The sequence below is a fragment of the Paenibacillus sp. NPDC056933 genome (assembly GCF_042674385.1).
Lineage (GTDB): Bacteria > Bacillota > Bacilli > Paenibacillales > Paenibacillaceae > Paenibacillus.
Genome location: NZ_JBHUQN010000003.1, coordinates 57672 through 173014 on the forward strand (window position 1 = coordinate 57672; position 115343 = coordinate 173014).

The 115343-nt window shown below is 46.1% G+C and carries 93 protein-coding genes, 3 pseudogenes and 2 riboswitches (1 of these 98 only partly in view); of the genes and pseudogenes, 67 read left to right on the forward strand and 29 right to left on the reverse strand.

Annotation, left to right across the window (positions count from 1 at the left end):
* Positions 1-3: 3 nt before the first annotated feature.
* From ACFTRD_RS20530 to ACFTRD_RS20555, 6 genes are all read left to right on the forward strand, one after another.
* The gene (locus ACFTRD_RS20530) at positions 4-1536 is read left to right on the forward strand and encodes a peptidoglycan DD-metalloendopeptidase family protein (protein WP_379383225.1); all 1533 of its coding nucleotides are present in this window, start codon (positions 4-6) and stop codon (positions 1534-1536) included.
* Between the two features lie 266 nt (positions 1537-1802).
* The gene (gene yycF / locus ACFTRD_RS20535) at positions 1803-2525 is read left to right on the forward strand and encodes a response regulator YycF (RefSeq protein ID WP_379383227.1); all 723 of its coding nucleotides are present in this window, start codon (positions 1803-1805) and stop codon (positions 2523-2525) included.
* Positions 2525-4375, forward strand: a complete 1851-nt coding sequence (gene walK / locus ACFTRD_RS20540; RefSeq protein ID WP_379383229.1) for a cell wall metabolism sensor histidine kinase WalK — start codon at positions 2525-2527, stop codon at positions 4373-4375. The genes yycF and walK overlap by 1 nt, the downstream gene beginning before the upstream one ends.
* Positions 4359-5639, forward strand: coding sequence for a YycH family regulatory protein (locus ACFTRD_RS20545; RefSeq protein WP_379383231.1), 1281 nt, complete (start codon positions 4359-4361; stop codon positions 5637-5639). Before walK ends, ACFTRD_RS20545 begins: the two co-directional genes overlap by 17 nt.
* 586 nt (positions 5640-6225) lie before the next feature.
* Positions 6226-6969: a two-component system regulatory protein YycI gene (gene yycI, locus ACFTRD_RS20550; protein WP_379384419.1), complete on the forward strand. Its 744-nt coding sequence runs from the start codon at positions 6226-6228 to the stop codon at positions 6967-6969.
* A gap of 6 nt (positions 6970-6975) precedes the next feature.
* Positions 6976-7782: an MBL fold metallo-hydrolase gene (locus ACFTRD_RS20555; protein WP_062327768.1), complete on the forward strand. Its 807-nt coding sequence runs from the start codon at positions 6976-6978 to the stop codon at positions 7780-7782.
* Here ACFTRD_RS20555 and ACFTRD_RS20560 read toward each other — a convergent pair.
* Positions 7751-7963 carry a hypothetical protein gene (locus ACFTRD_RS20560; protein WP_053781978.1) on the reverse strand — a complete coding sequence of 71 codons (213 nt, stop codon included), beginning with the start codon at positions 7961-7963 and terminating at the stop codon, positions 7751-7753. The genes ACFTRD_RS20555 and ACFTRD_RS20560 overlap by 32 nt on opposite strands.
* Before the next feature lie 736 nt (positions 7964-8699).
* Between ACFTRD_RS20560 and ACFTRD_RS20565 the strand changes: the two genes are divergently transcribed.
* The 4 genes from ACFTRD_RS20565 to rlmH all read left to right on the forward strand — a co-directional run bounded on the left by ACFTRD_RS20565 (position 8700) and on the right by rlmH (position 12353).
* The gene (locus ACFTRD_RS20565) at positions 8700-9971 is read left to right on the forward strand and encodes a S1C family serine protease (protein ID WP_379383234.1); all 1272 of its coding nucleotides are present in this window, start codon (positions 8700-8702) and stop codon (positions 9969-9971) included.
* A gap of 348 nt (positions 9972-10319) precedes the next feature.
* On the forward strand, positions 10320-10844 hold the full coding sequence (locus ACFTRD_RS20570; protein ID WP_379383235.1) for a hypothetical protein: 525 nt from the start codon (positions 10320-10322) through the stop codon (positions 10842-10844).
* 336 nt (positions 10845-11180) lie between these two features.
* Positions 11181-11348, forward strand: a complete 168-nt coding sequence (locus tag ACFTRD_RS20575; protein ID WP_017691462.1) for a CxxH/CxxC protein — start codon at positions 11181-11183, stop codon at positions 11346-11348.
* A 525-nt stretch (positions 11349-11873) separates the two neighbouring features.
* The gene (rlmH, locus tag ACFTRD_RS20580) at positions 11874-12353 is read left to right on the forward strand and encodes a 23S rRNA (pseudouridine(1915)-N(3))-methyltransferase RlmH (RefSeq protein ID WP_379383238.1); all 480 of its coding nucleotides are present in this window, start codon (positions 11874-11876) and stop codon (positions 12351-12353) included.
* A gap of 429 nt (positions 12354-12782) precedes the next feature.
* On the opposite strand, the gene ACFTRD_RS20585 is transcribed toward rlmH, so the two are convergent.
* The 4 genes from ACFTRD_RS20585 to ACFTRD_RS20600 all read right to left on the reverse strand — a co-directional run bounded on the left by ACFTRD_RS20585 (position 12783) and on the right by ACFTRD_RS20600 (position 17241).
* On the reverse strand, positions 12783-13805 hold the full coding sequence (locus ACFTRD_RS20585) for a phosphotransferase (RefSeq protein ID WP_379383239.1): 1023 nt from the start codon (positions 13803-13805) through the stop codon (positions 12783-12785).
* Positions 13795-14964, reverse strand: a complete 1170-nt coding sequence (locus tag ACFTRD_RS20590) for a glycosyltransferase family 4 protein (protein ID WP_379383242.1) — start codon at positions 14962-14964, stop codon at positions 13795-13797. The genes ACFTRD_RS20585 and ACFTRD_RS20590 overlap by 11 nt, the downstream gene beginning before the upstream one ends.
* A 465-nt stretch (positions 14965-15429) precedes the next feature.
* Positions 15430-16080: a hypothetical protein gene (locus ACFTRD_RS20595; RefSeq protein ID WP_379383244.1), complete on the reverse strand. Its 651-nt coding sequence runs from the start codon at positions 16078-16080 to the stop codon at positions 15430-15432.
* A gap of 291 nt (positions 16081-16371) precedes the next feature.
* On the reverse strand, positions 16372-17241 hold the full coding sequence (locus ACFTRD_RS20600; protein ID WP_379383246.1) for a helix-turn-helix transcriptional regulator: 870 nt from the start codon (positions 17239-17241) through the stop codon (positions 16372-16374).
* Between the two features lie 83 nt (positions 17242-17324).
* On the opposite strand from ACFTRD_RS20600, the gene ACFTRD_RS20605 reads away from it, so the two are divergent.
* From ACFTRD_RS20605 to ACFTRD_RS20615, 3 genes and pseudogenes are all read left to right on the forward strand, one after another.
* Complete coding sequence (locus ACFTRD_RS20605; protein ID WP_379383248.1) at positions 17325-18047, forward strand: DUF4386 domain-containing protein; 723 nt, start codon at positions 17325-17327, stop codon at positions 18045-18047.
* A gap of 303 nt (positions 18048-18350) precedes the next feature.
* Complete coding sequence (locus ACFTRD_RS20610; RefSeq protein ID WP_379383250.1) at positions 18351-18632, forward strand: alpha/beta-type small acid-soluble spore protein; 282 nt, start codon at positions 18351-18353, stop codon at positions 18630-18632.
* Positions 18633-18713: 81 nt separating this feature from the next.
* Positions 18714-18800: pseudogene (locus ACFTRD_RS20615) on the forward strand (23S rRNA (pseudouridine(1915)-N(3))-methyltransferase RlmH); the annotation flags it as partial.
* A 186-nt stretch (positions 18801-18986) separates the two neighbouring features.
* On the opposite strand, the gene ACFTRD_RS20620 reads toward ACFTRD_RS20615, so the two are convergent.
* The gene (locus tag ACFTRD_RS20620) at positions 18987-20009 is read right to left on the reverse strand and encodes an MBL fold metallo-hydrolase (RefSeq protein ID WP_379383252.1); all 1023 of its coding nucleotides are present in this window, start codon (positions 20007-20009) and stop codon (positions 18987-18989) included.
* Positions 20010-20174: 165 nt separating this feature from the next.
* On the opposite strand from ACFTRD_RS20620, the gene ACFTRD_RS20625 reads away from it, so the two are divergent.
* The 5 genes from ACFTRD_RS20625 to ACFTRD_RS20645 all read left to right on the forward strand — a co-directional run bounded on the left by ACFTRD_RS20625 (position 20175) and on the right by ACFTRD_RS20645 (position 24256).
* The gene (locus tag ACFTRD_RS20625) at positions 20175-21185 is read left to right on the forward strand and encodes a fumarylacetoacetate hydrolase family protein (RefSeq protein ID WP_379383254.1); all 1011 of its coding nucleotides are present in this window, start codon (positions 20175-20177) and stop codon (positions 21183-21185) included.
* A gap of 92 nt (positions 21186-21277) precedes the next feature.
* The gene (locus ACFTRD_RS20630; protein WP_379383256.1) at positions 21278-21859 is read left to right on the forward strand and encodes a TetR/AcrR family transcriptional regulator; all 582 of its coding nucleotides are present in this window, start codon (positions 21278-21280) and stop codon (positions 21857-21859) included.
* Positions 21860-22223: 364 nt separating this feature from the next.
* A complete protein-coding gene (locus ACFTRD_RS20635) occupies positions 22224-22634 on the forward strand; it encodes a carboxymuconolactone decarboxylase family protein (RefSeq protein ID WP_379383258.1) in 411 nt (136 codons plus the stop codon).
* A 353-nt stretch (positions 22635-22987) separates the two neighbouring features.
* Positions 22988-23374, forward strand: coding sequence for a MerR family transcriptional regulator (locus tag ACFTRD_RS20640; RefSeq protein WP_247900059.1), 387 nt, complete (start codon positions 22988-22990; stop codon positions 23372-23374).
* Positions 23375-23434: 60 nt separating this feature from the next.
* On the forward strand, positions 23435-24256 hold the full coding sequence (locus ACFTRD_RS20645; RefSeq protein WP_379383260.1) for an NAD(P)-dependent oxidoreductase: 822 nt from the start codon (positions 23435-23437) through the stop codon (positions 24254-24256).
* A gap of 516 nt (positions 24257-24772) precedes the next feature.
* Here the strand turns inward: ACFTRD_RS20645 and ACFTRD_RS20650 are convergent.
* On the reverse strand, positions 24773-24964 hold the full coding sequence (locus ACFTRD_RS20650; protein WP_379383262.1) for a hypothetical protein: 192 nt from the start codon (positions 24962-24964) through the stop codon (positions 24773-24775).
* A gap of 397 nt (positions 24965-25361) precedes the next feature.
* Here ACFTRD_RS20650 and ACFTRD_RS20655 point away from each other — a divergent pair, with 397 nt between their 5' ends.
* Both ACFTRD_RS20655 and ACFTRD_RS20660 read left to right on the forward strand, forming a co-directional pair.
* On the forward strand, positions 25362-26447 hold the full coding sequence (locus ACFTRD_RS20655) for a 5-methyltetrahydropteroyltriglutamate--homocysteine S-methyltransferase (protein WP_379383264.1): 1086 nt from the start codon (positions 25362-25364) through the stop codon (positions 26445-26447).
* Between the two features lie 28 nt (positions 26448-26475).
* On the forward strand, positions 26476-27966 hold the full coding sequence (locus ACFTRD_RS20660; protein WP_379383266.1) for an aldehyde dehydrogenase family protein: 1491 nt from the start codon (positions 26476-26478) through the stop codon (positions 27964-27966).
* Between the two features lie 141 nt (positions 27967-28107).
* Here ACFTRD_RS20660 and ACFTRD_RS20665 read toward each other — a convergent pair whose 3' ends face one another.
* Positions 28108-28560 carry a HEAT repeat domain-containing protein gene (locus tag ACFTRD_RS20665; protein ID WP_379383268.1) on the reverse strand — a complete coding sequence of 151 codons (453 nt, stop codon included), beginning with the start codon at positions 28558-28560 and terminating at the stop codon, positions 28108-28110.
* A 235-nt stretch (positions 28561-28795) separates the two neighbouring features.
* Positions 28796-29140, reverse strand: coding sequence for a YndJ family transporter (locus ACFTRD_RS20670; RefSeq protein WP_379383270.1), 345 nt, complete (start codon positions 29138-29140; stop codon positions 28796-28798).
* A 204-nt stretch (positions 29141-29344) separates the two neighbouring features.
* On the opposite strand from ACFTRD_RS20670, the gene ACFTRD_RS20675 reads away from it, so the two are divergent.
* The 5 genes from ACFTRD_RS20675 to ACFTRD_RS20695 all read left to right on the forward strand — a co-directional run bounded on the left by ACFTRD_RS20675 (position 29345) and on the right by ACFTRD_RS20695 (position 33061).
* A complete protein-coding gene (locus tag ACFTRD_RS20675) occupies positions 29345-29920 on the forward strand; it encodes a TetR/AcrR family transcriptional regulator (RefSeq protein WP_379383272.1) in 576 nt (191 codons plus the stop codon).
* Positions 29921-30348: 428 nt separating this feature from the next.
* Positions 30349-31200, forward strand: coding sequence for an SDR family oxidoreductase (locus ACFTRD_RS20680; protein WP_379383274.1), 852 nt, complete (start codon positions 30349-30351; stop codon positions 31198-31200).
* A 53-nt stretch (positions 31201-31253) separates the two neighbouring features.
* Positions 31254-32345, forward strand: a complete 1092-nt coding sequence (locus ACFTRD_RS20685) for an FAD-dependent monooxygenase (protein ID WP_379383276.1) — start codon at positions 31254-31256, stop codon at positions 32343-32345.
* A 117-nt stretch (positions 32346-32462) separates the two neighbouring features.
* Positions 32463-32786 (forward strand): putative quinol monooxygenase, encoded by a 324-nt coding sequence (locus ACFTRD_RS20690; protein ID WP_379383278.1) that lies wholly within the window; start codon positions 32463-32465, stop codon positions 32784-32786.
* Between the two features lie 95 nt (positions 32787-32881).
* Positions 32882-33061, forward strand: a complete 180-nt coding sequence (locus ACFTRD_RS20695) for a hypothetical protein (protein WP_379383280.1) — start codon at positions 32882-32884, stop codon at positions 33059-33061.
* 216 nt (positions 33062-33277) lie between these two features.
* Here the strand turns inward: ACFTRD_RS20695 and ACFTRD_RS20700 are convergent, their stop codons facing one another.
* Complete coding sequence (locus tag ACFTRD_RS20700) at positions 33278-33700, reverse strand: tetratricopeptide repeat protein (RefSeq protein WP_379383282.1); 423 nt, start codon at positions 33698-33700, stop codon at positions 33278-33280.
* Positions 33701-33943: 243 nt separating this feature from the next.
* Positions 33944-35374, reverse strand: a complete 1431-nt coding sequence (gene pdxR, locus ACFTRD_RS20705) for a MocR-like pyridoxine biosynthesis transcription factor PdxR (protein ID WP_379383284.1) — start codon at positions 35372-35374, stop codon at positions 33944-33946.
* 209 nt (positions 35375-35583) lie between these two features.
* Between pdxR and ACFTRD_RS20710 the strand changes: the two genes are divergently transcribed.
* The gene (locus ACFTRD_RS20710) at positions 35584-36132 is read left to right on the forward strand and encodes a pyridoxamine 5'-phosphate oxidase family protein (protein ID WP_379384421.1); all 549 of its coding nucleotides are present in this window, start codon (positions 35584-35586) and stop codon (positions 36130-36132) included.
* 237 nt (positions 36133-36369) lie between these two features.
* Here the strand turns inward: ACFTRD_RS20710 and ACFTRD_RS20715 are convergent, their stop codons facing one another.
* On the reverse strand, positions 36370-36918 hold the full coding sequence (locus ACFTRD_RS20715; RefSeq protein ID WP_379383286.1) for a DUF4062 domain-containing protein: 549 nt from the start codon (positions 36916-36918) through the stop codon (positions 36370-36372).
* 461 nt (positions 36919-37379) lie between these two features.
* Between ACFTRD_RS20715 and ACFTRD_RS20720 the strand changes: the two genes are divergently transcribed.
* Both ACFTRD_RS20720 and ACFTRD_RS20725 read left to right on the forward strand, forming a co-directional pair.
* Positions 37380-39503 carry a 5'-nucleotidase C-terminal domain-containing protein gene (locus ACFTRD_RS20720; RefSeq protein ID WP_379383288.1) on the forward strand — a complete coding sequence of 708 codons (2124 nt, stop codon included), beginning with the start codon at positions 37380-37382 and terminating at the stop codon, positions 39501-39503.
* 222 nt (positions 39504-39725) lie between these two features.
* Positions 39726-40091 carry a collagen-like protein gene (locus ACFTRD_RS20725; protein ID WP_379383290.1) on the forward strand — a complete coding sequence of 122 codons (366 nt, stop codon included), beginning with the start codon at positions 39726-39728 and terminating at the stop codon, positions 40089-40091.
* A 366-nt stretch (positions 40092-40457) separates the two neighbouring features.
* Here the strand turns inward: ACFTRD_RS20725 and ACFTRD_RS20730 are convergent, their stop codons facing one another.
* Entirely contained in the window at positions 40458-40775 is a 318-nt protein-coding gene (locus tag ACFTRD_RS20730; RefSeq protein WP_379383291.1) for a zinc-binding dehydrogenase, read from the reverse strand.
* Between the two features lie 198 nt (positions 40776-40973).
* Here ACFTRD_RS20730 and ACFTRD_RS20735 point away from each other — a divergent pair, with 198 nt between their 5' ends.
* The 4 genes from ACFTRD_RS20735 (at position 40974) to ACFTRD_RS20750 (ending at position 44305) form a co-directional block, all read left to right on the forward strand.
* A complete protein-coding gene (locus tag ACFTRD_RS20735) occupies positions 40974-41540 on the forward strand; it encodes a TetR/AcrR family transcriptional regulator (RefSeq protein ID WP_379383293.1) in 567 nt (188 codons plus the stop codon).
* 128 nt (positions 41541-41668) lie between these two features.
* Positions 41669-42790 carry an ABC transporter permease gene (locus ACFTRD_RS20740; RefSeq protein ID WP_379383295.1) on the forward strand — a complete coding sequence of 374 codons (1122 nt, stop codon included), beginning with the start codon at positions 41669-41671 and terminating at the stop codon, positions 42788-42790.
* Positions 42790-43515 (forward strand): ABC transporter ATP-binding protein, encoded by a 726-nt coding sequence (locus ACFTRD_RS20745; protein ID WP_379383297.1) that lies wholly within the window; start codon positions 42790-42792, stop codon positions 43513-43515. The genes ACFTRD_RS20740 and ACFTRD_RS20745 overlap by 1 nt, the downstream gene beginning before the upstream one ends.
* 256 nt (positions 43516-43771) lie before the next feature.
* A complete protein-coding gene (locus ACFTRD_RS20750) occupies positions 43772-44305 on the forward strand; it encodes a YceI family protein (RefSeq protein WP_379383299.1) in 534 nt (177 codons plus the stop codon).
* Between the two features lie 156 nt (positions 44306-44461).
* Here ACFTRD_RS20750 and ACFTRD_RS20755 read toward each other — a convergent pair whose 3' ends face one another.
* The 5 genes from ACFTRD_RS20755 to ACFTRD_RS20775 are packed head-to-tail and all read right to left on the reverse strand — an operon-like array spanning position 44462 to position 48748.
* Positions 44462-45871, reverse strand: coding sequence for a HAMP domain-containing sensor histidine kinase (locus ACFTRD_RS20755; protein ID WP_379383301.1), 1410 nt, complete (start codon positions 45869-45871; stop codon positions 44462-44464).
* Positions 45859-46521 (reverse strand): response regulator transcription factor, encoded by a 663-nt coding sequence (locus ACFTRD_RS20760; protein WP_379383304.1) that lies wholly within the window; start codon positions 46519-46521, stop codon positions 45859-45861. Before ACFTRD_RS20760 ends, ACFTRD_RS20755 begins: the two co-directional genes overlap by 13 nt.
* 29 nt (positions 46522-46550) lie before the next feature.
* Positions 46551-47309, reverse strand: coding sequence for a lantibiotic immunity ABC transporter MutG family permease subunit (locus tag ACFTRD_RS20765; RefSeq protein WP_379383307.1), 759 nt, complete (start codon positions 47307-47309; stop codon positions 46551-46553).
* Position 47310: 1 nt separating this feature from the next.
* Positions 47311-48039, reverse strand: a complete 729-nt coding sequence (locus tag ACFTRD_RS20770) for a lantibiotic immunity ABC transporter MutE/EpiE family permease subunit (protein WP_379383309.1) — start codon at positions 48037-48039, stop codon at positions 47311-47313.
* Complete coding sequence (locus tag ACFTRD_RS20775) at positions 48032-48748, reverse strand: lantibiotic protection ABC transporter ATP-binding protein (protein ID WP_379383311.1); 717 nt, start codon at positions 48746-48748, stop codon at positions 48032-48034. The genes ACFTRD_RS20770 and ACFTRD_RS20775 overlap by 8 nt, the downstream gene beginning before the upstream one ends.
* A 214-nt stretch (positions 48749-48962) precedes the next feature.
* Here ACFTRD_RS20775 and ACFTRD_RS20780 point away from each other — a divergent pair, with 214 nt between their 5' ends.
* The 10 genes from ACFTRD_RS20780 to ACFTRD_RS20825 all read left to right on the forward strand — a co-directional run bounded on the left by ACFTRD_RS20780 (position 48963) and on the right by ACFTRD_RS20825 (position 68830).
* On the forward strand, positions 48963-49571 hold the full coding sequence (locus ACFTRD_RS20780) for a DUF4304 domain-containing protein (protein ID WP_379383313.1): 609 nt from the start codon (positions 48963-48965) through the stop codon (positions 49569-49571).
* 56 nt (positions 49572-49627) lie between these two features.
* Complete coding sequence (locus tag ACFTRD_RS20785) at positions 49628-50047, forward strand: DUF3237 family protein (protein WP_379383315.1); 420 nt, start codon at positions 49628-49630, stop codon at positions 50045-50047.
* 217 nt (positions 50048-50264) lie between these two features.
* Positions 50265-51362, forward strand: coding sequence for a glycosyltransferase (locus ACFTRD_RS20790; RefSeq protein ID WP_379383317.1), 1098 nt, complete (start codon positions 50265-50267; stop codon positions 51360-51362).
* Positions 51362-53653, forward strand: a complete 2292-nt coding sequence (locus tag ACFTRD_RS20795; protein WP_379383319.1) for a glycosyltransferase family 2 protein — start codon at positions 51362-51364, stop codon at positions 53651-53653. The genes ACFTRD_RS20790 and ACFTRD_RS20795 overlap by 1 nt, the downstream gene beginning before the upstream one ends.
* 11 nt (positions 53654-53664) lie before the next feature.
* A complete protein-coding gene (locus tag ACFTRD_RS20800) occupies positions 53665-55518 on the forward strand; it encodes a hypothetical protein (protein WP_379383321.1) in 1854 nt (617 codons plus the stop codon).
* Between the two features lie 135 nt (positions 55519-55653).
* Positions 55654-56184, forward strand: coding sequence for a GNAT family N-acetyltransferase (locus ACFTRD_RS20805; RefSeq protein WP_379383323.1), 531 nt, complete (start codon positions 55654-55656; stop codon positions 56182-56184).
* A gap of 974 nt (positions 56185-57158) precedes the next feature.
* Positions 57159-63185 carry a DUF7601 domain-containing protein gene (locus ACFTRD_RS20810; RefSeq protein ID WP_379383325.1) on the forward strand — a complete coding sequence of 2009 codons (6027 nt, stop codon included), beginning with the start codon at positions 57159-57161 and terminating at the stop codon, positions 63183-63185.
* Between the two features lie 19 nt (positions 63186-63204).
* Entirely contained in the window at positions 63205-63981 is a 777-nt protein-coding gene (locus tag ACFTRD_RS20815) for a class B sortase (RefSeq protein WP_379383327.1), read from the forward strand.
* Between the two features lie 647 nt (positions 63982-64628).
* The gene (gene budA, locus ACFTRD_RS20820) at positions 64629-65435 is read left to right on the forward strand and encodes an acetolactate decarboxylase (RefSeq protein ID WP_379383328.1); all 807 of its coding nucleotides are present in this window, start codon (positions 64629-64631) and stop codon (positions 65433-65435) included.
* 257 nt (positions 65436-65692) lie between these two features.
* Positions 65693-68830: an S-layer homology domain-containing protein gene (locus ACFTRD_RS20825; RefSeq protein WP_379383330.1), complete on the forward strand. Its 3138-nt coding sequence runs from the start codon at positions 65693-65695 to the stop codon at positions 68828-68830.
* 482 nt (positions 68831-69312) lie between these two features.
* Here the strand turns inward: ACFTRD_RS20825 and ACFTRD_RS20830 are convergent, their stop codons facing one another.
* Both ACFTRD_RS20830 and ACFTRD_RS20835 read right to left on the reverse strand, forming a co-directional pair.
* Positions 69313-70074: an SDR family oxidoreductase gene (locus tag ACFTRD_RS20830; protein ID WP_379383332.1), complete on the reverse strand. Its 762-nt coding sequence runs from the start codon at positions 70072-70074 to the stop codon at positions 69313-69315.
* A gap of 16 nt (positions 70075-70090) precedes the next feature.
* Positions 70091-70474 (reverse strand): MerR family transcriptional regulator, encoded by a 384-nt coding sequence (locus tag ACFTRD_RS20835; protein WP_379383334.1) that lies wholly within the window; start codon positions 70472-70474, stop codon positions 70091-70093.
* Between the two features lie 241 nt (positions 70475-70715).
* Between ACFTRD_RS20835 and ACFTRD_RS20840 the strand changes: the two genes are divergently transcribed.
* Positions 70716-71855 (forward strand): 5-methyltetrahydropteroyltriglutamate--homocysteine S-methyltransferase, encoded by a 1140-nt coding sequence (locus tag ACFTRD_RS20840; protein WP_379383336.1) that lies wholly within the window; start codon positions 70716-70718, stop codon positions 71853-71855.
* Between the two features lie 362 nt (positions 71856-72217).
* Here the strand turns inward: ACFTRD_RS20840 and ACFTRD_RS20845 are convergent, their stop codons facing one another.
* Both ACFTRD_RS20845 and ACFTRD_RS20850 read right to left on the reverse strand, forming a co-directional pair.
* Positions 72218-73069, reverse strand: a complete 852-nt coding sequence (locus ACFTRD_RS20845; RefSeq protein ID WP_379383338.1) for a hypothetical protein — start codon at positions 73067-73069, stop codon at positions 72218-72220.
* A 146-nt stretch (positions 73070-73215) separates the two neighbouring features.
* Positions 73216-74684 (reverse strand): annotated as a pseudogene (locus tag ACFTRD_RS20850) (hypothetical protein).
* Between the two features lie 224 nt (positions 74685-74908).
* Here ACFTRD_RS20850 and ACFTRD_RS20855 point away from each other — a divergent pair.
* Both ACFTRD_RS20855 and ACFTRD_RS20860 read left to right on the forward strand, forming a co-directional pair.
* Positions 74909-75358, forward strand: a complete 450-nt coding sequence (locus ACFTRD_RS20855; protein ID WP_379383340.1) for an RrF2 family transcriptional regulator — start codon at positions 74909-74911, stop codon at positions 75356-75358.
* Between the two features lie 114 nt (positions 75359-75472).
* Complete coding sequence (locus tag ACFTRD_RS20860; protein ID WP_379383342.1) at positions 75473-76117, forward strand: nitroreductase family protein; 645 nt, start codon at positions 75473-75475, stop codon at positions 76115-76117.
* 214 nt (positions 76118-76331) lie between these two features.
* Here ACFTRD_RS20860 and ACFTRD_RS20865 read toward each other — a convergent pair whose 3' ends face one another.
* A complete protein-coding gene (locus ACFTRD_RS20865; RefSeq protein WP_379383344.1) occupies positions 76332-77423 on the reverse strand; it encodes a GntR family transcriptional regulator in 1092 nt (363 codons plus the stop codon).
* Between the two features lie 394 nt (positions 77424-77817).
* Between ACFTRD_RS20865 and ACFTRD_RS20870 the strand changes: the two genes are divergently transcribed.
* The 3 genes from ACFTRD_RS20870 (at position 77818) to araA (ending at position 81813) form a co-directional block, all read left to right on the forward strand.
* On the forward strand, positions 77818-79434 hold the full coding sequence (locus ACFTRD_RS20870) for a xylulokinase (protein ID WP_379383346.1): 1617 nt from the start codon (positions 77818-77820) through the stop codon (positions 79432-79434).
* Positions 79435-79437: 3 nt separating this feature from the next.
* Entirely contained in the window at positions 79438-80133 is a 696-nt protein-coding gene (locus tag ACFTRD_RS20875; protein WP_379383348.1) for an L-ribulose-5-phosphate 4-epimerase, read from the forward strand.
* A gap of 255 nt (positions 80134-80388) precedes the next feature.
* On the forward strand, positions 80389-81813 hold the full coding sequence (araA, locus tag ACFTRD_RS20880; RefSeq protein WP_379383350.1) for an L-arabinose isomerase: 1425 nt from the start codon (positions 80389-80391) through the stop codon (positions 81811-81813).
* Positions 81814-82543: 730 nt separating this feature from the next.
* Here araA and ACFTRD_RS20885 read toward each other — a convergent pair.
* Entirely contained in the window at positions 82544-83284 is a 741-nt protein-coding gene (locus ACFTRD_RS20885) for a hypothetical protein (protein ID WP_379383352.1), read from the reverse strand.
* 206 nt (positions 83285-83490) lie between these two features.
* Here ACFTRD_RS20885 and ACFTRD_RS20890 point away from each other — a divergent pair, with 206 nt between their 5' ends.
* Both ACFTRD_RS20890 and ACFTRD_RS20895 read left to right on the forward strand, forming a co-directional pair.
* Complete coding sequence (locus ACFTRD_RS20890; RefSeq protein ID WP_379383354.1) at positions 83491-84261, forward strand: AAC(3) family N-acetyltransferase; 771 nt, start codon at positions 83491-83493, stop codon at positions 84259-84261.
* Between the two features lie 334 nt (positions 84262-84595).
* The gene (locus tag ACFTRD_RS20895) at positions 84596-86287 is read left to right on the forward strand and encodes a histidine kinase N-terminal 7TM domain-containing diguanylate cyclase (RefSeq protein WP_379383356.1); all 1692 of its coding nucleotides are present in this window, start codon (positions 84596-84598) and stop codon (positions 86285-86287) included.
* Positions 86288-86404: 117 nt separating this feature from the next.
* Here the strand turns inward: ACFTRD_RS20895 and ACFTRD_RS20900 are convergent, their stop codons facing one another.
* Together ACFTRD_RS20900 and ACFTRD_RS20905 are read right to left on the reverse strand one after the other, a co-directional pair.
* Positions 86405-88015: a reverse transcriptase domain-containing protein gene (locus ACFTRD_RS20900; protein WP_379383358.1), complete on the reverse strand. Its 1611-nt coding sequence runs from the start codon at positions 88013-88015 to the stop codon at positions 86405-86407.
* Between the two features lie 104 nt (positions 88016-88119).
* The gene (locus ACFTRD_RS20905) at positions 88120-88455 is read right to left on the reverse strand and encodes a helix-turn-helix domain-containing protein (protein WP_379383360.1); all 336 of its coding nucleotides are present in this window, start codon (positions 88453-88455) and stop codon (positions 88120-88122) included.
* 172 nt (positions 88456-88627) lie between these two features.
* Between ACFTRD_RS20905 and ACFTRD_RS20910 the strand changes: the two genes are divergently transcribed.
* The 6 genes from ACFTRD_RS20910 (at position 88628) to ACFTRD_RS20935 (ending at position 94155) form a co-directional block, all read left to right on the forward strand.
* On the forward strand, positions 88628-89431 hold the full coding sequence (locus tag ACFTRD_RS20910) for a DNA-binding protein (RefSeq protein WP_379383363.1): 804 nt from the start codon (positions 88628-88630) through the stop codon (positions 89429-89431).
* A 181-nt stretch (positions 89432-89612) separates the two neighbouring features.
* Positions 89613-90902: a WXG100 family type VII secretion target gene (locus ACFTRD_RS20915; protein WP_379383365.1), complete on the forward strand. Its 1290-nt coding sequence runs from the start codon at positions 89613-89615 to the stop codon at positions 90900-90902.
* Between the two features lies 1 nt (position 90903).
* Entirely contained in the window at positions 90904-91392 is a 489-nt protein-coding gene (locus ACFTRD_RS20920; protein ID WP_379383367.1) for a hypothetical protein, read from the forward strand.
* Positions 91393-91467: 75 nt separating this feature from the next.
* The gene (locus ACFTRD_RS20925; RefSeq protein WP_379383369.1) at positions 91468-91884 is read left to right on the forward strand and encodes a contact-dependent growth inhibition system immunity protein; all 417 of its coding nucleotides are present in this window, start codon (positions 91468-91470) and stop codon (positions 91882-91884) included.
* Positions 91885-92224: 340 nt separating this feature from the next.
* Positions 92225-93730, forward strand: coding sequence for a malate:quinone oxidoreductase (locus ACFTRD_RS20930; protein ID WP_379383371.1), 1506 nt, complete (start codon positions 92225-92227; stop codon positions 93728-93730).
* 167 nt (positions 93731-93897) lie between these two features.
* Complete coding sequence (locus ACFTRD_RS20935) at positions 93898-94155, forward strand: S-layer homology domain-containing protein (protein ID WP_379383373.1); 258 nt, start codon at positions 93898-93900, stop codon at positions 94153-94155.
* 91 nt (positions 94156-94246) lie between these two features.
* Here the strand turns inward: ACFTRD_RS20935 and ACFTRD_RS20940 are convergent, their stop codons facing one another.
* The gene (locus tag ACFTRD_RS20940; protein ID WP_379383375.1) at positions 94247-95338 is read right to left on the reverse strand and encodes a DEAD/DEAH box helicase family protein; all 1092 of its coding nucleotides are present in this window, start codon (positions 95336-95338) and stop codon (positions 94247-94249) included.
* A 476-nt stretch (positions 95339-95814) separates the two neighbouring features.
* Between ACFTRD_RS20940 and ACFTRD_RS20945 the strand changes: the two genes are divergently transcribed.
* Both ACFTRD_RS20945 and ACFTRD_RS20950 read left to right on the forward strand, forming a co-directional pair.
* Positions 95815-97896 carry a TerD family protein gene (locus ACFTRD_RS20945; protein WP_379384423.1) on the forward strand — a complete coding sequence of 694 codons (2082 nt, stop codon included), beginning with the start codon at positions 95815-95817 and terminating at the stop codon, positions 97894-97896.
* A 328-nt stretch (positions 97897-98224) separates the two neighbouring features.
* Entirely contained in the window at positions 98225-98827 is a 603-nt protein-coding gene (locus ACFTRD_RS20950) for a hypothetical protein (protein WP_379383377.1), read from the forward strand.
* A 438-nt stretch (positions 98828-99265) separates the two neighbouring features.
* Here ACFTRD_RS20950 and ACFTRD_RS20955 read toward each other — a convergent pair whose 3' ends face one another.
* Complete coding sequence (locus tag ACFTRD_RS20955) at positions 99266-100900, reverse strand: extracellular solute-binding protein (RefSeq protein ID WP_379383379.1); 1635 nt, start codon at positions 100898-100900, stop codon at positions 99266-99268.
* A gap of 14 nt (positions 100901-100914) precedes the next feature.
* Positions 100915-103257 carry a helix-turn-helix domain-containing protein gene (locus ACFTRD_RS20960; RefSeq protein WP_379383381.1) on the reverse strand — a complete coding sequence of 781 codons (2343 nt, stop codon included), beginning with the start codon at positions 103255-103257 and terminating at the stop codon, positions 100915-100917.
* A gap of 257 nt (positions 103258-103514) precedes the next feature.
* Here ACFTRD_RS20960 and ACFTRD_RS20965 point away from each other — a divergent pair, with 257 nt between their 5' ends.
* From ACFTRD_RS20965 to ACFTRD_RS21005, 9 genes and pseudogenes are all read left to right on the forward strand, one after another.
* Positions 103515-106082 carry an S-layer homology domain-containing protein gene (locus ACFTRD_RS20965; protein WP_379384425.1) on the forward strand — a complete coding sequence of 856 codons (2568 nt, stop codon included), beginning with the start codon at positions 103515-103517 and terminating at the stop codon, positions 106080-106082.
* A 475-nt stretch (positions 106083-106557) separates the two neighbouring features.
* Positions 106558-106645: riboswitch (cyclic di-GMP riboswitch) on the forward strand.
* Between the two features lie 58 nt (positions 106646-106703).
* Positions 106704-106791: riboswitch (cyclic di-GMP riboswitch) on the forward strand.
* A 13-nt stretch (positions 106792-106804) separates the two neighbouring features.
* Positions 106805-107605, forward strand: a complete 801-nt coding sequence (locus ACFTRD_RS20970) for a transglutaminase-like domain-containing protein (protein WP_379383383.1) — start codon at positions 106805-106807, stop codon at positions 107603-107605.
* A 283-nt stretch (positions 107606-107888) separates the two neighbouring features.
* Positions 107889-111524 carry a collagen binding domain-containing protein gene (locus ACFTRD_RS20975; protein WP_379383385.1) on the forward strand — a complete coding sequence of 1212 codons (3636 nt, stop codon included), beginning with the start codon at positions 107889-107891 and terminating at the stop codon, positions 111522-111524.
* Positions 111525-111687: 163 nt separating this feature from the next.
* Positions 111688-111806: pseudogene (locus tag ACFTRD_RS20980) on the forward strand (DinB family protein); the annotation flags it as partial.
* Positions 111807-111994: 188 nt separating this feature from the next.
* On the forward strand, positions 111995-112405 hold the full coding sequence (locus ACFTRD_RS20985; protein ID WP_379383387.1) for a VOC family protein: 411 nt from the start codon (positions 111995-111997) through the stop codon (positions 112403-112405).
* Between the two features lie 69 nt (positions 112406-112474).
* A complete protein-coding gene (locus ACFTRD_RS20990) occupies positions 112475-112900 on the forward strand; it encodes a hypothetical protein (protein ID WP_379383389.1) in 426 nt (141 codons plus the stop codon).
* The gene (locus tag ACFTRD_RS20995) at positions 112855-113262 is read left to right on the forward strand and encodes a GNAT family N-acetyltransferase (RefSeq protein WP_379383391.1); all 408 of its coding nucleotides are present in this window, start codon (positions 112855-112857) and stop codon (positions 113260-113262) included. Before ACFTRD_RS20990 ends, ACFTRD_RS20995 begins: the two co-directional genes overlap by 46 nt.
* A 108-nt stretch (positions 113263-113370) precedes the next feature.
* On the forward strand, positions 113371-114264 hold the full coding sequence (locus ACFTRD_RS21000) for an AraC family transcriptional regulator (protein ID WP_379383393.1): 894 nt from the start codon (positions 113371-113373) through the stop codon (positions 114262-114264).
* Positions 114265-114487: 223 nt separating this feature from the next.
* Positions 114488-115343, forward strand: the 5' portion of a protein-coding gene (locus ACFTRD_RS21005; protein WP_379383395.1) for an SMI1/KNR4 family protein. 110 nt of this gene lie beyond the right edge of the window; 856 of the gene's 966 nt are visible here — the first part of the coding sequence; the start codon lies at positions 114488-114490; its stop codon lies off the right edge, out of view.

A 115343-nucleotide genomic window follows, 5' to 3' on the forward strand; every position in this document is an offset into this window, starting at 1 on the left:
ATCATGAAAGGTTTCAGAGGCATACGCCAACCGGGCAAGAACCGGGAACACGAACAATCCGGGGAACACCGGACGGCCGAAGACAAAAACAACATGAGCATGTCCAACTTCAGTGGTAATAAAAAGCGCGTTCTGGCCTCGCGCAAATGGATCATTACAGCAGCATGCGGTTTATTCATCGCTGCATCGATCGGATTCGCAGGCAAACAATACGTTGCTGCAAACACTGTCCCGTATTATAAAGTGACGGTTAAAGGAAATGAGATTGGCACCATCACGGATGAGGCACAATTACAGAAATTATTTGCAGACAAAACCGAGGAATTCCAAAATAAATATCCAGAAGCGGAAATGGTGCTGAACACAGACGGCATCACGACTGAAACTATTAAAGCATACAAGCCCGTTGTGAACAGTGATGAGACACTGGACAAGCTCGGAGACATGCTTACCGCTTATGCCAAGGGTGTAGAGCTCAAGGTAGACGGTGAAGTGATCGGCATTGTGAAGGATCAGGCAACAGCAGACGCGATTCTGGAACAAGTGCAGAACAAATACATATCGGCATCGGCTGTACGCAGTTCGTTCAAGACGAAGTCGGTATCTGCTAACGCCTCCAAGAAAGCAGAGGGGCCAAGCACTACGCTAAAATCCGTGGGTATCAAGGAAGATGTGGCGACAGATGTGGTGAAGGTTGATCCAAACAAAATATGGGATGTGTCCGAGGCGGTTGAAGCTTTAACCGTTGGTAAAGACGCGCCTGTAACCTATGTCGTGCGTGAAGGAGATACGATCTCATCCATCGCTGCCAGATACGAAATTACGCAGAGCGAAATTCGCAAACATAATCCGGGCATCAAAGAAACGTCGCTGCAAATTGGGGACGAGCTTACGCTGACCGTGCCAAAGCCAGCCGTTACTGTTAAATCGGTGGAGCAGGTGGTTGAACAGATTGAGATTAAGCCGCAGGTGGAAGTACGCAAAAGTGCTGAGCTCAAAGCAGGCACAACCAAAGTGGTGCGTCCAGGTCAAAGTGGTCTGAAAAGCATGCAATATCGAATAACGAAGGAAAATGGTGAAGTCGTTCAGGAAGAATGGCTGGGCCAAGAAGTCATCAAAGCAGCGGTTACTGAAGTGGTCCTGAGTGGAACCAAGGTAGTTGGTGAAGGTACAGGTGAGTTCGCTTGGCCAGTATCGAATGCTACGATGAGCAGCAGCTTTGGACAACGCTGGGGTCGCCAGCACAAAGGTGTTGATCTTGTCGGTAACCGGGACGTGAAAGCGTCTGATGAGGGCGTGATTACTTTTGCAGGACAGAAAAGCGGTTATGGCAATGTTATTATTATTAACCATCGTAATGGATACGAAACCCTTTATGGGCACTTGAACAGCATTGGCGTTAAGGTTGGACAAGTCGTCGAGAAAGGCGAAAGCATCGGAGTAATGGGCAACACGGGCCGTTCGACCGGAACGCATCTGCATTTCGAGATTATCAAGAACGGAACAGTGGAAAATCCGTTGACATACTTGAACTAGTTTTATACTGCAATCTAAGGCAAGGTTGGCACAGGATGCTGGCCTTGTTTTTTGCTGCTGTAAAATTTTTTCAGTTTGGGGTGCACATTGACCCTGATCGGGATGTGACGGTGCTTCAGGTATGTTAAACTATAGACTATAGGCAACAAGCCATATGATATGCACTATAGTCTATGAAATCGTGAGAAACACCATTGTATATAAGAAGAACAAGAGAGATAGACCGCGCAGGCGGATCAAGCAGGATATAGGGGTGAAGACAGCCGATGCAGGGGAAGATTTTGGTGGTGGACGATGAACAACCCATTGCGGACATTCTGAAGTTTAATTTGGAAAAAGAGGGATACGAGGTCATCTGCGCTTTTGATGGCATTCGTGCGGTTGAACTGGCGTTATCCGAAAAACCGGATCTGATGCTGCTGGATCTGATGCTGCCAGGCAAGGACGGTATGGATGTGTGCCGGGAGGTGCGTGCTCATCTGGAGATGCCGATCATTATGCTGACTGCAAAAGATGGCGAGATCGACAAGGTGCTCGGTCTGGAGCTGGGTGCGGATGATTACGTGACGAAGCCTTTCAGTACGCGCGAGCTGCTCGCCCGGGTGAAAGCACAGATGCGCAGACGGCAGAAGCCTGCCATCACGGCTGAAGTGCCGGAAGACGAGGAGAAGCAGGTCATGCGTTTATTTGATCTGGCGTTTGATATGGACATGTATACAGCTTATAAAGGCGGCGAACCGCTGGATCTGACCCACCGGGAATATGAACTTCTCTATTATATGGCGAAGCATTCCGGCAAGGTGATGACACGGGAACATTTGCTGCAAGCCGTATGGGGATATGAATATTTCGGGGATGTACGTACCGTGGATGTTACCATTCGTCGTCTGCGTGAGAAGATTGAGGAGAACCCGAGCAAACCGGAAACGATTCTGACTCGCCGCGGGCTGGGTTATCTCGTGCGCAGTCCCAAAAGCGTGGGGATATAATGGGGCGTTTCTCGCAATTTTCGTTCTTTCGAACGATTCAGGCGAAACTGATTATTATCTATGTACTGCTGATTCTGATTGCGATGCAATTGATCGGTGTTTATTTTGTCAGTGCGATGAAGAACTCGCTGACCAGCAACTTCACGGAGGATTTGCAGGCGCGTGCTGAGATGCTCTCTGTGCTTGTGGGGGAGACGATGGCCGGTGGAGAAGCTGAGGCTGGCGAGGACAAAACGGAAAACCTGCGTGTGTTGGTCAACAACCTGTTCAACATTAACGGCGCCGAGATTCAGGTGCTGGATGCCAGCGGCAAAGTGCTGACAACCTCACTAAGTTCCCATTCGGACTATATTGGTCGCAAAAACACCCAAACCGTTGTCAGCCGTGCACTGCAAGGCATTCGGGACAACGAGGAATATATCGTGGACGAGGATAATGTCCGCAAAAAGGTCGTTGCCAAGCCGGTACTGTCCGGCGGCAAGATTATCGGCGCTGTCTACATCGCGGCCTCGATGAATGAGTTATATGCCACAATGGAGGGCATTAACAAGATTTTTATCTCGGGCATTTTGATTGCCCTGGTATTAACTGCAGTGCTCGGTGTCATTCTGTCGCATACGATTACACAGCCGATCAAGGAAGTTACCCGAAGAGCGACAGCTGTTGCGGAAGGCAACTTCGATCAGCAGACCCCTGTATTCGGAACAGATGAGATTGGGCAGCTGAGTCGGGCATTTAACTATATGACCAGCAGGCTGCGGGATGCACTCTCCCAGAACGAAGAGGAGAAGGAGAAGCTCACCTCCATTCTCACCAATATGAGTGATGGCGTGGTGGCAACGGATGAGTATGGCAAAGTCATTCTGGTGAACCGAAGGGCTAGCAGCATTCTGGGCATGCGCCCTACGGATATTGAAGGACGTCATTTTGCTGTGCTGCTCGGTATTGATCCGGAGGATGCGGAAGCTCTCGCGAGTGGATTCACGGGCTCAACACTTCTTCAGATTGCACCAGCGGGACAGGAAGAGCCTGTCGTCATTCGCATGACGTTTACACCTGTTCATCGTCGTGAGCTGGGTATTACAGGTACGATTGCTGTGCTTCAGGACGTTACAGAGCAGGAAGAACTGGAAGCGTCGCGTCGTGAGTTCGTGGCGAATGTATCCCATGAGCTGCGTACACCGCTGACCACGATCAAGAGTTATGCAGAAGCACTGGATGACGGAGCTCTGGAAGATCCGCAGCTCGCGGGACGATTCGTTGGAGTGATCCAGAATGAGACGGAGCGGATGATTCGTTTGGTTACGGATTTGCTGCATCTGTCCAGGCTAGATTCCAAGGAAGCGATGCTGCGCAAACAGCCGACAGACATTATGGAGATGCTGGAGGAAGTGACAGATCGGTTCTCGTTCCAAATGCATCAGAAGGATATTCAACCGATATTGTCCATTGAGAATGGTATTCCGGCAGTTCCACTGGATCGGGATCAGATTGATCAGGTGCTTGATAATGTCGTATCCAATGCGTTGAAGTATACACTGGAAGGCGGCAAGATTACGATTGCAGCCAGACGAAGTGATGCACACACGCTTGCCATTTCGGTGACGGACACAGGGATGGGGATTCCACAGCGGGATCTGGATCGTATTTTTGAACGCTTTTATCGGGTGGACAAGGCCCGTTCCCGAAGTATGGGCGGCACAGGGCTTGGGCTGTCGATTGCCCGGGAAATTGTGAAGGCCCATGATGGCAGTATCTCACTGGAGTCCGAGGTGGACGTGGGAACAACGGTGACGTTCACACTGCCGATGCGCGAGGAAGGAGGGGAGCACCTTGAAAGAGCGGATTAAATCCCTGGTGCTTGCTTCCCTTGTCGTAGCCAGTTTGGTGCAAAGCTACTTTCTGATCTATCGTTTGCCCGGTGGTGGAGATTCGATTGTGACGTCAGAGACGAACTATGTTAAGACTGAGAATATGGGCCAGGAACGCAATATTGAAGAGCTAATTTTCCCCGATCAGATGATTATTCATCTGGGAGAGGATAAACATACGGTATTTTATCCGGGCAATACATTCTATCAGCTGATCTATTCACGGTTGCAGGGGCGTACATTTGATGATTTCCAGCGTCGTAGCGTACAATCCGTCAAATGGGATCAGATTCGCAAGGAGAATCCTGGCTTTGAGCTGTCGTTCAAGGAGGGCATCCCTGTAGCGTTGTTACAGCGTGTGATGCGGCTCGGGACAGACTCTCTCTTCCAGGGAGAGACGATTAACCGAATCTCGATCTATACAGTCAAAAATGAAACAAAGGCTCACGCACTGTTCTTCAGTGCCAAAGGCGATGTGGTCTACGAGGCAACGCAGGCGGATCTGACGGTACAGGACGTGCAGCAGCACGTTGACTTTGGCAGCAACTGGACGCCTTATACGTTGATGGATGGCGGATATTATATTCCGGCTGAATCGTTGGAAACGATTGAAGCTGATGTGCCAACAGGCCAGTTCACCGTCGAGCAGATGCAGCGCAGCCTGTTCTTTGATCCAAGCATGACCCGGAACATTCGGGAAAAGGATGGATCGGAGATCTATACGGACAGCAAACGCAGTCTGCAAGTCAAACAGGAACAGCGCTGGATTAGTTATACCGACCCAGCGGCACCGCCTGCGGGACAGATTGATGCTGCAAAGGATGCACTCTCCGCAGTTGATTTTGTCAATCAGCATGGCGGCTGGAAGGGCAGATCGCGCATGATGCTGGATACCACCGATAGCAAGACGAAGCTTCAGTTCCAGCAATATTACAGCAGCTTCCCGATTATGGACTTGATGCAGTTCCGGTTTGGCACCATCAGCATGGAGATGCAGCAGGAGACGGTGTCCAGCTATGAACGTTCGCTCGAATACCTGAACGAAGGCGCCGAGACCAAGAAGTCGGTCAAATTGCCTGGTGGAGACAAGCTTAAGGCTCTCATCCAGAAGGTAGCGGGCAGCAACCGTAAGGTCGTAGATGTGTATCCGGCGTACCGTCCATCCAGCATTGAGGACGGGCTGAAGCTGATCCCGGTATGGGTAATCCGTTTCGGAAACGGGGAAGAAACGACAGTTTCTTGATAGGTTATCGTTATTAAACATAAGGGTGTGCTGCAACTATCCACTCGCGGTAAGAACAACCTTCTGATCGCTATATATGAGCTGCTGCAAGGGTGGTTTGCCGGGTTAGAACGCTAACGAATCTGACACACCTTAAATGCTGGATTAGCATCAAACTCGAAATCTAACGAACTTCAGCGACTTTATTTCGGCGATAGAGGGGTCAGAACCAACGATAACCCTATAAATTCCACAAAATAAGATCTCTCAGATTCGTTAGATTACAAACTTGTGGAAAATGGAGTAAATTAGGTGCATACAGTTCGTTAGCCGGAAATAACGATAAGCGTGTCATCTCCATGTTGACGATCCAAGATAATGTAAAGTAGATACGATAAGGTTCCCGGCGCGCGGTGCCTGCTGCAGATCAACAGTGGCCAGCCACATGTAGGGACATGTATTATCGTTGGTGAAGCGGAATTTTTGAGGTAGACAGTCTACAGTGGTGAAGGCGTAATGCTGTCGTGGACATAGAGCAGTTATTTACGAAGAGTGGTTGAGAGTGGTTGAGAGTAGTGCAGACAGTGAACTTATGGAGGTGAATGGGTTGGATTGGGGACGGGCGAAAAATGTGTTGATCTATGCCTTCCTGCTGCTCAATCTGGTGCTGGGATACCAGATCTGGATGGATGCGCGGGAAACGGCCGGAGCCAATCTGGACTTCACCTCGCTGGCGGATAATACGCAGCAGGCGATGGAGGAAAAGGGCATTCAAGTGCTGGCTCCTATCCCGAATGAGACGCCTAAGCTGCCGAAGCTGTCGTATGAGTTCATTGAAGATAACAAGACAGGTATTGAGGTTGAATTGGAAAAGCCTGTGGACAGCAAACTGATCTTCTCGCAAAGCGAGCTGGAGGATGCATTGCAGGACGAGATTCCCCAGATCGGCACGTATCGATTGGATCAGCTGATGGCGGAGGACGGGGCATTTGTGCTGCATCCATTGGTGGATGGCAAATGGCCGCTCTTCAATGTCAGTCTGGAGCTGTTCTACAGCGATCAGAAAATGACGGGTTACCGTCAGACTCCGGTGCAGATTACGACAGCAGAGGAGAGCGATCAGCAGGTGCTTCCGGCGTCAAAGGCGCTGGGCACGCTGATCGAGAACTTTTTGCCGAACGATGCAATTGTAAAAGACATCCAGCTGGGCTATTACGGCCAGTTGTTCAATTCAGATATGCAGGTGGCGATGCCGGCATGGCGGTTCGTGCTGGAAAGTGGCGAAGTGTTGTACGTGCAGGGCATCAGCGGGGATGTATTCAGTCCCAAGACAGACAAACCAGGGGAGTAATGCGTTATGGGGATTTATTTTACCGTGTTATCCAGCGGTTCGACAGGGAATGCCACAGTTATACAGCATGGGGGCACGTCCCTCATGATTGATGCGGGTCTCAGTGCGAAGCGGCTGGAGGCATTGTTCCTGGAACGGGAGATTTCGGGAACGGAGCTGGACGGGATTCTGGTTACACATGAACATTCCGATCACATTAAAGGACTAGGCGCGATGTCTCGGAAATATAATTTACCAATCTATGCAAATACGAATACGTGGGCGGCACTGGAGAAGTCCGTTGGGGCGATTCCAGAGGAAAACCGTAGGGTATTTGAGACCGGTGAAAAGCATGATTTTGGCTCTTTGCGCGTGGAATCCTTCGGCATCTCCCATGATGCGGCGGAACCGGTAGGGTACACGTTCGATGATGGCAGCGAGAAGCTGTCCGTGGCGACGGATCTTGGTTATATGAGCGACAAGGTTCGCGATGCGATCTCGGATTCGGATGTACTCGTGCTTGAGGCGAATCATGATGTCGAATTGCTGCGCATGGGACGGTATCCATGGAACACCAAACGCCGCATTCTGAGCGACATTGGTCATTTGTCGAACGAAGCGGCGGGAGCTGCACTCAGTGAACTGATGAACGGACGCATCAAGCGCACGTATCTGGCACATCTGAGCCGGGATCATAATATGATGGATTTGGCTAAAATGACCGTGCGTGATGCGATGGAAAGCCGTGGCTGCTTTTATCGGGATCATGAGTTCAAGCTCTGTGATACGTATTACGACCGGCCTACGCCATGGGATAGGGTGGGTGAGCCATAAAGCTGTCGAGTTCGGTGGCTTTGCGCTCCACTTCCTCGCGGGTCAGAATGCCTTTGTCCACGAGCAGTTCTATAATGGTGCTTAGGGCAAGGGTATTACGGTAGTGCTCCTCCTTGAGATCGGCCAGCTTGGCCGCCATATGAACTTCATCCATGGCCGTGAGTGTACGCGTGCGATCCATAATGGGAATCCTCCTTCTATGAAGCTTCGAATTGTCTTTTACTATTATTGTAGTCAGGCTGGGTGGAAAACATTCCTCTTTTTGCCGCTATAATTACACGTAAGGGGCGTGTATGCTGAACCAGGGGCAGCTTTTTGCATAAGAAGATGAAAAAGTTCTTGCGAATAAGCAAAATAGCGCTTAGCGAACCCGATTTTGTGGTGATAGATACTATGGACCTTTATTGTTAAGTGCGTTATAGCGGAAATTCCCGTTAATCTTCGTAATTATGCAACTTTTTGGGATTTGGCGTGTTTAGTATATAAGGAGCTTTATAATAGAGGATGATTTGTGCGCACAATGGTATGCTATAGTATGCGAGAGCATTTCTGATAGAGTTACAGGCAGGATGGGATGTCGTTCTGCTGTACATAGACGCTTCATTTCGAGTTAATGGGGATGGCAGCGATATGCAAAACGATTTTTAGAACATGCAAGAAAGCATGGAAGAATGAGTTGGTATTTACGGTAACCGCGTAACGGAGGACACAGAACGAAGCTGGAGAAGCGAAGCGTTCGCCTTTATCACCGGATTTCACCCTTTGGAAAGGGATCGAGGAAATCTGGGGATAACAGCGATCGGAAGCTCGGCTGTGGCCGGAGTGGGGTAACGTAAGGACACAGTCGTTGGCCATGCGACAACGATCGGGCGGCAGTCAGGGTCTTGATGCGTGACAACGAAGGGGAGAGGATCACGATGGGATTGTTTGGAGACGATTTTTATTCAACCAAAGTATCAAGACGCGCCGAACCTGAACAGAAAGGTAAACTTCAGATCATTCGCCCTGGAGGCAGGGGACGTGACCGTTGGCGAAATCCGCGAAGGTCTCGCACAGGCTTTAGCTCTACGGTTAAGGTCGCTGTAATCAGTTCGGTAATTAGTTCCATCGTGACGGTAACGCTGTTCAGCTTTATTACGCAGCCTACAGCGTTACCGCTGGCCAATGCCACTGGTAACGGTGGCGGAGGCACGCAGACGACCCAGGCCGCTGATCCATACGACCGGATCATTCAGGCTGCGGCGAAAGTTCGTCCTTCTGTGGTGAGCATCGTGAATCATAAGACAGGCAGCAGCGTGTCGATGGAGGATTCCGCGTTGGGATCAGGGGTCATTTTCAAGAGGGAAGATGGCAAAGCCTACATTATGACCAATCATCACGTCGTGGAAGGTGCCAGTGATCTGGAGATTGTAACGGTGGATGGAGAAACGCACAAGGCGAAGCTGGTTGGTAAAGACCGCGTGAGCGACATTGCCGTATTATCCGTGCAAGATGATAAGGGCATCGGTCCAGCTGCTGAGCTTGGTGATTCCAGCAAACTTCAGCGTGGTCAGACAGTACTGGCGATCGGAAATCCGCTCGGTTTGGGCGGCACGCTGACATCCGGTATTGTCAGTTACACGGATCGCATACTGCCGGTATCCATTAATCAGGATGGTGTGTACGACTGGGAACAAAACGTAATCCAGACTGATGCGGCGATTAACGAAGGCAACAGCGGCGGTGCGCTGGTCGATCTGAACGGCAAAGTCGTCGGCATTAACACGATGAAAATCTCGGATACAGGCGTTGAAGGCCTCAGCTTTGCGATTCCGATGAACGAAGTGATGAAAACCGTAGATTCCCTGCTGCTGAACGGCAAAGTATCTCGTCCCTATCTGGGTGTGTATACCGTCGATCTGAGCAATCCATATGCGCCACTGGATGACGAGCAGCGCAAGGATCTGAAATTACCCTCTCACGTGGACAGCGGTGTGGTCGTGCTGGAAGCATCCGGCCCGGCATCCGATGCGGGGATGAAGCTGAATGATGTCATCACGGAATTTGATGGGCAAAAAATTACCTCTACGCTCGATCTGCGGAAATATCTCTACGATAAGAAGAAGATCGGCGATACGATTGAAATCACCTTTTACCGGGACGGCAACGCCGAGAAGGTGTCGGTGAAGCTGACGGATAAACCGGAGTAAGGCAGGTTTAACGGAGCGTATACGGTTAGTGGGTTGAAATGGCAATGCTAGAAGAGTGATCAGATATCTGACCACTCTTTTTTAGTTGTTAGTTCAGCAATATGTTATAAGACAAGAGGTAACTGAATAGCATTGGCCCATTATGGGTGGACGTGTTCGTTCGACATTAAATGAGTAGATAAATCGTTTTTATGTTCCCATGATTAGTTAGACCCGGAGCCTAAGGAGCAGATACACAAGACTCTGGCTGTGGTAAACTGTTGTCAATATGTTGGAGACGGTCGCTGATGCAAATAACATCCGTTTGTCGATCTGATTTTTTATTTCAGAATGGGAGGGGTATTTTTAATGAAACGATGGAGGAAAAAAATGCTTGGGGGAACGAGTGTAGCACTGTCGCTGTTTGTGCTGTCTGCCTGTGGATCTGAGGTAGCCACAACAGGAGCATCCGTTGATACAAGTGCTTTGCAGGAGAAGATTGCTGGCCTGGAGAAGAAACTGGTGGAACAGGGAGCCAAGAGTATTGAGCAGGAACAAAAAATTGCAGAGCTTGAGACCAAGTTGAGTGAGCTGAGTACGACTGTGATCGCGGCAAATGAGACTGGTGGTCCAACGTCTGCAGCCTCGGGCAACAATGGATCGGCCGGGAAAGGTGACGGAATTCTGATTACATTTGCCCAATACGAGAAGCTTGAAGTAGGCATGTCGGTAGAAGATGTCATCGAGATCCTTGGCGGCGAAGGTGAAGCGCTGAGTGAAGCGGAGAATATGGTGGTTTACAACTATAAAGGCACAGCTGGCAATGGTGCCAATGCGGTTATTGCTTTTCAAGGTGGCAAGCTGTTGACGAAAGCTCAGTCGGGATTGAAGTAAAGAGTGTGGGTTAGAGAACGTTTATAGAACGGGGTAGATTAATAAGTAACTCTGTTCTGGTTCTGCTAATTCAGGTCCCAGGAGCAAAATTCATTCGTTATGTAGAGTGATGTTAAGGAGCATTCTTTTCGTGGTGCCGGGAGGTATCCGCAAGAGATGCTTTTTGTGTTTATTTTTGCGGTATGGAGAGGTTTGGTGGATGTTGGTCACGATAAATTAGGGCTGGGGGTTTCTTTTCGGTGGCAGGTGTGATAGAACTGAGAAGTGGCTATCCTGTAATGGGATACGCGGTTGTGGATCGGGAACATAGCTGGTTACAGAAAGGATGCTTAACGGATGTACGTTGTATGCAAAGAACACGTGGACATTGCCATCGACATGTTTGTCGATGAGTATGAGGACGCTCCAGATATCGTTGATCTGAAGGAGACGGAATTTGCCGACTGGGACCCGCCTGCGAAATGCGCCGAGTGCGAACAGCACGCGGAATTCCTTGTCGTTTAGCGTACTGTAGGAATTAGACGGCCGGAGGCACGACTTTAGGTGGCGATTCTGGCCCGTCTTTCCATCCGGTATGAACATCACAGTAAGAAGCAAAGGAGAGCGTGATGAGCGCTCTCTTTGTGTTTGTGGGGGAATTGGGTAGGTAAGCCGTGGGCCGCGAGGGTGCGCGTTGCAACTCTAACGAATCTGAGACTCCTTATCCGGGGGATACACCGCCTGTTTGAAATCTAACGAATTATGGACAAGCTATATTGCTGAAATGGCCTCGAAAGTGGTGGGGAAAGCACGTTTTATGCGGAATAGCGTGTTTCAGATTTTTTGGAATTTAAAGGAAGAGAAAAAGCGTCGAATAGGGTGTGAGGGGTTCATTAGCTTGTAGGAATGAGACGGGATGGCGACGTAAATGTGTGGTAAGTAAGGGGACGACTGTAGAAGGTGTTAATTATAACTGTTGGAACAAACGATGCGTTGAGGCATCTTTACGTATAGATGATTTCGCAAGACGATTAGGAGGAATGAATCTTCATGTTGATTCAGATTATTGGCGTAGGCAAATTGAAGGAAAAATATTTGACGCTGGGCATCCAGGAATATGCCAAGCGCCTCGCCCCGTACATCAAGTTTCAGATGATCGAGGTCGCAGACGAAAAGGCGCCCGACACCCTGAGCGAAGCCGAGGTGCGGGCGGTAAAGGAGCGCGAGGGCGAACGCATCCTCGCGCATGTGAAGAGCGAGGCGCACGTGGTCGCGCTCGCATTGGATGGCCAGCTCTGGAGTTCCGAGGAGCTGGCCATGGAGATCGACAAGCTCGGCACGTATGGGACGAGCCATGTCGTGTTTGTCATCGGAGGAAGCCATGGGCTCTCCGATGAGGTGCTGCGCCGCGCGAAGCAGCGCTTGAGCTTCGGGCACATGACCCTGCCGCATCAGCTGATGCGGCTGGTGCTGGTGGAGCAGATTTATCGTGCGGTGAAGATAAATCGGGGGGAACCTTACCACAAGTAGGGCGAAAGATTGTAACGTGGGTATGGGCGGAGATATCCATACCCGTAGCTCCGAAATCATGAGCATTGTCAATAGATTCACGAAGTGTTTCTTATAGAAATGCTTTATTCTGAAAATACTGACGGTGGATTATGGTTTTGTACAGCCACGGCTCAGATCCATCGTGTAAACCCGCTCCCAGAGCGTTTTTTTGCTGTTTAGAGACACAGATGTTTTTAAAGAAATAACTGAGATGTCGTAAGTTCCACTCAAATGAACTATTTACGAGTTGGAAGTGACCTAGCTCATCTGGGAGAACGAAAAGCTAACAGCGATAAATTTAGGGGTAGGGAGTCTTCTCCTCCAAATGACAGTGGTCAGCATCCGTTGTTTGGTGGTGATTATTTTATGGAATATTCTGTTTAGCGCAGTAATTTCAATGGCTCGGCTCTATTGCTTCCCCCCCCCCGCGTAAGCATCGAGTTTCCTTAGGAACGCAGCCCTCTGCCGTTCGTGGGATAGAATTTGCGGGAAATCAAGTTCGACCTTGCGCTTCACTTTCGCTGTTCTCTTGTCATAATTATCTATGAGTCTACATATGCCCCGGGGGAATCGAAGGAGCACCTTCAACATTTCGTAGTCCTCTCGCTTCAGCTTGAAGATAGTCTGATAACCATCCAAAAATGATTCAGCGACGGAGAAGTTCCAGTTGTGACCCTGACAAAAGTTATAAATAGCACGATTTAAATCATACGCTCGCAGATCCAATCTCAACGTTTCAAAATCGATCAAACCGTTGCCTTTTCTCGTTCTGATCACATTGGTTGGACCGAAATCTCCGTGGCATAAAGTTGGCCTCGTTTTTTTACATATAGAGCGGTAGCTGCCCACTCGTAATTCCCGCATCGAAGTTTGCGCCATATTCAATAGTTCGCTGCCATACGTTTGGAGCAAGCGGTCAAGCGGACTATTAAAGCCGTTTCTTCTTGCCTTCCGGATGTTGGCGAGCAGCTTTCTCTGTTCAACGCGAAGTAAGCTGGGCCATGATCCCAGCATATTTTGCTTCCCGAGAGCTGGAATGCTAATCTGAGCACCATTCTGATGAAACTTAGCAAGCAAAATGCCGCATTCTCTCATTTGCTTCTTGGAAGCCGATGAGGGCCAGGGGCCTTTCAGCCATGGGGTAAGAATAAAAGAAGTTGGGCTTTTTTGTTTTAACTTGGCAAACAAAGGTTTGCCAGGATTTTCGCGAAGGTTGCGCCAGCCGAGCTGAATTGATCCTTTGCGCTGTATCCGCTGCAGTGTCTTGTCAATCCAGCGTAGCTCGTTGGGAGAATTCGACATTCTCTTTAAACAATAATCTACTCCGCCCGCAGCTGTTATTCGATAAACGCCTTTTTTAATAACTTCCGTTCGTTTCGCTCGAATTCCGAATTTTTCGGAAAGCCGTTCGACTTCTAGATTAGTGCGCATGGTCGATCATACCTCCCTTATCTGAGGTGTTACTACCCTGGAGTTGTCGAAATAGGTGCTTATACCGGTTAGCAACCTGCGGCCATTGATAACGTGACGCAAGCCGGCTACCAGCGGCAACCCGCTTGTCAGTGAGCTTTTTGTTGCTCCACATTGCTTTAATAGATGCGGCAATTGCTGTACCGTTCGCTCTGGATATCGTTTGGGCTACGCTGTTGTTCACAAAATCGGCAAGTCCTCCAGCCCGGGTTGATACCAACGGAATTTCACTGGCCAGCGCCTCAAGCGCTACCAACCCGAATGATTCCTGGGAACTGGGCATCACCACTGCACCATAAGTAGCATACATTTTCTGCACTTGGCTTTGACTGCGGAACCCGAGCCAACGCACCTCGGACGATATGTCGAGCTTTCTGGCAAGCGCCTTCAGTTGTAGTACATAACGGTTAGAACCTGTTCCGACCAAATCTAGCCAAACTTTATTACCATCTTGTTTCAATATTGAAATAGCTTTCAGTAGAGGTTCTATCCCTTTTAACGGAACGAGTCTGCCAACGTATAAAAGGTGTCGCCGTGATAGTCGTGTCTCTGATTTGTGCAAGACTATGCCATGGTTGACGACAGCGGTTTTTCCTGCGACGAAGGGATATAGCTTCTTTAGCTTGTAGAGTTCCGACCGGCTTGGGATGGTGATCTTACTTGTCTTCTTTAACAGTAAGACCTGTTGATCAATCCTTATCTGTTTTTTCTTGCTTACAGCACCCTTTTCTCGAGAAACCAGAGAGTGACTAGTATATATAATCGGAATCTGGTGTTTCGATTTATAATATTTCGATAAGTTGGCGAACTGCAAGCTGTGTACGTGAATTCCGTTTGGTTTCTGGATCCCTTGATGCTCAATCCATCGCTCTATAGCGGCGGGATTAAACTGTCGTGTCTTCATTGAGTAGTAGGGTGCTCTTGTCGGGAAGCGAACGATACACAGCCGCTCGCTTTTCGTAATACTGATTGAGGAATTACTGCTCTGGGTCAGGACGGTGGTATGAACACCGCTACGCACATACGCCTTTGTCAAATTAGTAACTGCTGTCCCTAATCCCCCAATAATATAAGGCTCGTATTCATTCGTGAGAATCCACAGTCTTCGGGGTTGTCTCAAGGTGATTCCTCCCTAATAAAAAACGGCTTTCTCCGTTTTTTTTCTATAACTGCCATCATAGAATAGAATATGGTGCCTTGAGACTGTTGCTTGTGTAGAAGACTAGAAGGGGGAAACTAACTAGCAGTACAAGAAGTCGCTTCACAGATTTAACGTTTTATCATCCAAGAGTGATTTGAGGTCAGGAGAGTTGTCCTTGAAAATTTCGCCCTAAAGATGTTACGGAGAGCCGTACCATAAGTGACGGCGAAAAATTATGATGAAGTTTCATGCTGAGTGTGCGCCATGTTCTCAAATGCCTTCTATAATCAAACCAATCGACCCAAATAATCTTGTGTGACTTATGTGAGGAAACTCGCCGTCTACTGGCTTTCTTCGGGATAACTAAAAGGAGAACGGCCATTTTGGCGTTCTCCCTTGCTGCTTTACGGAATAATGGACGTGTTTCCGAACCGTTTTCTTACCTTACATAGACTCCCGCGCTCCCATTTGCGCATATGCCTCACCTAAACCAATGGATTCGTAGAATTCCCGTGTTACATGTTCCATACGCTGAAGTATTTCGGGCCATGAGTCCTCTGGGATATACTCTTTGATAACAGCTATGATCGCCTCGTTTCGCGCTGCTTCACGCAGTCTTATTTCCTCTAAGCCATAAATGGTGTGTCCTCCTGTACCTCCATTGAAGAGCTTGTGTTTCAGCTCGATAGCCTTGAGAGCCATCACAGGGGTGATAATGTCCATCTTACATAGGTCATTGCAGCCCCTTTGAATAACCTCATCCAGCAACTCCAGATCATGCCTGATGCGTTTCGCGCTGTCTTGGTCTGCCATTTCTTGATTAATCTTTACCTTAGTGTGAGTACGTTTTTCCTTGCGTAGCTGGTGTGCTTTTGTGTATGCCTTCTTCATCCCGTCCATTTTTCTCTCCATGCTCTCCTCATGAAGCTTGGACTGAAGCAGTTCCATCGTGATTCCATTGGCAACGGCTTCGCTGCGCAGCCTCATAATGGTTCCGATTGGACCTTGGGGTAAGAAATTTGAAAAAATGGATTTCGGGTTATTCGAGAAGTTGGTAGTCAGCCAGCCCAACGCCATAATAACTAAAGAGTTCATAGGCAAAATTGGTGGTAACTACACAGCTTCCAAATTAGACGATCAGATTCTGTATGTTGCCTTTCATTTAAGCCCACAGCCGTAATCCAATGAACACACCGGCAAAAGCCGAAGGCAACAGATCCAAGAGCCAAAACAGGGAGCATCTCGAGAGAGATGTTTTTTTTGTTCCTAATTACAGCAAGATGTGGAAAGTCGAGCGAAACCCGTTATGTTATTTTATTTGCAGAAAAGGAATGATCAAATTCGAGCAAAGAAAGGAGAAGACAGAATGAGAAGCGAGCCGCGATCTTACAAATCAGAATCGGTAGGGAGTTTTTTGATAGGCGCATAGATATGATAGGTCGAATCCAGATGGTGGACGTCATCAAAAGCTTGAATGAGTTCAATATCAGTTTCTGCTGTTTCCTGCTTGGAAATCTTTAGAAATCTGGCATAGTCGTTTTCCAGTACATCCCCAATGTCAAGTATTTCACCACAATAGTTGAACCTTGCACAAAAAATCTGTGGCACATCAACCGTGAAAAAATAAGGTTTATCAATTTCAATGCTGCTTGGGATCCCAAACAGTACCTTAAACCGAGTTGAATCGGGTTGACAGTTTGAATAAATGACATAACAGGGACCATTTATGGTTTCATCAATATGACTCAACAGCATTTCTGAATGTGCGCGAATCTTCTCCTTGTAATCATCATTGGCTAAATCCACTTCAAAAGCGATCCCACTGATTCGGGTCTCCTTGAATTCGGTCAGTGTGAAATCCGTGACGATATCACCGTTAATGTTTTTTATAGGTCTCTTCACCACTGTAGGTATGGTGACAGGAGAGATGGTTGTAAGTCCTGTTTTTAAAGAACTTGGAGCTACGCCGTATTGTCGTTTGAAAGCACGAGTGAATGAGGCTTGTGTACCGAAGTTGAGCTGATAGGCAATATCGGTTAGAGAGCTGTTTTTGTTTTGAATAAAGGTTAAAGATGCATTCAATCTTCTGGATAGAATGTATTGGTTTAACGAACAGCTCATCATAGCGGAAAACAGCCGATGAAAATAGTATTTAGACATGTTGAAGGTATTGGCGACGGATTCTACGGTTAAGGACTGTTGTAAATGGTCCTCGATATGGATCAAAGCACGTTCAATGACTTCGTTATGGTCCATAATTACTCCTTATATCAAGTTTTGTGGCAAGTATACCATACGTCCATCAGCAAATAAATTTATTGTCTTAGGAGGAAAAATAGATGACGCGAGACCGAAGGAATGCAAGGATACTGGGGACTTTTTATATCCTTGCTGCAGTGACGTCAATCATAGCGGTTGTTTTGTATGGGCCGGTTCTGTCAGAACAATGGCAGATGGCCGTGGCAAATGGATCGGAAACAAAGGTCTTAATCGGTGTATTAAATGATCTCTTACTTATGGTAACGGCTGTTGGTACAGCAGCCATGCTGTTTCCCTACGTTCGGCATTGGAATGAGCATCTTGCACTAGGGTATCTTTGTTTCCGGTTTATGGAAGCTGTTTTTATTGCGATTGGTCTCGTAAGTATATTGGGTTTGTTACAACTTAGTTCACATTATGATACAACCAACTTAGCAAGTAAAACCAATTTTGAACCCATAGGGCTGTTGATGCAGTCGATTTATCGCTGGACGGCTATGTTGGGTCCAAATCTCATGTTGGGCATAAATACTAGTCTGTATAGTTATTTACTTTATCGAGCAGGCTATGTGCCTAAACCGTTAGCGATTTTCGGAATGATTACAGCGGTTATGGTATTTTTAGCTGGTTTGCTGCAAATGTTTGGGACCATCGGACCCTATTCGGCGGTAAAAGGATTGATGGCGCTTCCTGTGGGCGTTTACGAGATGAGCTTGGCAGTCTGGTTAATTGTGAAGGGATTTCATGGGGAGAACCTTGCTAAATTGAGAGCAAAAACAGCTTCTTCGTCTATAGTAAAATAATCAAAAGTTCTTTGATCGAGAGATTAAGAGGTGATGATGACTCAACTCATAAAATCGGGCGAAATTTGGTGGAAAGACTCCTTATCTAATTAACTGTTCTCGATTAGATTTTGTTGAATTTGATGCTCGTATTCGGCGAACGCTTCCGACATTCACCCACTATTATTATTATATTATACTAAAACGAATTATTTGAGGAGTTTAGCCAGATCCTTGTCCTGAGTGAACTCGCACCGAAGAGGAATAGGGATAAAATTTTGTGCTTCCGGGCAAGTTAGGGAATAACATCGAGGGGAGTGCTGTATGATGGCAAGAAGAAGGAGAAAATATGCGGTGCCAGGGGTCGAACAGGGAATGCAGGCGTTCAAAGCAGATGTAATGAAGCGCGAAGGATATACCGTAAATCCGAATCAACCAGACGATGTAAAATATGAAGTGGCGAAAGAGCTTGGTGTACCTCTGTACCCAGGAAATAATGGTCAACTGACAACGGAATCAGCAGGCCAAGTCGGCGGCAAAATTGGTGGTTCCATGGTTAGGGAATTGATCCGTCTCGCTCAGGAGCAAATAGCGTACAGGGAGTAATCCTGAACTGAAACCTTCGGAAGTTTTTTGACTGGGAAATAGAAGAGATTCGGGTAGTTACGAACCGGTTAAAATTAACCCTTGCCACATCAGCTGATGCGGCTAATGCTGGTGGAGCAGATTTATCGTGCAGTGAAGATCAATCGGAATGAGCCGTACCATAAGTGACGGCGAAAAATTATGGGAATAAATGCATTTGAGGACGTAAACCAAGGAAACAATCAGCCATTTTTTCTTCATAATCGGTTCTAAGCGCCGATTTTAATTCCGTGGAACAATTGAAAAAAAACGGCCGCTGTTCGCATCGTTTGCGACAGGGCCGTTTTTCGTTTTTCATACGCTAGCTTCAAATTGCTATTCTTGCCAAACACTCATAGGGTCCCATGGCTTGATCTGATTGCCATATTTTCCGGCCAAAAAAGCTTTCATGTCTTCCAGCTTAGCAGGCACCTCGTTCCAAATTGGAAGGGGTGGTAACCCTCGTTTGCTTTTCAATAGGATATCCACTGTAACATACAAGCGTTCTGGCTGAATCCAATGAAGAAAGCGGGAAATATCAATTTGCTTGGTCAGGGACAAGGAATCAATTTCGTCATTGTAATGCTTGTTGAACTCGCTGATCAGATTCAGGAGGTAGTCTCTCTGCTCCTTCACGAAGTCCAGGCCGCAGATGGCGCCATGTCCTGGAACAACGATTTCGGGTTTAATTTCATCAATAATGCGATCAAGCACTTTAACCCAATTGAGGGTTCCCTCTTCGCTGTATGCCGTACAACCGTTAAACACGACATCGCCGGCGAACAGCACTTTTTCTTTTGGCATCCACAGCAGCAAGTCACTGTCAGAGTGGGCCGGAGCTACGTTGTAAATCATAACTTCCGTATCGCCAAGACGGATGTTGATATCGTCCTTTATCTCAATATTCGGGAGCACCCATTCTACGCCTTCCAGGTCGAATCCTTCAAATTCCGCTGCAAAAAACCGCTCGCCCGAAGTCGATTCCGGAGACTCCTTTCCTCTTCTAATGACGCTGTCCATCCAGGCGATATTTTCGGTGAGACGCTCTCTGGACGCTTCCTTGTGCATAATAATGCAAGCATCTTCAAACACTTTGTTTCCCCAGGCATGGTCGCTGTTATAGTGCGAGTTCACCACATATGCGGGAGAGCCGCCGTTGCTTACTTCCATAAAAGCCTTCCGCATTTCCCGTGCATGGAACAAATCGAAGAACGTGTCATACACCAGCCCTTCACCCTTGTTGATGAACCCGGCATTGGCCCAACTGATCCCGCGATACGGCGAAATACCGGCAAAGACGCCATCTGCGACTTCAAAAAATTTAACGCGAGGTTTTTGGATAATACGTCCATACTTCATAAAAATTCTCCTTTGCGTATATGTTTTTGAGGTAAGGCATACTGACTATGTCTTTATTATAGAGAATGGAAAACAGAAATGCAAGCAAGCACTTGCATGCATTTGTTCTATGCTATATGATAGTAACAGAACAACATCACACTACATGGATGGAGGAGCTGCAACATGAAGCTAGTAACCTTTCAAGCCAAGACATCCCAGGAACCTTTGTTTGGGCTTGTAATTAACGAGAAATTTGTCGTGTCTTTTGCCGCAATCATGAAAAAGCAGGGAACATTCATTGACAGTCTTGAAAGTATAGACAGCTATCTTCATTATTTGCCGGCAAGTTATGATGCCGCTAAGGAATTGATGCAATATGCTGTTGAACAGTCGCATCAATTCAATGAAAATGAAATCTGCCCGATTGCAGCGGTAAAACTGCTGCCGCCGGTTCCGAATCCGGCTGCGCTTATCGATTTCGGGCTGACGCCAAGACATCTGAGAAATGCTGGCGTAAATCTGTTGCAAAGAGAATATACAGGGCCGGAAAGAGAAGAGCTTAAACGAAAAATTGCTGAAAAATTCCAGAAAGATCCGAATAAAGTAACTTTCAGTTATTACAAGTGTAACCATAATGCATTAATTGGCGATGGGGATACGATTCATTGGCCTTCGTACTCTTCCTACCTGGATATCGAGCCGGAGCTGGCCTTTGTTACAGGGAAGGGGAACTGCATTGCAGGTTATGTTATTTTCAACGACAGTACTGTCCGCGATGTGCAGTGGCCGGATTTCCAGGCGCTGATCGGACCGACGCGCTGCAAAGATTTTGATCGCAGCAAAGGAATAGGACCATTTCTGGTTACGCCGGATGAAATTGACAACCCGCTGGTACTGGATGTGGATGTACGCATCGGGGAGAGACTGCACTGGAAGGGAAGCACATCCGAGTATTCTGCACACCCTGCAAAAGTGATGGAGGAGGTTCTCAAAGTTTTCACGCCGCTCCCGGGCACGATTATAGGAATGGGGACGATACCGGATTGCTGCGCAATCGAGACCGAACAATGGCTGTTGCCCTCTGACCGAATCCAGATTACATTTGATAAATTAGGCACGCTCACGCAATTGGTGCCTGATCATGTCAAGATTACGGAACCAAGCCGCTGGGAAAAAAGAAGCGATTTTCCTTAAATAAACGTTTATGAAAATGATGAACCCCGACCCTGCTGCATATGCAAAACTTGTAGTAGAATAGGTTTAACATATGCAAAAGGAGAAATACAATGCAAACATCAGACAGAATCATTGAAGCCGCGACACGGCTCATCAAAAAGAAGGGCTATCGGGGAGTAAGCACCAAAGCCATTGCAACGGAAGCTAAAGTCAATGAATCTACGATTTTCCGGCAATTTGGAAGCAAGCAAGGCATATTGGAAGCCATCATTGAAAGACATTCGGATATCCCGCAATTTGAGAAGCTGTTAAAAGAGGGCGCGACCGATAATCCGGAAGTCGATCTGCTGAATGTAAGTCAGCAGTACCGTTTGTTTTTCCATAAAAATGCGGACATCATTTTGATTGGCATCCGCGACAAAGGAATGCTACCCGAATTGGACAGAGTGCTGGCCGATCCGCCGGTGAAGCTGCACTCCTTGCTGGTTGAATATTTTGAACGCCTGCAGATGAAAAAAGTTATAGCCAGACAGGATGAGCGTCTTGCCGCCATGTCTTTTCTCTCGATGTGCTACGGATTTCAGATGAGCGAGCTGATTCACCGGCAATATCAGTCCCAACTCGTCACCGAGGAAGAGTTCTACAAGCACAGTGTCTCTTTGTTTGTTAAAGGAATTTTGTCTCAGTCATAAGCTTTGTTGATTTATTTAAATATGCCGAAGACTGCTTGCGCGGCTCTAACTGTAGAACAATTGAAAGAAGATGCTCGAAAACTCGTTATACTGCAACCGGGACATTTTTAATTTTCAAACACCAAACTAATAAAGCCTGTAGCCGGAAAAACTAACTATGACCCAAGAGATGGACACTTTTTTTAAAAAAAGTGCCCTCTTTGAGAGCCCTGCAAAAGCCTTGCTTTTGAGTAAAAGCGAGATTTAATTTGGAAATGTAATCGAGAATACTAAAAAGCAGCTCGCTCCTCATCCGAAAGCGGACTGCTTTTGCTCGACTAGCTTCACCATTCGTTTCACTTGAATCTTACTAGGAGGCTGCAACATGACGGCAGAGCGCTACCAACGAGGATGGAACAAACTAATGGAAGTAGGCGGGGGCGGAGGAGCAGCAGAACGTGTAATCGAATCACTGAAAGATATTGCTCCTGACGTTGCTAACTACATTATCGAGTTTGCATTTGGCGATATTTATTCCAGAGAAGGACTGGACCCAAAACAGCGGCAACTGTTGACGATTGCTTCCCTGACAACCCAAGGTGGAGTCGAGCCAGAACTTCATGCCCATATTCACGGGGCTCTTAATGTTGGTCTCTCTACGAATGAAGTCGTTGAAGCGATTACCCATTGCATATCCTATACAGGTTTCCCACGCGTACTCAACGCTTTTTCTGTAGCAAAGCGTGTGTTTGAGGAACGAAATGTGAAAGTAGAGACATCACAAGAACAGGAATGACAAACCTGACGATGATTTGATCTTGTTGATGGAATACTTGGAAAAGAAGTCTTTGGGTAACTTATAGCTCAATAATGAAAGGACTGCCCAGTGGTAGCCCTTTGTTCAACTGACGGGACACGATAGTTGAATTACCAACATCTAGGCCGCTGATTACTTCAACGGCCTTTTGAGTATGTTGCGAAAGCTTGATAGTAGCCCTGGGATTACGCTTTGTTTTGATTTAATGAGCCAAGATGGTTGGCGGTTAAGCGCCGCGGCGAATTTCAGGTGCCTTTACATTTTCCAATCCAAATGCTATCATGCAAACATGACGTTAACGTCATATTATATCTTGGAAGGAGTGATACATCATGAACCGCATGCGCATTGGCGATTTGACAGAACGAGCCGGGGTAACCCAGCGCACGGTTCGCTATTACGAGAGCATTGGATTGCTTCCATCTGGCGAGCGCGAAGGCAATGGTCATCATTACTACACGGAAGAAACGGTTGCTCGTCTGCATAAGATCGATCAGTTGAAGAAGATTGGCCTAAGTTTGGAGGAAATTCGGGACGTAATCGAGCTTTACTTTACGGATACGAGCGGGGTGCTGCCGAAACGGAAAGTCCTCGGCATACTGCGCCAGCATCTGGCCGACACGGACCAGAAGCTTGAAGCGCTCGGGCAGTTCCGCAGCGATTTGCAGTCGAATATAGAACGTTTCGAGCGATGGCTCGAAACCAATGAAAGCGATTAATTTTTTTTACTCAAAACATGACGTTAACGTCATGTTTAGTGTTCTATGGAGGTTAAATTCATGAGAGAAAACATTGGATTTATCGGACTCGGACTGCTTGGTCTACCAGTTGCTGCCAATCTGCTCCAAGCAGGATATGCGTTGACCGTATACAACCGGACCCCAGAAAAAGCGGAACCGCTCGTAGCCCAAGGTGCGCTGCAGGCGATCCGTCCAGCTGACGCCGTGACAACCGGTGGCATCGTCGTCACCTTGGTATGGGACGATGAAGCATTGGAAGACATCGTCAAAAGCGAAGATTTCTTAGAACGCCTGGGCATAGGCGGTATTCATGTATCAATGAGTACGGTGTCGCCGGATACGGGTAGGAAGCTGGCGGATCTGCACGCGCGGCACGGTTCCGTCTATGTTGAGGCGCCTATCTTTGGACGGCCGGAGGCAGCCGTTGCCAGGCAATTGTGGATTCCAATAGCGGGTCCGCAGGAAGCAAAGGAGCGGGTGCGGCCGCTGCTGGAAGCGATGGGAGCTAAAGGGATCTTTGACTTTGGCGAGGAAGCCGGTTCGGCTGTACTCGTCAAACTGATCGGTAACTTCCTAATCGTCTCCGCCGCACGCTCACTGGAAGAAGCACTAGGAATAGCTGAGCGTGGCGGGGTTGATCCCACAGCAGCGGTCAATATGCTTACCAGCACACTGTTTACCGCCCCAATTTATCAAAACTATGGAAAAATGATAGCCGAGAAGTCATCCATATCCGAAAGTAAAATTCCGCAGAAAGATGTCGGCCTCTTGCTGTCGGCGGCGCAAAATGCAAAAGTTCCAGCCCCGCTTTCCAGCCTGCTGCTTGATATGCTGGAGAACGGAGATCGGAGCAGAACATAAGGCTTCGATCGATGTTATTCGTACTTTTGTATAACCGGTCGGCCTGGTTGCGGTTATAAGTGACATTCGGCTCTCAATTCAATACGCTCAAAGGATAGGCGGCCCCAGGGCCGCTGAACCGTATTACAAATAGTGATAAAGCGGAAGAAGTAAATATTGAATTTTATTAATACGTAGTTTGTTTTTAGTAGTAACCGGGGGATAATTTCTCACATGGCTGTACTTTTTATCTTTCTTACATACGGCTATTAATCGGGATTAAAAAAGATGACTCCTGTTCAGTACAGGAGTCATCTTTTGTCGGTTGCTGCCTAACTCTTTTTTCAAAGTTCCCTTGACGTAGGAACCAATTTAAAATCCCATACTCTTTCTTACCTTCTGTATTAATTTTTCTCCATGACAGCAAATTAGTTCTCTTCATGATCTGCGAAGTTACTGGATTATAGTAGTAATATTATTAGATTAGTTCTGAAAGATAGTAGAGTAATACTGCCTAATCCATAATCAAAATCCATTTCACTTTTTAAGAAAATGTTGGGATATATTTGTTGGATATTCCACTTCATCCGCATTTTCTTTCATATGAATGAGCATCTTGGCATCTGCACCTACTACATATCGGCATTGATATGTACCGTCTGTGGCCGCTTGGTATATGGTTTCGGCAACCATATCTGGAGGTGAGGCGTAAGACGGGTGTTTCTCCATCTCACCCAATTTACTCCGAAATGCAGTAGTAAATACCTTATATTCTGTTAATGCATTATTAAATTAGAACTCCATCGATCTTCCGCCAAAGTCCGTTTGAATAGCACCCGGTTCAATTAGTTTTACTTTGATGTTTTATGATGCTAATTCATAAGATACCGACCCAAAAACGTTCACTTCAAACTGTCTTCTAATCTGCTCTTCCGTAACTGCTTCTATAAGACCCATTGTTCCATACGTTGTGTTCTTGTTCTATATATTTCTGGGCAATTTCTATAATGCCTGGTCTTTTGGCTATTATTAAAAGCTATGACTAGCCATGCTTTTTTCATATAACAAGCATTCCTTTTGACCATGCTATACTCATTAGACTAAAAAGTTAGAAGGAGAAATATATATGATACCATTTCGTAATGATCATGTAGGTAGCTTTCTACGTCCTGCAAATTTAAGTCAGGCACGTGAACAATATAAATCAGGCAACATCACATATGAGGAATTAAGAGCTGTGGAAGATAAAGAGATTATTCGAATTATTGAAAAGCAAAAGGAAAATGGCGTATTTGCAGTTACGGATGGTGAATTCCGCAGAAGCTGGTGGCATTTTGATTTTCTGGGTGGCATGGATGGCGTAGAGTTGTATGAGCAAATAGATGGACCGAAATTCCATAATATGCAAACGCGCAAGGGCGGGATTCGTGTTGTTGGTAAAGTTGATTTCTCGAGTCATCCCTTTGTTGAGGATTTTGAGTTTTTGAAAAAGCATGCAGGTGACGCAGTGGCGAAACAGACCATTCCAAGTCCCAACATGCTTCTATATCGATTGGAAAATGACGCCAATATATATAAGGACAGAGAGCAATTCCTTCAGGATACGATTGCGGCGTATCAAAAAGCAATTCAAGCCTTCTATGATGCGGGATGTCGATACCTGCAATTAGATGATACAGCTTGGGCAGACCTATTCTCAGAAGCTGGTCACGATAAGCTGCGTGCTAAAGGTCTGGAACCGGCGGAAGAGTTGAAAACGATGCAGCGAATGATTAATGAATCCTTGTCTCAAAAACCGGCAGATTTAGTTGTGACTATGCATATTTGTCGTGGTAACTATAAATCGAACTATTTCTCAACTGGTGGTTATGATTACGCTTCTGAAGTTATCTTTGGAGGCTTAAACGTAGATGGATTATTTTTAGAATTTGATGATGAGCGCTCAGGTGGTTTTGAGCCATTAAAGTATGTGAATCGAAAAGATTTGAAAATCGTGCTTGGTTTACTCACATCGAAAACAGGCGAGTTAGAGGATAAAGAACAAATTAAAGCTCGGATTGCAGATGCGGCAACCTATGTACCACTTGAGCAACTTTGTTTGAGCCCACAATGTGGTTTTTCGTCTACAGAAGAAGGCAATATTTTAACGGAAGAACAACAATGGCGTAAACTTCGTTATGTGAAGGAAATTGCAGAAGAAGTTTGGAATTAATCAATCTAAATAACGGAGGGGATGTAAAATGACGATACAAGCAGACCAAGAGACAATTATAGTTGAAGCGTTCATTAATGGTCAAAATATAAAATCCCTTTCGCAGTTAGCAAAAGAGAACCCGACAAACCCAACTGAGATCGTAGGTTATTTCCCTGTCACTACGAAAGAACAAGCGGTTGAAGCGATTGAAGCGGCGGCAGGGGCTTTTAAAACATGGAAGCAGACCTCCATTGATGAACGCATTATTATGATTCGCAAGGCGATAGAGAAGATTAGAGCAGCTGAGAATGAAATTGTGCATTTGCTGTCTAGAGAGCATGGCAAGCCGCTGTATGATGCACATGGTGAAATTTATGTTTCGTTAATGTGGATGGAGTTTGCTTGTAATGAAGCCAAATCGGCACTACAGGAAGAGATCAAAGAGCATGAGAATGGTAAAACGATTCTTTCCTATGATCCAATTGGTGTGGTGGCAGCGATTAGTCCATGGAACTATCCCATTGCTTTATCTACGATTAAGATCGCTCCTGCCTTACTTGCAGGCAACACGATTGTGCTTAAACCAAGCCCATTTGCGCCACTGGCGGCAGCGAAGGTGGCAGAGATTATTGCGAGTGAGTTCCCGGCTGGTGTAATCAATGTCGTTCATGGTGATGCGGATGTGGGCGTTGAACTGACTAGTAATCCTCTTGTTACTAAAATCGCCTTTACAGGTGGAACCGCAACAGCTAAGCATATTATAAAAGCTGCTTCGGAAACGATTAAGGATATGACGCTTGAGCTTGGTGGTAATGATGCGGCAATCTTCTTGGAAAGCTTTGATGTTCATGATGAGCGAGCCATGCGTCGGATTGTCATTTCTAATTTCTTGACAGCAGGCCAGATCTGTATGATCGCCAAACGTGTGTATGTACACCGTTCTATTTATGATGAGTTTGTGGGAAGATATATAGAGGCGGCAAATCGCTGGATTCGAATTGGTGATCCATTTGATTCAAATACGACGGTAGGTCCGGTTAATAACCTGAAGCAAAAAAATGTCGTGCTTGGTTTGGTTGAAGGTGCGCAAAAGCGCGGGGCTAAGGTCATCCCTCTCGGCCAAATTCTTGATCAGAAGCTGTTTGACCAAGGTTACTACCTACAGCCTACGCTTGTTTTAGGTTGCGATGTTCATGATCCGATTGTAGTGGAGGAACAGTTTGGTCCTACGGTTCCGATTCTGCCATTTGACGATGAAGAGCAGGTTATTCATCTACACAATGAAAGCATATATGGATTGACAAGTTCTGTGTGGGGGAAAGAAGAGGATGCCATCTCCATTGCACGTCAACTCGAAGCTGGAACGACCATGATCAATACAGCTGCTGTGCAGGGGCTCGATGTTCGGTTCCCTTTCGGTGGCTTCAAGCAATCGGGTATTGGCCGTGAATACGGCGCGGAGGGTATCCGCACGTATACAGAAAAGCATGTCATCAACGTTCCGAGGACACTGGATCTTCCTTATATACCAGAATAAATTGTATATCACATAACTTCGCATCACACAGGGAACGTACATGTGAAATGGAATGTAGGCTCTAACTTTGCTCTGGTGACAATCAAAATAATAAGGAATAAAGAAGCCACTCCATTTTTCTGGAGTGGCTTTGAACAGCGGCTATTTTCTACCTAGTGTCTCCCAAATTCCATGGAGCCAGGAGTCAAACTCAGCATCTTTGTCGCCCTCGTAAGTATCATAGATATCCAAACGTGTCTTTTGCAGTTTTTCCTTAAATTGCTCAAATGTATGACCTTCAGGAAGGCTTTTTTTAATCCGTAGCAAAATTTTGTTAAGACCTTTAAACAGCTCACCTTTGTTTTTGGCAGGCATTTGTACATCTTCATCCAACTGCTTCAGCTTGAAATATGCGGCTTCACGCACCTGGAACACTTGATCACTTGTCAAAACATGCTGCAGCAATTTAATGGTAGTGGCTGTATTCCAGTTTCCCAATTCGTTCACCGCATTCAGTCTTTCTCTCCAGCTTGACGTCCGGTTAGCCGCTCGTTTGAGCTCTTCAAAGTTCTCCGGTAGTTCGTTCACTGCTCCAATATCATGGTTGTTCGTCAAAATTCAATCTCCTTAATCATCGCCATCTCGGCAGAATGATGAATGTTATTTATGTGATCACTATTATAGCACGAACCTGACTAAACTACTCCTATGAAGCCGATTGGTTAGCCTAAAAATCACAATCACCAATTCATGATTTTGTATGTAATTACGCATAAAGATGTATCAACCTATCTATTCTCCTTGACAATCTTCTTTTTCTTAATGAAGTCTACAGTGTACACCCAACCAATCAGTCCACATAAAACAAAACCAACGCATGCAGAGATCCGTAAACGGGAATGAAATCAAGTATGATTAAGAAAAATATCTTTTTTAGTAGCGGATATAAAATGGAAAGCACGACAACCGTGTAAAAGGCTAGACAAGATAGGCCTAAAAAGAAGGTTGCCTTATTATCCAAAGCGTTTTTCCTCAAGTAAGCAAGGAGATAAGCAGTGTAAACCACAATATTACAGGCGAACAAAGTGACACCAATGTATTCAATTGGCTTGGAGAAAATCATACCAATAGCAATCAAGAGGGGTCCGATGATATCAATGGCAACGACCCAGGGATACCAGCTTTTCTTCGTCATGATGCGTCCCAGTGCACCAATAAAAATTTAGGTTTGGCTCTGCCCAACTTAAAATATCCACGAAAGTAGCTTCATCTCTTCTGTACAATGAGGAAGTTAATCTGAAAGAAAAATGCTCAGCACCTTTTTGGGCTACAGGGATAATGGTCACAGCGTACAACCTTCGTCATGGACATACGCATATAGCACTGCTATAATGGACATATGAACACATATGACAAAATATTGGCAGCTGCTCTTAAGGTACTCGAAGAGGATGGCGGAGCCCAATTTTCGACGCGAGCCGTAACAGCGATCGCGCAGGTTACGGCTCCTACACTCTACCACCATTTCGGCAATGCCGATGGACTCCTGAGTGCAGCTATAGTGGAAGCGTTCAAACAGTTATTGGAAAGCAAGATTGCCGCAGTGGAGTCCACCATTCCAGAGACGGCTCTTCGTCAAGGATGGGATGACTATGTCCGCTTCGCGGCAACCCGTCCTCGGATTTATGCGGCGATGATGGGGCGGTTGCTTGAGGGCGCCCATATCGAGGCGGCAGATCATTCGTACCAAGCACTAGTGCAAAATGTTCAGAGAGTCGCCGTCGAAGGCAAACTGGCTGTGTCAGCCCAGGCTGCGGCAGATCTGGTCTGGGCTTCCGCCAATACGGCCTCTTGGCTGTATGTGACGGCCCAGATTCGTAAGGCACCCCCACCCCAACCCGACGTCGTTGATCTCATTCGGGAAAGCGTAATGCAGATCATTTTGATCCAAAGGCCGGACGCCGATTCAAAATGAGGGATTCGATGACAGAGCCTGGAGACTTCCGGTAAAGCCCTAATTTAGAAGACGTAAAAGAAAGATCGCCTATCCAACCTGGACCTCCAGGAGGATGGCGATCTTTTTTATGTTTGGAGGATGCGAGCATTAGTTCTCTTGAATTTGTGCCAAGTATTTGGAGAACCTGTGGCAGACTTGGCGCTGAAGAGGCTGACCCCCATTTCCATAAGTTCAACGCAACGATAAATCTCAACCCCTCCCGCCATGGTACTTCGTGAGCGCCGAGTGCATCACGCAACGCCCGTCAAAACGATGTTCGGGCCGCAGGACAACACTTCGAAAAAATATATAGCACCGCTATAGACAGCTTTGTATAGCGGTGCTATAATATTCGTATAGCAGTGCTATACCGTGATCCATATCTTATCAAACCTAGGAGGGTTACTATGTCATTCAAAACTCAAGAACTGGTCATGGTCACAGGTACGTCCAGCGGCATCGGTAGGGCTACCGCGGAGCAGCTGGCCGCTGAAGGATTTCACGTTTTGGCGGGGGTTCGTCGTCAGGAAGACGCCGACAAAATCAAACGCAAAAATATCGAGCCGGTGATCGTCGATGTTACCAATATCGACACACTAAAGGCGCTGGCTGAACGGGTGGAGCAAGATCCGCTTGGTCGCCCTTTGCGGGCAGTGGTCAATAATGCCGGCATCGCCGTTAATGCACCTCTTGAGATGGTCCCGCTTGATGAATTTCGCCGCCAGTTTGAAGTCAGTGTGATCGGACAGGTCGCGGTTATTCAGGCGCTTACCCCGGCCTTGCTGAACAGCGGCGGGCGCGTGGTCAATATCGGTTCGGTTGGGGGCAAGATCTCCATGCCCGGTTTCGGAATTTATTCGGCTGCAAAGTATGCTATGGAAGCGATCAATGACAGTCTTCGCAGGGAGATGTCCTCTTTTGGTCTCAAGGTGATCATGATCACTCCGGGTGGTGTTAGCACTGGCCTGTCGGAACAAGGGATTAGGACAGCGGAGCGGCTGGCCAAGTTAATGACGCCGGACCAGCACAGGCGCCATGATCGTCTTTTTGACGCCGTGAAGGCTCAGGCTGAAACGTGGGCAACGGACGGTATCCGCCCCGAGAAAGTGGCAGCAGTGGTTTCACGAGCAATCCACGTAAGTAAGCCACGCACCCGCTATACGGTCGGTCGCGATTCGGCACTGCTGACCCGACTGGTCCGTATTCTCCCAGACAAACTCCTCGACCGGATGCTCCGCAGCCAGATGAAACTGCAGTAACGGGCAGTTTCACGAATCCTCTTGGACAGAAAGCTAAAATGGGGGAATGAAATATGCCACAAAACAAGTTTGAACATGCCATTATTGTAGGTGGATCTTTAGGTGGTCTAATGATGGGGCTTGCGTTAACTCGTTCTGGTTATACAGTTACCATTCTTGAACGTGCAGATTCATCATTAAGAAATGGTGCTTTTATTCGTTTACACACAAAGCCTTATAGTAATAGTGAAATTGAACGAGAATTAAGACACTTGGCATCCAATGGTAACAACAATGTTGAAGCCTTGTCAGCCATTCAAAAACGTTTGCGCAATGCGGTTGCTAAAGAACCTGGTATTACCCTTCAGCACAATACACGAATTGTTAGTGTTGGGCAAAATGAATCATCTGCTTGGGCTACCAGTGAAGAGGAGCAGACGTTTAAAGGTGACTTTTTGATTGGCTCAGATGGATATCGCAGTATTGTCCGCCGCTATTTAAACCCTGACAAACCATTTGCAGATTATGCTGGCTATCTGGTTTGGGTAGGGAAGGTGGACGAAGAACTGCTGCCAAAGAAAGACTGGAAAAAACGGCAACTTTCGAGTGCTTATTTCAAAAATAGTGCTGCCGGTACATTAACAACTGCGGTGATGCCAGGTATAAAAGGGGGAACTAATCCTGGCCAGCGATGGATTGGTTTTTGCTGGTTTGATCATTCGCATAATCATTTGCTGTCTGAATTAGGTGTATTAAAGGGCGGGATTGCCCAGCATTCCTTATACGGTGAAGCTATTCCGGATTCGCTGCTGGAAGAACTATCACAAACCAGCCAAGCCAATTGGAATAAAGAAGATGATGCTATTTTGCAAATCGCAATTAAGGACCGCAGTTTAATCGGGGCACCTGTTAATGAATACATCCCTAATATATTGTCAAAAGGAAGAATAGCTATAGTCGGCGATGCAGCTCATACCATGTCACCAATGACGGGCGCAGGCTTTAATGACTCACTTGATGATACGGTTGCCATTATAGACTCCATTAAACAGTATCCGAATTCGATAACAAATGCTTTGGGTGAATACCAAACACGTCGTTTAGATGTGGTTCGTCAAGATGTTCTTGCGGGCCAAGGCTTTAATCGTTCTTTTGGACGATTATAACAGCATTAAACTAAGCCATTGATACACTGGAATTTCAAGCATAAACGGGGAATTCCCCCATTTGAGAAAACGGTAAAGCAAAAAATACGAAGTGTTTATAAATTAGGAGGAATTAGCATGAACGATACAAAGAACCGTTACGTTACTGTACTCTGGGAGGCGAGAGCTAAGGCAGGGAGAGAAGCCGAGATGAAGGCATTCATGACTGCTGCTGTCACCCCGTCGCGCAACGACCTGGGCAACATTGACTACGAGGCTCACGAGGTAGAAGGCCAGCCTGGCACATTCATCATCTACGAGCGCTGGGAAAACCAGGATGCCCTCGATCGGCACCTGAGCGCCCCCCGGATGCAGGAACTGGTGCCCCAGCTCTTAGAACTGATGGAGGGATCTATTGAGGAAGGGATTCGACTCCTGCAGCCGTTCCGCCCAGCGCAGTAAAATGCAAAACCGAGCGGAACTCATTAATTTCTGTTCGGAAAGCGTGAGAGATATTTTCGTGAGCGGTTAAAGACTTTAGTGGAGGAGGCAAAACGTTGGCAACGATCGATGATTTTGCAGCACTAGATATTCGTGTCGGAACGATTAAGGAAGCTCCTCGGTGCATTGCGGGATTCAAATCGGAAGTATTAGTTTTGGGAGGAGTCCCGGAAAAAGGAGATGTTATTCTATTAAAGCCGGATACTGAAATGCCTAATGGTACTCCTATTGCGTAAAAATAAGGCTGTAACCTAAATTGGGCGATGTAATTAGTTGTAAAGTCGATCATTTAACTGAGTACGGGGCCTTTGTAAAGTTTGGGAATAGTGGTGCTTTTGTAAGTCTCCAGAGCTGGAGACTTATTGGTAATATACAAATCCGAATTACTTTGTTTCAGAGAGCTATCCCAAGCACATACCACTGCAAGCCTCTGTCTGAAACAGCCTGAAATTTCAAATCTCTATGTTTGTCTCCAAAAACTCAAGATACTTTGGGTCATCTTCCATAAAAATCTCAATACCAGCCCCCATGTAAGCCCGGGTTAACTCGTCAGCAGCCTTTTCTAAGCTTTCCTGTTCATAATACAACTGCCCCAGCCGAAGATGAATATACGGATTACCCAACCCCTTCGGGCACTGTACAGCATTAAAAAAGCACTTGAAGGCCTTATCGTAATTCTCCATACGAAAATGGACATCCCCAATAGCCACGTATATCCAGGTAGCTGCCTCCCATTCTCGATGATTTTCTGGCAACAAACGGAGGGCGGAAATATATTTTTGCTTGCCCAAATCAAGATCGCCTGCCTCCACCAAAGCATCGCCTTGTTTACATAGAGTGGTAATTTCGGAGTAAGTGGAATCTGAAAGCTGCAACGCGATCGCTCCTGTTCTATTCGATGGGATTAAGAATTTTTGTTTCAAAATCAAAATAGGCGCTTAACTCAGAGGCAAGACGCTCATGGGAGTAAGGACTTGGCGACTTCGTAAGGTAGGCATGTATGACAGACATGATCCGATTCTCCTATTAAAATTAATGACCTCATAGCCTTAGTTTATTCTGTCCCAGATCGCGGTTTAATGGAATCCTGCGAATTTACCAATTCTCACATGATGACCCTATAAGATCAACTCCGCAAGACGATGAACCCCCTGCTCAATCGATGCTTCATCTACTTTTGCAAACCCCAACACCCATCCTTTTCGTTTGCTTTCCAAACAATAAGGTCGAAGAGGGTATACACGTATTCCCTTTTGAAGAGCTAACTTTGTTACGGTGTCTTCGTCGTATGACTCTTCAGCTTCAAGGAGCATATGCAATCCCGTTTCTACCCCACTTAGTGTGAAACGCTCTCCCAAACCGCTTGCCACTATAGCTTTTGTCATGGCTTCATGTCTTCGTCGGTACACATTTCTGACTCTTCTCATATGGCGCATAAAATGCCCATTCTGTATGAAGTGGGTTAGAGTCAACTGGTCCATAATCGGAAGATGGCGGTAAATCAGCTCCTGTACCCTGGCTAGTTGAGCAATGGCCTCCACAGAGCCAACGATAGCCGAAATACGAATGCCTGGAGCAATCATTTTAGAAAAACTCATGAGGTACAAGGTATTATTAGGTGCCTGGCTAAACAGCGTTGGAAGGGGTTCCCCGCGATATCGAAATTCACTATCATAATCGTCCTCAATAATCCAGAATTGTTCTTGAGCAGCCTTATGTAACAATTGTTGCCTACGCGGCTCCGACATAACGACCCCGACCGCGCACTGGTGTGAAGGGGTTGTAAAGATCAGTTTGGATTGCGGGTGAATATGCTCAACCACTAGACCATACTTATCCACGGGAACGGGCACCACATTCATACGCCGATATTTCATCGCCATCCAGGCAGCTGGAAAACCGGGATCTTCTACAGAGACAGTGTCTCCGTCAGCTAAAAGCGATTGTGCGATTAAGTCAATACTATGCTGAGCTCCTGAGGTCAACAGAATCTGATTGGTTTGGATATGGATGCCTCTTTCAAGTGATAAATAACGCTGAATCTGCTCACGTAATGGTGTGAAACCACAGGGATTACCGTAAGCCCAGTTGGATAAATCCATTGCAGCGGATGCGTGCAGAAGCGATTGTCGCCAGTTCTTTTGAAATTGTCCGTCTACATAGGGTTCATGGGGACTAAAATCAATATCCACGTCAGGATGTTCCTGGCCTTCGAACCAGTCGTGTAATTGATCGACAGCCGAGTTCAACAAAGGAAGTGAGGGGGGAATGGGGCCATCTGCTATTATTTCCTTCGTTGATTCAGTGACTTGTTGCCATTTACTAACCCGCGTCCCTCCTCGGCGAGATGTAACCGTATAGCCTCGACTTAGCAATTCCTCATAGACGATCTGTATCGTTGAGCGAGAGACACCTACCATATGAGCAAGTTCGCGGGAAGGAATCAGCAATTCCCCTGGCGCCCAGATCCCGCTAATAATATTATGAATCGCTTGATCAAGCAATTGCTGCCAGATTGGTCTCTTGTCATTACGATTTACTTTCATCATCGTACACACCTCCAGATAGAAGTTCCAATCATAAATGCTCATTATGGATTGCTCATAACCTATATGTTTGGATGTTTTAACGCAATCCATTCACTGGTATACTACCGTAATAACCCTGATATTTGCAATCTGGTCGTAGCTGCACTCTAGAAGAGTATCGGGGTTTGGAGTGGGATGAATGTGTTATGAGTGAAAGGAGAGGTTTTGAAATGAATTCGGTTCGTTACAAGATCAGGGAATGCCGGGATCAAGAGAAAATTGAACGTTTCCTTCATCAGGCGAGAATTGGGTATCTTGGGTTGGTTGATGGGAACCTGCCCTATGTTGTACCTCTTAATTATGTGTGGGCTGAGGAGAAGCTCTATTTTCACGGGGCTGGAGATGGAAGGCGTAATCATGTCATGAGTGAAAATCCAGAGGTATGTTTTACGGTATGTGAGGAATATGGGACCATCACTGACCCGGTACCTGCCAAAACGGATACGGCTTATATGAGCGTAATGGTATTTGGGCAAGCAGAGCCAATCACTGATTTGGATGAAGCCACCCTTGTACTTCAGGAAATGATCAATAAATACGTACCTGGCTATTATAACCGCCCCTTGTCGAAGCAGCATGTGGACAAGTATAGGTCGGCCGTGTTCGGTGGACCGGTTCAAGTGTACCGTGTTATTCCGGACCATATGACGGCAAAAGAAAGCCCAATTGAAGCAGAAAAAATGTATAGAACGGTCATGAATGGCGGACGAGAGATTTAACGACAAGATACCGTTACGACTTGCGTTAAGCTAACGTGTGCGGTAGTTCAATGAAAAGTGAACACGTAAGAGGTCACCTGGGCATAGCGTTCTGGCTATGGAAATATGCGGTAAAGAACAAAGTGCGGCCTCAAGTGATAGGTGAGGATTACCAGGAGCTTCAATTATTGAAAAATTGGAAAAGACGATAGCTGTGAGCCATCGCCTCTAAACCAACTTTCATTTCATTTTCTCCAACTAAGCCTTTAATCTTGCATTCTCTTCCAACAGCTTTTGAACGTCCGGGACATCCTTGCCAGAAAGCCAGCCATACAAATCGTCTCTTGCTGCATACTCCGGCAATTGATCATGAAGTACCATTTTAATGTGCCGTACATCTTCAACATAATAGATCGGGATTTGTTCCATGACCGATTGCTTAAACTCTTGAAACTTCTGATAGTATTCAATTGCTGCGAAGTCGTATGGCTTTTGTCTTAATGCTTCATCTGTGACAACAAAAGCAAATCTAGGTTTGCCTGCTTCTCCGGCATATTCATACTCCCAATGTGTGTAGCTCTTGGATTCATCAGGAAGCGTTAAACCATAGAATCCTCCGAGAATCAGGAGATATACATCGGACTCGTCAATCCATCTCTTCCTAATTTTCATTGGACTTTCCTTGAAAAATTGCTCGATTCCAGCAGGGATATGACCGGCTTGAAGTACGGCTTCAACAGCGGTATGTCTTTCCTCAATAAGATCGTAGTAAGTAGACGATATGTAAATTTGTAGTTTTTTTCTCATAGGCCCACCCAAATTAAAGAATAAGTGTAAATAGAATCTAGCACTCTCTCACTTTATTTGTCAAAATTTACTGGGGGGTTCATGCGGCAATGTTCCCCCCATGTGGAAAAACTGAAAAGGTACATGCTTCTGGTACATATTATGTAGTTTGATTTGTGTATTTAGGAGAGAGAGATTCGAAAAGGATGCTCATTGTCAGCAATGAGTCCATATCATCACATAACTGAACATACTTTATTTCCTAGTATAGCAACCAAGAAATATAAAAGCCATAATTTTCTATTTAAAATCACTAAATTTAACATGATAGAGGTATATGTAAATTTCTTTGCAGTCCGTTAGGTTTCTTCTCTATCAATCTTTCAATTTTTTACATCCATTTTATATATTTTACGATATTTATGAATTAAACTATGGTAAAATATTTCAGGATCTGAAATTGGAGAGGGGTTTTGTAATTCATGTCTTGGAAAAAAGTTTTGGGTAAAAGCACCATTCGTGTGGCTACTACTGCACTATTACTTTCTCAACTATTCGGTGCGGTAGGTCCTGTCTCTGCTGCAGGCAAAGATGTAGAAGTACACTTGATTGGTATCAATGACTTCCACGGTCAATTAGATACCACATCGATCGTTAGTGATAAAAAGGCAGGAACGGCTCCAATTCTAGCTACATATCTAAAAGAAGCTCAGGCAAAATATGAACACTCCCTACTCTTCCATAATGGAGACTCTGTTGGTGCATCTGCTCCAGTCTCATCTTTGGATCGGGATGAGCCTACGATGGAGTGGATGAATATGATGGGCTTTGATGTCGCATCTTTGGGCAATCATGAATTCGATCAAGGTATCGCTGCATTAAAAGCACAAATCTTTGGTGGCCTTGATCCAAAAGAAGGCAAGGTAACGCATGCTGGTGCAAAATTTGATTACGTCAATGCAAATGTCATTGAAACTGCCACTGGAAAAACATTGATTAAGCCCTATGTGATCAAAGAAGTGGGTGGAGTCAAAATCGGATTCATCGGATTAGTGACTAAATCCACACCTGCCAAAGTATCCCCATCTGGGACAGCTGGTGTGCGTTTCTTAAGCGCAGAAGAAGAAGTTGAAGCCGTTAATAAATATGCAAAAGAATTGCAAGATCAAGGTGTAGAAACGATCATCGTCTTGGCGCATGATCCAGCATCCACCAAAGAAGGCGTAACTACTGGAGAAGCGGCTGATTTAGCAAAAGCTTTGCCAGCAGATTCCCCTGTTGACGTTATCGTTGCAGGTGACAATCATGCTTTGGCTAACGGTGAAGTGAATGGAAAATTGATTGTTCAAGCGTATTCGTATGGTACAGCATTTGAGGATATCAAGCTGATGATTGACCCAGCTACTGGGGATGTAACCGAAAAATCAGCTACCGTTACAACGACTTTCCAAGAGGGTGTAAAAGAAGACTCTGAATCTTTGGCTATTATTAAAAAATCATTAGACAAGCATCCTGAGCTTACTAAGCCGGTAGGTACTACGGACGGTTCTGTCACTCGTACAGATGCTTATAATAACGAAGCCGCTCTAGGTAACCTGATTGCAGATGCCATGCGTCAAGCAGACTTTGGGGATAAAGCAAGCGCTGCTGACTTTGCATTTATGAATCCAGGTGGTATTCGTGCGGATCTGCCAAAAGGCGATGTGACCTTTGCTGATCTTGCTAAAATCCAGCCGTTTGGCAATACTTTAGTGAAACTGGAGCTGACTGGCGAACAAATTAAAACTTTGTTGCAGCAGCAATGGGGCACCAACGCTGACGGTACACCAAACACAAAAACTCTACAGATCTCAGGTTTGAAATATACTGCCGATTTCAATAAGCCAGTGGCAGAACGTGTTACTAGTCTTAGTCTTGAAGATGGCACACCTATTGATCCTGCAAAAACATATACGGCTGTAGTGAACAACTTTATGGCTGCAGGTGGAGATAACTATAAAGTGCTGGTGGATGCTAAATCATCTTTGGCAGGTCCTATCGATCTGGATGTATTCTACCAGTACATTGTAGATACGTTTAAAGGCGCTAACATTGTGGCTAACACGGAAGGACGTATCACGAACTTAGCTGCATCTACAGAGGAAACAGAAACACCTGTAACTACAGAATTCATGTCTCGTGCTGAATTTGTAACTGCTCTGGTAGACCTGTTGAAACTGAACGAAGTAGCTACAGCACCTGCATTCAAGGATGTTGCTGCTAACGCTGCATATGCAGATGCAATCGCTGAAGCGACTCATGCTGGATTCATTCAAGGCTACGGTGGTAACTTCAATCCTGATCGTGATATCACTCGTGAAGAAGCAGCTACTATTCTTGCTAAATTGCTGAAAGATCAAGCTTCTGATAAAAATGCGGCTACGATCATTGCAGGTTTTGAAGATGGCAAAACCGTTTCTACCTATGCAGTGAAATCTATGGCAAAACTGATTGACAAAGGTATTCTTAGTGCAGCAGAGAAAAACTTGCTTCAACCTAAACAAGGTCTTTCTACTAACGATGCAAAAGCTATAATTCAAAAAGCTGTTGCAGCAAAAGCTTCATAATGTAGAACTGATTCAAACCTTATATTAAAACAGGAAAACACATCCTATTGGTTAAATAAGCTTTCCAGGTGAAAGCTATATCCCCATTTAGGATGTGTTTTTCATGCTGCTCGCCAGCAGTTAATGACGTGCTTGGCGGGTATTTTTTTGACCTTCGCCCAGTCGCCCTTTCCGCGAATGCATATGATGATTATGCCTACTCATTGAAAGGAGCGATCACATATGGGATTTTTTCCAATGCCGGGACCTGGTGGAGGGTTTCCAGGTGGACCAGTCGGACCGGGAGGGCCAGGAGGGCCAGGAGGGCCGAGTTTTCCAGGGGGTGCACCCGGCGGTGTTCAACCGCCGACGGCTCCTCCACCGCAGTTCGTACCGCAAATGCAGACCGCCACATTTGCTATTGACCCCGGCGGGATCAGACGCTGCATGTTCCGCAACACATACATTTGGCTGAACAACGGCGAGCAATTCTGGTTCTTCCCGGTATTCGTCGGGCGTAATTCTGTTGCAGGGTTCAGATGGTTCGGTTTCTTCTGGGGATACTTCGGTATCGATTTGAATCGGATTAGCTCGTTCACGTGCTTTTAAGACAGACTGCGAAAGAGAACAGCCTGGGGGCTGTTCTCTTTGTTGTGTAGCGTATCATAAATAAAGAATGGGAACCATGTTACAACACAACATGGCTCGCCTGGCGAATTGCTTATCTGTCTGTTACTAATGGAAAAGTCGTATGAGTGTGGATATCTCTTCTATGCCTTAGAAGAGGAAAGTGGCACACCAGGATCAACGATTGCAGAAACTCATTAAATGCTCGTATGCCAATTCTCCCTATTGTTGTTTCCCACAAGGAAAGTTTTTCCTTGTGGGAAACGCAGCCATACGATCGAAGTCAGCTTGGTTCTATGGAATAAAGAAACAACACGTTGTGCGCTATGCACTCGTGTTGTTTCGTTGTTAGATGGAGTTCATGTTCAGCAAAATTCTTCCTCGTCCATGTCTTGCTTCACTTTTCTCCAGCGCTTTATCCGCTTGGCTTAACGGGAATATGGAATCGATCTCTGCTTTAATCGTGCCTTCGGCTATTAATTCCGTTAAGCTATGCAAGTCCTCGCGGGTAGGGAATTTGGTATTGAATTTAGCTGTAACGCCATGGAAGTTCAATACTAAACGGCGTTTCTCTATGTACTTTCTCGGCTTAGAACCCCAAATACTTGTACCATGGATCTCACCAATCATGTTATTTACATAACAGAATGGATTAGCTGGATTCACGCTCAAGTACGTTTTTTGACCGAAACACCTCCATCTTCTTGAGCAAGGTAGTCTTGTTTTGGGAAATGCTCATAAACATATGCTAAACTGATAATAAATAAGAGCAGAGATAGGGCTCATTTTAAATTTACGATAGTAGTCTATTACGTGAAGATAACGAATAAAACAGATCTTAAATGATAAAAAGGAAGAGATTCAATGGGAAGAAAACAATCTTTTACGGAGACAGAGCTACTTGATACGACAAAAAAATTAGTGCTTGAGCATGGATACGACGGTTTTCATCTCAAGTTGCTCTCACAGCATCTGTCAGGAGCCCGAAGCACTATTTATCAATATTACTCTAATAAAGAAGAGATCGTGGCTGCTTGTATGAAGCGCGTAATGGCAACGGTACTAGAAAATGCATTAGCTATTGATGAGACTGATCCTATGGACGCTCTGGAACAGTTACTTCTCGTTTACGTAGAAGAATCTACACTTCATCAACTTCTGGGAAATGCCAGTAAAATTAATACTACTAATTCTTCGGCGGCAGCGAGAGATCTTGAATATATTGAGGAAGCACATACGACTCTAAAATTTCAATTATCACGATTGTTTGAACGCGCACAACAGGATAAAAGCTTGCGACAAGATATGCCACTTCCTGTACTTATTGGTGTTTTCTTTAACTTGATTGATACGCCAAATATGCTGAATATCCCTACACCTGATTGGGGAAAGCTGTTGTTTCAAATGTGGATCGGAGGAGCCAAGAGCTAGCCTCGGTCTTGGGTTTAATTTGACACTAGTGTCATTTATATTGTTTAATTAAGTAGCTAGCAAGTGTAATAGCGACTTTAATTTGACACAGGTGTCAAGAAAATAAGGGCAAGGAGTTGGGAAAAGGAATGTTTTTAGCTATGAAGGAATTGATGCATAGTAAAACAAGGTTTTTAATGATCATCATCATTTTTGTACTAATAGCTTGGTTGGTATTTATCTTATCCGGTTTGGGGAATGGTTTATCTACGTTAGCTGCGTCAACATTCAAGACGATGAAGGCGGATTATGTCATTTTTGAAGAAGGGTCGCAGTCTTCAATGAGCAAGTCGCTACTGTCTGATCAATTAATGGCGGAAGTGGAGCTACTACCAAATGTGAGTGCTGCCGCACCTATGGGAAGCACGATGGCAACGGCGTTGAAGGAACATAGCATCAAGAATGAGGAGAAGTTGGATATTGCGATTATAGGCATCAACCCAGGCAGCTTCTTGGAACCGGCTGTCGTGGAAGGGGAAAGCCTATCCTCTGCGAACCCTACTGGTGTCGTGGTGAATTCGACCATGAAGGATGAGGGCTATAACATTGGTGACACTTTTCAATTAGATGGCACGACGGAATCATTGACAATTATCGGATTTGTCGAGAACCAGACATATAACCACGTAGCGTCGGTATTTACTCCGATGGCTGAATGGCGAAAGATTACCTTTGCGGCCCCGGGTTCGGATAAGGGAGTTGCAGGGCCCGTTAATGCAATTATGTTGCAAGGCAAGGATATCGATCCAAACGTAATGAATAACATGCTAACAAGTACGGACACGGTGACTAGAACGGCAGCAGTTCAAGGAATGCCAGGGTACAAAGAAGAGAATGGTACGATTTTAATGATGCTTGCATTTCTGCTCGCTATCTCCGCCTTCGTGCTTGGGGTATTCTTTTATGTAATTACGATGCAGAAGACTAACCAGTTCGGCATTATGAAAGCGATAGGCGCCAGTAACCGATTTTTGAGCAAATCCATTGTATCGCAAGTATTTGTGCTTTCGCTGACCAGTATTGTCGTTGGAATCTTACTTACTTATGGGACAGCAGCCATTATGCCTAAGGGCATGCCATTCAAGCTGGAAACCAGTCTTGTCGTCACGTATTCTGTTATTTTGCTGATTATCGCTATGTTAAGTTCGATGATATCGGTTCGAAAGATTACAAAGATTGATCCGCTCAAGGCGCTCGGGAGGGTTGAATAATGACTAAGGGATTGCAAATGAGTAAAGTCACAAAGTATTATGCCGAAGGAAGCAATCGGATCGCAGCACTTGACCATGTGTCCATATCAGTGGAGCCGGGTGAATTTGTTGCTGTAGTTGGTCCGTCGGGTTCTGGTAAAAGTACGTTTTTGTCTATTGCTGGAGCGCTACTTAAAGCCTCAGAAGGAGAAGTTAAGCTGAATGGACATCATATTTCTACACTTACTGCCAAAGAGCTGGCGAATGTAAGGCTACAAGAAATCGGATTTATTATGCAATCCTCGAATTTGGTTCCTTATCTAAATGTTCTGGATCAATTGCTCATCATAAAAAGGATGTCGGGAAAGGTTGAAAGGGAGGATAAGGTTTTCGCCACGAAGTTGCTGGAAGAGCTGGGTCTGGGCTCGAAGTTGAGAAGCTTCCCAGAGGAGCTATCCGGTGGTGAGAAGCAGCGGACAGCGATTGCTCGTGCTCTAATTAATAATCCCAACATCATCTTGGCGGATGAGCCGACAGCAAGTTTGGATACCAAACGTGCCCATGAAGTGGTCAGTCTCATCGCCCAAGAGGTGAATTCACGTCAGAAAGCAGCGATTTTGGTTACTCATGATGAACGTATGCTTGAATATTGCGACAAGGTATACCGGATGGAAGATGGGAAATTGTCTTTGCAGCAGGGAATAGGGCAGAATATTCGGATCCAGCAGGAAACGAGCTCGATCTGAAGAGATCTTACGCGTTCGTCAGCTGGACGATGTGATGCAATGGACACTGGGCTGGGAAGGGAATGTAAAGGTAGAGGGGCCTGAGTCATTCCGACATCAGATTTACGAAGAAACTAAAAAATGCTGGAACGCAAAAACGCTACTGACATTACGTTGTCAGTAGCGATTTTATATATTAACGGTATGCGAATAACGCAGCGTTTTGGAGATAGGGTGACCTTTCTCATAATATGATTATCGAAGGTGGGAATTGGTGATGAGCAGTATCCAATGGGAAGTGGATCCGGACCACAGCTCTGTTGAGTTTTCGGTGGCGCATTTAATGATCAATAAAATCAAAGGAGCATTCGAGCATTTCGAAGCGATCCTAAGTTTTGACCCCAACGATGTAACAACCATGGGCATCCAGGCTTCCATAGAAGCAAATAGTATTACAACTCGCCAGCGGCAACGAGATGAACACCTGAGAAGTGAAGACTTCTTTCATGCTGCCAAATATCCAGTCATTACGTTTCAAAGCACCAGCTGCGTCCTTGCTGGCGAACGGCAATATGAACTTGCAGGCAATCTGACGCTCCATGGAGTAACCAAACCTGTCACTTTTCATACTGTTTTTGAAGGGTTTAATCAAGACCCTCGTGGCCGGGAACGTGTGGGATTTCATTCAACAGCCCGTATTGAACGCAATGAATTTGGTTTGACCTTCAAATCACCTTTGGAAACGGGTGGAATTGTCGTCGGAAATGAAGTGAGCATCGAGCTCTATATCGAAGCAATCAAAGTAATTTAATGATCCTAAAGACCACCCCTTGTGCGGGGGGTCTTTATTCAAAATCTTGTCGTTACATATCTCGAGATGAATTGGCCACTGTAATAGTAAAGCAGCGAGTTTCTTGAATTAAACAGTGGCGACCGTCACCGCTGCATCATACATCCTTATCATCTACTATTCCTGCTGACAACCTTCCCGGTCGTTCTCCGCAGCGGCAACAGGGATGCTCATCGTCACTTTCGCTCCGCCGGAGGGGGATACATTGTCTAGGCTTAAACTTCCCCTATGCTCCTGGGCTGCGGATTGGGCAATATACAGCCCCATCCCGTGATGATGATTGCCGGAATTTCGGCTCTGATCGCCTCTGTAGAACTGGTTAGCCGCATCTTTCAGATCGGCTGGGGAGAAGCCATTTCCTGTATCTGTGACTGTAAAATGAACGGCTGAGTCGTCGCCCCGAACCAGCAAGGCAATACTCCCCTGTGGGGGTGTGTACTCGACTGCATTCGCGATGATGTTGATGATTCCACGCTGAAGCAGCTCCTGTTCTATGAAGAGGAATGGCGGTAGATTCTCCTTCTGGACAGACGTATACAGATTTTTGCTGGCGGAGAGAGCCTTCAACTGCAACTCTAATTCTTCAATAATCACTGCTACAGGGACAGGTGCTTTCTGGCGAGATAATCTGGATTGCATGCTGGATAGATCAATTACCTCCTGCACGAAGGACTCTATGTCCTCGGCACTGCGGAGGATATATCCGTTGTACTCTCGCTGGAACTCGTTCTGTGCCGTCTCCTGCAAGAGCTCGGCATTTCCGCGGACAACGGTAAGTGGTGTCTTGATATCATGGGCCAGAGCGGAAATTTGTTCTCTGCGGGAACGTTCCATCTCCCACTGTTGTTTGAGCGAAGCATGCAGAGCATTCTTCATCCGATCCAGTGAGGCCAATACATCGTCGATTTCGGTGATCCCACTGGGCTTGACTGTGAACTCAAGATTCTCTCGCTGGATGTTCTCTGTCGCTTCCACCAATCCGGCCATTTTCTGCGAGAGCCTTTTGCCGAACAGGGCAGCGAGTAATGCTGCCTGGAGCAGAATACCGAAGATAAAGAACAGGACTCCCAATAGCTGAGGATTGGGCAGATAGTTGCGCAGCAAGGATGATGCATATTGCGGCGTTAGGCTATACCGGAATATCCAGACCTCTTGACCACGTTGGGCCGTTTTATAGAAATAAAAACCCTGATTATCGCTTTGCTGCGTCATCTCCCAGAGATGTAATGCCTTGTCATGACTCATATTACCATTGAGGAGCTCTCCTTTACTGGTGAAGACTGCATAATCGAGCATTTCCGGAACCATATCAGGTGTTACATTAGGGCTTGAGAGAAGACGATTCGTGAACGCAGCAATTTCCTTCTCAACATAATTGGCAGGCAGCACGGCGTTTGAGGCAAGAGACAGTGCAAACAATCCAAGCAATACCCCTAGCAGCAGGATCGTCCCCAAGCTTAGGAACAGAAGATATTGCAGGAAAAAGGTGCGAAGGCGCACGTTTTTGATTCGTTTTACAGTTTCCACTTATATCCGATCCCCCAGATGGTCTCAATGGCGTCAATTCCGCATTTGCTTAGCTTCGCACGGATGTTTTTGACATGTTCCGTAATAGCACTGCTGTCGCTTGCTCCGTCATATCCAAAGACCCCTTCATAAATATGTTCTTTGGAGAATACCTGTCCGCGACTACGGGCCAGAAACTCGCAAATTTCGTATTCGCTTTTGGTTAGAGGTACCTTGTCTTCTTGGATAAACAGCTCTTTACCGGAGAGGTTGAAGCGTACATTGTCCAGGTACAGAACATTCCGCCGCTCCCTGATTTCCCGCCTAAGGTGTGCGTTAATCCGTGCCCGCAGCGCACCTATCCCGAAGGGTTTCATAATATAATCATCTGCTCCCAGCCCTAATCCGTACATCAGATCCGTTTCCTGCGTTTTGGCCGTTAAAAAAAGGATTGGACAATCCACTGCGGCACGGATCTCCCGGCAAAGGGTAAAACCGTCCACCCCCGGCATCATCACATCCAGCAAAATAAGATCATACACCCCAAGGTCAGTCTGACGTACCTGTTTGGGATCGGAGACTAATGTTACCAGATGCTGATCTGCAGTAAGCGCGTTACGGATCAACGACAGAATGGCGGGTTCGTCATCGACCACCAGTATTTTTGCCATATTCGGTTCCCTCGATTTATAAGTAGTATCTAATTATCGGTTGATCGTCCTTCCCAGCGCTGGAACCAGGTAGTGCAAAGGAACAAAAGGATTATAGTTCCCGGAATACACACCCTGATTCCAGCATTCAGTCCCGATACAGCAGCGGATAACGAGATGTCTGAAGCATGGATTGTCCACAGCGAGATGAAGCGGACGCCCCATGCGAAGGGAATGTAGGGCCAGATGGCATCACCCAGACCGGTGAGCATTAAAGCTGCCACCAGACTCCCCGCTATCCCTACCCCGATAGAAGCGCCTCTTCCAAAGCACAGGCTGATCGTCAGGTGAAGAAGATAGAGAAATATATTGCTGCCGAACAGAATAACTGCCCCGGCAAGGTAAAAGGCCATTCCCATTCTGTCCTGATGCAAAATCCGGTCAAATCCGAGTCCAAACAGGCTGTAGGAAAGCATGACAGCGGTAAAGCCAAACATCAACAGGAGCAGCAGCTTGCTTGTAAAGGCTGCAATCTTACTCGCTGGTAGTGCCAGCATACCTTGAAAATGTCCCGCATTAGCCTCCTGTTCAACCGCCATGGAACAAACCAGCCCGATCAGGATAGGAAATGCACATCCCAGGGACTGCATAAACGCCAGCACCTTATCATTTGCACTCCATGGGGAGTACGAATAGTAAGCTAAGAATACGCTAACCCCGACCAGCGGAGCAAGTAGATGAATGAAGAGAAACGGTGTGAGACGACTTTTGAGCAGATCCGCTCTTAACAATCCTGGTATGGAATTCATGCTACTTCGCCTCCTGTTTGTGAAACCATAGTGCTGTAAGGAGGGAGAGCAATATGAACCAGGCCACGGAGATCAGGACATCTGGAAGCATCATGCTGGTGCTTCTCAGCGGGCTGTCCGCGGGTACAGGTAGTCCATTCGGCAGGATGGACAGAACCGGGCACATGAGCCTGAAAGTAATCGTATAAGGAAAATAATCCCATATTCCTCCGATATTGAATGCAACGATACCAAGGATATTGCCGCACATATTAAGCAGAACAGCGGCGAATAATCCGAGACGTGCAGCCAGGAACAGACACAGTGGAATCTGCCACAGTATAGTAAGGAAGATCAGGAAGCTGCCAGCTGCGCTATTCAGCAGTGGTATGGTTTGGCCAAACAGCATTCCTCCTAACGTAATGCCGATCATGAACAGTAAAAGTGTCGCCAAGAGCCACTGCATAATTGCGATGATTTTCCCAGCCCAAAGTTTCCTTGGATCAATGGGCAGAGCCAACAGTCCACGGTATTTCATCTTGGCATCCTTTTGTAGAGCAAGTGAACAGGCAAGGGAAAGTGACCCAGGCAAAAGCATCGTGTACCACCAGTTGTAAGCGCCCGTCTGGAAGAGACGTCCGCCCATTAGAACAGCGCAAAGGAGTAAAGTGAATACAGGGGCGAGCCAGACAAGCTTGGGGATGAAGGTGCGCCGCCATTTCAGACGTTCAGCCTTAATATGACTAAGCATGTGGACCCCCTTCCTTCCGGTTGGCTGCTGCCACCTGCATGAACAAGGTCTCCAGTTCTGGGCCACGAGGGACGCTTCCCTGATAGCCCAGAACTCCGCCGGCGATAATGCCGATCTGATCCGCTACCAATTCAACTTCGGAGAGAATATGACTCGACAGAATAACGGTGATCCCTTGCTTGGGAAAAGAACGGATTAGCTCTCGCAGCTCCTGAATCCCAATCGGGTCCAGCCCGTTCGTCGGTTCGTCCAGAATCAGCAGCTTGGGTTGGTTCAAGAGGGCAATCGCAATTCCCAACCGTTGCTTCATGCCCATGGAAAATTGTCCGGCACGTTTCTTCCCGGTATGAGCCAAATCCACAATGGCGAGCACCTCCTCGATCCGGGACTGCGGTAACCCGAGGATTAGTGTACGCACTTTGAGATTCTCTCTGGCTGTCAGATTCTCGTACAGCGGCGGCGCCTCAATCAGTGCGCCTATTCCGTTCAAATCCTTGCGGGTCCATTCATGACCATGAATGCGAATGCTTCCGGAGTCGGGGCGCAGCATGCCTGTGATCATTTTAAGCGTAGTCGATTTGCCTGCGCCATTTGGACCCAAGAGTCCATAGATCGAGTTATAAGGTACTTTCAACGATACGTTGTTAACGGCGGGTTGGCGCTTAAAGCTTTTGCATAGATCATGAGTTTCTAAAATAATATCCGACATAGTATATCATCCTTTCTAGTTCCACAGTTTAAAGGGGAATTCTAAGGATTCTGTAAGGGTGTTCCCGAGGACAAAGTTATTGTCCAGTTGTACGCAGCTAATGAAGTGGCGAGAGAGTGTGTGATATATTGGGATTAATAATTGCAACCATCGGTCATAAGTGTGTGTATACGATAGCTTTATGATAAGGATCATTCTCCTGGGAGGGATTGAGTTGCAGCAGCGATTTAACGATCTGATGAAACAGGATGTAAAACCATTTCTTTTCGAGCGCGGTTTCACCAAGAAGGGATTGAATTTTAATCGAAAAAAAGATGATCTCATCTACATGTTTAATTTTCAAAAATCGGCTGGCAATTCCGCGGACAGCGTCATGTTTTATGTGAACTGCGGCATCTATGCAGCCGAGCTTGCGCAGATCCAGTCGAAAGAGCTTTTGGTGGAACCTAAGGAAGCGGAATGTCATTTCAGAGCCAGAATCGGTGATCTTGCGGGCCATATGCCGGATCGCTTTGCGATCCATTCTGACACATGTATGAATGATTTGAAAAACACGTTGCTGGGCGGATTGGACGAAGCCATTCATGTTTATGATACGATGACCAGTGCCAGATCGATTGTGGATTATTACATGTCAGGTCCGTACCTGCATCTGGGCGAAGAAAGCTTTCATTTGCTTCTACAAGACAACGAGATAGCAACGGCCAAACGGTATTTGAAAGATTTGCAGGAAAAGTATGGAGCTGAAAATCGATGGACAATATTCGAAAATAAGTATAGGTCCATCTTCCATGCATTCGGAGTGGAGTTTGATGCTCTATAGCTGGAGGAGTTGAGATCACCTGTTAAGACTTCGTTTCACATTTGGGGAGGATTAGCATGAAGTGGGAAGAAGTTCTTACGGTGCATGTGGTGATAGGGGAAACCGTCAATTTGCAGAACGACAGCGGTGACTCGGTCGTCATGATTTCTTTTACAGGTCATGCGACAGGGAAGTACTTTCAGGGGATTGTACTTGGTGGAGCAACGGATACCCAAATCATTGGACAGCATGGGGACAAGCATAGCTTGTCAGCAAGGTACATGCTTCGGGGAACGGATTATACAGGTCAGGACTGTGAACTATACATTGAGAATAATGGGGAGATCCACGAACAGCTGGAAGGTGTGTTGTTCCGTACATCCCCCAGAATCATTACAAACAGCAAAGCCTTGTCTTTTTTAAATGGTGACATACTGGTCGGGGAAGGGCTGCAAGCCGAGGCTGGAGTAGATATAAAAATTTACAGAGCGGTATGAGCCAGCAGTTCGCAAAACACACATCGACGGCCTTCAAAGGCTACCCGTAATACCCCTCTATTCATTACCACATGTATAGCTTTTAAGTATTCATATGTTAGTTCTATATTTTACATGAATAGCTGCTGGTTTGTCGTTTACGCCCCTTACTTTCGATGTTATACTCACAATATTCCAAAAGAAATTGTGAAAACATGTCGAATTGAGGCTAGATAGGATGATTACGGATAAAATTGAAGACGGTAAAACGATCATCCTTATTCCATCTCTTGAGCCAGATGAGAGACTTCTGGTCTATGTAGGGCAATTGCGAGAATATGGCTTGACCGATATTGTGATTGTGGACGATGGGTCTGGTGAAGCGTACCAGCCGATTTTCGAGGAACTTAGGGAGAGCGGGTGTGTACTGCTGCGGCATACGGAAAATCTGGGGAAGGGTGCTGCACTCAAGACGGGATTCCAGTATATTGGACAGCAGTTCGATGTGTCTTCCTTTGTCGTCACTGCAGATTCAGACGGACAGCATGCACCAGAGGATGTATACCGACTTGCCAAAGAAACCAGGCGTCATCCTGATGCGTTGGTTCTCGGGGTAAGAGACTTCAGCGAGGGAGGCATACCGCCGAAGTCTTTGCTGGGCAATCGGATGGCATCCTCTATTTTTGCTATGCTTTACGGCAAAAAGCTGTCAGATACCCAGACCGGGCTTCGTGCTTTTGGCCCCGGTCTGCTTGCATTCATGCAAGATGTCCGCGGCACCCGGTTCGAATACGAGCTGCAAATGCTCATCTCATGCATTCAGTCCGGCATACCGATTCATACCATGCCGATTCAAGTCATCTATGAGAATGGAAATGCAGGAACACACTTTAAAGCGATCCGGGACAGTGCTCGGGTGATGGGTGTGCTGTTCTCCAATTTCCTGCGATTTATTTCCTCTTCGGTTGCGAGTTCTGTAGTTGATTTGGGGATTGCATGGTTTTTGATCGACTTTTTGCGGCCCATATTGGGTCAGCAGGATTATCTAAGAATTCTGCTCGCAACCGTGATTGCGAGAATTATTTCTATTGTCGTCAACTATGTACTGAACAGGCACTTTGTATTCCGCAAAGAGGATAGTCAGGGCAGTCTATGGCGTTATTTGTCGTTGTGCGGATTAATCATCCTGCTGTCCAGTACCGGTGTATATTTGTTCCATACGATTTTCTTCGTGGACGAGAAAATAGCGAAATTCGTCTGTGATGCCTTGCTGTTCCTGCTCAGTTTTCAATTGCAGCGAAGATGGGTATTTGCAGCAAGGAGGAAGCAGCTGTAGTGCAAAACGAAAAAAGGCAACATATTTTCTTTATTATCACCATGATCCTGATGTCGATTTATTTGCTATGGCGGATGTTCTTTACACTGCCATGGGGAGAAGGCGTACTGAATGTTATCTTCGGCATTCTGCTCATTGTGGCTGAGACGGTTACCGTACTTACCACCTTTGAATTGTTCTTTCAAAAGATGCAAAAGGCACGTACACAACTCGACTTTCCCATCGTTCCTCCAGAATATTATCCGGATGTGGATGTTTTCATTGCCACCCACAACGAGCCGGTTGATCTGTTGTATAAAACCGTAAATGCCTGTACGTTCATGGACTATCCGGACAAGCAAAAGGTCCATATCTATATATGTGACGATGGCGGAAGACCTGAGGTGGAGGAGCTTGCGAAGCAGTTTGGCGTTGGGTATATGGGTTTCCCCGGTAACAAGCATGCCAAATCAGGTAACCTGAATAATGCCCTGAGCAAAACCTCTTCCCCACTCATTGCAACCTTTGATGCAGATATGATTCCGCAACACACCTTTTTGATGAAAACCGTCCCATATTTCCTGCTCTCCACTTTTATAGAAGAGAACGGGCAATGGCGGCTTCGCCGTGAGGATGAAAAGGATAAGAAATTCAAGCTGGGGCTGGTACAGACCCCTCAGAGCTTCTACAATCCGGATCTATTCCAGTTTAACCTCTATGCAGAACAAGGAATCCCGAATGAACAAGATTTCTTCTCCAGAGAAGTGAATATCCTGCGTAATGCCTCCAATGCGGTAGCCTATACAGGAAGCAATACGATCATTTCGCGCCAAGGCATGGAAGATATCGGAGGCTTTCCGCTGAATACGATCACCGAGGACTTTGAGACAAGCATCCGCTTACAGCAGGAAGGCTATATTACCTACGCAACTCAAGAGGTTCAAGCTGCGGGACAGACCACGACAACCGTTCCGAGCATGATTAAACAGCGGATTCGCTGGGCAAGGGGGATTATTCAGAGCCTGCAGAATACGCGTGCTCCCTTATCCGAGAAGCTTCCTTTCTGGACGAGAGTGACCTATTTGAGCAGTTTCTTATACTGGTGGTCCTTCTTTAACCGATTGATTTTCATTTTGGCACCCATTTTATTTGCGCTATTTGACTTCAAGATTGTAAACACAACCTTCTGGCAAATCTTAATATTCTGGCTTCCGTCCTATTTCTTCTACAGCGTATCGATGCGTTATTTGTCCAGCAATATTCGGAATCAGCGGTGGAGTCAGGTGATTGATACCATATTTATGCCTTACCTGATCTGGCCGGTTCTCCTTGAGACGCTGGGCATTCGTGAGAAAAAATTCAAGGTGACGAACAAAAGCAGAGCCAAGGGTCGAAAATGGATGTCTGCTCTGTTATATGCACTTCCGCATATCTTCCTGCTCCTTCTTTCGATTGCGGCGGTGATTCGGTATGTTAACGGGAAGTATGGTATCGCACTGTTCTTCAGCAGTATCATTATTTTCTGGCTCATTCACAACATGATTGCGCTGTGTTATGCCCTGTTCTTCATGATTGGCCGCCGTGCGTATCGGGAGACGGAGCGGATTCGGGCACAAGAGGATGTAACGATCCACGACCAGGACACGAATCTTCGTTATCAGGCCAAGACCGTAGATGTATCCGAGAATGGGATTGCCTTTTATGTCCCATATCCCATCTATTTGCCGGAACAGAAGACAATCTCTCTTACTGTAAAATCGGAGCGGTATGAGGCCAATCTTAATGCAGTCATCGTCTATGTGAAACAGGACGGAGAAGGCTGGCGTTATTCTGCAACGGTTCAGCCCATGGACGAGACGGATAACCGCCAATATATGCAAATCATCTATGACCGTAAACACTCGTTGCCAGAGCAAATGAATCTATGGGATACGGCTTACGACGATATGCTTCGCAATGTGAAGAAACGTATTGTTCAACCTAGATCGGATCAGCGAAAAATGCCGAGGCTTTCCCTTCAGCTTCCAGTTAATTTCACCAATAATGCTGGATGCACGTTGCGCAGCTTCAATTATCGTTTCTTTTCCGCCACGGGTCTTCATGGTGATATTGCGGCAGGAGCGATCGTTACTTTCTATACGAAGAGTAATATTGAAGTCATTTTGCAGCATACAGGGAAAACAACAGCCAATCGTCGTGAAGTGCTTCTCTCGGTGGAGAATATTGATGACATCGTGGAGCGCGGTTTGATTGATCAATTGCTGAGTGATTTGACCCATCCACATGCCGAGCGTTTCACCAGAGAGGGTTAGGAGAGATAGAGATGCTGTTTATGCTTCAATTTGTGATGGGAGTTTTATTGATATTCTCCTTTATTGGTTACATGCAGTTTGTTCGAAAGGCACTGTCCATACGTTGGGAGTTTACTCCTGTATTTGTGTTTTCCTCCATAGCATGTATTGTCTTTCTTAGCGGTTTGGCAGGGCAGCTCTACATTGGCAGCCTTGTCCTGCTTCTCGTCGGATTACTATTGTATGGAAGAATGGTGTTTCTCGGAATGCGCCGAGGAGCATCCTTTCGCATTTCTTTTTCCTTATTCCAGTTCTCATTCCTAGCAGGGACTTTCATCTTCTTGCTGGTACTCTTCCAGAACCAATTGACGCATTACGATAATTTTTCGCACTGGGCGATTGTCTTGAAGCAGATGCTCAGCACAGATGCTTTTCCGACCCCGAATTCGAATCTAATTGATTTTAAAAATTATCCGCTAGGGACTTCATCCTTTATTTATTTTGTCTGTCGCTTTATGGGGCATGACCAGTCTGTGATGCTTCTGGCACAAGGTCTGCTGATCTTTTCCTGTTTTTACGCCATGTTTGGCATCGTTTCCGAGAAGAAGCGTTTTCTACTGTATGCGTTTCTCGGACTCGGGTTATCTACCCTGTCCTTCTTCAACCTAACGATTCGGATTACCAATCTGCTCGTCGATTTCTTGCTCCCAATCTATGCGCTGGCCATTCTGGCGGTTATCTACCAATATCGTCATGATATCAAACGAGCGTGTATTGTCGTTCTCCCGCTTGCGGGTGTGCTGACGGTTATCAAAAGCACAGGCATTATTTTCGCGGCCGTCGGCCTGATCTTCCTGGTGTATACCTGGCTGACGCATCGGCAAAAGTCCGGTTGGAAAAATGTACTCGCTGTGGTGGGAACGATCTGCGGCGCACTGATTCCATACTTCGCCTGGAGCTGGCGAATGGCAACGGTGTTCCAAGGGGTAGATAACAAATTCGATGTAGCTGCTTCAGGGATTCAATCCGGCAAAACGGCCGAGCAGATGCATGAGATTCTGTGGCTGTTCTTAAAATCGAGCACCGATATTACGACAAGGCCAGTCATCGGTATTGTCATTTTCCAGCTTATAGCGATTGCAGCTTCGATCTTTGCCTATGTGGTGCTCAAGAAGAAGTGGAATCTGTGGAAAGCACTGATTGCACTTGATGTCGTATTGTTGCTTTATTATGCAGGGATTCTGGCGTTGTATCTCTTTTCCATGCCGCTGGATGAAGCCATCAGGCTGGCAGGATTTGAGCGTTATGCGTCGAGTATCGTGGTGCTGTTCGCCGGGGGGCTGGTGCTGTGCGCTGCGATCGACCTGGAACGTTCATTCCACTATCGGATTGGTGAAGTGCCTGATTATCAAGCCTTTAAGACGGTCAAGACGAAGGGTCATTATCAAAAAGGAATTATCGGCTGTATGGCGATTGCCGCCACCATCCTTTTATCGGAATACAACGGGATCGTCTCGATTGCCAAAACCTACGATACGACGCTCCCTTACAAAATCCATGCGGTTACCGGTGATCGGTGGTATAAAGGTGGCCAGGAGGACAACAACAGATATCTGTTCTACGCCTCGGACAGGGACCAACAGGTCACGAATTATTACATGCAGTATGTCGGGAAGTATTTCTTGTATGCTCCGCATGTGGACGGAATCGTGTTGTTCTATGAGGATAATATGGACAATCTCTTGAGCGGCTACGATTATCTGGTCGTCGTGGAGACGGATCGTAACGCAAAGTGGTTGCTGAAAAAGCACTATGGCATTGACATGCAGGAAGGTATCTATAAGATTACCCGTTCCGGGGAACAGATCGTTCTTACGCTAACCTGAGATCATCTCAGTGAACTTTGATTTCGGTCATGGCCCTTGTATAATGTAACTAGCCTGGAAATGAAGGGACTGAACTATGCGCAGATATCAATATCTTAAACCTAGCTATTAATCTATTAATGGGAGGAAAAAGTATTGATTACTGAGTTACACACAGAACGTTTACATTTGAGAAAAATGAAGGAATCGGATTCTCCGAGCTTGTTTACAATTTGGTCTGATCCGGATATTACTAAATTTATGAATGTTAGTTGTTTTACTGACGTAGAGCAAGCGAAAGAAATGATCCATCTTCTGGATGATCTTTCTCGGGATCGTAAGGCTATTCGTTTCTCCATAATTAAAAAAGAGTCCAACGAAATTATAGGTTCATGCGGTTATAATTCTTTGGATTTTGACAACTTAAAAGCAGAAATTGGATATGATATTGCTAAATCATCTTGGGGAAGAGGATATGCTTCAGAGGCGGTCTCTACTTTGGTAGATCACGCATTCTCATCTTTAAAGCTGAACCGAGTCGAAGCAAAGGTTGACCCCGAAAATGTGAATTCGATAAAGCTCTTACAAAAGCTCTGTTTCACATTTGAAGGAACATTTAGAGAATATGAAGGAGTAGAAGGGAAGTTTAACGATCTCCATATGTATTCAAAGTTAATATCAGATTGATTTGATGTTCTCATTGGCATAAGAAAGGGATACATGAGTTTTATATGAGAATGTATTCAAAGAGGCCGTTCCATAGTTGGAGTGGCCTCTTTGTTATATACAGCGATATTGATTTAGTCGCATGTCGCTCGCAGGCCACTTATTCAATTAGACTTTTCGTTGCGTTATACATCTGTGAGGCTACTCGTCAACTTGGTTGTTTCAACTTGCTATCCGTTTCGCTACGTTGGAAAGCGCCGGAGCGATATATCCTGTACGCTTACCCGGTCGGAGACGGTGAGAACTCTTGAGAAAAGCCCCCTGGATAGGCTATCTTACATAGATTGATGTCTGAAAGAAAGCATACTGAACAAGTTGAAGGGCTGTGCATCTCGAAAGAGGTGCTTTTTTTCGTTACAGCAAGAATTTTATCGGCTTTTTGTTTCGTATGGAGAGTTCCAACCAACTGAACGGATGGGTTGCATAACGGACGGTTCCCGAAAGCTGCTTGGCGCCTTGTCGTGATGGGACTGGATGGCATCAAAATGTTGGAGAGCACCAAAAAATATTGTGAGCATTGTCTCATGCGGGAAATCGACGGGGGTGAGGCATTGCTTTCATTGTGCGATCGGTTGTTTGACGATCGAATCGGACCCGACCCACATGTAATGGTTGGAGTCGGGCTTTTTGCTTCTTATGGTCGCATGGTTGTTCAGATTTTGTATAGACCCCGGCTATATAATGGAGAAATACGCTTGGGCTAATTGGCGTATTTTGCCATTTAGAGTATGTAAATGGTGAAGGTAATCGAAGGAGAGTATGATCAAAGCCCTGTACGCCCACGGTACTTACCCGCCATCTGGAACTCCGCAAGATTTCGATGATGTAAGGGCCGCTGGGATCAAGCAAACAGCATATGTCTATTCGCTTGATTGTTATATTGGGTAGATGATCTTGCTATCGCCAAAAATTTCGGAAAAGGAGGAGATTTTGTATTGAAACGAAAACGCAGTGTAGTTAAAGCTGTGCTATCTTTCTGCCTAGCAGTTTTGCTTGTCTTGCAGACGGTGATGTTCTCTGTTCCTGCATATGCGGAGAGCGTGCCGGACGATTACGTGACGGCAGCAAGTGAAGCCGACTCGCCGAGCGCGGACGAACCGTCGTCGGTACCTGAGGCGGTGTACGATGCGCCGAACAACTTCGTAGTGATGGCAGCAGTCCCGACGGACAAAACGGCGGTGTTCATGGAAACTAATTCAACCTTTCCGCTGAAGGTGACACAGGGAACTGACATTGCCCCAGGTGGTACGATCCAGGGCCGACAGGCATTTACCCTTAAATCAGAAGGCCTCAAGGTTCCGGTGAGGGGAGATTATGCAAATACACCGGATGAGAATGACACTACCAAGTACATTCAGAAGGGCGACTCGATCGAACTAAAAAAGGACGACTACTTCAAGGAAGTGGTGTTGCCAACAGCAACCAAACCCTTGATGGCAACAACTGATTTGGGAGCGAAACAGCTTGGTATCGCTTATTTCACCCCGGATAGCATCAAGATTGTATTTAATGGCGACGATTGGTTTTTCAACGGTGTCGGACGAGGGGTTACCTTCGGCTTCGAAACCACTGCCAATTCGGATATAACAGGCATGAGTTACGGTGATACGAAGCCTATCACAATTTTCGGGGGAGCGTATGAATTATTAAACCCGGATGTTACAGCAGCGTATCGCATAACTTTAAGCTCGCCTGGAATGATTAGATGGGATCAATACAGCTACCGCGGAATTCAACCAGCTCAATTGGTAGAGGGTGCAATTACCTGGGAGTCAACTGTATCTGCATTCGATCAGTTTGATACAACAGTACAATTGCCTCTGGACGGGAAGATATTTTATACAAATCCCTCCACTTATAATACGGGCTTTGGCAACGCCCACGGCATCTATATGGAGGGTTCGTTCAAAGTCAATGGGCAGGACGCAACTCCAGTTATTGGGGCCGACGGATCGCTGACTTACCTATTTCCAGAGGGGACAGGTCTGAACCCAAAGGTTGAATATAAAACATGGATTCCCAAGGAAGCTTATTATTACGAGCATCGGAATCCGCCAGGCAATCTTGGTCGCGGTTACCGGGATATGAATGGCAAAGTGGAATTGAGACAGGATAATAATATGTTGGTACAGGCAAGTCAGGAGATTTCTTTTGCTCCCGACTGGATTCAAGCCAGTGCTTCATATGACCACGCGAATGAAACCATTACATGGAAGGTCATAGTTAACCAATATAACAAAAAAGGGTTAAAGGACTTTACTATCACAAATGTATTACCTACTGGGCTGGACTTTATATCAGCTGAATGGCAGGCGTGGGTGGATAGCACTGCATCTGAGGTACAGCCAATTATACCGGATGCAAACAGCGTGTATTCCTTTGGGGATATCAACGGTAAAGTGGAGTTAGTGATTAAGAGCAAGGTAACAAGCGGTTCCAGCTTCAGAATAGATCCTCGTGCCAACTGGAATTTGGATACGCCAGATGGCATACAAAACAACGGTGTCATGACAGGTACAAGACCTAACGCAGTGACTGATGAGGCAATTGTCAACATTGGGGCGCACACTTTCACAAAAACAGGCGCTATTTCAACGGAGGATTACAGCCTGGGCGGCATCACATGGACTGTTAATCTAACGCCGCAATATGCCCTGCCAAATGCTGCGGTATACGATGTGCTGGTACATGGCGGTGATTTGAACGTCTTGGACAACGCTGTGGATGCAACTGGCGAGGTGAGCGCAGAAACGATTGCGAAAATCAAGGCAAATGTTAATACTGCTCAGCTTTGGAAGCAATATCACGAAGGTACCCTCAAGAGCGCAAGCGACTTAACCCTGAAGGTTATTCCTTTGACAGTGAACGGTGAAATCGTGGCGGATTTAATCAAGGTGACCGGATACACCGACAAAGCTGCATCCTTCAGCTTCCGTGCACTTGAGACCAACCCAGACATCCTCTTCAGGCAGGATATAAACGCAGGGAAAACAAACTGGAATCGGGCTTTGCTCATGGACGGCGAAACCGTAAAACAAGCGCAAAACAGCGTCAACCTGCACCTGCGTATGCTAAACAAGGATATGCTCTTTGCGTTCAAACCATTGAAGGCAGATGGTACGCCTGAAAATGTTAACCCGAACAACGTTAGCAGTTACATTAGAAATGATAACAATGAAGCATGGACGATTTCTGCCTATGACAGGACAACCAAGACGGTCACATTCCGTTTAGGGGTAAATATGCCTGGATATAACACAGAAGAAATGGCTAAGGACGGCGGTAATCGAGTCATTAGCAATATCAAACTAGTGGATACACTGCCCGAAGGCTGGGAATTCGTACCGTTTTCTGAGGGTAAGGATTTTGAGCTTTGGAAAGGATTTTCGGATAATGGTTCGGGTACAGAATATGGTGTTAGAAACGATGCCAAAACACTTATTGAACCAGGTACTAGTGCCCATGTAGTAAGTTTTTCTCATAATGGAAACGAGGGAACGTTCACTTTTTCTAAATTGGAAAGTCCTTATGTTATTTTGGTAAAGGCAAGACCATCCAATGAAGCTCTAGGGCAATATCTGGATGAATACACCACCAACGGCACAGACAAGCAGGTGCTGTATAACAAAGCCGATCTTCATATGACATGGGGCGGAGTGGAGAAGGTCCTCACTGAACAACGCAAAGTTATTGTACCTATTCAGACCCTAGGTAAGTCGGTAACGAAGCCAGTTCCAGGAGTTTTGGAATGGACGGTGAACTATACTCCTCCCTTCAACATGACACAGGGCGTTTATTTGCAGGATACTATAGGTGCAGGTATGGATCTGCGCTATGAAGAAAACGGACAGCTTGTGCTAACAGCGCCTAGTATGGCAGTCTATCCGGCTAAACTGTCTGCCAGTGGTGCTCTGGAACGAGAGGGCGAAGCGCTGGATCTCAGCGATCCGAATAGTGGGGTTCAGGTAGTAGCTGCACCAGGCGCGGACGGCACGACGGTTCTAACATTTAAAATGGAAGACCCTAATCAGTTTTACCAGTTTGTCTACCAAACTGAGGTTGACCCTTCTAAAGCGAAAGCTGGCGACAAAATGGGTAACGAGGTAAAGCTTATGGGCGATGATAAGCTGAAAACTGTTATTGCCAAAAGTGAAAGCACGCTGGACAATTCAGACGTTGCTGGAAGTTCAAGCTCCAATGCCCTTTTACCTCTGAAAAAGGTGGATCCCGACAACAATCCGTTAAAAAATGTAGAGTTTACACTCTATAAGAAAGACGACGGAACTCAAGTTGCCAAAGGAACAACCGATAGCGGAGGGAAACTTAATCTGCTATTCCCAGATCCAGGGTATTATGAGCTGAAGGAAACGTATATTGACACAACGACATGGTTGCCGACTACAAAAATTTATCAGGTGTACGTAGGGAATACGCCCGGGAAGCCCATCTGGGTAGATGGCATAAAAGTAACCTCTGATAATCCGCTGGTCGTACCTACGCCGGCGCAAGGAAAGCTGACCATCACCAATAAGGTGGAAGGAAACGGCAGCAATCCGGACAAAGAGTTTGAGTACACCGTGACCTTCAACGGCGAGGGCAAGGATGGAGAGTACAACTATAAGAAGCCAGATAATACGTATGGCAAGATCAAGAGCGGTGACAAGATTACTCTCAAGCACGGGCAAACTGTGACGTTCCCGGCATTGCCTGCGGATCTGGTCTATGCCGTAACTGAGGCCGATTATACGACCGTTGACGGATATACGACCATGCCGGAGACGAGAGAGCTGTCTGGCTCAATTGTGAATAAAGGCGATCACAAGGCCGACTTCATCAATGAACGTATCGTCAGCAAGCTAACCATCAGCAATACAGTCATGGGCAACGGTGGCGAGAAGACGAAGGAGTTCGAGTACACCGTCATCTTTGAAGATGCAGGAAAGGATGGAAGCTACTCTTACGATAAGTCGGACGGCAGCACGGGTACGATCAAGTCCGGCGATACCCTCCGGCTCAAGGATGGAGATAAACTGGATATTTCGGGTCTCCCTAAGAATCTGAAATACACAGTTACCCAGAAAGACTACACAATCGATGAATACGCGACTACTCCTGAGGAACGGTACTATACGGGAGTCATGGAAGGCAGTGATGAAGTTGCCCCGTTCACGAACATAAGAGTCTTGAAGGGCGGCCTGCTAATCAGCAACACAGTTAAAGGTAAAGACGACGACAAGAAGAAACTGTTCAAGTACACGGTCGCCTTCACAGGCGAGGGATCGGACGAATCCTATGCCTATGAGAAGTCGGACGGCAGCAAAGGCATGTTCAAGAGCGGAGAGATTTTCGAGCTTACAGACGGCCAGACGCTCATTGTGCAAGGACTGCCGACGTCTCTCCAGTATTCGGTGAGCCAGAATGATTATACGGAAGACGGCTATGTGACGGATCCTGAAAGCCTCGTTCGCACAGGCACCATTCCGGAGAAAAAAGCGGCCGAAGCACACTTTGTTAATACCCGCCCGTATCTCGAAGGCGTGCTGCGTGACAACAACACAGGGGAAGTCATTCCGAATGCGCCCATCACGGTGACCGATCTGAAGACCGGTAAGGAGCTTCTGACGTCGACGAATGAGAAGGGTGAATATGCGGTCCCAGCCACAGCGAATACTGACTATACGATCACATATACAAAGTGGTATCATGCAGGCGGGAAGGATGTCCCTGTCGAGTTCACGCAAAAAGCAAATGTGGATGGCAGCGTGACGGACGAGACTGTTCCGGCAGACATTACTGCCGTAGGGATCGTTCTGTTCAAGCAGCTGGATGGAACAAAAGATCTATTCAACGATTCGTTTACCAGCCAGATGCATATCTATTTGAAGGACAAGGACGGCAATTATATTCAGGAGAACGGTCGTCCCAAGGCGTTTCCGATGGCTTCGAATGGAACTTTCTCCGTGGAAGGGCTGAGCGAGCAGCAGTACACAATGGAAGTTCGCTATCAAGCTGAGACCGGCGAGGAACTTCTCTTCAACGTGACGAAGCTGAACGTGAAGGCTAACGGAGAGCTGAATATTTCCGAGGCATTGGTCGATCCTTACGGTACGGTTTATGATGAAACGACAGGAGATGCCATCACTGGCAAGAAAATTGAAGGAGCCACAGTTACCCTGTATTATGCGGATACGCAGCGGAATAGAGATAAAGGCCGCATTCCGGATACGAAAGTAACGCTTCCTCCGGTTCCGAATTTTGCGCCACACGACAACAAGAGTCCGGAGCAGGATAGCGACGCAAATGGCTTCTATGCATACATGGTGTTTCCTGAAGCGGATTACTATCTGATCGTAACGAAGGACGGATACGAGCCGTACAGGAGTGATACGATTTCTGTCGATTTTGACATTGTCAGAAAAGACGTGCCAATGAAGCCGATAAACACCGGTGGCGTACCAGGCCCTGTTAACCCTGCTCCAGAGCCGGTGAATCCAGGCCCTGTTAACCCTGCACCGGAGCCGGTGAATCCAGGCCCTGTCAACCCTGCACCAGAGCCGGTGAACCCAGGCCCTGTTAACCCTGCTCCAGAGCCGGTGAACCCAGGCCCTGTTAGCCCTGCACCAGAGCCGGTGAATCCAGGCCCTGTCAGCCCTGAACCAGAGCCAGTAAATCCAGGCCCTGTCAGCCCTGTTCCTGACCAACCGGGCAATTCCGAGCCTGGCAACGTCAACAATGGGACTAACAACATCGACAACGTGACTGATAACAATGACAACGGAGTTGGTAATGTCAGCGACTTAGCCGATAAGGGTGCGGGCAATGGAAATAACGAGCTGGACGATGCTCCGCAAACCGGAGACAACAGCGTATCGCCAATCCTCTATATGGTTTTGGCGCTGATGTCCTTGGTGACGATTGGGTTCTGTCTACTCGGCAACAAGAAGAAAAAGCACATCCAGTGACCGGAAAGGCGGTAAGAAAATGAGCAAAACTAAAAAATTTCTTATCGCCGTTTCCTCCCTTGTGTTGGTATTTTCCCTCGTTAATATGGCAAGAACCTTTCTGGGGGATTATGCCGAGAAACAGAAAATCGAAGAGCTGACAAAGGTTTGGGAGGAAGGGTCAGACAAAGGCGGAGGGGATGCATTTCCCTCCCTTTTGTTCAATAAGGCGAATGAGCCGGTCATGCTTCCCGAATTTCGAGAGCTTTACGAGAGGAACTCGGACATCGCCGGCTGGCTGAAGATTGACGGCACCCGAATTGAGTACCCGGTCATGCAGAATCCACAGGATGCGGAGTACTATCTCAATCATGATTTCGATAAAAAAGAAAACAAAGGCGGCCTCCCCTTTTTGGATGAGCATAGTCGGGCCAGCGGTTCGGACATTTTGCTGATTCATGGACACCACATGAAGAGCGGCTGGATGTTTAAAGATTTAATGAAGTACAAGAACGAAAGCTTTTATAAAGAGCATGCTACGTTCCAGTTCAGCACGCTTTACGAGAAGGATGAGTATGAGATTGTTGCCGTTATTCTGTCAGAAGTTTATCGCAAATCGGACGACGTTTTTAAATACTACCAGATTGAGAATGTAAGTACGCCCGCCGAGTTCGATTCTTATGTTCAGAACATCAAAAAACTCGCGCTGTATGACACAGGCGTAACAGCCCAACATGGCGACAAGCTTATTGTATTGTCCACGTGCGAGTACTCGACCGAAAATGGTCGGTTAGCAGTGATCGCCCGAAAGCGTTAATGACGATGGTTGAAACACGAAATCAATCTGCTTCATATCGCGTTCTCCCCTTGGAGGACGCGATTTTTTTGCCTCCAAAACGCTGCGGGTTATATCCTTGTCCTTACAATGCCCCTCTCGAAGAATAAAACGACGGTAATCGAGCAGATTGAAGGTCTTAACATTGAAATGTATTATGGAACGGCAGAACATACAATTGAGGAGATTTGGATCCCGGCGAAGAAGAAATAACCTTTTTTATCCATATATTTCTCATAGGGAGTTACCATTACAGAGAACGCAATAACATTGTGGACTTACGTTTCTTGAACAAGATAATTGAGACTACATATCCAAAGTGATTTTGAAAAGTGGCTACGGAAATAGATTTTACAAAAGTCAATCGATATATATGGGGAGTCAATCCGAGAACAAAGTTTTGCAAGAAATCACCCTAAATCATCATGCGCCAAACCATTCCTCTAAAATTAAGGAGAAAATTTCCGATAAAGGTAGTGTGCCTTTTGGGGAGCACCTCGATAAAGCATTTTTAATGGACTGCATAAAGCGGAAAACGGTATCATGCAGTTTAAACTTGGATAGTTAATGATAGAATTCTCTCGGGAATCTTTCAATCTACTATAAATTTTGTCTTTTGGAGGTAGTTTATGAAGAAGAAGCTCACTGCACTATCCGTTTATCTCCTCACAGCATTGTTGGTGTTTTCCACTGTTGCCTATGCGGCTGCAGAGAACAACGGCCGCGATCAGGGCAAGTTGTTCCAATACTCCACGATCAATGCGGTTATGCAGGGCCAGTATGACGGCGAAATGACCTTGAAAGAACTCAATACGCATGGAGATATGGGGCTGGGAACGCTTAATGGTCTCGACGGCGAATTGATTCAATTGGACAACAAGTTCTATCAAGTTAACAGCAAAGGTCAAGTGAAAGAGTTGAAGGGGAATGTGAAAACTCCTTTTGCAGTCACCACTAAATTTGATGCGGAAAAGACAGTGACTCTATCCAACGTAAAAGACTTTCAAGATTTCTCCGAAAAGCTCAAGACAAAATTCGACAACAAGAATCACTTCTATGCGATCAAAATACATGGTAAGTTCGACTCTATTAAAAATAGATCCGTCCCGAAGCAGACGCGTCCTTATCCATCTCTGACGGAGGTTACCCCGCATCAAACCGTCTTCGAGGAGAAGAATGTGGAAGGTACCATTATCGGTTTCTATACTCCGAATTATGCTTCAACCATTCAAGTTCCGGGGTTCCATATGCATTTTCTTTCGGATGATAAGAAGAAGGGCGGTCATATCCTCGACGTGAAGTTTGACAGCGCAAAAGTTGAAATCCAACAGCTGTCTGAGTTCGACCTGGTGCTTCCTGACACGGCAGATTTTGCAAATGCAGATCTCACGAAAACGACTGTTGAAGATATCGAAGAAGCTGAAAGAGGCAAATAAGGCGTAGTATTGTAGAGATTTTGTAAAGTTCCTTTTGTTATGATCACATTTGTCGAAAGAAAGTGGATTGTATCGAGATATGGGGGACGAGTACGAAAGCGGAATAAAATAAGAACGATCGTTGTACTCCAGCGAGTGCAGAGGCGCTTGAGTAGATGTAATAGACAAATTTCCCAAGAAGAGAGGAGAACCTGCTATACAGAAGAAATCTGCAAATATAGAATTTCTATATGCTTTCGTTAGCAGGTAAACAATATATGAAATTAAAAAATCGAAGAATGCTATCTGCTCTATTGGCAATCGTTATGGTATTGACGATGCTGCCTTTTTATCCGTCAGAAGTAAAAGCTGCGGCAACACCAACACTTGATCTTGGTGATCCTATTAGTGTAACCGAAACAACCTATCAGCTATCAAATGCTACATTTGGAAGCACGGGTGTCGTGAATGCAGCGGGTGGATACTTTACCGTGGAGGTAAATAATGGTTCCATTGCTGTTGTAACTCCTCCGAGTGGTATTACCGAGTTGACTAATGGCATATCAATCAGTGGCATTGTTACTGACCAATCTACACCTGCAAATAGAGTATTCAACTTTTCAAGTGAGACTACTTATGAAGAAATTCAAGCTGTTATTCAAGATATGACATTTACACAAGCTGCAGGGAAAACCCAAAGAGTCACAGTAAATGTAACCCCAGGGGTACCATTGTCCGACGGGAAAACATCGGTTCGTACCTACAATGGACGCCATTTTGTATATGTGCAAAGATTGAGCACCATGACTTTTAAAGATGCTGTGACGATTGCAACGAACATTAACGGACATCTTGTAGAGCCAGCACCAGCTAATCCTGGAGAAATGTTTGCGATTGCCAGTATGTTTAAAGAATTTAAAAACCCCTATTTGGGAAACTGGAACTTTTTATCCTTTATAGGCGCCACTAAAACTTACACACCTGATTGGAACACTTCTATTGGTGCCGTGACAAGGTATGTATCAACGGGTTGGCAAACAGGTCTGGAGTCAACGACTAATTATGTGTCTAATGGAGCTTACGACCATCTTACACTTCTGCTAGACACCAGTAATAATAAAGTAGGTTACTTAGGCGTAAATAATACACACGGCGGCAGCAGCGCATGGAAAGATCCGGGGGTTATTGTCGAGTATAATTCCGGTGTTATTACTAACATCACTGCCACCAAAGATATCGGGCTTCCGTCGATGGGCGGTATTGTAGCGATCAGCGGTGTTGCCCAGGTTGGTCAGACGTTGATTGCAGACTTATCGGGGATCACTTACACGCCTGATACGTCGGACAACGTGCCGACTTACCAATGGTACCGAAACGGAGTCGCCATCACCAATGCGACAGGTTCAAGCTACACGTTGACCGCTGACGACTTGGGCACAGCCATCACGGTGATGGTCACCGCCGACGGTACGCATGCGTCAGGTAGTGTTACGAGCGCAGCAACGGGGGCAGTAGCTGCAGCGGACGAAGTAGTGACTCCGGCAGCACCGGTAGAAGTTAGCAAAACATCAACGAGCATTACGTTGCAAGCCGTAACGGGTCAGGAATACAGCATAGACGGCGGCGTGACGTGGCAGGATAGCCCGACGTTCGGCGGATTGACGCCGGATACGGACTATACGATTGTAACTCGTGTGAAAGCGACAGAGACGCAGCCGGCGTCTGCTATTAGTACAGGAACATCCATTCGTACAGCGACTAAGTACGCAGATTTGGACGGTTTGACGCTGTCGAGCGGCACGTTAAGCCCGGCGTTTTCGACAGACATGACAAACTATGCGACAAGCGTGTCGAACGGTGTGAGTGACACGACAGTAACGGCTACAGTATATGATTCTGATTATGCTACAGTGACGGCGAGCGTGTACGATAGCGAAGGCGCATTGGTAAAAGGTCCGATTACGTTGACGAGTGGCGTCGTTTCCGAATCGCTGCCGCTTAGCGTAGGCATCAACAAGATCAAGGTGGTTGTGACGGCGCAGGACGGCACGACGCAAACGTACATCATAACGGTTACGCGTGCCCCTCGTGATGACTCCGGCACGCCCGGAAGCCAGACACCAACACCTGCACCAACAACGTCTTCACCAACAACACCAGCACCTGCTCCGGCTTCAGGCGTGAAAACAACCGTAAACAATGAAGAGGGCAGCTTTGCTACGGGCAGAACGGCAAACAACGTTACAACCGTTGAGATTGATCAAGATAAACTATCGGATTATCTTTCCAAAGGCAACGGACAGCAATTGAATGTACGTGTGCCTGGCGACGGTGAAGTCAAGGTTGTGGGTCTGACCGCAGCAACACTGAAGCAGTTGTCCGATACCGGCTCCACGCTGAACATCGAGAACCTGCTTGCTATTTATCCGGTTCCAAGTAAACAACTGGATCTGGGTTCGATCACCAAACAATGGAACGGCACGCCGCTTGGCGAAATTGCAGTCGATATGGATATCAAGAGATCGTCTGACGCATTGAAAGACGCAGCAAAGGATCAGGCGACTAAAGGCGGCTACGATCTGCTGGTTAACCCGGTCGATCTATCGATCAACTTCACGTACAAAGGCCAATCTGTTAAACCGGATCAACTGACGGGCTACGCGCCTCGCTATATCGCATTGCCTGAAGGCATTGATCCGAACAAAATTACGACTGGCGTCATTGTTAATCCGGACGGTACCGTGTTCCATGTGCCGACAGTTGTAACGAAAATCAACAACCGTTACTTTGCACTGATCAACGACCTGCGCAGCCAGGGCAGCTACTCAGTCATCTGGAATCCGCAAAATTTTGATGATGTGAAGAGTCACTGGGCACAGGCGAGTGTCAACAATATTGCAGCCAGACTGCAGCTTGCAGGCACAGGCAATAATACCTTCTCCCCGAATCGCAGTATCGACCGTTCGGAATTTGCCACGATTGTGGCAAGCGGACTTGGCTTAATGCGCCAGGGTGTAACCGGCACGTCGTTTAGCGACGTAGCACCGTCGAGTTGGTACCACGATGCCGTAGCGATAACCAGCGAATTTGACATTATCAAAGGCTTTGCAGACGGTGGTTTCCACGGCAGCGAATGGATTACAAGAGAGCAAGGCATTGCCATGATCGCCCGTTCTCTTCATCTCGTTCAGTCCCAAAAGGCACTGAGCGAAGTGGAAATCAATCAGATTCTGGCTTCTTACAGCGATACGGACAAAGTCTCCGGATATGCCCGGGAGTCCGCAGCTCAATTGATTAAGGCTGGCATCCTGGAAGGGACCGGTGGACAGCAGTTGAACCCGAAAGCGGCGATGACGCGCGCGGAAACAGCTGTTATGATTGAAAGACTGTTGAAAGTTACAAAATTGATCGACTAGTATTCCCGATTAGGAGGGGGCTGACAGCCCCCTCCTTTTTGCGTCTCACAATACTGGCTGTTACTTCCCTTTTTCTTCCTAATTGATTTCGGGGATATTTGCCAAGCTCCGTACAAACACGGTTTTATTCCGTGTGTACGCCATCGTCTTGGCTTTGTATTTAGGCTTGCTGCTGGCTATCATCTGTTTTTCCGCTTACTGGTTTACGCAGCACTTCAGCAACTCCCAAGAAAACGCCAAACTAAACCAGCAGTTAAGGATGGAGTTTCACAGATGCATTGCAACACGTTAGATGAGGTTAAACGAAAAATTAAAGCATATATTAAAAAGGATGACCCCTGTAGAGTACAGAGACCACCTTCTTCAAGCCATGTAGGTCTTTTTTTAGAAATGTCCTTTATATAGGGTACAGTTTATATTTGGAGTGGCCTTTATGTTACTATCCAGCGCTGATCAATAGGAGCACGTGGCTCGTATGCGAGTTATTCAATTAGACTTTTCGTTGCGTTATACATCTGTGAGGCGTACTCGTCAACTTCATCTCGGGACATGCGTAAGCGAGCGACAGAAGTACCATACCCGATTTCCTGGTGACCTTCTTCCAATCCTTTGAAGATTCCATCTGCGAAGGCATCCAATGGTTCTCCTTGTGTATGCAACCCTGCCCCACCCAGATCTGTACTTACTGCCGGAGGAGCAACTTCAATGACCTCTACAGACGTATCCGAGAGCTGGTGTCTCAGGCTGATTGTAAAGGAGTGAAGGGCCGCCTTGGTTGCTGAATAGATCGGAGCAATCGCAAACGGCGTGAAGGCCAACCCTGAAGTGACGTTAATAATCGTCGCCTCTTCTTTGGTTGCAAGATAAGGAGCGAACAACATGGATAGATGAAATGGAGCTTCAATATTCGTTGTAATTTCTTTATTGAAATAACTCCAATCGTTCTTCGCATCCGTTGTCAGCATATTAAAACGTTGTTGGATACCGGCATTGTTGACTAACACATTCACTTCCGGATAGTTCGCGGTTACCCAATCAAACAATGCAGCACGCTCGGATTCCATATTCAGATCATTCACATACGTAATAAGTCCAGGATGTGTTTCTTTCGCATGTTGAAGTACATCTGCTCGTCGTCCCGTAACAATAACGGTATTTCCGGCTTTTAAGAAGCGCTCGGCAAATGCTAATCCGATTCCAGAGCTTCCTCCCGTAATGAGTATTGTATTCCCTGAAAGTTTCATTATATGATCTCTCCTTTTAGTCCTCGTCTTGGTTTCTTTCCTGTATCTGATGGGTGTAACGTGTGATTTTATAATCTATTCCCTTTAGGGATTCCTGCATGATCGAAATCTCATCCAGCACCGCCTGCTTGTGTTTTTGCATCATTTCAAGCCTGGCATCGAGCGTACGATTGCCTTCTACGATCCAATCTATATATCGCTTAATTTGACTAATGGGCATATGCGTGTTTTTTAAACAAACAAGGGTTTCCAATAGCGCCATCTGGTTTTCTGAAAATAACCGCCTCCCAGCATCATCCCGTTCGATTAAAGGCAGAAGCCCTTTTTTTTCATAATAACGTAATGTTGAGTCTGGAATATTCAATTGGGCTGAAGCTTCGCTAATAGAAAAATACTTCATGTTGGAGACCTCCAAATGGGTGCTAACTCTGTCGACAGGAATAGCATACGACTTAAACTATGGTTTAAGTCAACAAGGTAAATAAAATTTGTCCTTATGGATATGTAATTAGCTTACGGGTAAAGGAAATGGAACTCAGCTATAGCTTATAACTATAGCCTGCTATAGTTCATTCATAGAACTTAAATCCGATCGGATATGTTATGTTTAGTTTTATTATGATATACGGGGAGATTAACATATGAGCATCCAAACCGAACCTAAACAGCGGACCGTCACTCCATTTCGATATGATATCGTAGGCAGCTTCTTGCGCCCAAGTACGTTGAAAGAGGCCAGATTGAAATACCAAAACGGCGAAATTACTTCGGACCAACTACAGGAAGTAGAAAACGCCGAAATCATTAAGCTTGTGCAAAAACAAAAGGAAGTTGGCCTTCAAGCTGTAACTGACGGTGAATTCCGTCGCTCCTGGTGGCACCTGGACTTTTTCTGGGGATTCGACGGTGTGGATCGGACTATCATCGATCAAGGATACCAGTTTAATGGTGCCAAATCCAGACCTGAAACAGCAAGTCTGACCGGAAAAATCAGTTACAGCAACCATCCGTTTGTTTCTCACTATGCGTTTCTAAAAGGCATTGCAGGCGATGACGTCGTAGCGCGTCAATCTATCCCTGCTGCGGCACAGTTCCTGTTCGAACTGGACCGGGAGGAAAACAAAGAGAGCACGCAAGCCATTTACCCGAACCGCCAAGAGCTTCTCGCAGACATTGCCAAAGCATACAAAGAGGCAATCCTGGCCTTGTACGATGCGGGCTGCCGCAGCGTGCAAATTGATGATTGCACGTGGGGAGCACTTTGTGACCAACAGTTCATTACAGTGATGGAGCAGATCGGCGTGAATGTGGCAGACTATGCGAACGAACTTGCAAAATTGAATGAAGAAGTTGTATCTGGTCTGCCGGAGGATCTCGTTGTAACAACACATGTATGTCGTGGCAATTACGTTTCGACATATGCCGGTGTTGGTGGAGGCTATGAGCCGATCGCGCAAACGCTCCTGAACATTGATAACTATTCCGGTTTCTATCTGGAATATGATACGGATCGGGCAGGCGATTTCAAACCACTTCGTTTCCTGAAGGAAAATCAACAAGTCGTGCTGGGTCTGTTTTCTTCCAAATTCGGTGAGCTTGAGAGCAGAGAAGACATTCTGAAACGTATCGAAGAAGCAAAGCAGTATGTCGATCTGGACAGGATTTGCCTGAGCCCGCAGTGCGGATTCGCTTCCACGGAAGAAGGCAACCATCTGACAGAAGAGCAGCAATGGCGCAAACTTGCTTTCATTAAAGAAATTGCTGAAGAGCTCTGGAAATAATCCATAAGTTAAAAGCACATGATTAACCGAGAATAGCCGTACGGACCAGAGATCCGTACGGCTATTCTCATTCCTGCCTTTCGTAAACATGGGTATGCAAGTGCAATTGTAGCAGAGTTAAGTTGTATCCTCAAATCAGAGGGTTAAGATCCGATGCTATATGCTGATTTGAAGAACCTTGATGCGAATAAGGTTTATCAAAATATAGGTTTTGTTGAAAGGGGTCAAGTGGCTGACATTAAATTCAAATAGGAAAAAAGGTTTAGAGCATGACATCACTGAGAACTAATCTTGGGTTGTATAACGTTATTGTCTTGATTCTCAGTGGCATGCTGATCAGACATTTTGGTAAATTATTTCCATTATCGTATGGATTTCGGGCTTGCCAAAGTTCGCATAAACGCTTCTATATTATCCGCTAGTAATCCTCCTAATCCGTCATGGGCAATGATGTCTTTGATATTTTTGACAAACTCAGACAAGCTGGTAGTAGAGGCTTTTTCGAATCTATTTTCCCCATCGATATTCCCAATCGGTTTGGCTACGTCCTCTTTGTATTCCTTCAACCAATCCTGCTGAGTCGATACATTCTTGGCAAAGCTTTGCAGGATGCTGTTCCAGTCTTTCCCGTTCACAATTGCATCCTGGAGCTTGTCCAGCGTTTTCGGTTCAAATTTCTTCATCATATAAGTTAGATCGACATAATCATCTGGAGCCCCGACCGGTCTCTGAGGAGGAATCTCGTAATGGATTTCTTTCGTCTCAGGGTCTACGGTTCTGGTTGTAGAGATGGCGGCGATTTGACGAATCGTATTCATGAATTCCGTCGCTTTATCCCCTTTCATATAGTTGTCCGCGATATACTTTGCTTGAGTGAGACCCAATTCCAGCAATGCTGATCTGTCCTCTTCCCCGGTTACGTTAGTAATGAAATTGGATTGAATGATGCCATAGACAGCTTCCTTCACCTCAGAGGGTTGATCTGTAAGTAGACGATTCAATGAATCATTGATTTGAACGGTTCCAAAATATGTAGCGGCATGATTTACAATATCGGAGGCTGCTAACTGTCTGGAAGCCGGACTGATCTCCACTGTGTCGTTGTTATGTGACAGTTCGGGTATCGTGCCTGTGACCAAGGCGGGCTTATCCGCGCGTTGTTTCGATTGAATGTAGGTATTGAGGTCAAACTGAGTCGTACTTTGAACCTTCATAATTACACACCCCTATTCGTTTAATGTATTCCAAATATTCTCTTCTCATCATAGTATCGGAATAATCTTCCATATTTTTAATATGATTGGACAAAAAAAGCAACAGGCATGCTGAGGAATGGCCCATTGCTTTTTCTCGCTATGTTTTAACCTCCGTAAATACTGTAGGCAAAGTGATACACAATATCCGTATCATTTGCACTTGGACGACTCGTTACTTTCGCCAGCACACCACAAATATCATAGTAGTGAGTGAAGCTTATGGCTCCCGGCAAGTATTGACTTATGCTCCCGGTGGAAGGAGGAAGAGATAACGTAGCAGTGAATTGGCCGCTGCTGTTTGTCATCACCTTGGCGCTCCGATATCTGTTGTTGCTGCCTTCGGACCAATAATCATTCTCCCAAATGACTTCGACTTCCGCATTGGCTACCGCATAGTTATCTGAAGTCGCGGCAACGCCAGTCACCGTAAAACTGGTTCCCGTTATCCGATAGTAGCGACCATAGGCATATGTGGGGTAGTCATTCGGACCGCCATTGGAATTATAACCTGTGATCACGACTTTACTGCTCTTAATACGGGCTGAAGATGTAATGAGTAGTTGTTATCTGAATAATTACTTGTTGTATACACCCGCAAATAATATGTGCCCGTGCCTAGAGACACATTGCCGTTGGTGGAGGGCATTAATGCCATCCGATTGTTGCTTAATGCACCATACAATTCCGCCTTATAGCCATTACCTACAGAGGCTTGATCCAGATCGATACGCATGGCGTCGTAATTTCTGCTCTCAGGAACCGTGATCTTATACCAATCCTGATCGACCTCCGAATTAATGGAGCGGCTTGAAAGAGTAGAGCCACCAGTTGCAACTGTGAAAGGATAAGCATGAAGCGCATTCTCATCCGTCTCGTACGAATCATAGGTTGAGCTAGTTGAGACGGTTAGCGTGAATGGTTCATTGATGCTGCCTCCAACTGCGCCGTAGGCTTCAATTAAGTAGGCTTTGGAACTGGCGGTGCTATTTTTCGTACCGACATTTTCAGACAAGGTTCTTGATCCATTTCCGTAGTTATTCAGATACGTGCCATAAATTGAATAATCAATGGGATTGGGGTTCAAATCACCAGTGGACATGTCAAATTCGTAGAGATATAGATCGTAATCTAGCTGCGCCGAAGCAGGATTATCCATTTGTACTTGCAGTATGCTCCCCGGTTGTACATAGATAGGGTATAAAAAACTGGACGTACCTTGTTGTTGGATGTAGCCCGTGTATGTATTAGTCTCTGCTGTGGCTGTAGCGATAATCGATTGTGGAGACGAAATGAGTCCCTTTTGTAATTCTGAAGACGCTGTAGCTGATTCCAAATTTACAGATGTCTTTACCCGGTGCTCCTTCAGTTTGGATGAATCCAACTCAGAAGCATCCTTGGTAAGTTCGGATATAATTTCCCCACTAGGCTGCAGTACCTGTTCTGCGACATGGGCATCAGGGTGAACTCCCGATTCGGCCATGTCATCATCTGCAAACGCTTGAAAGCCGAAGGCAAAACTGAGAAATAGATTTACTACGACAACCATAGAAAGCGTCTTTTTCAAGTTCGAAATCCTCTCTCGAATATAATAAAATTTTGCTGAAATTGTATAATATACCAGTTATGACGGTTTGTTAAGTGGTTATTATATGATGTTTTGAAGTTTCTTTGAACAAAATAGCTATATTACTTGCCTACTGTGCCAGGATTAGAGGATATGATTGATGCCATGTTGAACGGGAGTTGGGGGTTTGCTATAATTCACACAGGACGCAACGAAGAAGGGAGCCCTGTACGATGAAAAAGGCCAAACATACCTGTCCCTCCAATAGCAAGGCATTCGGCTTGGCATTGCAGGCCCTTGTGTTCATGTCTGATAGTCCTAACCGCTATCCAAGTAACAATATCGCCGATCATTTATGCTCAGAAGCAACATTGATTCGCCGAATATTGGCGAAACTCGCTCAGGAGAACATTCTGGAGGTTCGTGAAGGACGCGATGGAGGTTATTGCATGAAGCAGCCGCCGGAATCCGTGACACTGGCCGATATATATATGTCGCTTCAGACCGAGGCATCGCTGTGCGAAGGAATGCTTGAATCCACAGGAGATCACCCATTTGGCATGCAGATGCATGATATGTTCAATGATATTACGGAGGAAATTAATCATAGCGTTTTGGAAATCCTGCGAAAATACACCATTGCCGACATGGCCAACAGAATGAGTCCGATCATGGAGAATTGACAACATACCCATCCACATATATACTGTGCTTATATTAGCACAGTTAAGTGGTGTATTTTTTTATCTTTAACTGTGTCAAATATTACACAGTATAAATATGGGAGGCAAAATGGGATGGAGAGCGTAAAACAAGAGCAAAGCTTTATGGAAGTGGTAAAGGAAAGACGTTCTGTACGGCATTATGATCCTGCATTCAACATTTCAGAGGAGGAATTGAAAGATATTCTGACTGAAGCAGCTCTTGCTCCGTCTGGCGCAAATATGCAGCCATGGAAATTCATTGTCTTTAATGATCAGGCTCTGAAAGAACAATTGCTTCCCATCGCGAACAACCAGCAGCAGGTGGTAGATGCCTCGGCCGTTATTGCGGTGCTGGGTGATTTGGAGTATATCAAACAGGTGGATTCCGTTTACGACGCTTCTGTAGAAGCTGGTTATATGACTAAGGAAGTTAAGGATTCGTTGGTTACCAACATGAAGGGAATGCTGGGAAGCATGGATCCTCAATATATCAAGGACGGCGTAATATTTGACTGTGGTCTAATATCGATGCAGTTCATGCTCGCCGCCAAAGCGCGTGGTTATGATACAGTTCCAATGGCTGGTTACGATAAAAATAAATTTATTGAAGCGTTCGATATTCCCGATCGTTATGTTCCAACCATTCTCATTTCCATCGGCAAAGCTTCGCAACCGGGACATCCGACTACTCGACTGCCAATTGATGAGTTGACGTTCTGGAATGGTATCAAAAAATAACGGAGGCCTCTCCATTGGGGGAGACACTTCTTATAAGCTAGTTCCCGCTCTAGCTAAAAAGAATGACTAAAGCAAAACATCTTAGGCTGCCATTACGGCAGCCTTTTCGTATATCAGCAAGAACATGGCGACCACGGACAAAGGGCGGGTGGTTGAGGCTGTGATTCCCCCTTGTATACCGCAATCCCCATCAACCAAAATCTCAGTCCTAATACTATTCCAATTCAATTTCTTTTACTGTCTCTCCCTCAACCAGCACGGGCTGGTAATAGGTGTTGGTGGGCAGATCCTTTTTGCCTTGCAGTTTCTTGATGACCCAATCTGCAGCGTCGCGGCCCATTTGCTCTTGCGGATGGGTTAACGTCGTGAGTTTGATATTGGCGTTCTTGGCCATGTATGAGTTGTCCTGGCCGATAATGGATAGCTCGTCCGGAATGGAAATCCCCAGCTTTCTACAGGCATGTACGACCTCCAGCCCCACCTCATCGTTGTAACAGACAAGGGAGGTCAGCGCATCCCTGTTTTCGACCAGGAACACCTCCACATTGGTAGACAGGTCCGGCTTCGATGCCGTATCGAACGAAAGCACCTGCTCGGGGTGGAAACGTAATTTAGCTTCCCCCAGCGCCTTGATGTATCCCTTCATCCGGTACTTCCCTTGTAAATCATCCATTTTCGAAATAATGCCGATCTGGGAATGTCCTTTGGCGATCAGTTCCCGGGTGGCGAGATAGCTGGACTGCACGTCATCCAGACAGAAGAAAGGCACCTCCAGCTCTTCATAAAAGGCATTGATCATCGTAAACGGCACGTCCTGCTCCTTAAACGACAGGTAGTACGCAATGTTGGGATTGTACAGATTGCTTTTGGTCGGTTCGACGATCAAGCCATCCACACCGTAAGACAGCATCATCTCAAGTGCCTTTTTCTCTTGCGCAACGTCATTATTGGTGCTGGCTAACAGCAATGAATAATTGTCTTCATTCAACCGGCCCTCAATACCGCGGATGATGGAGGGGAAGATGTAATCAGAGATATACGTCGTAATGACGCCGATGGTTTTTTTCATCGTGTTCCCGCCGGTTCTGGATCGATACAGATTGCTTACATAGGTGCCTGAACCTTTTTCACTTCTCAAAAATCCTTCATTTGATAGCTCCAGAATGGCCTTACGAACCGTCTGGCGGCTCACGTTGTAGCTGTCCTGCAATGCGGACTCGGTAGGGATTTGTTCGCCCACGCTATAGGTTCCCGATAGAATATTGCTTTTGATATCGTCAATGATGACCTGATACTTTGGCTTCACGCAGTCCACTTCTTTCATCGTTACTTATCTATATCAATAGGGTTGTATACATAGTTGTACGTACATATCTTAGCATGCTTCGAATCGAATGGCTATGTAACAGCATTTTTTACGAAATAAACCGTACAAATTCAGTCACAAACTAGAAATGTGTACTCTACAACGTAGCCTGTTGAGCACAGGTCTTCGATTCTTAAGTCGTTATATGGTAACCAATGTAGGTATAACTATTATATATTATTGACAAATGTACGTACAAAAAATATACTAAGGCTGTCAGAAAAGGAAAGCGCATTCTTTTCAATGAACCGAAATACGAATTCATTTTAATCATCATAAGCCCATTATATTTATAACTTTTACCTACTGTGATCAGAGAGGGGATTACGTGATCATGAGTCATGTGGATATGAAAGAAGCGATTACCAAGGGAGCCACTTCACTAGGAATCGAATTTGGATCGACACGGATCAAGGCGGTATTGATCGACGAACGTTATGAGACCATCGCATCCGGAAGTTATGAATGGGAGAATCTTCTGAAAGACGGATATTGGACGTATAACCAGGAGGACATCATCACAGGTATGCAGACCGCATATCGCGAGATGAAACAAGACGTGGAACGGAAATACGGAATTACGCTGCAAAAGGTAGGCTCCATCGGATTCTCTGCCATGATGCATGGATATATCGCATTGGATAGCGCAGGAGAACTGCTGGTCCCGTTCCGGACATGGCGTAACGCGACCACTGGCGCGGCTGCAAGAGAACTGACGGACCTTCTGCAGTTCAATATCCCGGAACGCTGGAGCATCGCCCACTTGTACCAAGCGATTTTGAACGAAGAGGCCCATGTGCCTCGTATCGATCACCTGACAACCTTGGCTGGTTACATACACTGGCTGCTGACAGGCAATAAAGCCATCGGTATCGGAGACGCTTCGGGTATTTTCCCAATTGACGAGTCTACGCATAATTATCACCCGACCATGATTAATCAGTTCGATGAACGGATCGCGGGCAAAGGTTATCCGTGGAAGGTCGAGGACCTTCTTCCCAAGGTGTATCTCGCAGGTGAGAACGCTGGTGAGTTAACCGAAGCGGGAGCCAAGCTACTTGATCCTGCGGGCGATTTACAGGCGGGCATTCCGCTCTGTCCGCCAGAAGGTGATGCCGGAACAGGCATGGTAGCAACGAATAGCGTGAGGAAGCGTACGGGCAATATCTCCGTCGGCACGTCCGTGTTCGCGATGATTGTCTTGGAGAAGGAACTATCCAAAGTGTATCCCGAGATCGATATGGTTACGACACCGGATGGCAGTCCGGTTGGCATGGTTCATGCCAACAACTGCTCCAGTGATATCAACGCCTGGCTTGGATTGTTCCGTGAATTTTCTGAGGCCATGGGTTATGAAGTAGATACCGGCAAATTGTTTAGCGTGATGTTCAATAAGGCTTTGGAAGCCGACCCGGATGGCGGCGGTTTGCTGAGCTACGGTTATTACTCGGGTGAGAACATTACGGGCATCGACAAAGGCCGTCCATTGTTCGTCCGCTCACCGGAAAGCAACTTTAATCTGGCGAATTTCATGCGAACGCATCTGTTTACCGCATTCGGTGCGCTGAAGATCGGCATGGAGATTTTGACGAAGAACGAGCATGTGGCGATTGACAGCATTTTGGCTCATGGCGGTCTGTTCAAGACCCCTGTCGTCGGACAACGGATTGTAGCCGCGGCGATGAACGTGCCCGTGTCAGTGATGTCTACAGCGGGTGAAGGCGGCGCATGGGGTATGGCGCTTCTGGCTTCGTACATGATCAACAAGGATCAGCAGGAGAGCCTGGATGTGTTCCTGGAACAGAAGGTCTTCAAAGATGTCGAGGGTGAGGAAGTTGCACCGGACGCATCGGATGTCAAAGGGTTTGAAACATTTATCGAACGTTATCGGAAGGGCCTCGCGATTGAGCAGGCGGCGGTAGATCATCTGGTAGAGAACGGGAGGGACTAACACATGTTAGAACAACTGAAAGAAGAGGTCTATGAGGCGAATCTGGAGCTGCCGAAGCACGGACTTGTGAAGTTCACATGGGGTAATGTCAGCGCAATGGATCGGGACAGTGGTCTGTTTGTCATCAAACCGAGTGGTGTCAGCTATGACAAGATGAAACCAAGCGACATGGTTGTGGTTGATCTGGACGGCAATGTGGTGGAAGGGGAAATGAGACCTTCGTCAGATACCGCGACTCACGCGGTGCTGTACAAACATTACCCCGAAATCGGTGGTATCGTGCACACTCATTCCACCTGGGCGACCATCTGGGCGCAAGCTGGCCTGGACGTACCTGTGATGGGAACGACGCATGCAGATACATTCTATGGAGCCGTACCTTGTGCCCGTTTCTTGAACCAGAGTGAGATTGATCGCGGATACGAAGCGGAGACGGGCCGCGTTATTATTGAGACATTTGAGCAGCGTGGACTCGATGTGATGGCAATTCCAGCCGTATTGCTGCATGGTCATGCACCGTTCACGTGGGGCAAAGATGCCAAGTCGGCGGTGGTGAACAGCGTTGTGCTGGAGGAAGTGTGCAAAATGAACCTTTATGCCCGGCAGCTAAATAACTTCGCCAAAGAACTGCCGCAAGGCATTTTGGATAAACACTATTTGCGGAAACACGGGAAAGACGCGTACTACGGACAAAAATGATATGAGCAGGAAAACAGCGAATTGAAGAATGTTCTGGTTACTGAGTGATCTATATTAGGATTTAAGATTTACACGATAACGGAGAGTGCAGAACCAATCTGTAGAAGCGAAGCGTTCGCCTTTATCACCGGATTTCCTCCTTTATATAGAGATAAAAGAAATCCGGGGATAACAGCGATCGGAAGATGGTACTGCAATCGGAGTGATCAAGTGTAAATGGAGTTAAACACACTATATAGGAAAGAAGATGATTACATGTCAGCAACAGCAGCTAAACAGTTTTGGTTTGTCGTAGGATCGCAGCATCTGTATGGGGAAGAAGCACTGGGCGAGGTTAAAGCTAACGCACAGAAAATCACGGATGCCCTCAATGCAAGCGGCGTCCTGCCTTACCCGCTCGTATTGCAGGATTTGGCGGTAAGCGCAGATAAAATCACGAGCATCATGAAAGAAGTCAACTATCGCGACGAAGTGGCGGGTGTTATCACCTGGATGCATACGTTCTCGCCTGCGAAAATGTGGATTCGGGGTACGAAATTGCTGCAAAAACCGTTGCTTCATCTCGCAACACAATTCAATGAAAGCATTCCTTGGGCTACCATCGACATGGACTTCATGAACCTGAACCAAGCCGCTCACGGTGACCGCGAATATGGTTTCATCAACGCCCGCCTGAGAAAACAAAATAAAATCGTTGTTGGCTACTGGGAGCGTCCAGAAGTGCAGCAGCAGGTTGCAGATTGGATGGACGTAGCTGTAGCCTACAACGAAAGCTTCAACATCAAGGTCGCTCGTTTCGGTGACAACATGCGCAACGTGGGCGTAACCGAAGGGGATAAAGTGGAAGCGCAGATCCAATTCGGATGGACTGTCGACTACTTCGGCATTGGTGACCTCGTGCAATACGTGAGTGCTGTGACGGAGCAAGAAATCGATGATCTGATCGCCCAGTATGCGGAGTTGTATGAATTCGATTATGGCACAAACAGCAAGGAAGCTTGGGAAGCGAGTGTACGTGTGCAAGCAAGCTATGAGATTGCGATCAAACGTTTCCTGGACGAAGGTGGATACACTGCCTTCACCACCAACTTCGAAGATCTGCATGGCATGAAGCAGCTTCCGGGTCTGGCGGTTCAACGCCTGATGGCTCAAGGGTACGGCTTCGCTGGTGAGGGGGACTGGAAAACGGCTGCACTCGATCGCCTGCTCAAAGTCATGGCTCATAACGAAAACACGGGTTTCATGGAGGATTACACGTACGAGATGGCAGCCGGTCAAGAAGCTATACTTCAATCTCATATGCTTGAAGTGGACCCGACACTCGCCAGCAATAAACCGAAAATCATCGTGTCCCCACTGGGTATTGGCGATCGTGAAGATCCTGCACGTCTCGTATTCGACGGCAAAGCAGGAGAAGGTGTCGTGGTATCCATGGCAGACTTCGGAACACATTACAAATTGTTGATCAACGAAGTATCCGCATTTGAACCGACGGTTCCAGCGCCTAATCTGCCGGTAGCCCGTGTACTGTGGAACGTGAAGCCTAACTTCCAGGATGGGGTTAGAGCCTGGATCGAGAATGGTGGCGGTCACCATACCGTGGTTTCCTTGAACCTGACAACTGACCAGATCGTGACCTATGCGAAGCTGGTGAACCTGGAGTACGTTGTGATTAAATAGTTTGGTTATTCATGGACTCATTCATGAACTCATAAAAAATTCTTTCCTTATGGCCGGGGGGTTCCCCGGCCATTTTGTCTTGCTGTGAGACGCAGGGTCTGTGACCTGAAATGGGGCACCAAAGCTAAAATCCCCCTTATTACAAGTACCCGCCGATCATCGTGAAGATCTAAAACAGGAGCTCTTATGTCAAAATGATTGAGGTAATACAAACTTTTGATATTAGTGAATTGAAATAAAATTTGGAGAATGGTTGTAAAATCCGAGACTCATTTCTCTTTATATCATGAGACGCCGGTGATCCACAAAAAACTTAACTTAATGAAGGTAATAAAAATAATTCCACGCACAACGAATTTAAAAATCTCAACTCGATTGAAGCAGTCGTGCTTGCTCCATATGCTTTTAGTTGCTTTAACGAAGGTAATCCTAACTTGGCTGAATGTCTGAAACCTGATAAAGACAGTGCAGCTTGGAAAAACATTGTTAGCCTCGCTTCAAACCTAAGTAGCTACTCAAATCCAATCGGCGGTAAGTGTTTTTACACTGTTAATACTAGATTTTCAGAACTGAGTTACACTTCGGGTAACAAACTCTATTATAAGTTTCCAGGTGTAAGCACGGTGCAAGTCAGCTCTAAAATTGTAGTCGGTGGACACACATTCTTTGATTATGTCGTTTAATCTAATTACCCACCAAAAAAGGCGGACCAATTGTGGTCAGCCTTTTTTTATTTTTCAATAGGTTTAACTTCAATATGATCAGCAAGAAATTCATTCTTGGCACTATCGAATTTATAAGTGATATTGAAATCACATACATATGTGGGAGACACACCTACAGATCCTCCAAGGTTCAATTTTAATTTTTGATTCTCCAATGAATAAATATTTACACCACCAAAAGCAAGGCTGTCTTGCTTGTAATCCGGCGCTGGATCAAACTCATAATTGAAATCATATTCTTTTCCTTGTGCTTTAACGGAGATCGCTAGTGTACCGTCGCCCTTTTTAGCAACATGCGTCTCAATCTGATTAGCAACAATCTCCTCATAGCTTTGGACTTTAATTTCGCTTAAATCCTCGGCACTAACGACATGAATATCATAATTGTTTAAACCTGTTCCTCGTCCAGTCTGGATAATAATTACGGCCTCTTCTTTTCCATCGCCTGTAACATCCGTATAAAATACCTGCGGGGCAGTTCCAGTATCAACAGGGACATTCCAAGGAAAGTCTTTTTTATTACCGTTAATGTCCAGTGTTACCCCGTCGGTTTGTTTATAAAATTTTACTTTTTCATCCTCTGAAGATCCCAGCAATTTTTCATTCGTACCGTGCACTGGCTGTGTTGTTACTTGTTTACTGGGAGAATCACCCGAACCTTGCGGAACCGCTGTGGGCTTATCTGATCCACATCCTGAAAGCAAAACGACACTTAACAACATCAATACACCAAACTCTTTTTTCAACCCTATAATCTCCTTTCGTCTACCTAGCAGAAATTATATCAGAGCAAATAAACATATGAGTGACACAGAATTAACATTATTTATGATTTAAGTTAAATTTATGTTGTATAATCGCAAGCATTAAACTTGGTATCACAGGATAACGATAGTACCGTCGACTACGCTCTATTTTGCTATAATAGCCCAAAGGAGGTTATACATTAATCATGCATACCCAAGAAAGTTTACTTCACCAACTCCACCAGCTGGGCATCGACGGCCAGGGAACGCTGCTCATGCACTCCTCCATGAAAAGTATGGGCGAAGTCGAAGGCGGCGCGGATACGGTGTTGGATGCGTTGACCGAGTATATGAAGGACGGACTGCTGGTGTTGCCAACCCATACATGGTCCACAATCAATGCGAACAATCCGATGTTCCACGTGGAATCCTCGCCCTGCTGCGTCGGTATTCTGCCCGAACTTTATCGCAAACGACCTGGAGTGGTCCGTTCATGGCACCCTACACACTCGGTAGCAGCCCTGGGACGGGATGCTGAAGCATTTACGAAGGACGATCATCTTTTCGATACACCATGCGCAAGAGGCTCCGCCTGGGGCAAGCTGCTTGATCGGAAGGCAACCATCCTTTTGGTCGGCGTTGATCTGAAACGAAACACGTTTATCCATGGTATCGAAGAATGGGTGGATATCCCGGGCAGACTAACGGATGAGCCTGAGATGTTACGCACGGTTTTACCCGATGGAACCGAGATTTCGGTGCCTTCCCGCAGACATTGTGGGTTGTCGTGGTCGGAGCACTTTTGGAAAGTGGATGACGTCCTTGAACGTAAAGGCGCGATGCGTAAGGGACAGCTTGGCGATGCACTCGTCAGAGTGTGTGATGCGGCCATGTTGACGAAAGTGATCACGGACATGCTCCAAGAAAATCCAGATCTGTTCTCGGATAATCTGCCTTTGGCTACTGTACACGAATGAGAAGAGGGCCGTCCGGTGACGGAGGGCTCTACATACGTATTTTCTTTCATCTTACGACAGCTAACAAGGCCTTCTTTCCTCCCGGTTTGCATCCCAAACGTTCAAATTCATTCACAAAAACGCAAAAATAACGCAAAATTCAATCAGAGGTTGGTGGGATTGCCATTGTATGGGCTACTCACCCCATTAGCGGTGTGATAAGATGTGGTTAATTTAACCAATAGCAGTAATGTAGAGATACCTTTTAAACGTTTTTTTGAAGGTTCATTTAACAATTAAGAAGTATGCTAATCCATTGACATTATAGTTGTCGCATCCAAAAAGGAGAAGATTCGTGAGCCCATTAGTATGGTATGATCTTGTTCTATTCGTCCTATTGTTTGGTGTATACGTATATGTTTTTGCAACAGTTAGAGTTACGAACTTACATAAGGTTTACTTTCTGTTTCATGGTTTGATGATGCTCTGGCCATTCTGTCAATTTGCGAGTACGTTGACGGATGATCCGGGATTACAGTTGTTTTATGTAACCTTGTCCTTTGTCGCGGTCTCTTTGCTAGGGAGTGGTTGGCTTCTGCTTACGCTCTTCATTACGGGTGAGGCGGAGCGATTAGGCAAAAAAAGATCCTTCCTGCTGTTCATCCCCGCGATTATTGGAGCCGTTGGCGTGATCCTGAACCCGTGGAGCTGGTTTGTAACACCGCTGGAGGGCGGTTATGTGGAGCGGGCATACGGACCCTGGTTCTGGGTTGTCATGGTTATTCTTGTGAGCTATTTTGTAACTTCCCTCTTTATTCTGTTCCGGGCACTATATTCTTCTCGAACGTCCTCCATGATTAAGAATCAGGTGAAAGTTACACTATGGGGCATATTCGTGCTGGCTGTTTTTGCGACAATCGATGCTCTGCTTAATGTGGTTCTTAGAGCGTATTTACCGTTCATCATTCCCGGAATGACTTCACTGGGGATCTTTCTGTCCGATCTTTTCTTCGTCTATGTTATTAAAAGATACAATGTCTTCGATCTGGTTTCCATTGCGCACGAGGATGTGATCAATACCATTCCTTACGGCATTCTTGTATTGGATGAGAATGAGATGATTATTGAATTGAACAAAGCCTCCAGATCCTTCATGGATCTGCATGTGGGGGATTCTTTTGATATGGAAGCATTTCTGGGGTCTGTTCGTGTAGAGGGCAGCCGCCAGAAGTTTCTGAATGAGTATAAACAAAAAGAGAATATCTTATCTCAAATTGAAGTGATCGTGGAGCGGGATGACATCCGTCATTATATCCTTCAATCGTCTCCGATTGTGGATTCTTATCGTAAACCCATCGGTCATATCCTTACGTTTCAGGATGTCTCTCAAGAGCGTTTCTATGTCAAAGAAATGAATCGGCAGAATGAAACGCTTCAGGAGCGTAATCAAGCCCTGGATCGCATTCGTCTAGAGTTGTCCGACGCCAATCGTAAGCTGGAAGAACTCGCCCTAACGGACAGTCTGACCGACTGCTACAACCGCCGATACCTGACCCAACACCTGAATCATGAGGTTATCACCAACATTCAATATAAAACGCCGTTTTCACTTATACTGCTGGATATTGATTACTTCAAAGCGATCAATGATCGCTACGGACATGTCATCGGGGATGAAGTGCTGCATCGCACGGCTCAGGCCGTCAAACAATCCATTCGGAGTACCGATATTCTGACCCGATATGGAGGGGAGGAATTTATGATCTACCTCCCGCATACCGAGCGCAATTTAGCCGAACAATTAGCGGAACGCGTGAGATTAGCAGTGGAGTCGAACCTGATTGTGGTGGATCACGAGATTAAGCAGGTGTCCATTACGATTAGTATAGGGATTCTGTCTATTGAGGATTTTGAGTACGAGCATGTACCGGACAATCCGGAGGGGTATCTGACGCAGTTGTTCGCTACGGTAGATAAGGCGTTGTATCAGGCGAAGCAGAACGGGCGTAATCGGATTGAGTTTGCGGAGTTTGAGCGGGTTGTTTGAGGGTGTAACTTAAAAGATAATAGAACGTCCGTCAACAATTAGGTGACGGACGTAATTTAATAAGCATGTTTGTGGTTCGGATAACAACTCTAAGAATATGAGGTTATAAAAATCGAATTAATAGCCAACATCAATGTTTGAACCGAAAAATGTAACATTTTCAGATACTACTTTATTTTGAGTGTTTAATGGTTGATGTGAAGAATGATATAGATCGGCATTATAAAAATTAACGTTTTTTAAATTAAGGATTGAAAAGAAAGGATCTGATAGTAGATAGTTGTTTCTTGGTGTCATCCATCCTTTTTTGACTGCTTCATATGCGAATAGCCAATGTTCTTCATAGAGTGCCTCTGGTTTTAAATATTTATTCCAATCGGTAGTTGAAAGCCCAGATGGTATGAGACCTTTATCTCTTAGATCCAAAGCTGTAAGCATAGAAATACAATCATCCATTTGGGAAATCTGTTTAGCAGAAGCTCTATTAATCTTTAGCCTTAGATTTTTAGCTAACCATAAACTCCATGAGATTTCGTAGCCATGACCTAATTTGGAATGGTGGAAAATTATATTATTAATTGTTTGTTCTAATTCTTTATAGTTTAAGTCATAATTTAAGTTTTTGTATTTTATGAAGATTTCAGTGGCAGTAGGTAGTACGCTGGGTTCTGCGATCATGGCATTTAATATTAACGACTGATACAAAGGCCAATTAGCCTCTTGCACGATAATATGTTTCATTCGAGATAATGAGTATTTTAATATATAGTCATTTGGATATCTTCTTGAGTATTCATAAGCTTTTGAAAAAAAGGTTACCAGATCTGTTCTTTGACCTTTTATAGAGCTGCGAAACCGATAATTTCTTATTTCTGATGTCCAATCAGGCTCTAAAGCAAGGGGTAAGGAATAGATTTGTGTTTTCTCTGGATTAATTTCAAGTTCATAAATCTTTGTGATGTTTTGGATTTTAGTTAATGCCTCTTCCGCATCTGATATTGAATTAAAAAAGAAATACATATCATCTAGATACCTAATACCCTGTGCTTTTGTTTCTAGATAGATTTGCTTATCAATTGCAGCTCCAATTAGTTCAGAAATGACGAGAGAGGAATCAGGGCCTATAGGTATACCAATAGTTTGTTGATCTTGCGTATTCCTTACAGTTAGATCTAGTAAGTTTCCGTAATGCCCGTTTCCCCGATTAGATTTTTGCTTGGCAAAAGATTTCCCATGACAAGCCCAAGGAATAGAATGGGTATATATTGTAGGGTAATACCGTGATATGTCTGTTTTTAATAGATATCTAGAATTAGATGATATAGTAGGCAAAAGATAAGGAATATCATTAAAACTATACCTTCTCTCAATTGCTCTCAAGGAGTCTTTTTTTATCAATGGCTTAGTCATAGAGTAGCGTGAACTGTTAATTGTTTTTTTTATCTCTGTCCAATTTGTAGAGATGCTATCAAATACTTTTATTTGATGAAAAGGGTTAGGAATTGTCAGGGTTCTACGATGATGTAGTATTCTTGGTATAGTATGTAAACATCCCTTACTTGAATATATTTTCTCACTATTAATATTGATGTTCATACCAGTCAGAGACGGCAATATATCATTAACGATGTTGCCTAATTCCTTTGTATTAAAAGCTGGGATTAGTTCGGCTGGGAAATAACCATTAGAAACTAATTTAGACAACGTTAAACGTACTTGTCTTGCCATAATTACCATCCTCAATTAATAATATTTATTTCCAAAGAGCATTTTTGCGCAGTTCTACTTATTAATGAAATAGCAGATAATCAACAGTTGAGGTTGTAAGTTTGTTACAACAATCTGAATAATTCATTGTTAATCTTTTGTATTGCTTTTATCTGCTCGTAATCTAGCATTCTAATATTTATAATGAATTCATCAATTGCTTGTTGTTTAACAAAATCACTGTTATGGCTTGAAGCCAACATCAACTCACTAATATCCATATTCAAGGCGAGTAGAACCTTCTCCAACGTATCTATGGAAAAGTTTCTTTCGCCTCTTTCTAATGCTCCGATATATCTATAGTCCAGCCCAGCAATATCAGCCAACTTTTGTTGCGTAAGTCCTTTGGCATTTCGCATTGCTCTAATTCGTGTACCTATTAATTGGCGTAACTCTGACATTTGAATCACCTCATAATAAGCTTAGATAAGATGGGTCATAAAAGTCAGGTTAAAATATATAGCAATAATGGTGTTATTTACGCATTTTAAGTAGTATAATAAACGAATATCATTACTTCACAGGAGTAATTAGAAATTCTGTTCGCCTATACTATCAAAGGAGGGCTTCTCTTTGCGTAAATCTATCCTAAAATCACTTAAACCGGACATCATAGTTGAAATGTTGGACATGGCTGTTGCTTTTGAAAATTGGAACAAGGTGATGGAGAGGGCGGACATGTTATATCAATGTGTACAGTGCATTCATGAAGAGCGACAGGAGCACCGTACCAAGGGATTACCTTTACCATACATCCATACCGATCGTCCGTTGGTCTACTATTACGGGTTCAGTCTCCAGATGCGGGGCATGGCTCACCAGAAGATGGGGCAGGTGGATCAGGCGCGGGCGTGTATCGACCAGTATGCAGAACTAGCATGGATGGAAGAGCTGGATGAGGCGGGAATGCAGGTAGTGCAAGAGTTTAGGCATCGAGCACAGGTGAATCGGTGTGCGCTGGAGATTGAAGCGGGGCATACAGAGCTGTTGGAGGAGTATGTGAATTTTCTGCTAGAGCATCCAGAGGAATGTATAGCAGGTCTGAGAACGATTGTGGAGGCTGCGGTTCAGTATCGTTGGCAGATTGATCGAGTTTTACATATGATTGCGCGTCAGGTTCAAAGTACTGGCAGAGGAATAGATTCTTCAAACAACGATAATTTGTACCATTACTGTTATCACCGAGCTTTATACGAACAATACATGGGAAGGCACAAGAAAGCGGTGGAGTTCATTTTGCAGGCACTCAGGTTAGCGGATGAGCTTGAGATGAATCAGTATTTCAAAAAATGCGCGGCACTATTGGAATCGTTGCGAGAAGATGCGACGGGGGAGCAGATTGGGCGGTATCGGGCGTTTTTGGAGGAGATAGGGTAGGGCGATTATTTCCTGGTGATAAGTGCTTTGAAATGGGTAAATGCATATAGGACCATAGAACCGATGATGAGTACAGCTTATGTTTTAAAAAATGGTCAAATCAGGATGTTAGCCGGATGGTCTGTGTTACAAACTTCTGCTAACATAGCTTAATCCTATTTTAAAATGAGCGGAGAAACGTATGAGTACAATCAAAGTAACACCTGAGCAACTACATCACGTATCGAATCAGGTGGATCTGGCCAGACAACAGTTGGAGCATATACGGGGTGATCTGACGAGACAGATCATGTTCATTCAGACGATGTGGATGGGGGCAACGCAGGAGCGGTTTTACTATGAGTTTGAGCAATCCCGCCCTATACTGGATAGAGCGCTGGAGAGTATGGTGAACACATCCAAAGAATTGGAGGACATTGCTACGCGCTTCCAAGAGGCAGATGCTCAGTTGGTAAGTCTGGGTGGTGCAACTGGAGCAGTTGGTGCCGCAGCTTTGATGACCAAATCATCAGGTGATTCAAATTCGGGTGATAAGGGCTATCGGATGGCGTATAACTCCGCACTACATGCGTGGCTCCCTGTTAACGAGAAGGGAGTAACGGATCAGGCTGCCCTTCAGGCTTACGAGAGAGATCAAGGCAATCTGGATATAAATCGTATGCAAGCTGTGAATATTGATCCGCCTGGGGAGGATATATTCACACTACAGATCAAGGCATTTCAGAACGGAATACATCCCTATACAGGAGAAGCTGTCTCTGATTCTTATGCTCAAACCATGGTTACCTCTCTAAAATTTGCCCAAGTGTTTATGGCGATTCAGATGGTTCGTGGGAGTATGCCGGGGGGCAAGGGGCCATTTCGCTTACCATCATCTAGTCCAGCCGTGGCGAAGATTAAGAAGCATATTGAGGCTGCTAAGGCGAAGAGTGATAAGGCACAGACTGTTGCTCTTGGTAATACACAAAAGATTACAAATAGTGGAACTCTAGTTAAGGAAAAGAGCAAAACAACGTACACTAACCTCGCTGGGTCTGAACTCACATGGGTAGATCAGCATCCAAAGAATATTAATCGGGATGTTGATAACTTTTTGGGTAGCTCCAACATTGGTAAAGCAACGGAAGCAAAGGTTGCGAATTTTGTAAGAGACGAAACAGAAATCGTTGGATTTGGACTAAAGGTATTAAAAAAGGATGGTCAACCTGCCGGAGATTTAGATGTTGTTACAAAAGATGTAATAATTGAAGTGAAAGCTTCAATTAAAGCTGTAGACTCTGAGCAATTTTTGAAAATGACTCAGCGCGATCATCCTGATTTCTTCAATCCTGAGAACAAAAAAGTTGTCCTATATATCGATAAACCCTTAAATAAACTAAGAGATGAGCATGAGAGCATGTTAAAAGATATCAAGTCTTATGGCGTTACCGTCGTCAATTCGTTGGAAAAATTAAAGGAGGTAATAAAATAAAATGGGAACCACTGCATTTTTCTTAACGGAGCGTGAGAAGTATACGCCAGAAAAATTTTTGTCCGACACTATGATTGCGGTGTTTAACTCCGATAACCGACTTATATTTGATAATCATAAAAATCTTGAAAACGGAATATTTTCTTCTACAACGTTGAACATATTGTCTCATTCCTATAATAGTGAGGAGAATAATCATCAATTCATTATGTATGTGAAGGCAAAGGAAAATAAGAGTGTAATATTCAGTGACTATGAAGATCTTGATTTGGATCCTAATTACGAACTCATTCGAGTGGGGACAATAGAGGAAGTGTTTGGAGCAGAAGGGGTTATTCTTAGTTTTGTTTATGAATTTCTGAATCTTAATAGATCGGACTATTTTTGGGTGGCTGATTACGATTGGGTCTACACCTGGGAAGATATACAAAAGATACATTCAATGACTTATGACTCTGAGTGGTGCTATAAAGATCCGAAGATGATTTAATATTACAAATAGAGCTGAACCTTTTGTTTTATCTTTGAATAATAAGTTAATCCTGCCAGCGGGAGATTAGAATAAATGAACAAGCCAATTAAAGAGATTTACGCACTAAATCAAAATATTCAGACAGAAGAATCTGAGTATCCTTTGGATCAATGGTACGATAGACTTATCGATAAAAGAATAGATGAGATAGACTTAGAAGATGTCAGTAGAATGCTAGCTCAAAATGTTTTTATGGGTCTTGGTATAAAAAAAGCTTTGGAAATTTTAAAAGATGATCCACTTGCTGGAGAAATGTATGATGGTCATTTATTAAAAATACTCTACTCGATTGAATTAAATCAATTTGAAGATTTATCGCAGCTTGCATCTTTGCTCCAGGATATTAACAGAAACCTGTCTTATATTGAATGGGCTGATGAAGAGGATCAGGAAGAGTATACTGAATTATTGACTAATTTCATGAAAAAATTAGAACTGTATCAGGGATAACATTCTTTTTTTAGGACGAATTATTAAAGGCAAAGGTACCAGCACGCCCACCCTTCAGAGACAATTCAGGCCACGCAACCAGAATTGTCTCTTTTTATTGAACAAATTAATCTTTCAGCCCTATAACCGGGTTATCTATCTGACATAAACTAGCGTATACTGATGGAATAGCAAATATCTTCAAATTGCATATTTAAATTGACCCATATTATTGATACACTAGATCAAGGTTATATCATTCAGAGAAGGGGCGGGCCTGTTCAAGAATGGGGCTTGCTGCAATGCCAAATCGATAACGCTTACATCCTTTTGGCAAATATAGGATATAAGGACGGTAGACATGAGCCAGGGACAAACGAGTACAGATGTTATCTTGATTGGTGCCGGAATTATGAGTGCAACTTTGGGAACTTTGCTTAAACAATTGGCACCAGACTGGAATATTAAGGTTTTTGAAAAGCTCGCCAGTGCGGGGGAGGAAAGCTCCAACGAATGGAATAATGCCGGAACCGGGCATTCTGCATTGTGCGAACTTAACTATACCGTTGAACGACCAGACGGATCCGTAGATATTAGCAAAGCCATTAAGGTGAATGAGCATTTTCAAATCTCAAGGCAGTTTTGGTCCTATCTTGTCAAAAGCAATCTGATTCGTAATCCACGGGACTTCATTATGCCGCTTCCTCATTTGAGTTATGTACATGGAGAGCAGAATGTCCTGTTTCTTAAAAGACGTTTTGAAGCGTTAGCGAAACATCCGTTATTCGTAGGCATGGAATTCTCGGATAATAAGAAAAAACTGGCGGAATGGATTCCGCTGATGATGAAAAACCGCACGGGCAATGAACCGATTGCAGCCACCAAAATTGACTCCGGTACGGACGTTAACTTTGGTGCTTTAACGCGTATGCTAATGGAACACTTAAAGAGCCAAAACGTGGATATCCACTACCAACATAGCGTGAAGAATATGAAACGCACAAGCAATGGATCATGGGAATTAGCCGTAAAAAATCTGAAAAGCGGAACCGTCGAACGGCACACCGCGCAATTCGTCTTTATCGGTGCGGGTGGCGGAAGTTTGCACTTGCTGCAAAAATCCGGCATTCCCGAAGGTAAACATATTGGCGGTTTCCCGGTTAGCGGCATCTTTATGGTGTGCAAAAATCCGAAAGTCGTGGAACAGCATCATGCCAAAGTATATGGAAAAGCTTCGGTGGGTGCTCCGCCAATGTCTGTTCCGCATTTGGATACGCGATTTATTGAGAATCAGAAGTCGTTGCTATTCGGGCCATTTGCCGGGTTCTCGCCAAAATTCTTAAAGACGGGCTCCAATGCCGATCTGATCACGTCCGTGAAGCTGCACAATCTGCTTACGATGCTCGCCGCGGGTGTCAAAGAAATTTCACTAACCAAATACCTGATCCAACAGCTGATGTTATCCAAGGAACAACGCATGGCCGAATTGCGTGACTTTGTTCCGGATGCCAAGAGCGAGGATTGGGATATGGTGCTGGCAGGCCAGCGTGTGCAGGTGATCAAAGACACGGCTCAAGGTGGCAAAGGGACGCTTCAATTCGGTACGGAAGTAGTCACTGCGGCGGATGGCTCGATTGCGGCATTGCTCGGAGCCTCACCGGGTGCTTCAACTGCTGTTCACGTGATGTTGGAAATCCTCCAGAAGTGCTTCCCGCAGCATATGGATGCCTGGGAGCCGAAGATCAAGGAAATGGTTCCTTCTTATGGCGAATCACTGGTTGATAATCTTAGTCTACTGAACCAGGTACATGCTTCAACCGCTCGGGTGCTTGGGCTGACGGCTGAGAAATCAGTCGTTCGGATGTAACGAGCTGTATGCAACTTGATTACCATGCGTTTGATAAAGAGCTAAGCCGGCTAAAAACCGTGCTTAGCTCTTTGGCTTGGTTTGCGATAGTGTGCGTATTGTAATTACTTAATTTAGATCGGTAGAGCGACCTTCACCTCGACTGGGTGAATGGGATAACGAAAGAGATGATCGCTCGCGCATACCGTCTGGTTCAACCGGATGCTGCAATGAGTGGGGACCAGATCACTTCCGAGCTTGCTCATTACAGTGATGCCGCTAATGTGTCGACTTGGGCTCAAGAGGATGTAGCGCAACTGATCCAAGCGGGAATTATTCAAGGCAATGGACCAGAGGTGCTCAGACCAAAAGCGCAGATGACACGCGCTGAGGTTACGGCACTGATGGCAAGAATGCTAAAAATAACGAACCTGATTGATAAGTAAAAAAATTATAACGAAAAGCCTTTGCTGATATTTGGGGTCGGCAAAGGCTTTTTGCTGTTCCTTTTTTTGAATGAAAATAGACTGTAGGTTGTTACAGACAAAACCTTCTTGTTTCCTCGTCAAAGAACTCCACGACATTGGGGTAGTCTGTAATATCAATAGTGCTTTGCCTCATGATCTTATGAATAAAGATGGCATCCGTGAACATTTTATTGATGAGGAGCCCGCACCATACCGGAGTTTCTCTGAAGTCATCCACTAATGCATGAATTTCATCAAAATTAAAATACAGGATATACGAAACATAGTTTTGGAGTAACGTAGAGAAGCATTGATTCCGATAGGGACTGGTACGGGGGTCAGCCAGAAAGTCCCTCATGACATCAAATAACAAAGCTTTATTTTCCGCGTACATTTGCAGCATCTGCTCCACGTTATTAATCAAATCCACTACAGCCTCTAATCCTTCTTCCGAGGGCATGTTCAGCTTGGGGAACTTGCCCTCAATGATTCGTAGCAGCTCCAGCGTAAGCTGTTTGCAGGCCTGTATTTCATGTGGAGCGATGGGGATCTGCTCTCCATATTTATCCCGATTCTCGCTGTAGTGGTCGTGAAACGCCGAGAAGTAGTGCTCCAGCTTGATATTGGTTTTGGTATGTATAAGGTCCTGCCCGTTAAACGAACAAGCGTAGAGGGTTTCCTCATTGACCGGATGCGTATAAAGGTAGAAAAAGAAGAAAAAGTCTCTCAACTCACCCTTCTGTTCATCGTTTAAGCTAGATAGTCCATTCAATTGGGCGAGCTGAAAGAAGCTATAGTTTTTCATCCAATCATTCATTTCGCTGTAGGAATTATGTGTGTGAATGGACATCGTGGTATTCAGGGTAAAGAGCAGATAATACAGGACGAGTTCGTCGTATACATCCAGTTGGTTGAAGATATCCGCGAGAACGGGCATCCCATTTGGTTTGCTACCATAGTATGGATCTTCTGGGCGAAGCTCGCTCATCCAGTTCGTAAACGTTGCTTCCGAATGACCGGAAAGGAATAAGTTTGCGCTATCTTCTTCGTATAAGCCATATTCAAATGGCTCCGTATGAACAGGTGTCAGCCCTCTTTTCCACTTTATATTGAGATACTCGTTATATAGGGTTTGAAGTTGTATCTTCATCTTATTATCCATTTTCATATCAATCCTTTGTGTTAAGTTTTGGATTCCTGTCCGTCAGTTATATACTGCTCTTCAAAACTATTCGACGCATATCGGAGCGTTCCCCCCTTAATTTAACCAGTCGTAATACTTTCGCCCTGTTGGGAGATCGTGGAATCTGAGATGATGGGTTCATCAAAGGTTCGGGTCACGAACTTCGGACCTTTGGCCTTCAGGCTATGGCGATCCTTCCTTCTACATCATTGGAGATCCTAGGGTCGCCGCTTCCCTGAAGAATTCCATTTTCAGAGAGGAGGCGTCCAGGCTATCGTATTCCTTCCTTCTAAACCTAACCTTTCACGTTATATAGGGATATGGCTTTCCTGGACTCTTTAATCATGAACAATACCAACAATACCAACAATACCAATAACAGCAACACCAACAATGCCAATATCCATGCAAACGACAATATCAACAGCATCTATGTGCGCAGAGCCAGCAAACTTATGATAGAACCAAGTGAAGGGCTGCAACAACAGTTACCCAAAAAAGTTCTGGCGACAGCTCTCAAAAATATTGAGTCCCTCGGGTTTACTTTCACAAATGAACTTATGCAGGCGATGCGAAAGCTATCCGAAGAACAATTCGAAGCGTTATATCAACAACTGGTGAAAGATCTTAAAGTCATGGTCGGTGCCCATGTGGAGTACAAACCGATGTATGCAGGATTCCCGCAACAGGTGATGGGAGAGGACGAAGCGGAGCTGTACCTGAACGCTGTTTTTCATTATCTGACGCATCTTACGCTGGACGATTTCGATCCTTCGGCTGCGACTACTGGCGCGCGGTCTCCTTTGCTGGAGCAAAGAAAGCTTAAAGTCATTGATCTGGGGAGCAAGCCAGCGTTCTTGAAGCTGATCCGTCAGTTAGTTGAAGCGAAAGGCTCCATATCCGATACGGACAAAAAAGATATCAAACGTGTGCTGAAACATGTCGATCCGAGTGATGTCGAGGTTATTCTGCCTACAGAGATTCCGTTTAAGGAGAATGTGGGCTTTGTCGTTGCGGTGCTGTTGAAATATGAATTGGCAAGCATGGAACGGATCGGGTCTTATTTTAAAACGGCAAGCGATGTACTCCGACTGGCGGTTTCCTGGTCGGACGGTGACGTCAGTCTGGCAACAGCCTCACCTTTTCGTAAATTCAAACGCCGTGAGCGCCGCCTGCTCCTCAGCTTACTGGAGCAATGCGGCTCCATCACGGAGGATATGCTCCGCTACAAGGATCGCTGGATTCGCTTGGGCGAAATCCTGCATCCATCCGAATATAAGCTTCGATATCCGCGATGTCAGGAAGCCTTTGATATTTTGCGCAATGATAAACCATTTGCGACCTTTAATGGAAGCGTAGAGCTGGCATTTCAGTATCGGAATGTCTGGAGCCTGATCGATCTGCTGTCACAGCGTCCGGGAGAATTCGCCAGGAAGCTGGATCACTTGCTGCGAATCACCGAGGATGAAGCCTATGTGTTGCTGGCGTTTGGCGAGGTGGCTGCACAGGTATCTACACCCGTGCTATTGCAGGTGAGGCAGCATTTTGCCCAGCGTAATGAACCGCAGGACCTGCGTGTCTTTTTCCCCAAAGGCAATGTGGCCAAGGCCTTTGGTATCCCGAATGAGCTGCCGGAGCTTAACGAGGCAGTCTGCCTGGAAGTAGTGCAGTTGTGCGAGCTGGCTTTAATCACACGGTTTGCTGACTTTCCTGTGCTCGGGAAGACGTACATCGATGAACGGCTTCAACATTATCTGGTTCCATTTTCACAACGATCCGCGAGTAAAGCTTTACGGACTATTGTACGGGGAAGCCGCATCCCAATGGGTGAGGGGGATACGATTCGTTTCTTCAGCTGGTGGAAGGAGGGCGAGGTGGACGGTATACCTACGGGGCGCGTGGATATTGACCTGTCGGCGGTTATGTATGACGAGAACTGGAACTACGTTGAACATATCTCGTATACGAATCTGCGGTCTGTCAAATACAAGGCCGTCCACAGCGGGGATATTGTGACTGCGCCTAACGGTGCAAGTGAATTTATTGATCTGCATATGCCTTCGATTGTGAATTATGGCGGGCGTTATGTGGTGACGACACTGCACTCCTTCACCAGCCATCCGTACTGTAATCTGCCGGAATGTTTTGCTGGTTGGATGATGCGTAAGAAGCCTGGCTCGGGCGAGATCTACGAGCCATCCACGGTGGAGAACAAAGTGGATATCACCGCAGATACGCAGATCGCGATCCCTGTTATCCTGGATTTGGTGGAGCGTACGATCATCTGGACGGATCTGGCTCTGACCAGGTACCCGGACTATAACAACAATGTGGAGGGCAATCAGAAGGGCATCGTCTTGATGGGTAAAGCGATGACCACATTACGCAAACCCGATCTGTATGACTTGTTCATGCTGCACGCCAAGGCGAGAGGTGAACTGGTGGATACGAAGGAGCAGGCCGATACCATCTATGCGGTCGATGAAGGCGTGACACCATATGATATTGAGCAGATTATGGCGGAGTACTTGGCCTAAGTGATGTGGCGTAGCGTCGTACTGGCGCATGTGGAAAGGCATAGAGAGCGGAATGAATAGGAATGCTGTGGAGTTGTAAATCGAGTGAAATGGAGGCGTGTAAAAATGTATAGAGAAAGGAAGGAGCAGCCGCAAGGCTGCTCTTTTTGGCTCAGAAGATACACAGGAACAGATCAAGTAGGGGATTCATGCAAATCTGGCGTGCAAGCTAATGAAACGTGAAAAATCTAAATTGCAATTAATTACAGCCTGATGTTCTACATCCTGACGTTCTATATGTTAGCGTGACTTATGGTTGTTGCTTTCTTTTTCAAAGGAGTGATCTACAATGAACAAAAACGCAAGTCAAAATGCAAGTGCAGAATCAAGTGTGGAACCAAGTATAGACGCGAGCATGGATTCCATTCTTAGCCAGTATGCATTTAGCGAACAGTCATCCGCCCATGAGTTGATAGAGTTCACATTAAAATCACTGCGGGACTTGCTGCCACTCGCTGGTTTGAAGTATGTAAAATCCCGCAAAGCACTCGATATGATATTGATCTATCTTCAGGCGAATAGACATAATGTAGCAGGAACGAGTATAGAAGTCATGGTGCACTGTCAAGTCACGCATAACAAGCGAAAGGCACATACGGGTCTACCGGAAAGCTACTATCAGCATTCTGAGCTGACATGGTATGAATTATTCGGGAAAGAGGCATTTAAGAACAGCCTCCTATCTATTACTGAGCATATTACACAGCACGATATTCCATTGATCAAGCAGCTTTTATCTGATCCTCAATGTGTCATAGAAGAAAATGCAAAGATGCAAAAAAGGGTACTCAGCCCTTATTTTTTCTATCGCTACGGTACAGATGCACAGTTTGAACAGGCGAGACAGCGATATGTTGCCCAATCTAAGCGAAGCGCAGAAAAAGCAGTATGACGAAGCGGTCATTAAGTTTCAAGCGGATGGAAGCAGTCCGATCAGACATGGAGAAGATTGGGCATATTTGACGGTGGCTAAGGCGGAGGGGCATGAAATATGAGTATTGCTCTGTCATTCTAGCCGTGATCGCCCTGTTCAGCTTTCTTAGAGATGGAGAAGTCCATTAAAGTTTCTGATAACGGCTAACGATCACAGATGACGCTATTTGATGCATTTTAACCTGTTTGAAAATGTAACGATCCTGAGAAACGCCATTTGTGTGTTTTTGGTGTGAAATCATCGTTTACGCTGCATTTGTTCGGAAATAGCGTCGCTGGGGATCGTTACAATTCTAACGGGGCGAAAATCAGTTGAATAAGGTTTCTGGTGATCGTTAGAAAATAAAGAGCCACGTTAGACTGCTGGATATCTCACCTTCGCTCTAAGCGCTACTCGCTACTGCTTCCACGCGTTCGCTTCCTTCACCACGTCCGCACCGCCTGCGGACATGAACTCCTGTACGAACTCATCGAACTCACTGAGCGGCCGCTCTCCTGTAATAAACGCGATATAGGCTTTGTTTTTTAAACGGATCAACGAATCGCCATACTTGGCGAGAGCGGGGGTAGCGACCTCCAGTGCATTATAAATGCCGTCCTGATCCAGATGTAGCGTAGCGGCCCACTGCTCCCGTTCTCCTGTCTGTTTCAGCGGAATTGTCATGCCTATATTGGCACCAATCGTATTCTGATACCCGAACATCGTGTCGTACGGCGGCATGATGGCGATATTCCGGGGCTCGGTGGGTGTCCAGACCCAGTGTTTATTTTCCACGCCGTAGGTCATGCTTGCTGCTTTGTGTGGATCAGGGTTTGCACTAACCTCGTCCAAGATGCGCAGGATCATCTCCAGCTTGCCGGGTTCTTTGACTGCATCGGCTCCGATCGCTGTGAAGCTCATTAACATGTCGTTGCCTTTGGAGCCGTGTTGTCCATGGGGTCCAGTGAAAGGTTTGCCAAAGACAACCTTTGCTTCCGGGAACTTGGCCGTGAGTTCTTTTACATTAAATGCAGCTTGTACGGGGCTTTTCACCACTTTTCCGCCACGTTCAACGTGCCAATCCTCGTAATCACCATCCTGAATCCAATGGTAGTAGTTGCCCATGGAGGTCATCCCGATTTTACCGTTAATGAACGGGTGGGACAGATGTTTGTAGCCGCCTTTATTCTCGCCAGTCACAAATTCGGGATCAATCACGCCGTCTTTGTACCATTTACGCAAGTAGGTTAATGCTTCCTTCATTTCGGGCTCTAATGCACCAATGGCCTTCTTTCCATCCTTCGTTCCAAAGTACAGCTGATCGGCAAAAACGATCTGACCGAAGGCTCCAAATACAACGTTCATGCCTTCACTGGACAAGCCATACGTATCCTGAACTCCGTTGCCGTCGGGATCATCATACGTAAACGCATAAATGACTTTCTCGAATTCCGCCAGTGTCTGCGGAACGGGCAGGCCCAGCTTGTCCAGCCAGTCCTGCCGATACACCACAGGTGTACGGTAGATATTGGTGGGATTGATGACAGGAATTCCGTAATATCTGCCGTCAATTACACCAGCTTGCTCATAGGCAGGCGCCCGTTCATGAATGATGCGCATCAGATTCGGGGCATATGTGTTCAGCGTCTTCACGGGAATCTCGGCAAGTACCCCTTGCTGCTGGTACTTTAGCAGGTCCTGTGGCTGACGAATGCGAAACAGATCAGGAATGGCCCCTTGGGCCAGTTTCATGTCGAGAAGCGACTCGTATTTGTTGTTTTCCAGATTCCAAACGTCCAGATCAACACCATATTGTTCTTCTACGGCCTTCAGCATCTCCGCATCTCTCGGCACGGGCACGTTCTGATGCAACGTCCATGAAATATGATATTTGGCTTTCCCGGCATCGGTATCAATCACTTCGCCCTGTTGTCGTTCTGCAATGGCCCTGGTTCCGGACAGCAGATCACAGCCGCCAAGAACGACAGCAGCGATGGTCAGAAGCACTGTGGTCAGAAACAGTTTATCGTGATAGAGCTTCTTCGTATTCATCCCGCCAATCCTCCTCACGCTCTTGATCCAGCCTCTGGCATCACTGCCGAAGAGAGGTTGCGTACATAATGACCCGGTGTGCAGCCGTACATGTCCTTGAATCGTTTAATAAAATAGGCCGTGGTGCCATACCCGACGGAGCTTGCGATCCGATCAATGGTCATATTGTTGTTCTCCATCAATACCTTCGCCTGTTCCATTCGGCGGGACGTCACATAGTCGGTATAGGTAACACCCATCTCTTCCTTAAAGAGCTTGCTCAGATATTTTGGACTAAGAAACACCTTCGCTCCAACAGCCTCCAGCGAGAGGTCTTCGGACAGATTGGTTTCAATATACTGCTTCGCCAGTTCAATGGTCGAGACGGCCCGATCACTGTTGCGCTTCTCAGTTTCTTCAATAAATGCTGTGACCGATTCCACCAGCCAGTTGCGGTACGCCAGAACATCATGGAGATTCGTGTACTCATGATACAGATCGGGGTGACCGAACTGAAGGGGATGCTTGTAACGTACGTTTTTGACCACATCCGAATAGATAAATACCATGTTCGACAGGATAAAATGGCAATAGTCAGCGGGATACTGTCCCTCCCGCATATGTTCAACCACCTGTTCAATAGTCACTATCACCTCATCCATCTGCCTACCCTGGAGCTTGTCCCTGAACTTGGCAAACATAGCCTGAGGAATTTCATCCTGGCTGTGTTCACGCTGGAGTATGGCACGATCCTTCAAAATGTTCAGCTCAGGCAGGAAATAAGCATATTTCATATAAGCCTGTGCTTCATTGAAGCTGCGGTGCACATCACCCAGATCATTGACCCAGCAGCCCGTAGAGAGCTGGATATCCGGTTGCAACTGCTGTCTGGCTTCAGCCAGCAGAAGCTGAGCGAATGTATTCAGCATTGCTTCCGAGGCAACATCAGTACACAAGATGACGGCGAGCCTTTGGTCAGGCAGCTCTTCGGCAATCAGGCGGCTGTCTTGCAGAGACAGGGATTCAAGCCCATGAATCACCCTGGAAATCGCGGTAGGCTGGCTGTGTGAGTCTTTCCCCATATGGAAAACTCCGGTATTCAGAAGTATGCAGCAGTAATCAGCATATTGCCGTGTTATGCCGAGAGCAGTCAGCTCCTCTTCCCCCAGTTTCTGCTCAGGGTTACCTTGCAAGAGGTTAAGCATCGCCTTATGTTTGATTGCCGGGCTGTTCGCCAGCAATGTTTCTTCAAGATTACTTACTTTATCCTTCAACTGAATGAATGCACTGTCGATCAGGTGATATTCGTTCGTAATCGGGTTCGGTGCTGCACCTGTGCCAGACAGATCCTTGATGCGTCCCACCAGACGTTTGATCGGACTGTAGTTGGCCCGTACCAGCAAGGCGGCTAAGACAAGCCCGATGAGCAGGGCAATCAGACAGATGCCTAGAATGAGTTTCTGAATCATGATGGATTGTTCATAATAGAAGCTGGAGGGTGTTGCACTAAAGATGGTCCAATCCGTGGAGGGAAGCGTCTGATAGGAAACAACGTAAGGTGCATCCCCAATTGTATCGTCGAAGCTGCCCTTTGCACTACCAAGATCGAGCACCTTCCTTAGACTTGTCGCATACTTATTGGACTGCCCCGGACTCTGCTCTTGCGCATTACTCACGGTACTTCCTGCTGAATTGACGATAAAAGTCCGTTGATATTCGGAAGGCATCATGTTCTCAATGATACGGTTAACTGCATCCTCTTTTACATCAATCGCAATGATGACATCACTGGTTTCACCCGTTGAACGAAAAGGGTAGCTGTGCGCATACGTAAATAATTCATTGCTGCTCTCCCCCGCATGACTGGTAAAGATGTCCTTCGGGATGGGACGCGATGGTGTCCAGAGGCTATTTTGTTTGTTGGTCCGCATCTTCTGAAGCCAGTCCTTATAATAGGCGGAACCTTCGCTGTGATCCGCGTTGTAGCGTAGCCCATACAGGGAAGACAACATGATATTACGTTCGGGATAGTAGAGATGGATGCCCTGAACGATATCGGCATTGCCTGCTACCTTCGCTTTGAGCAGTTCTTGCAGATCAACGACCTGATCCAGCCCGCTTCGATCCGCGAACAGACGGATGTTGGCAGATTTATCGAGTGACAGATCTACATACATTTGCTGCACTCGTTGCAATACGGTTCCTTCAATTGTACGAGCTGTATTCTCAAGAATCAGCTGATTCTTATTCCTTAATTCTTCATTGTAGCTGCGCGAGAAATAGATATAGAAAAACGAGCAGATCAGCAGCACGATGGTGACCACGATTGAACCGTATGAAATGGCCAAACCGGCCCATGCAGAGCTCCATTTTTTCATCACGCACACCTCCCGGCGAAAATTATACACTACACGTTTATGCTTGAGTTCACGATTTATATTAACTTCATGTAAAATGTTGCGATTTTATGAGATTGTTCCGAAATTGATACAAAGACGAAATTGTTTTATTGCTGGTTAATCTGACCTGATGCTACATTGGGACCGAACAGAGACCAACTAATAAACGATGGGAGTCGACAAATTTGAAAACGAAAGTGATCAAAAGCAACAAGAAGAGATTGTTCGCCGCAGCGATGGGAGTAGTTCTTTTATCAAATACCTTTGCCGCAAGCAACGTGCTCGCCGCATCGGATGAGACGACCATTCCATTGCCGCCACAGCCGGCGTGGGGGTATTTTGTAGATACGTACAAGAGCAACAGTAATTCAAATACAACCGTAGACACCAATGCTGCTGTAGGTACATTGTCCAAGTTTTTGGATCTATGGACACCGGGTGATTCCTGGGATAACGGAACCAAGATTAGAGCAGATATTCTGGACTACAACATTCAATATGTAGCGAATATCGCAGCAACCCGCACTCAAGCGGAAGAGGATGCCGCATATTATACGGACCGTACGAACCAATCCTATGGTGCTGTTGATGGTCTTGGTTCGCTGGCTGATGTGTACCGCGAAAAATCCGGCACATATACGACGATTAAAACCATTCCCGAAGATGCCACAACAAAGAAGTACGACGACGGTAATAACACGAATAAAGCTGGGAATTCCGATTCCGAGCTGGGCAAAATGGTAGACCTGGTTGGAGCCTTGCGTGGCAATTCAGCTTCTTCCAACCCTTCAAAAAATTTCTTCCAGTACATGCGTCCATTTCGCTGGTTGAAGACTGACGAGGTTGTCGTGCCAACGCTGAGACCGGCAATCAAAGACGTTAAAGAGGCGGCCTCGGACGGCGGCTTCCCGAGCGGGCACACCAACGCGTCCTATCTTGCTGCGATTGCCTTGGCCTATGCAACTCCTGAACGGTTCCAGGAACTCATGACTCGCGCTTCAGAAATGGGCAACAATCGGATCGTAGCCGGAATGCACTCACCGCTTGATGTTATCGGCGGCCGGGTGCTGGCAACCGCACTTGCTGCGGCAGCCCTGAATGACCCGGAAAACGCAAACCTGAAGCAGGCGGCTTACGATCAGGCACATAACGTACTGTTAAAAGAGAGCGGTTCAGCGGAGGATCGATTTACTGACTATGAGAAGAACAAGGCTGAGTATACCCAGCGTCTGACCTATGGCTTCCAGCAGATCGGCTCCACAACGGAGCCTGTGGCAGTACCCAAAGGAGCCGAAGTGTTGCTGGAGACGAGACAACCTTACTTGAGCACAGAACAGCGTCGTGCTGTATTGGCAACTACCGCAATAGAATCGGGCTACCCGCTGCTTGATGATCCGGAAGGCTGGGGACGTCTCAATCTGTTCGCTGCGGCAGATGGATACGGTGCATTCAATAGCGATGTAACGGTCATGATGGATGCTGGCAAGGGGGGGTTCAATGCCGTAGACGTTTGGCGGAACAACATCTCCGGTACAGGCAAGCTGACGAAGGAAGGCAGCGGTACATTGAAGCTGCGGGGAGCGAATACGTACTCCGGCGGTACTCAGGTTAGCGCGGGTACATTGGAAGGTGACACAGCTACCGCTTTCGGGAGTGGCGATGTAGTCAACAGCGGCGGTACGGTTACGGAGAGCGTAACTGGCAAATGGAACATCGAGGGCAACTTCACGCAGGCCGCTGACGGTATGCTGGAGCTCAACGTAGCTTCCGCAAATGACGTGCTCGACGTTAAAGGTACAGTTAGTACTGCCGGAACATTGCATGTTAATTTTGCCAGCAGCTATGTGCCGGGCGCGGGTGAGATCACGCTTGTAAACCATGGCCCCAATCAGCAAAGCGGTAAATTTGCCTCTGTTCAGGTGAATGGCCTGCCAAGCCAATATAATGCCCAGGTGAAGTATGAGAGCAGCCGAATCGCCCTGGTGATTACGGATACAACAAATCCAGGGACTACGCCGACAACGCCATCTACTCCTGGTACTGGAGGCGGTTCAGTCACTACACCAACACCGTCCACACCATCAACAGGTTCTGGAACGGATTCGGGTACAGTTACCACGCCTCCTACAACTGAACCAACAGTACCGCCAGCAACACAGGTTAATCCGTTCAAATCAGGTGTTGTGAGCCAGGAAACGGTGCTGAAGACAGTTAACGAAGCAATTGCCGCAACGAAAAATGAGCAAAAGACTTTCAGTGATATTTCTGGCCACTGGGCCGACCGAAGCATTGGAACTGCCATGAAATTGCGCATGGTGGATGGTTACGAGAATGGCTCGTTCCGACCTAACGCATCCGTTACCCGAGCGGAATTTACCGCGATGATTGCCCGGGCGTTTGGCCTTGGCGAGAATTCGGCTTCCGCCAGCTTCAAGGATACACGGTCAAGCTGGGCGGCCGGATATATTAGTGCCCTGGCTGACAAGGGAGTCATTACCGGTTATGCGGACGGAAGCTTCAAGCCGAATGCGACGATCTCCCGGGCCGAGATGGTGACGATTATTGCACGTGTGCTTGATCTGAACACACTTGCAACTAGTGCTCCGGCCAGCTTTAATGATGTGGACAGCAGTAACTGGGCAGCGGCTGCAATTGCGCAGGCTTCATCGGCCAACCTGGTGCAAGGACGATCCTCTTCCGTGTTCTCGCCGAGCGGCAAAGCTACACGGGCTGAAGCTGTGACGATGATCATCCGCGCACTGGAGAGCGATAGCTCAATCAAGGCACTGATCAAAGGGTTGTAAAACAGGACTGCAAGACAAGGTGTTGCTGTGAACGAGAGCGGAAGATTCGGCTGAAGTGAGCAGCACTCCCGTCAGGGTTCAAAAGGACGAAAATGGTTCATGTAACGTGAACCATCTTCGTCCTTTTACTTTTACTTTTGCTTATGTAGAAAGCTCTGTGTTCCAATATAAGCACTCATGTCTAAGGTAAGGGGAGGCGTAGAACTTTCTTAGTAGGATAACATGCTGAAATTGTGGAAGTAGGTATCAGGCAACGAGCCGTACATGAATTGAAGGACTCCTGGTTTTTCAAAAAGTATTCGCTTGTTATGACCTCATTGGGGTGGTGCAATATAGGACTATAGTACTAATGGAGAATACATTGTAATTATCCAAAGAATAATAGCAGAATGTATAGATGGATATTCGACAATATTCGGAAATTTCTCTTGATGTAAACCCATATATTTGATATGATGTGTCCATGAAAAGCTACTCACGATAACGGCAAACTTGTCGAAAGGCAAGGACGCAAAGCTATAGGGCCTTCTTGACGTAATGTCAAATGGCAGCCAGTTACCGAACGAAAATGCTTTTTTTGTTTTTATTGGACAAACATCCATAAAAATCTGTGAAACTCTAATACGATAACGGCAAACTTGTCGAAAGACTAGGACGCAAAGCTACAGGGCCTTCTTGACATAATGTCAATGGCAGCCTGGCCACCGAAGGGAGTTTACAGCATGCGAAATGCAGTGTTCGCTATAGTAGGTTTTTTAATGTTACTGATTTGGACTCCGGTTGTACAAGCTGCGCAATCTGAAGATTGGCTGGGCTTGGAGCAGCTTGACCGTGGTGTGATCGTCATTCGATATGACGTGAAAGCCGACGTCAAGACAAAGCTCATGATTGCGAAGGGTCAGGAGAAATATACATATGCGCTTTCACCGGATAAGCAGCAGGAAGTGTTTCCGCTTCAGATGGGCAACGGTGATTACATGGTGACTGTGCTGGAACAAGTCAGCGGCACCAAATATAAGGTCGTTCAGGAAACGGTAGTTGCGCTTCAACTGAAGAACGGCAGCAGAGTGTTTTTGAACTCTGTACAAAATATCGATTGGAGCGAACGGGACAAGGCTGCTCAGCTCGCTAAGAAGCTAACTCGATCTGCCCAGTCCGATGAAGAGAAAGTACAGGCTGTTTATGAATATATTGTTGGAACAATCCGGTACGATAAAGCTCTTGCATCCAGTGAGCTGTCGGGCTACCTTCCCGATATCAATCGTACAATGGCAGGGAAGAAAGGGATGTGCTATGATTACGCCTCCTTATTCGCTTCCATGCTGCGGAGTATCGATATTCCGACTAAGCTTGTGATGGGGAATTCGGAATACGTCGATGTGTACCACGCTTGGAATGAAGTTTATTTGAATGGGCAATGGGTAACCATTGACACAACTGTCGATGCGAGCTGGAAAAGTAGTGGAGCCGAATTCAAAATGATTAAAGACGCCTCCCGCTATTCTACAGCTAAATATTTCTAATTATTGCATGATAAACCTAAGCTTTGGACGATATGTCCAAAGCTTATTTGAGTTTGTACAGAAAATGTATAGTTTCAGACTTTACAATGAAAGAAACCCATTTGGTTCTTAAGAAAAATACAGGCACCAATGAGATCGTGCGCCAATAGGAAGTAGTGGAGGTGATGGACTAAAAAGTCCCTTTATCGGCATGCAATCCTATGGATGGATGGCCCAATTTGGACACGAAAAGCAAGATAGGAACCGGATATAATGAGGGTTATGAGAGACAGAGGGAGAGAATATGAAGAAAAAAGTAAGTGGAATTTTAGTTATGATGCTGCTTCTGATTCAAACGTTGTTTGGCACTTCCGCTTGGACGGTAAGTGCAGCGGCTGGCGAGCAGGACTCAGCGGTTAGCGAGCAGGAACCGGCAGTTAACATGCAGGAATCAGTGACGGATGATGTATATAACCAGCCGGCGCCAGTCGCCAATACAGAGGGTATTTTAACAAAAGCCGTGTTAACCGATATGAACGGGACCGTGATTGATGCGGTATATAATCCGGACAGCAGCCTGGACATTGGCGCAGCTGTCAATCTCAGTTACGAATGGGAGCTTCCGAACGGACACGGCTACAAGAACGGGGATACATTTACCTTCGACCTGCCGCAGCAGTTTGAAATTTTTACGGATATTGATGCACCGCTCGTTGCTGGTCAAGGCGAAGTTGGCCGATTTACAGTCGATCGGGACGGAAAAGTTGTGATGACCTTTAACGATTACGTGGAGAGCCACTCCAACATCAGCGGCAAGCTGGAAATTCGTACGGAATTTAAGAAGGAAGTCTTGAAAGGAAGCACGGAAATCATTATTGCCATTCCGATAAAAAGCGGAGTGCAGACCATCATCGTGAATCTGAAGCCGAATGGCGGAAAGCTGATCGATAAGCAGGGGAAAGCGATTGGCAAAGACCGGATCGATTGGACGATTCAGGTCAACAAGTCCCTGGATAAAATCAAACATGCGGTCATCACGGATGCGATGCCTGAAGGCTTGGAGCTCATCGCCGACTCTGTGGAAGTTTACCACCTGCAGGTTAATGGTGATGGATCGGCGGTCCCTGGTGATAAGGTAGAGGCCGGCAAGTATACGGTCGAAACGAACGGCGGCGCCAAACTGGAGCTTGCGTTCCAGGATGAAACGGTTAGCAAAGCCTACGAGATTCGCTTTTCGACGAAGCCTACCGGTGAGCAATCTCGCTTTGAGAACACCGCTGTGTTGTCTGGCGAGGGGATGGAAGATGCCAAATCGACCGCTACGGTAACGGTGAACCGTGGCCAATTTTTGGATAAGTCGTTTAGCCGGGATAAGGATACCGGAGTCATCACGTGGACGGTGAAGTACAATTTCAACGAGAAGAAGGTTTCGAAAGATCAGGCAGTCATCACGGATGAATTCAGTGCGATTCATGCATGGGTTGCGGATTCGCTGAAGGTGTACAAAGGGAACTCTGCGGATGACAAGGCATTGCTTTCGTCGAACGAATACACCGCTACGCCGACAGGTACGAACGGATTCAAACTTCAATTCGCGAAGGATATTGATTCGCCGTATACAATCGTTTACCAAACGAAGCCGGTTGATCGGACGATCGCTGACGGACAACAGGTGAAGAACAAAGTCGTGTCGGGGGATTCGTCCAAAGTAGTAACGGTTCCGGCTCAAGGAAGCCGTGCTCTGGTGAAAGGAACCTGGAAAGTCGATTTTGCCAACAAAACGGCAAGATGGCTTATTACGATCAACGGTGATAAAAAGCCGGACGGCAGCAAGTACAGCATGGAAAATGTAGTTATCACGGATACATTCCCGCATGACGGCCTCGAATTTGTTCCGGATTCGGTGATCGTAAAAGCAGACGGGAACCCTGTTCCTGCCAGCGATTATAAAATCGAGTACGATAATGTTCGCAGCGGCTTTGCAATCAAGTTTTCCAAGACCTTGAATACGACCTATACGATTGAGTATGAAACGAAATTCAACTTCGGCTGGCTGAAGGACAGCAAGCTGGATTTCATGAACAGAGCTTCCATGACATGGAGCGAGAACGGCGAGAAAAAAGGGCCGATGGTGCGGGATGCGAGCTTCTCCTCCGACGGTTATACGAAAAATAACGGTGGGAAAGACGGCAGTTACGATCCCGTCCATAAAGAGATCACATGGAACATTAAAATGAACTATAATCTCGATTCGCTTGCCCAAGCGAGAGTAACGGACGTACTGAAGCAAGGACAGAAGCTCGTGCCGAACTCGGTTAAGGTATACGAGATGAAGCTGACGGGGGAACGGAATGGCATTGCGAAGGGCGCCGAAGTTCCGGCGTCTCTATATGAGGTGACGGAACCGTCCGAAGCGAACGGCAACCAGCTGTCCATTCGTTTTACCGGCCCGATCTCATCCGCATACTGGATTGAGTTCAAAACATCGCTCCAAGGCACGGTGATTGTCAGGGATATTGATAATACTGCTGAGCTGTGGAATGGCAGCGATAAAGCGGCGACATGGAACGCCAGAGTGACGGTTCCGCACGGCGGCGAATATGTGAAGAAAAGTGGTGCCCAAAACGGAAATAAAGTCGATTGGTCCATTCGAATCAACGAAGGGCAGTCACATATTTCCAACGCGAAGATTATCGACTATCCAAGTGCGAATCAAATCCTGATCGAGGATTCGTTCCACCTGTATGCAACCAAGACCAGTGCAAACGGTCAAGCGCTCAAAGCAGATGAACTGATCAAAGGAAAAGACTATACATTAACCATCGCAAGTCTTGACGGAGATCAAGAGACGTTTGAATTAAAGTTCACAAGCGATATCTCCACGGCTTATGTTTTGGAATATCAGTCGTTCATTACCGCCGGAGATAAAGAAGCAGTACAAAATAAAGTGGCGCTCGAAGGAGATCAGCTAAAAACCGAGCTTAGAGAAACGACGGAAGAGGTTATTGTCCGTACTTCATCCGGTTCAGGTTCGGGAGGCGGCGTAACGGGCAGCCTGGAAGTGACGAAGGTTGACCAGGATGATAAGACGAAGCCGCTGGCAGGAGCGAAGTTCGTGCTTTACGATAAAGCAGGCAAATGGACGCCGATCGTAAAAACAACGGATGCTGACGGAAAAATCCTGTTTACGAAACTGTTGTATGACGACTATATTTTGGAGGAGCTTGCAGCTCCGGAAGGATATAAGATCGAGCAGGCAACGTGGAGCGTAACGATCGACTCAAGCATCAAGGGTCAAGACAATGTGAAAAAATTGACCGTAACGAACCGCAAAGAAGAGCCGGTTCAACCTGGCGAGCCTTCCAACCCAACGGATCCAACGGACCCAACGAATCCAACAGATCCAACGAATCCAACAGATCCAACGGACCCAACGGACCCAACAGATCCAACAGATCCAACGGACCCAACAGATCCAACGGATCCTGGAAACCCAACCAACCCGACTGGCCCGACCGATCCGGGAACACCGGGTCACCCAACGGATGGCAATCCGGGGGAACCTTCGACTCCGTCCAATCCAGGGACGCCATCCGGCGAAATAGAAGTACCGGATGAAGACATTCCGAGCGGCGAACCGACAACTCCTCAAACGCCTCCGACAGAAGATCCGGGGACACCTACCATTGATATCGGTGAGGATGAAATCCCGCGTGGTGGAGGCGAACCGGAGCCGCAGAAGCCGGAACCACAGAAACCAGAACCACAGAAGCCGGAGAAGCCAGCAGTACCGACGCCGGAACCGCAAACTCCGGCATCGGGGATTACGATATCGACGCTTCCGAAAACCGGAGAGTCAAGCCGTTATCCGTTCTATTTGGTTGGCCTCGGACTCATCGTTCTTGGTGTGTTAGGCCGCAAACGGTTTACCATGAAATAATAATTCGTTGGAGCATCAGCTCCCCTTGTCCTGGAAGCAGGAAGAGGGGAGCTGTTTTCATGACGAAGCTGAGTGTTCATTTTAGGACATATATTACGGAGCATGAGGACATTGAGGGAATGTGTCCGTCCGGAGAGTTTGAAGCCCGCTATGTGGATTTTTTCAGCATCTGGTGAACCACGGGACATACCATCGGGGAAATGTGACTGCCATGCTAGGCAACTAGGTGTACCTGGTACGCCGACGGATTTTGGCTTCTACTTATATACTTTAAGCCAATAATAACTGGAAAAATGAACGAAACAAGCCTGGGCTCTTCTGTCCCAGGCTGATTTTATTGATGATTATCCTATGATACAATTGTGCGGGCTACCGCGTCCGGTGTCATTGCTAGTTTGATTGCACCTGCGATTACTCCAAACCTCTTGTGATCGAAGAATTGAGAAAGAGAATAAAAAGGAGGAAAAATGATGAACAAGAAATTACCAGCCCAAAGCGGTATCACACCAACCAGTCCGATCAAAAATAAAGTCGGAAGTGTTTTTGTCCCGGTTCGAAATATTGAGAAGTCCCGCAGTTGGTATTGTCAGGTTTTGGGGCTGAATGAAGCTGACTGTGAAATCATGAACGGTCACTTGTGCCCGCTGCCAATGGATGGGGTTGGAATTATTTTGGATACTATGCCAAAGTGGGGAGGCGATCAACCGGGTGGTGCTGCGTCTATCGAGACGCCCGCTTTTATGCTAATGACAGAAGACCTGAAGCGCTCGTTTGACTACATGAAAGAGCTGGGTGTAAACCTCATTACAGAAATCGAGCATGATCATTGGTTTGTCGTGAAGGACCCTGACGGCAACAAGTTGATGATTTGTCTTGAATAACAACTGGATCAAGAGTGATTGAATCACAAGGATGCATGTGGAGATAAAAACGATAAAGAGGTGAACTGAATGATTATCAAACCATGTACGATCACCGAAATTCAACATCTTATTTCCGAATATCTTGGGGAATTGTCTTCTCCATTCGATTCTTTTCTAGAGGAGCATATCTTTTCATCAACTTTTTTCCTGTTTCAGGACGATTCGAACGATGTGGGTTGCATGGCTATACATAACAATGAACTTCTTACCCAGTTTTATATCCGGCGCCAATATCTGAGATACGCTCAGCAATTTTTCCTGCAGGCGATCAAACGTCATGCAATCAGGGCTGTATTCGTTCCGACCTGTGACGAGCTGTTGGTCAGTTTGGTTATGGATCAGGATTATACGATAAACAAACAAGCTTATTTTTTCAGGATAGTCAGGTCAAAATTTCGGTGGGTAATGTGCGGGAGAATGAAGAATTTCGACTCGCGACCCAAACTGATCTAGTAACGATCCAACAGGTCTGCGGCGATTTTATGAGTGACTATGAGCACCGAGTTGAAAGGGAGGAATTATTCGTCTTTTACAGTAAAACAGATTTACTTGGTATCGGATTAGTTGAACGTTCCAACATGTTTGAAGGAGTCGCCAGTATCGGAATGTTCACTAATGAGGCCCACAGGAAGCAGGGCGTAGGGAAAATGATGATTTTACAATTGCGTAAATGGTGCAGTGAACTTGGCATATCCCCTGTAGCTGGATGCTGGTACTATAACGACCCATCTAAACGAACATTGGAGAGTGCGGGAATGGTAACGAAGACCAGACTTCTGCATGTTGAAGTAAATCAACCCAAACCTTCTGCATGAACAAGCGGAATTTTTGCAAGAGAAGAGCTGCCAGCAGAATGGTGCAGGTAATGTCGGATGCGAAGGGAGCGACTTTGCTATCCTTGAATTAACGGGGGAGGGGATGACATGGATACGCTGGCGCGATTGAACGAAGCACTGGGTTATATTGAGGAGAATCTGACGGACATCGTGGATATGAAAGAAGTTGCACAGATCGCCTGCTGCTCGGAGTACCATTTTACGCGCATGTTTTCCTTTCTAAGCGGCATTACGTTGTCGGAATATATTCGACGTCGGCGCTTGACGCTGGCGGCACTGGAGTTAAGCCGGAATGACAGCAAAGTCATTGATGTTGCACTGAAATACGGGTATGCTTCGCCGGATTCCTTCACCAGGGCTTTTCAAAGCATGCATGGGGTCACGCCTTCTGAAGCACGGAGTCATGGTCCATCGCTCAAAGCCTTCCCACGGATGACATTTCAATTGACCATTCAAGGAGGAAGCGAAATGAATTACCGCATCGAAGACAAAGAGGCCTTTCGGATTGTAGGTATTAGCAAAAGGGTGCCGATCGTGTTCCATGGGGTGAATCCGGACATTGCTGCGATGTATCAGAATCTTACGCCGGAATGGATCGAGACGATTAAAGGGTTATCGAACGTTCAGCCGTTCGGGTTAATCAGTGCTTCAGCCCATTTTAGCGAGGGTCGGATGGAGGAGAAGGGGGAACTGGATCATTACATTGGTGCAGCCACGACAAAGGCGACGCCTGAGGGTCTGGTGCAGCTGGAGGTGCCGGCCTCGACATGGGCGGTATTCACCGCTGTTGGTCCTTTCCCGGGTACACTTCAGGAGGTATGGGGACGAATCTATGCGGAATGGTTTCCCTCCTCGGATTACGAACTGAGCGAAGGGCCGGAAATACTGTGGAATGAACACAAGGATGTGACTTCGCCGCAGTACAGAAGCGAGATATGGATACCGATTCGGAAACGGGTGGTTCCATCCATGCGCATGTAGCGAGATCGGGAGGGATGATTGTTGTATCCGTCCGATCTCTGCAGCATAAAGAATGATAAATAAAAGTGATTCAAACAACCTTTGCTGACACTAAAGTCGGCAGAGGTTGTTTTGTTTTTTTGGCGGTTTTAGACTACAGACGCTTGATATCGATCGCCTTTTTTTGGAGTGGGGGGCACCTAAATGATATAATCTCTACAACGAAGCAGGGGAGGCAAGATCAATGGATGATGAACTCTTGGAACGGCTAGAGGCTTGGCATGAACAGGATGAATATGAAGAGATTGTGGATGCGATTACACAGATTCCGGAAGATGAGCGGGATTATGTTCTGGTCAACCATCTGGGCAGAGCGCTGAGTAATATGGAGCGTTACCAGGAGGCGATGGAACAGTTCTTGTCGGTTGCTGAAGAGGGGGAGAATGACCCGCTTTGGCATTACCGCATTGGTCTGGCGTATTATTATTTGGAGCAGTATGAGAATGCGCGTGTAGCTTTCGAAGCATCGGACCGATTGGAGCCGGGAGATGAGGATACACAGGAGTTCCTGGAATGGATTCGGAATAAAACAACAGAGGAGCTCACAGAGGAATCCGTAGAGGAGCCCGTGGATACAGTCCACTCTGTTACTGAAATCACCATTGAGCCTGTACCTGGTATCCATCCGGAATCGACGGGCTTTTGGAATGACAGTCCAGCAAACGTCGATCAATATGTATTGTCCCCGCCTACCGATGAGCAAATTGAAGCAGTGGAGGAGCAACTGGTGTTCAAGCTCCCGACATTCTATACGAACATGATGAAACTACATAATGGTGGTGTTCCCCACTATCGTTATTTTCCGGTTAGCCAGGCAGAGAATGGTGGGAAGATCCATATTGAAATTTCGAATATCCTGGGTGTTGGACGGGAGAAGGCACATTCACTGTGTGGATCAGCGGGCAGTCGGGTAATGGTCGAGCAGGGAGGGTATCCGGAAATCGGTGTCGTTCTATGTGAGTGCCCCTCCGATTCGGAGGTGGTGATGCTGGATTATCGTGAATCCGGCAATGCCGGTGAGCCTGAGGTTGTTCATGTGA

Excerpts from the sequence above, each read along its gene's own strand:
- ACFTRD_RS20745 (WP_379383297.1), top strand. The coding sequence starts at position 42,790 with ATGACTAAGGGATTGCAAATGAGTAAAGTCACAAAGTATTATGCCGAA.
- ACFTRD_RS20815 (WP_379383327.1), top strand. The coding sequence starts at position 63,205 with ATGAGCAAAACTAAAAAATTTCTTATCGCCGTTTCCTCCCTTGTGTTG.
- ACFTRD_RS20840 (WP_379383336.1), top strand. The coding sequence starts at position 70,716 with ATGAGCATCCAAACCGAACCTAAACAGCGGACCGTCACTCCATTTCGA.
- ACFTRD_RS20935 (WP_379383373.1), top strand. The coding sequence starts at position 93,898 with ATGATCGCTCGCGCATACCGTCTGGTTCAACCGGATGCTGCAATGAGT.
- ACFTRD_RS20975 (WP_379383385.1), top strand. The coding sequence starts at position 107,889 with ATGAAGAAAAAAGTAAGTGGAATTTTAGTTATGATGCTGCTTCTGATT.
- ACFTRD_RS20925 (WP_379383369.1), top strand. The coding sequence starts at position 91,468 with ATGAACAAGCCAATTAAAGAGATTTACGCACTAAATCAAAATATTCAG.
- ACFTRD_RS20960 (WP_379383381.1), bottom strand. The coding sequence starts at position 103,257 with ATGAAAAAATGGAGCTCTGCATGGGCCGGTTTGGCCATTTCATACGGT.
- ACFTRD_RS20870 (WP_379383346.1), top strand. The coding sequence starts at position 77,818 with ATGAGTCATGTGGATATGAAAGAAGCGATTACCAAGGGAGCCACTTCA.
- ACFTRD_RS21000 (WP_379383393.1), top strand. The coding sequence starts at position 113,371 with ATGGATACGCTGGCGCGATTGAACGAAGCACTGGGTTATATTGAGGAG.
- ACFTRD_RS20645 (WP_379383260.1), top strand. The coding sequence starts at position 23,435 with ATGAGAGAAAACATTGGATTTATCGGACTCGGACTGCTTGGTCTACCA.
- ACFTRD_RS20710 (WP_379384421.1), top strand. The coding sequence starts at position 35,584 with ATGAATTCGGTTCGTTACAAGATCAGGGAATGCCGGGATCAAGAGAAA.
- ACFTRD_RS20660 (WP_379383266.1), top strand. The coding sequence starts at position 26,476 with ATGACGATACAAGCAGACCAAGAGACAATTATAGTTGAAGCGTTCATT.
- ACFTRD_RS20685 (WP_379383276.1), top strand. The coding sequence starts at position 31,254 with ATGCCACAAAACAAGTTTGAACATGCCATTATTGTAGGTGGATCTTTA.
- ACFTRD_RS20930 (WP_379383371.1), top strand. The coding sequence starts at position 92,225 with ATGAGCCAGGGACAAACGAGTACAGATGTTATCTTGATTGGTGCCGGA.
- ACFTRD_RS20830 (WP_379383332.1), bottom strand. The coding sequence starts at position 70,074 with ATGAAACTTTCAGGGAATACAATACTCATTACGGGAGGAAGCTCTGGA.
- ACFTRD_RS20765 (WP_379383307.1), bottom strand. The coding sequence starts at position 47,309 with ATGAATTCCATACCAGGATTGTTAAGAGCGGATCTGCTCAAAAGTCGT.
- ACFTRD_RS20855 (WP_379383340.1), top strand. The coding sequence starts at position 74,909 with ATGAAAAAGGCCAAACATACCTGTCCCTCCAATAGCAAGGCATTCGGC.
- ACFTRD_RS20900 (WP_379383358.1), bottom strand. The coding sequence starts at position 88,015 with ATGGCAAGACAAGTACGTTTAACGTTGTCTAAATTAGTTTCTAATGGT.
- rlmH (WP_379383238.1), top strand. The coding sequence starts at position 11,874 with ATGTTGATTCAGATTATTGGCGTAGGCAAATTGAAGGAAAAATATTTG.
- ACFTRD_RS20630 (WP_379383256.1), top strand. The coding sequence starts at position 21,278 with ATGCAAACATCAGACAGAATCATTGAAGCCGCGACACGGCTCATCAAA.
- pdxR (WP_379383284.1), bottom strand. The coding sequence starts at position 35,374 with ATGATGAAAGTAAATCGTAATGACAAGAGACCAATCTGGCAGCAATTG.
- ACFTRD_RS20770 (WP_379383309.1), bottom strand. The coding sequence starts at position 48,039 with ATGCTTAGTCATATTAAGGCTGAACGTCTGAAATGGCGGCGCACCTTC.
- ACFTRD_RS20875 (WP_379383348.1), top strand. The coding sequence starts at position 79,438 with ATGTTAGAACAACTGAAAGAAGAGGTCTATGAGGCGAATCTGGAGCTG.
- ACFTRD_RS20715 (WP_379383286.1), bottom strand. The coding sequence starts at position 36,918 with ATGAGAAAAAAACTACAAATTTACATATCGTCTACTTACTACGATCTT.
- ACFTRD_RS20640 (WP_247900059.1), top strand. The coding sequence starts at position 22,988 with ATGAACCGCATGCGCATTGGCGATTTGACAGAACGAGCCGGGGTAACC.
- ACFTRD_RS20835 (WP_379383334.1), bottom strand. The coding sequence starts at position 70,474 with ATGAAGTATTTTTCTATTAGCGAAGCTTCAGCCCAATTGAATATTCCA.
- ACFTRD_RS20940 (WP_379383375.1), bottom strand. The coding sequence starts at position 95,338 with ATGGATAATAAGATGAAGATACAACTTCAAACCCTATATAACGAGTAT.
- ACFTRD_RS20890 (WP_379383354.1), top strand. The coding sequence starts at position 83,491 with ATGCATACCCAAGAAAGTTTACTTCACCAACTCCACCAGCTGGGCATC.
- ACFTRD_RS20775 (WP_379383311.1), bottom strand. The coding sequence starts at position 48,748 with ATGTCGGATATTATTTTAGAAACTCATGATCTATGCAAAAGCTTTAAG.
- ACFTRD_RS20915 (WP_379383365.1), top strand. The coding sequence starts at position 89,613 with ATGAGTACAATCAAAGTAACACCTGAGCAACTACATCACGTATCGAAT.
- ACFTRD_RS20670 (WP_379383270.1), bottom strand. The coding sequence starts at position 29,140 with ATGACGAAGAAAAGCTGGTATCCCTGGGTCGTTGCCATTGATATCATC.
- ACFTRD_RS20575 (WP_017691462.1), top strand. The coding sequence starts at position 11,181 with ATGTACGTTGTATGCAAAGAACACGTGGACATTGCCATCGACATGTTT.
- ACFTRD_RS20560 (WP_053781978.1), bottom strand. The coding sequence starts at position 7,963 with ATGGATCGCACGCGTACACTCACGGCCATGGATGAAGTTCATATGGCG.
- araA (WP_379383350.1), top strand. The coding sequence starts at position 80,389 with ATGTCAGCAACAGCAGCTAAACAGTTTTGGTTTGTCGTAGGATCGCAG.
- ACFTRD_RS20955 (WP_379383379.1), bottom strand. The coding sequence starts at position 100,900 with ATGAATACGAAGAAGCTCTATCACGATAAACTGTTTCTGACCACAGTG.
- ACFTRD_RS20725 (WP_379383290.1), top strand. The coding sequence starts at position 39,726 with ATGGGATTTTTTCCAATGCCGGGACCTGGTGGAGGGTTTCCAGGTGGA.
- ACFTRD_RS20655 (WP_379383264.1), top strand. The coding sequence starts at position 25,362 with ATGATACCATTTCGTAATGATCATGTAGGTAGCTTTCTACGTCCTGCA.
- ACFTRD_RS20570 (WP_379383235.1), top strand. The coding sequence starts at position 10,320 with ATGAAACGATGGAGGAAAAAAATGCTTGGGGGAACGAGTGTAGCACTG.
- ACFTRD_RS20790 (WP_379383317.1), top strand. The coding sequence starts at position 50,265 with ATGATTACGGATAAAATTGAAGACGGTAAAACGATCATCCTTATTCCA.
- ACFTRD_RS20585 (WP_379383239.1), bottom strand. The coding sequence starts at position 13,805 with ATGCGCACTAATCTAGAAGTCGAACGGCTTTCCGAAAAATTCGGAATT.
- ACFTRD_RS20990 (WP_379383389.1), top strand. The coding sequence starts at position 112,475 with ATGATTATCAAACCATGTACGATCACCGAAATTCAACATCTTATTTCC.
- ACFTRD_RS20680 (WP_379383274.1), top strand. The coding sequence starts at position 30,349 with ATGTCATTCAAAACTCAAGAACTGGTCATGGTCACAGGTACGTCCAGC.
- ACFTRD_RS20950 (WP_379383377.1), top strand. The coding sequence starts at position 98,225 with ATGAACAAAAACGCAAGTCAAAATGCAAGTGCAGAATCAAGTGTGGAA.
- ACFTRD_RS20945 (WP_379384423.1), top strand. The coding sequence starts at position 95,815 with ATGATAGAACCAAGTGAAGGGCTGCAACAACAGTTACCCAAAAAAGTT.
- ACFTRD_RS20565 (WP_379383234.1), top strand. The coding sequence starts at position 8,700 with ATGGGATTGTTTGGAGACGATTTTTATTCAACCAAAGTATCAAGACGC.
- ACFTRD_RS20555 (WP_062327768.1), top strand. The coding sequence starts at position 6,976 with ATGGGGATTTATTTTACCGTGTTATCCAGCGGTTCGACAGGGAATGCC.
- ACFTRD_RS20635 (WP_379383258.1), top strand. The coding sequence starts at position 22,224 with ATGACGGCAGAGCGCTACCAACGAGGATGGAACAAACTAATGGAAGTA.
- ACFTRD_RS20530 (WP_379383225.1), top strand. The coding sequence starts at position 4 with ATGAAAGGTTTCAGAGGCATACGCCAACCGGGCAAGAACCGGGAACAC.
- ACFTRD_RS20825 (WP_379383330.1), top strand. The coding sequence starts at position 65,693 with ATGAAATTAAAAAATCGAAGAATGCTATCTGCTCTATTGGCAATCGTT.
- ACFTRD_RS20735 (WP_379383293.1), top strand. The coding sequence starts at position 40,974 with ATGGGAAGAAAACAATCTTTTACGGAGACAGAGCTACTTGATACGACA.
- ACFTRD_RS20905 (WP_379383360.1), bottom strand. The coding sequence starts at position 88,455 with ATGTCAGAGTTACGCCAATTAATAGGTACACGAATTAGAGCAATGCGA.
- ACFTRD_RS20750 (WP_379383299.1), top strand. The coding sequence starts at position 43,772 with ATGAGCAGTATCCAATGGGAAGTGGATCCGGACCACAGCTCTGTTGAG.
- ACFTRD_RS20760 (WP_379383304.1), bottom strand. The coding sequence starts at position 46,521 with ATGGCAAAAATACTGGTGGTCGATGACGAACCCGCCATTCTGTCGTTG.
- ACFTRD_RS20610 (WP_379383250.1), top strand. The coding sequence starts at position 18,351 with ATGATGGCAAGAAGAAGGAGAAAATATGCGGTGCCAGGGGTCGAACAG.
- ACFTRD_RS20965 (WP_379384425.1), top strand. The coding sequence starts at position 103,515 with ATGGGAGTAGTTCTTTTATCAAATACCTTTGCCGCAAGCAACGTGCTC.
- ACFTRD_RS20605 (WP_379383248.1), top strand. The coding sequence starts at position 17,325 with ATGACGCGAGACCGAAGGAATGCAAGGATACTGGGGACTTTTTATATC.
- ACFTRD_RS20800 (WP_379383321.1), top strand. The coding sequence starts at position 53,665 with ATGCTGTTTATGCTTCAATTTGTGATGGGAGTTTTATTGATATTCTCC.
- ACFTRD_RS20740 (WP_379383295.1), top strand. The coding sequence starts at position 41,669 with ATGTTTTTAGCTATGAAGGAATTGATGCATAGTAAAACAAGGTTTTTA.
- ACFTRD_RS20690 (WP_379383278.1), top strand. The coding sequence starts at position 32,463 with ATGAACGATACAAAGAACCGTTACGTTACTGTACTCTGGGAGGCGAGA.
- ACFTRD_RS20785 (WP_379383315.1), top strand. The coding sequence starts at position 49,628 with ATGAAGTGGGAAGAAGTTCTTACGGTGCATGTGGTGATAGGGGAAACC.
- ACFTRD_RS20920 (WP_379383367.1), top strand. The coding sequence starts at position 90,904 with ATGGGAACCACTGCATTTTTCTTAACGGAGCGTGAGAAGTATACGCCA.
- ACFTRD_RS20985 (WP_379383387.1), top strand. The coding sequence starts at position 111,995 with ATGAACAAGAAATTACCAGCCCAAAGCGGTATCACACCAACCAGTCCG.
- ACFTRD_RS20650 (WP_379383262.1), bottom strand. The coding sequence starts at position 24,964 with ATGGAGAAACACCCGTCTTACGCCTCACCTCCAGATATGGTTGCCGAA.
- yycF (WP_379383227.1), top strand. The coding sequence starts at position 1,803 with ATGCAGGGGAAGATTTTGGTGGTGGACGATGAACAACCCATTGCGGAC.
- ACFTRD_RS20860 (WP_379383342.1), top strand. The coding sequence starts at position 75,473 with ATGGAGAGCGTAAAACAAGAGCAAAGCTTTATGGAAGTGGTAAAGGAA.
- ACFTRD_RS20970 (WP_379383383.1), top strand. The coding sequence starts at position 106,805 with ATGCGAAATGCAGTGTTCGCTATAGTAGGTTTTTTAATGTTACTGATT.
- ACFTRD_RS20595 (WP_379383244.1), bottom strand. The coding sequence starts at position 16,080 with ATGAACTCTTTAGTTATTATGGCGTTGGGCTGGCTGACTACCAACTTC.
- ACFTRD_RS20625 (WP_379383254.1), top strand. The coding sequence starts at position 20,175 with ATGAAGCTAGTAACCTTTCAAGCCAAGACATCCCAGGAACCTTTGTTT.
- ACFTRD_RS20720 (WP_379383288.1), top strand. The coding sequence starts at position 37,380 with ATGTCTTGGAAAAAAGTTTTGGGTAAAAGCACCATTCGTGTGGCTACT.
- ACFTRD_RS20600 (WP_379383246.1), bottom strand. The coding sequence starts at position 17,241 with ATGGACCATAACGAAGTCATTGAACGTGCTTTGATCCATATCGAGGAC.
- ACFTRD_RS20675 (WP_379383272.1), top strand. The coding sequence starts at position 29,345 with ATGAACACATATGACAAAATATTGGCAGCTGCTCTTAAGGTACTCGAA.
- budA (WP_379383328.1), top strand. The coding sequence starts at position 64,629 with ATGAAGAAGAAGCTCACTGCACTATCCGTTTATCTCCTCACAGCATTG.
- ACFTRD_RS20620 (WP_379383252.1), bottom strand. The coding sequence starts at position 20,009 with ATGAAGTATGGACGTATTATCCAAAAACCTCGCGTTAAATTTTTTGAA.
- ACFTRD_RS20845 (WP_379383338.1), bottom strand. The coding sequence starts at position 73,069 with ATGAAGGTTCAAAGTACGACTCAGTTTGACCTCAATACCTACATTCAA.
- walK (WP_379383229.1), top strand. The coding sequence starts at position 2,525 with ATGGGGCGTTTCTCGCAATTTTCGTTCTTTCGAACGATTCAGGCGAAA.